This is a genomic window from Streptomyces sp. A01, from assembly GCF_059026195.1.
In genome coordinates this window covers 111,711-227,053 of record NZ_JBWLKN010000013.1, presented here as the reverse complement: position 1 = coordinate 227,053, position 115,343 = coordinate 111,711, and the positions used below count along the sequence as shown (strand labels likewise).

Below are 115,343 nucleotides of genomic sequence, written 5' to 3'. Positions count from 1 at the left end.
GGGCGCGCTGCTCGCGTTCAGCGACGAGTACCGCGAGCGTATGGAGCACAGTGCCGCTGCCGCTGCCGCTGCCGCTGCTGCCTCCGCTTCCGCGGTCGCGGCTGAGCCCCATGAGCCGGGCCGCCCGGACGAGGGGGGCCGACCGGACGCGTCCGGGCCGCCGGCCGGTGGTGATACCGGGCGCGGGCTGCGCGTCGCGGGGCGGCGCGCGCTCGACGCGGGCGCCTCCACCGGTGGCTTCACCGATGTGCTGCTGCGCGCGGGGGCGGCGGAGGTCGTCGCCGTGGACGTGGGCTACGGGCAGTTGGCCTGGTCGTTGCAGAGCGACGACCGGGTGATTGTGAAGGACCGTACGAACGTGCGCGAGCTGACGTTGGAGCAGATCGACGACAAGCCCGTGGACCTTGTCGTCGGAGACCTGTCCTTCATCCCGCTCGGGCTGGTGCTGCCCGCACTGGTGCGGTGCGCCGCGCCCGGGGCCGACCTGGTGTTGATGGTGAAGCCGCAGTTCGAGGTCGGCAAGGAACGCCTCGGCAGCGGCGGCGTCGTACGGAGCACCGAGTTGCGAGCGGAAGCGGTCCGTACGGTCGCCGCTCGCGCCGCGGACCTCGGGTTCGGTGTGCTGGGCGTCACGGCCAGCCCGCTGCCGGGCCCGTCGGGCAATGTCGAGTACTTTCTGTGGCTTCGCGCCGGGGCGCCTGCGCTGGACCCGGCGGATGTCGATCGTGCAGTGGCGGAGGGGCCCCGTTGACCACTTCAGAAGCAGCAGCCGAACCTACCCGCGAGCCGACACGCGAACCCGCGGACGACCCCGTACGCGCACCAGGGAGCGCGCGGTCGGCGCGGGAGAGAGCCGATACGGCGGACACAGCAGTCACCACAGCCGGTGCGGACCAGGCCGCGGCCGACCGGACCGCAGCCGACCAGGCGGGAACTGAGCGGGAAGCGGCCCGCAGGGCGGTGACCGCGGCGGCGGACGCGGTGGTGGCCGCGTCGACGTCCGCTGCGGGGCGCGCGGTCACCCGGCCGCCCGCCCCGGCGCGCACCGTGTTCCTGCTCGCGCACACCGGCCGCCCAGCGGCCATCCGCAGCGCCGAACTCGTCGTCCAGGGCCTGCTGCGCAGCGGAATCGGCGTCCGGGTACTCGCGGCCGAGGCCGCCGACCTGCCATTGCCACCGCAGGTGGAGCGGGTGGACGCCACCTCGCGGGTGCTGGACGGCTGCGAACTTCTGGTCGTTCTCGGCGGCGATGGAACGCTGCTGCGAGGGGCCGAGTTCGCCCGTACGTCGGGGGTTCCGATGCTGGGCGTCAACCTCGGCCGGGTCGGCTTCCTCGCCGAGGCGGAGCGGGACGACCTCGACAAGGTCGTGGCCCGGGTGGTGGCGCGCGACTACGAGGTCGAGGAGCGGATGACGCTCGACGTTCTCGTACGCAACGACGGCCACATCGTGCACACCGACTGGGCGCTGAACGAGGCATCGGTGGAGAAGGCCGCCCGCGAGCGGCTGCTTGAGGTCGTCACGGAGGTCGACGGCCGCCCCGTCACCGGGTTCGGCGGCGACGGAGTCGTCTGCGCCACGCCCACCGGTTCCACGGCGTACGCGTTCTCGGCGGGCGGCCCCGTGGTCTGGCCGGAGGTGGAGGCCCTGCTGATGGTGCCGATCAGCGCCCACGCCCTGTTCGCCAAACCCCTGGTGACCGCGCCCGATTCGGTGCTCGCCGTGGAGGTCCAGCCGCAGACCCCGAACGGCGTGCTGTGGTGTGACGGCCGCCGCACCGTCGAACTGCCCGCGGGCGCGCGCGTAGAGGTGCGGCGCGGCGCGGTACCCGTACGCCTGGCGCGCCTGCACCACGCCTCGTTCACGGACCGCCTGGTCGCGAAGTTCGCCCTCCCGGTAGCGGGCTGGCGCGGCGCCCCGCACTGAGGTCACGGACTGCTGCCTGGTCGCGTTCCACGGGTTGCTCGCAGACCCCGCACTTCAGCGACCAGGCAGCCAGTGCCCGATCATGAGCGGCCCCGCTCCCGGCGCTGCTGGAGGACGGTGGTGATCGCTGCGGTCAGTTTTTCGGCGTCGGTCAGCAGGTGGTCGGGGGTGGGTAGGACCCGCCACCACAGCAGGCGTCGGCGGGTCATGCCGATGGCATCTCCGCTCCTCTGGCGAGCCCATCGATCAGTTCTACGGCCAACCAGTGGCCACGGGAGTCGGCGTAGCTCCTGGCGTTATGCCCGTTGGCGTCTTCGAGGTTCAGGTCCGCGCCGCGGGCCAGAAGGAGGCTGTCGTGTCAACGTGCGGTGGCTCGCCTGTTTGCAAGGCCCCATCGGCTTCCGTGTCGATTGCATGGTGCAGCAGAGGCATTCCGCAACGCACCTCGTTCACATCGCCGCCCGCGTCAAGAAGGGTGCGCAACGGGAACACGTCTTCATGTTCGACAGCGATTCTCACAACGGTCCACTCGTCGTCCACGTCACTCATCAGGGTTTCCCTATGCAGAAGTGATTCACCTCCACGAATGCCGGCGCGAAGCGCGCTCCTCACGGCACATCCGGGTCGAGCCCAGCATCGCCCATCTGTAGACGTGGCGAGCCCCCCCGCCCGCCGTGAGTCCATAAGCGTCCCCGTCCAGGCATCGCCGGGCTTGCCTTTCGCTAGGAGAGCATCCCCTGAATCGACCAGCGAGAGTAAAGACCGACCAGACTCGGGGCCTTGCAGGCGTCACCGCCACCCGTGCGTGAGCTCGTTAGAGCCTCAGACCTGCAGGCGGCCGCCCCCCTCACGGAATGAGCAGCGCCTTTCCCAGCACCGAGCGGGCCTCTATCGCGCGGTGGGCGTCGGCCGCTTCGGAGAGTGGGAACTCGCGGGCGATCACCGGGCGCAGCCGTCCGGCTGCTGCCTCCGTGAGGGCCTTCGCCGCCAGTCGCGTCGCGTCCGCCGCTTCGAACTGCACGTGTTCGATGCCCCGTACGGTGATGCCGCGTGCCCGCGCGCCCTCCTCGTCCAGTTCGGCGAATCCGCCGCTCGACGCGCCATGGGCCGATACGCGGCCACCGTCCCCGACCAAACCGAAGGCGGCCGAGCCGAGTTCGCCGCCGACGCCGTCCAGCAGCACGTCCACGGGCAGGCCGCCGAAGGCGTCCCGTACCCGCTCGGTCCATCCGTCCTGCGCGTAGTCGACGACGGCGTCGGCGCCCAACCGGCGTACGAGCGCCAGCTTCTGCTCGCCCCGCGCGGCCCCGACGACCCGTGCTCCGGCCGAGTGCGCGAGCTGGACCAGCAGCGTGCCCATGCCGCCTGCGGCTCCCAGGATCAGCACCCGGTCGCCCGGCTTGATGCCGACGCCGTCCATGATGCCGGTGCCGGTCACGCCGTCGTGCGCGAGGGCGGCGGCCTGCCGGAGGTCCACGCCGTCGGGGACCGGCACCAGCCGGTCGGTGCCGGTGCGGACGAGTTCCGCGTACGTGCCCTTCGTTCCGGCCCCGGCGAGGACCCGGCGGCCGATCCAGGACGGGTCGACGTCAGGCCCTACGGAGGTGACGGTTCCGGCGGCGGCGCCGCCCGGCACGTAGGGCGGGGAGATGCCGAACATCTCCCCCCAGCCACCGCGTATCTGCGTCTCGACGTAGATCGTGTCGATGGCCTCGGCCCGCACGATGACCTCCCCTTCTCCGGCCACCGGGTCCGGTACCTCCACCGGCACCAGGACCTCAGGACCCCCGTATTCGGCCACTCGGATCGCGCGCATGCCCTCCACACTCCTCGTCATCTCAGTCTCGGCCGCGGCCGGATGAACCGGTCGCTCGGTCAGGGCCCCAGTCTCGAACTTCAACAAAGGTTGAAGTCAAGGCGTTCTGGTGGCGGGTCGCGGGAGTGGTTGCGGACTGGGCGTGCGGACGGGCGGGTGAGCGGCGCGACGCCCTTGGTGTGGGCGTGGGTGATCCGCCGCGCTACGGCTGGGCCTGGCCCGGCAGCGGGATGCCGAGCAGGGCGCGTACGGCCTGCTCCACCATGTCCACCGCCTCCGGCGGGAGTGTCTGCCGCCCGGTCGTGAGGTAGCGGCGCACGGTCGCGTACGGCAGGTCCACGACGGCGATCCACAGCCGGTCGGCGTCCACCGTCGTCAGGCCGTGCGCGGACAGCCGCGCCGCGAGGGCTTCCAGGTGCTTTCCGACCCCCTCGTTGGCGTCCGTCAGGGCCTGGCGCGCCTGCGGTGTCCACTCCGCGATGCCGAAAGCGACGGGACCGTGCAGGAGTACGCGGGTCTGGGCCGGGTGCTCGCGGCTCCATGTGATGACGTGCCGGGCCGAGGCGACCGCCGCGCGGCGGGGTTCCTCGTCGCTGACGGCGCTGAGGAAGCCCTCCTGGAAGCGGTGGACCGTCCGCAGCCAGAGCGCTGCCAGGAGGGCGGGACGGTCGGGGAAGCGGTGGTAGACGGAGCCGCTCGGGGCGCTCGCCTTGCGGGCGAGGGCGGCCATCGTGAGCGCTTGCGGTCCGCCCTCGGCCACCAGTTCCACGGCGAAGTCCAAGAGCCGGTCGGTCGCATGGACTGGTCGCCTACCCATGTCGTTGAGGGTATAGGCTACTTTTTTAGAGAGAGGTCTCTAAAAAGGAGGTCACTGATGGCCGTCTACAACGTGCATGAGCGGCGGATCGACGCCTCGGCAGAGGACGTGGGCAAGCTCATCGACGGGCTCGCGGGGCCCGATGACCGGTTGTGGCCCGGCGGAGCCTGGCCGGCCATGAAACTGGACAAGCCGCTGGAGGTCGGCGCGGCCGGAGGGCATGGGCCCGTTCGGTACACGGTCATCGGCTACGCGCCGGGCCGGTGGGTGCGCTTCCGGTTCTCCGGGCCGCGCGGCTTCGACGGCTTCCACGAGTACACGGTGCGCCCGGACGGCGCGGACGGGGCGGTACTTCAGCACCTGCTGGCGATGCGCGCCCGGGGCCCGGCCCGGCTCACCTGGCCGCTGGCCTTCCGGTGGTTCCACGACGCGGTCCTTGAGGACAGCCTGGACCTGGCCGAGGCCGCGATGACGTCGGGGCCGCGTCCTCGGACGCGTTGGAGCCCGTACGTGAGGCTGCTGCGCCGCTGTACCCCGTAGCGCCACCAGGACGACTGCCGCCCTCGGGGTCAGGCAGGCGGCGGGCCGCAGGGGAGTCCGCCGCCAGGCCTCGGGGGCGTCGTGCTGCCCGGCCAGCCTGATCCCGCGTGGTCGGACCAGGGCCGTCGGACCGGACCGATGAGGCGGGCCGCATCGCGGAACGCCGCCCTCGCGGAACGCCGACGTCACGCCACGCATCCGGTCCGCTCGGCCTCCCGGGGGCCGCCGCCCCCGCCGGGCCGCGCCCCGTCTCCGGGTTCTCTTCTGCTCGCTGGGGCCCCGTCCTTACCGCCGCGCATCGCCGACCAGTGCGTTCGGCCACTACGCTCACCTCATGCCGGAGGCGGGAAAGAAGCGACGCAGAGCGCTCGCTACCCTTCCCGGTGGACAGAACGACGCGCGCGGGAGTGCGGGCCAAGACTCCCCAGAATCTCCCCAGAGGGGCTAGTGAGCACTCGCCGAGAGGAAAAGACGCAGGTCATAGCGGGTGCGCGCCCGCATCTGGAGGAGATGCGGATACAGTCACTCGGAGTGATCGACGATGCCGTCGTCGAGCTGTCACCCGGGTTCACCGCGGTGACCGGCGAGACCGGTGCCGGTAAGACGATGGTGGTCACCAGCCTCGGCCTGCTGCTGGGTGGCCGGGCCGACGCCGCACTCGTACGCATCGGTTCCAAGGCCGCCGTGGTCGAGGGCCGCATCGTGGTCGCCGAGCGGTCGTCCGTGGCCAAGCGGGTCCAGGACGCGGGGGCCGAACTCGATGACGGCACGCTGCTGATCAGCCGCACCATCTCCGCCGAAGGGCGTTCACGCGCCCACGTCGGCGGCCGTTCGGTGCCGGTCGGCGTGCTCGCGGAACTGGCCGACGACCTGGTGGCCGTGCACGGGCAGACCGACCAGCAGGGACTGCTGAAGCCCGCCCGGCAGCGGCAGGCCCTGGACCGGTACGCGGGGCGGGCCGTGGCGGCTCCGCTCGACGCGTACGCGAGCGCGTACCGCAGGCTGCGCGCCGTCTCCGCCGAGTTGACGGAGCTGACGGAGCGGGCCCGCGAACGGGCCCAGGAGGCGGACCACCTGAGATTCGGCCTCGACGAGATCGCCGCCGCTGACCCGCGCCCGGGGGAGGACGTCGAACTCGCCGCGGAATCGGAACGGCTCGGCCACGCGGAAGCACTCGCCTCCGCCGCGAGCGTGGCGCACGCCGCGCTCGCCGGGAACCCGGAGGACCCCGAGGACGTGGACGCGGCCACGCTGGCCGCGGGCGCCCACCGGGCCGTGGAGGCCGTACGCGCCCACGACCCGGCCCTCGCCGTGCTCGCCGAGCGGCTGGGCGAGATCGGCATCCTGCTGTCCGATGTGGCCGGTGAACTCGCCGGGTACGCCGACAACCTGGACGCCGACCCACTGCGGCTCGCCGCTGTCGAGGAGCGCCGGGCGACCCTGACACAGCTCACCAGGAAGTACGGCGAGGACATCGCCGGAGTGCTCCGCTGGGCGGAGGAGAGCGCGGCCCGGCTGACCGAACTCGAAGGCGACGACGACCGGATCGGCGAGCTGACGGCCGACCGGGACGCGTTGCGCGCCGAACTCGGCGCGCTGGCGGGGGAGCTGAGCGAGGCCAGGACCGACGCGGCGAAGCGGTTCGCCGACGCGGTCACCGCCGAGCTGGCGGAACTGGCCATGCCGCACGCCCGGGTGACGTTCGAGATCCGGCAGACGGAGGTGGCGGACCCCGCTGACGGCATCGACGTCGCGGGGCGCGCGGTCGCTTTCGGGCCGCACGGCGCGGATGAGGTGGAGCTGCTGCTGGCCCCGCATCCCGGCGCGCCGCCCAGGCCGATCGCCAAGGGCGCCTCCGGCGGCGAGCTGTCCCGGGTGATGCTCGCCGTCGAGGTGGTCTTCGCGGGCTCCGACCCCGTACCGACGTACCTCTTCGACGAGGTGGACGCCGGTGTCGGTGGCAAGGCCGCCGTCGAGGTCGGGCGCCGACTGGCGCGGCTCGCCGAGTCGGCGCAGGTCGTGGTGGTCACGCACCTGCCGCAGGTCGCGGCGTTCGCCGACCGGCACCTGGTGGTCGAGAAGACCAGCGACGGGTCGGTGACGCGCAGCGGCGTGCAGGTGATGAAGGGTGAGGACCGGGTGCGGGAGCTGTCCCGGATGCTCGCTGGCCAGGAGGACTCGCAACTGGCGCGCGCGCACGCGGAGGAACTGCTCTCGGCGGCGCGGGCGGCGGCGCGCGCGTCAGCGGACGCGATACGCAGGCCCGCGAACGGATAGCGAGCGGGTCCGACATCGAGCCGGTCGGTACTGAGCCGGTCGGTACTGAGCCAGGCGGTACTGAGCCTGTCGGCGCTGAGTCGGCTGGCGCTGAGTCGGTCGGCACTGAGTCGGTCGGCACTGAGCTGGCTGGCGCCGAGTTGGCTGGCAGCGATCGGGTTGTTGGCGCGCTGGTCGGCACGGCACCGGGCTGGCCGGCACCGATCCGGTGGGTTTCTCGCCTTTCTGCGGCGAGCCGGTGGGCACCGCGCCGGTTGGCTTCGAGCTTGGCGGCACAGCACAGCACAGCACAGCACGGCACGGCATGGCCCGGCACGGCGCGGCACCGAGCTGGCTGGTTTCGTGCCTGCCGGGCGGTGAGCGGGTGGGTTCACGCGTGCGTCCGTCGCCCCCAGGGAGCGTGGACGTGTGCGGTATCGCCCGTGTGGGTGAATCCGGAGGAAACCGGGTGGGCGAGTCCACGGGAAGACAGAGACGGTGGTGCGATGGCGTCCGCCGGGGCTGGCATGCTGGACGAGGCGCTTGCCTCTCGCCGCGCCCGCCTCGTCACCCCTGCACAGACTCCGTCGCACTGTCCCCATGCGACGTCCCCCCCCCCCCCCCGCACCGCCCCCGCCGCCGACCGAGGAGCATCGCCCGCGTGAGCCGTACCGTGAGCAGCCCCCCGGCATCCACGCTGGGGCAGGCCCCACTGCACGCGGTGCAGGTACTCGGCGGCGGTGCCTCCGGCAGCGGCGTGCACGTCAGGTCGCTCGCCGCTGGTCTTGTCGCGCGAGGGCTGCGGGTCAGCGTGTGCGCGCCACGGAGCGCCGAGCGGTCCTACGGGTTCACGGCGGCCGGGGCCGAGTTCGTCCCGCTGGCCACGCGCGCGGACCCGGCCCGCGTCGTGGCGCTACGGGCGGCCTGCGCCGACGCCGCACTGGTCCACGCGCACGGTACCCGGGCCGCTCTGCTGGCGTCGCTCGCGCTGCGCGGCCGACAGGTCCCGCTGGTGGTCACCTGGCATACGAAGGCGCACGCCGAGGGCGTCCGGGCGCCCCTGCTGCGGCTGATGGAGCGGCGGGTGGCGCGGGCCGCACGCATCATGCTCGGCGCCTCCTCCGACCTGGTCGCCCAGGCCAGGCGACGGGGCGCGCGCGATGCCAGGCTCGCGGCGGTCGCCGTGCCCGCACCGGCCCCGGCGCCACAGGAGGAGGACCGGCGGCAACACAAGGCGCGAGCGGAACTCGGCTCCGTGGACCGGCCGTTGCTGTTCTCGGTGGGGCGGCTTGAGCGGGCTCAGGGGTACGGGGTGCTGCTGGACGCGACATGGGCCTGGCGGACGCTCGACCCGTCGCCCCTGCTCGCGGTCGCGGGGGAGGGGCCGGGGCGCGCCGGGTTGCAGCGGCGCATCGAGGTAGAAGGGCTGCCCGTGCAACTGCTCGGCCGTCGCGACGATGTGACCGAGCTGCTCGCCGCGGCGGACGTGGCGGTGCTCCCCAGCCGCTGGGAGGCCCGCTCGCTGCTGGCGCAGGAGGCCCTGCACGCCGGGGTGCCGCTGGTGGCGACGGCGGTCGGGGGCATTCCTGAGTTGGTCGGCGACGCGGCCGAACTCGTCCCCTACGGCGACTCGGTGGCTTTGGCGGACGCGGTCCTCGGACTGCTCGCCGACCCCGAACGGCGGGCCCGGCTGGCCGCCGCGGGCCAGGCGCAGGCCGCCGGCTGGCCGACGGAGGACGACACGGTCGCCCATGTCCTCAGCGTGTACGACGAGTTGGCCCAGACCTGAGTGCGTTCAAGGGGTTGACGGGCACGGCGCCCGATGGGCAAGGTGCTTACAGAAAGTGTGAGAGCGCTCTCACGGCCTGTCGGTCAGCGGCACTGTGCGTCGGAACCGTGAACCGGAACCGTGGACGGTGATCCTTCCGCGGACCTTCCGTGAGCCCTCCGTGAGTCTCCCGCGGGCGTTCCGTGGGTCTCTCGTGGACCGTCTCGTCGTCGTTCGCCATGCTTTCCCGCACCTCCTCATCAGGCTCTCTCCCCCCACTCCGCCGAGGAGTAGATGTCATGCCCATGAAAAGAAAGCCCGTCCTGCTGACGGCCGCCGCCGGGCTGGTCGCCGCCTGCGTGCTCACTCCCCCGACCGCGCAGGCAGACCAGCCGCGCGGCGGCACCCTCGCCCCCTCCGCGCTCCCGGGCGGGCCCGCTGCCGCCTCGGCCACCGCGTCCACGGTGTCCACTGGCGCGTCCGCCGCCGACCGCGAGGCACCGCTCGCCGAGGTATGGCGAGAGAACTTCGACGGGGCAGCGGGCTCGCCGCCTTCGGCTGCCGACTGGATCATCGACACCGGCACGCAGTACCCAGGTGGCCCCGCCAACTGGGGCACCGGCGAGGTCCAGACGTACACCGACAGGCCCGAGAACCTCGCGCTGGACGGCGCCGGGAAGCTGCGCATCACGCCACGTAAGGACGGCTCGGGACAGTGGACCTCCGGGCGCGTCGAGACGAGGCGCACCGACTTCGCCGCACCGGCGGGCGGCAGGCTGCGTATCGAGGCCCGCATTCAGATGCCGAACATATCCGGGGAAGCGGCGCTCGGTTACTGGCCCGCGTTCTGGACCCTCGGCGCCGACTACCGGGGCAACTACTGGAACTGGCCGGGCATCGGCGAGTTCGACATCATGGAGAACGTCAACGGCATCAACTCCGTATGGGGCGTGCTCCATTGCGGCGTCAACCCGGGCGGCCCGTGCCGTGAGACGACCGGCATCGGCGCGTCGACACCGTGCCCCGGCAGCAGCTGCCAGTCCGGCTTCCACACCTACGCCCTGGAGCTGGACCGCACCGGTTCCACCGAGCACTTGCACTGGTACGTCGACGGCCAGCGGTACCACTCCGTCAACTCCGGCCAGATGGACGCCGCGACGTGGGCGAACGCCACCCATCACGGCCACTTCGTGCTGCTCAACCTGGCCATGGGCGGCGCCTTCCCGAACGGCGTCGCCGGGCACGCGACGCCGACAGCGGCGACCAGGCCGGATGTGCCGATGATCGTGGACCACGTGTCCGTTCAGCAGAGCGAGGGAACCAAGTGACGATCGCGCGCAGGAAACTGCTCGGCGGGCTCGCCGCGACCGCCGTCGCTGCCGGGTCAGGGCTCGCTCCCGGAGGTGGCAGGGCCGGTGCCGTACAGCCGCGTCCTCGCGATGGCGCCCGGGTCAAAGCGGCGACGATACCGCTCACGGTCGTCAACAGGACAGGGCAGTTCGCCAACACATCGATATGGCTCTACATCGTCGGCAACGCGGGCGGACGGCAGGTCCGGGTCACCCCGGACGGCACCCTGGCGCCCATCGCGCTGTCCGACAACGGCCCGGACGGCTGGACGGACTACGCGATCCCGCTCGCGGCGGGCGGCGACACCACGCTGACGCTGCCGAACATGTCAGGCCGGATCTACGCCGCACTGGGCGACAAGCTCAGGTTCAAGGCGGTCACCGACGGGGCGGGGCAACCCGCGCTCCAGTACCCGGCGGGCTGGGTGCCAGGCGACCCCAACTACCCCGTGCTGCACGACTGCGCCGAGTTCACGTTCAACTCGGGCGGGATGTACTGCAACACCACCATGGTCGACATGTTCAGCGTCCCCATGTCCCTTCACCTCACCGGCGCCAAGAACCAGACGACCGGCACGCTGCGCGGCGGAGCCAGGAACAAGGTCTTCGCCGACCTGGCCGCGACGGAGGCGTTCGCTCCGCTGGTCATCGCCGACAAGCGGGTCATCGCCCCGGGCCACGGCCTGGGCGCGGGGCTGTTCCCCGGCGACTACTTCGCCCGCTACATCGACGAGGTGTGGTCCGCCTACGCGTCGAAGGACCTCAAGGTCACCACGAACGCCGGGACCTTCACCGGCCGCGTCAGCGGCGGCAGGCTGGGCTTCACGGGGCCCGCGAGCGTCTCCTTCGGCAAGCCGTCGACCAAGGACGTGCTGTTCTGCGACGGGGCGCTGGCCGCTCCCAACGACGGTACGACGGGGCCGGTGGCCGCCATCCTCGGCGCTGCGTTCAACCGTACGACGCTGCATGACACGGCCACCCAGCCGACCACGGACCCGGCCGCCTTCTACCGGGCCGGCGTCACGCACCACTACGCGCGCGCGATGCACGAGGCGACGGTGGACGGCAGGGCCTACGGCTTCGCGTTCGACGATGTGGCCGGTTTCGCCTCATACATCGAGGACGGGGCGCCGCAGCGGATCACGTTGACCCTGACTCCGTTCTGACCCTGCCGTCGTTGTTCCGACCTGTCGTCGTTCTGGCCGTCTGGCCGTCTGGCCGTGCGACTGCGTACGCTACGCGCCGCCCTCGCGCACATGGCGGCGGGCCTGGAGGGCGAGGCTGAGCGCGAGGACGGTCTGCGGGTCCTCCAGGTCGCTGCCGAGCAGCCGCGCGAGGCGGGCGAGCCGGTCGTAGAGGGTCTGCCGGTTGACGTGCAGCTCGCGCGCGGTCTCCGCCTTGCGGCCCGCGTGCTCGATGTACGTCTGAAGCGTCGGCAGCAGCGGGGGCCTGGCCGTACGGTCATGGGCGAGCAGTGGCCCGATCGCCCTGTCGACAAAGGCCGCCAGGTCGCCGTGCTCCCGCAGTCGCCACAGCAACAGGTCGACTTCCAGCCGTCGTACGTCATGCCATGGCCGGTCGGGAAGGCCGCGTGCGGCACTCGCCGCTGCCGCCGCGTGCCGCAGTTCGCCGCCCACCGACGCCCAGTCGCCCGCCACCCCGGCGACCACCACGGGCGGCCCCGGCTGCGCGCTCCCGGGCCCGAGCCCCGGCGCCCGCGCCGGCCACGCCCGCTCCACCGCGCCGCGCAACGCACCGGCGACACGCTCCGCGACCGCACCGCGGTCCTCCGGCCCGCGCAGTCCCACCAGCAGCGGGACCCGCCCCTCCGGGAGGCGCATGCCCAGCAGGGCGGGCGCTCCCACCGTGGCCAGCTCCTCCTGGAGCGCGCTGGCCAGCGAGGCCCAGCCGTCCACGCCGTTCAGCGGCGCCAGCTCGGTGGACAGCGCCATCACCAGCGGCAGCAGTGGCCCCGCACCGGGCTTGAAGCCGAGCACCCGGGCCTGGGCCGGGGCGTCCGCGGCGGAGATCCGCTGTTCAGCGAGGTCGGTGAGGAAGTCGCCCCGGCCCCTGGCCGCCAGCTCCTCCTCCTGCCGCGCCTGGAGCAGGACCACCGCCAGCAGGTCAGCGGTGCGCTCGGCGGCGATCCGGTGCACCGGGGCGAGCGGCCCGGCCACCGGCAGCACCGTGAGCCGGGCCCGCACGGCGCCAGGCCCCGGCCCGCCACCAGGCACGTCCACCAGCACGCTGCCGGCGGGCGGTTCTGGCGGGCCCGGCCGCTCGCGCGGGGTCCCGGCGGGGGTGGCGCGCCGGGCCCGCAGCCCGTCCCACACCTGGAGCGGGTCGGCGAGGCCGGGCTGACCGGCGTGCCCGGCGGCGTACAGCAACTGGCCGTCGGCCGTCTCCAGGAACGCCGGGTTGCCCGCGAAGGCGGCGAACAGCCGCAGGATCTCCGGGACTCCGCCGCCGCGCAGCAGCACCTCCGTGCACCGGCGGTGCACGTCTTCGGCGCGCCGCAGCAGGGCGTAGTGCGCGTTGACGATCTCGGTGTGGATCTCCTCGGTGACCGCCACGAACGGCACCTCACGGTGCAGTTGGACCAGCGGCAGCCCGTGCGAGCGCGCGGTGTCCACCACGGCGGCGGGCAGGGCCGCGAACCGGGCGCCCAGCTCCACCACCAGCGCGGCGATGCCCCGCTCGGCGAGCTTGCGGACGAAGGCGCGCTGCTCGGCGGGGCGGGAGCCGAGGCCGATGCCGGTGGTCAGCAGGAGCTCGCCGCCCTTGAGGAGGGAGGCGATGTTCGGTGCCTCGCCCGCGTGGACCCATCGCACGGGGCGGTCCAGGGCGGTGGGGGCGGTGAGGATTTCTGGGAGGCCGCGGCGTAGTGCGGGCAGTTCGAGGGCCTGCGCCACGGTGATGGTCCCGGCGCCCTCTTCGGGCCCGGGCCCGGCACTCGCCCCGGCGCCCGTCTCGGCGCCCGCCCCGGTGTCGTCTTCGGCCGGGGTGGCGGGCAGGTCGCTCGGCGGGTCGCCGGCCCCGCCCCTGGCCGTCTGGTCAGGGGCGTTGTCCGCGCTGCGTTTCATGAGGGCGAACGGTACCTCTGCGTGCGGGTCGCTGGCGGCTGCACGGCCTCCGGCCGTGTTGTCCTCAAGCGCCGGACGGGCTTGTTTTGGTGCCGGGCCGCTGGTGGTTGTGCGGCTTGCGGTTGCCTGTGTCCTCAAGCGCCGGACGGGCTTGTTTTGGTGCCGGGCCGCTGGTGGTTGTGCGGCCTGTGGTTCCTGTGTTGTCAAGCGCCGGACGGGCTTGGATGTGGACGGACGGGCTTGCATGTGGCGCCCGGCCACCCGTGGTTGCATGGCCTCCGGCCGTGTCGTCCTCAAGCGCCGGACGGGCTTGTTTCGTGGTTCAGCCGCCGTATGCCCCCGAGGCTGTCAGGCGGAGGGCCGTGTCGATCAGGGGGACGTGGCTGAACGCCTGGGGGAAGTTGCCTACCTGGCGTTGCAGGCGGGGGTCCCACTCCTCGGCGAGGAGGCCCAGGTCGTTGCGGAGGGCCAGGAGGCGTTCGAAGAGCCTGCGGGCCTCGTCCACCCGGCCGATCATCGCCAGGTCGTCGGCGAGCCAGAACGAGCACGCCAGGAAGGCGCCCTCGTCGCCCGGCAGGCCATCCACGTTCTCGTCGCCGCTTGAGGTCGGGTAGCGCATCACGAACCCGTCCTCGGTGCCCAGCTCGCGCTGGATGGCCTCGATGGTGCCGATGACCCGCTTGTCGTCCGGCGGGAGGAAGCCCATCTGGGGGATGAGCAGCAGCGAGGCGTCCAGTTCCTGGGAACCGTAGGACTGGGTGAAGGTGTTGCGCTCCTTGTCGTACCCCTTGTCGCAGACGTCCCGGTGGATCTCGTCGCGCAGTTCGCGCCACCGTTCCAGCGGCCCGTCCACGTCGCCGGACTCGATGAGCTTGACCGTGCGGTCCACCGCGACCCAGGCCATCACCTTCGAGTGCACGAAGTGGCGGCGCGGGCCGCGGACCTCCCAAATGCCCTCGTCGGGCTCGTTCCAGTGGCCTTCGAGGTAGCCGATCAGCTTCAGCTGGAGCACGCTCGCGTAGTCGTTGCGGGCCAGGCCCGTCATGTGCGCCAGGTGCAGAGCCTCGGTGACCTCGCCGTAGACGTCGAGCTGGAGCTGCCCTGCCGCGCCGTTGCCGACGCGCACCGGCTGTGAGCCCTCGTATCCCGAGAGCCACGGCAACTCGGCCTCGCCCAGCTCGCGTTCGCCCGCGATGCCGTACATGATCTGGAGGTTCTCCGGGTCACCGGCGACCGCGCGCAGCAGCCACTCGCGCCACGCCCGGGCTTCTTCCCGGTAGCCGGTGCGCAGCAGCGACGACAGAGTGATCGCCGCGTCCCGCAGCCACGTGAACCGGTAGTCCCAGTTCCGGACGCCGCCGATCTCCTCGGGAAGCGAGGTCGTCGGGGCGGCGACGATGCCGCCGGTCGGCGCGTAGGTGAGCGCCTTGAGGGTGATCAGCGAGCGGACCACGGCGTCCCGGTAGGGCCCGTGGTACGTGCAGGTCTCCACCCACTCCCGCCAGAAGTCCTCGGTGGCCACCAGCGCGGCCTCCGGCTCCGGGAGCGCGGGCGGTTCCTTGTGCGAGGGCTGCCAGCTGATGGCGAAGGCGATGCGCTCACCGGGCGAGACGGTGAAGTCCGAGTACGTGGTGAGGTCCTTGCCGTACGTGTCGGCGCTGGTGTCGTGCCACACGGAGTCGGGACCGGCGACGGCCACGGTCCGGCTGTCCACCTTGTGCACCCACGGCACCACCCAGCCGTACGAGAAGCGCATCCGCAGTGCCGAGCGCATGCGGACGCGCCCGCTCACGCCCTCCACGATCCGGATCAGCTGCGGCGCGCCGTCACGTGGCGGCATGAAGTCGATGACCCGCACCGTGCCGCGCTCCGTGTCCCACTCGGACTCCAGCACGAGCGAGTCGCCCCGGTAGCGGCGCCGGTCGGCGACCGGCGCCGAGGCGTCCGCAGGATACGCGGGACCCAGCCGCCAGAAGCCGTTCTCGTCGGTGCCCAGCAGTCCCGCGAAGACGGCATGGGAGTCAAAGCGCGGCAGACATAGCCAGTCGGCGGTGCCATCCCTGTTGATCAAGGCGGCAGTCTGCATATCGCCAATGAGTGCGTAATCTTCGATGCGCCCGGCCACGTGCATCCCCATTCGAACGGCCACCTCGCCCCGCGGGGCGCTCTTGCGGTCTTGCGGTTTCGGATCTTGGACGAGCGCGTGGTCCGGAGGCAAGCGGGGTTTTTTTAGGTGCCACACCAGTCGGCTCGCAGCATGCGTCCGAGCAGGATACGACGCGACACGGGGTTCCGCGCGAAGAGTCCCACATGGTGGCTGCGCCGATCGGGTGGCCGAGGGGCTGGTGTGCGGGCGGTGTGTGTACGGGATGCGTGTGATGTGTGACATGTGGTGAGCGAGTCGCCAGCCGGTGGCGCCCGCGTGGAGTCCGGCACGCGTCGCCGGGCGCGACCGCCTCAGGGCGCTGATACCCTGGTAGCCCGTGGACCGGTGGGCGCCCAGCGACATAACGGGCGGCCCCGAAACCGCAGCGACGGCACCTCCCACCTCCGGGACGCTGCCGCTCCGCATCTCACTTCGCGACCACGGGAGCCCCCTCTTGGCACTGCCACCCACATCCATGACGACCAAGCACCTTTTCGTCACCGGGGGTGTCGCTTCTTCCCTCGGGAAGGGACTGACCGCTTCCAGCCTGGGTGCGCTGCTCAAGGCGCGGGGCCTGCGGGTCACGATGCAGAAGCTCGACCCGTACCTCAACGTCGATCCCGGCACGATGAACCCGTTCCAGCACGGTGAGGTGTTCGTCACCAACGACGGCGCCGAGACCGACCTGGACATCGGCCACTACGAGCGGTTCCTCGACGTCGACCTCGACGGCTCCGCCAACGTCACGACCGGCCAGATCTACTCCACAGTGATCGCCAAGGAGCGGCGCGGGGAGTACCTGGGCGACACCGTGCAGGTCATCCCGCACATCACCAACGAGATCAAGCACCGCATCCGCCGGATGGCGACCGACGACGTCGACGTGGTCATCACCGAGGTCGGCGGCACCGTCGGCGACATCGAGTCGCTGCCCTTCCTCGAAGCCGTCCGCCAGGTCCGGCACGAGGTCGGCCGCGACAACGTCTTCGTGGTGCACATCTCCCTCCTGCCGTACATCGGCCCGTCCGGTGAGCTGAAGACCAAGCCCACCCAGCACTCGGTGGCCGCGCTGCGCAACATCGGTATCCAACCGGACGCCATCGTGCTGCGCGCCGACCGCGACGTGCCGACGTCCATCAAGCGCAAGATCTCGCTGATGTGCGACGTCGACGAGGCCGCCGTGGTCGCCGCCATCGACGCGCCCTCGATCTACGACATCCCCAAGGTGCTCCACACCGAGGGCCTGGACGCGTATGTCGTACGCCGCCTGGACCTGCCGTTCCGCGACGTGGACTGGACGCAGTGGGAGGACCTGCTGCGGCGCGTCCACCAGCCCGACCACGAGGTGAACGTCGCGCTCGTCGGCAAGTACATCGACCTGCCCGACGCCTATCTGTCGGTCACCGAGGCGCTGCGCGCGGGTGGTTTCGCCAACAACGCCCGCGTGAAGATCAAGTGGGTCACGTCCGACGACTGCAAGACCGCGGCCGGGGCGAAGAAGCAGCTCAGCGACTGCGACGCGGTCTGCGTGCCCGGCGGCTTCGGTGACCGGGGCGTCGAGGGCAAGGTCTCCGCGATCACCTACGCCCGCGAGAACAAGATCCCGCTGCTGGGCCTGTGCCTGGGCCTCCAGTGCATCGTCATCGAGGCCGCGCGGAACCTGGCGGGCATCCCGGGCGCCAACTCCACCGAGTTCGAACCGGCCGCCACCGACCCGGTCATCTCCACCATGGCCGAACAGCTCGACATCGTCGCCGGTGAGGGCGACATGGGCGGCACGATGCGGCTCGGCATGTACCCGGCCAAGCTCGCCGAGGGCTCCATCGTCCGCGAGGTCTACGGCGATCAGCCGTACGTCGAGGAGCGCCACCGGCATCGCTACGAGGTCAACAACTCCTACCGCGCCGAGCTGGAGAAGCAGGCCGGAATCCTGTTCTCCGGCACCTCCCCGGACAACAAGCTCGTGGAGTACGTCGAGTACCCGCGCGAGGTGCACCCCTACCTGGTCGCCACCCAGGCGCACCCGGAGCTGCGATCGCGCCCGACGCGCCCCCACCCGCTGTTCGCCGGGCTGGTCAAGGCGGCCGTGGCACGGCAGCAGGCCGCCGGGAAGTAACACCAGGCGGGACGGATACGGTTGCCGGGGTACGGGCCTCTCACAGGCTCGTACCCCGTTTTACCGGGGCACGGGGGCTCGCCCCCAGGTACGTCACTGAGTTCAGGAGGACCGCACATGGCCATCACGGACATCGCCGAGGAGTGGCAGGTCAAGGCCACGACGACGCCGTTCGTGGGCAACAAGACCAGCGTCCGCACAGACGAGGTCGTCATGCCCGACGGCTCCACCGCAACCCGCGACTACCAGGTCCACCCCGGCTCGGTCGCCGTCCTCGCCATCGACGACCAGGAACGCGTCCTGGTCCTGCGCCAGTACCGGCACCCCGTGCGGCACAAGCTGTGGGAGATCCCCGCCGGACTGCTCGACGTCCCGGGCGAGAACCCGCTGCACGCCGCCCAGCGCGAGCTGTACGAAGAAGTCCACGTCAAGGCCGAGGACTGGCGGGTGCTGACCGACGTCTACACCACGCCCGGCGGCTGCGACGAGGCCGTACGGATCTTCCTCGCGCGGGACATCTCCGACGCCGAGGGCGACCGCTTCGAGGTCGCCGAGGAAGAGGCGGACATGGAGTTCGCCCGGGTCCCCGTCGCCGAGCTCGCGCGCGGCGCGCTCGCCGGGGAACTGCACAACAACTGCCTCGTCGTCGGCGTCCTCGCGCTGCTTGCCGCACAGGCCGGAGACGGACTGGACGCGCTGCGCCCGGCGGACGCCCCGTGGCCCGCCCGTCCCTTCGAAGGGCGGTAGTCCGGCCGACTTCCACGGCGCGGTGTCCGGCACTCCAGGGCACCGCGCCGCGCCGCGTCCGGCCGCTGTCCCGTGCCCCGCGCGGGGACGTGCCGCCCCGGCCCGCCGCCGGTAGATCCGATCAGGTGATCTTCATGGTGCGATGCCAGCCAGGGCTGCCGCCGCGCAGCCATACGGTGAACTACGCTCGTGTTTCCCGTTCGCGGCCGCGGCGGGCAGGCACCCGCGGATTCAGTCACCCGCGAGGACCGGGGTCTCCCCGCCGAAGGCAGGGGAAAGGAGCGTGGCCCGTGGCGGAGCAGGCGGTGGACACCGGCAGGGAGCGCATCCCGCCGGGTGTGCCGGCATCACCGCGGTCACCCGAGGCCACGGACGCGGTGAGCACGCCCGCGCGCGACCCCGACAGCCATGCGGTCGCCGTCCCGGAGGGCGGTCCCGGCGCGGCTGCGGCGTCCCGTACGAAGGGGGCGGCCGGGCCGTCCGGCGCGACTGACGTGACCGAAGCGGCCGATGCGCCCGAAACAGCCGCCGCGTCCGTCACCACCGGTGCCGCCGTTCCCGCTGCCGCCGCGGATTCCGCCGTCATCGCCCCCGCCGCCGCGCCCTGCCCCGCCCCGGCGCCCGCTCCCCGTTCCGCCCGTGCCCGTCCCGGAGCGGTTCCTCCCGGGGCGTTCCGTCCGGCGGACACCGGCAGGCGCCCGGCCGCCGCTCCCGCCGGGCGGCCCGGCTCCGGCAAGGAGTCAGCGGGGCCCGCCGTGCCCCGGCGGCCGTTTCACGGGCGGCGGCGCGAGATCGGCGAGTTGCGTGCCGACATCGTCCGGGCCGGTCTCGACACGCTCTCCGGGCGGAAGGGCCCACGCAGCCGGGTCCTGCTCATCGCCGGACGGCCCGGCTCCGGGCGCACCGCGCTGGCCGAGGAGTTCGCCGGGCGGCTGGCCCGCGACTACCCCGACGGGCTGCTGCGCGCCCAGCTGAGCACGGCGGACGGCGAGCCGGTGCCGACCGGCCGGACCGCACGCGACCTGCTCGTCGCGCTCGGCGTGTCCGCGCCACCCGGCGCGGACGAGGACGAACTGACCGAAGCGCTGCGCGCCGCCCTCTCCGGGCGGCGCGCGCTGCTGTTTCTGGACGACGCGACCGGTGCCGAGCAGGTCGATCCGCTGATCCCCGACGCGCCCCGGTGCCTGGTCCTCGTGGTGGGACGGGGCCCGCTGACGGGGGTCCCCGGCGTACGGCCGTGCACCCTCGGCGGCCTGGACACCGCCGCCGCCGTCGCGCTGCTCAGCCAGTACGCGGGGCCGACGCGGATCACCTGCGACCCGGTGGCCGCGGCGACCGTGGCGGAGGAGTGCGGCGCGCAGCCCGCCGCGGTAGCCCTGGCCGGTGGCTGGCTGGCGGCGCACCCGCAGGCTTCGGTGGCCGATGTCCTGGCGCGGCTGCGGGAGCTGCCCGCCGAGACGGAAGGGGAGCAGAGCGGACGGCCGCTGGCCCGCGCGCTGCGGCTCGCCTACGCGTCGCTGCCCGTTTCCGCCGCCCGGATGCTGCGGCTGCTCGCGCTCGCCCCGGGCGGCTGGGTGGACGCGCACACCGCCTCCGCGCTCGCGGGCTGCTCGGTTCCCGCCGCCCAGAAGACGCTGACGGACTTCCTCACGTACGGGCTGCTGCGCCCGGCCGCGGCGGAGGGGGCCGCCCCCGAGCCGGTGGGCGACGCCATGCCGCCGCGCTACCAGCTGCCCGGCTGTCTGACCCCGCGGCTGAACGTCCTGCTGTGGGAGCAGGAGCGCGCGGCCGAGATCGAGCTGGCCCGCGCCCGGATGCTGGAGCGGACCGTGCGGCTGCTGCACTCCTGCCGCCTGGCCGCCACGCCTGAGGCCGAGGGATTCGAGGAGCGGCTCGCCGCGCTGCCCGCCGCGCTGCGGTTTTCTTCGCCGGGTGCGGCCGCCGAGTGGCTGCGCGCGCGGCAGACCGCGCTGCTGGCCGCGGCCAGGCTCGCGGTACGCGACGGCGGGCTCGACACGCTGGCCCGGCGGCTGGTGTCCGCGCTGACGCACGCCCTCGCCGCGCACCGGGGCGCCGAGGGCGCGGCGCCGGAGCTGTACGACCTGCATCAGCTCGTCCTCGATGTCGCGCGGCGCAGGGAGCTGCCGCTGGAACGGGCCGCGGCACTGCTGAACCTGGGCGATCTCGACGCGCGTGCCGGGCGGACCGACGCGGCGCTCGGCCGCTACCGGGGGGCTCTTGAGGCCGCGCAGGAGGCCGATGACCCGTACGCCACCGGGCGTTCGCTGGAGTCCATCGGCGGTACGTATCAGGAGCTGGGCGACTGGCATCGGGCCGTCGACTGGTACCGGCGGGCGCTGGAGCTGCGGCTGACGCGGCGCGAACTGGCCGATCAGGCACGGCTGTACGGACGGCTCGGGTCGGTGCACACCTACGCCGCCGAATACTGCGAGGCGCTGCGCGACTGGCGTGCCTCGGCCGCCGCGTACCGCAGGCTCGGCGATCTGGCGGGCCACGCGCGGGCGTTGACCGAGGCGGCCAGGGTGCAGGAGTACACGGGCCGTCCGCAGGACGCCCTGCGTACCTGCGTCGACGCACTGGAGTGCGCGCGGCTCGCCGGGGATGTCCGGCTGCAGGCCGCGGTGCGGATGCGGCTCGCCGACACCCTGGAGCAGCTGGGGGACGGCACCGCCGCCCGCCTGCACCGGCGTGAGGCCGAGCGGCTGCTGGAGCCGCCGATTCCGCCCGCCGCGGCGACCCGCCAGCGGCCCTTCACCGGGACCCCTACGGAGGCCGAAACGGAGTCGGCCTGCGAAATCAGTAGCACTCCGCCAGAAGATTGATGCAATGCAAGGCTAGACAGCAAGACATCCTTCATTAGACTGGGCTTACCGCGGCCACCACGGTCGTTTCCGGTGTGCGCAAGCATGACCGTTTTTGTCCGGAAAACCCCCAGAATCAAGGACCGTGATCGACGTGAAGGTCGGCATCCCCCGCGAGGTCAAGAACAACGAGTTCCGGGTGGCCATCACCCCCGCCGGAGTGCACGAGCTGGTGCGCAACGGCCACCAGGTGTTCATCGAGCAGGGCGCTGGCCTCGGCTCGTCGATCACGGATGAGGAGTTCACCGGCGCGGGCGCCAGCATCCTCGGCACCGCCGACGAGGTGTGGTCCACCGCTGACCTGCTGCTGAAGGTCAAGGAGCCGATCGCGGAGGAGTACCACCGCCTCCGCAAGGACCAGACCCTCTTCACCTACCTGCACCTGGCCGCCTCCCGCGAGTGCACGGACGCCCTGCTGGAGTCGGGCACCACCGCCATCGCGTACGAGACCGTCGAGACCGCGAACCGGCAGCTGCCGCTGCTCGCCCCGATGTCCGAGGTCGCCGGGCGGATCGCCCCGCAGGTCGGCGCGTACCACCTGATGCGCTCGGCCGGTGGCCGCGGCGTGCTGCCGGGCGGTGTCCCGGGCGTGCACGCGGGCAAGGCCGTCGTGATCGGTGGCGGCGTCTCCGGCTGGAACGCCACGCAGATCGCCGTCGGCATGGGCTTCCACGTCACGCTGCTCGACAGGGACATCAACAAGCTGCGCGAGGCCGACAAGGTCTTCGGTACCCGCGTGCAGACGATCACCTCCAACGCGTACGAGCTGGAGCGGGCCGTCCTCGACGCCGACCTGGTCATCGGCGCCGTGCTGATCCCGGGCGCCAAGGCGCCGAAGCTCGTCACCAACGAGCTGGTCTCCCGGATGAAGCCCGGAAGTGTACTTGTCGACATTGCGATCGATCAGGGTGGCTGCTTCGAGGACTCGCGTCCCACCACCCACGCCGAGCCGACCTTCCAGGTCCACAACTCGGTCTTCTACTGCGTCGCCAACATGCCCGGCGCCGTGCCCAACACCTCGACCTACGCGCTCACCAACGCCACGCTGCCGTACATCGTGGAGCTGGCGAACCGTGGCTGGCGTGAGGCGCTGCACCGGGACGCGGCACTCGCGAAGGGTCTGAACACCCATGAGGGTCAGGTCGTTTACGGCCCCGTCGCCGAGGCGCACGCGCTTTCCTCGGTCGAACTGAGCACCCTGCTCGGCTGACCCGCGGGCGCGAGCGTCAACGACACGCCCGTGGCCGGGCCTTGCCGAGCGGTGAGGCCCGGCCACGGGCATGTCCGGCACACCCTCCGGCCTGCGCTGTCCTGCGGCTGGTCAACTCGCCGCGAACATAACTTTTTAGCCGATTCGCGCGCTCGTGAAACCTCGACGCGGCGCCCCTTACACCCTTGACATCCGGGTGTTCGGTTGCCGACACATTGTGCCGTGTCCGGCGGATTGTGTTGCTGTCGACCGCCGACACGCCATAGAGTCGCCAACCGTCGGCATGGTGTCACGCTGACCTATCGAGAAATTTCCTGGTCACCAAGGAGGTAGGACGACTTGTGGATGAGTCGACATTTTCTCCCGGGGGTGGTCAACCAGGAACGGGTGCGCGGGGCCAGAGTCCCTCGGGGCCTCAGGCTGTCGGCTCCGTCGCTGTCCACACCTTCGCTGCCCACCAGAGCATGACGAGAGCCCACCAGAGCATGGACGGCCAACACGTGAACGCCATGGCCGGCGACCCGAGCGGGAAAGAGTCCGCCCGCCTCGCCGACTACGACGCAATGCCCGAGGGGCACTTCTACGACCCCGACGCCGAGTACGAGCCCGATCCGGAGTACGCCGCCACGCTCGCCCCTGACGCCGCCCGCCAGCGCCGTGAGCGCGTTGGCCCCACCGGCCGCCCGCTCCCGTACTTCCCGATTCCCGGGCCGCTGACCGAACACGGCCCCGCGAAGATCATTGCGATGTGCAACCAGAAGGGCGGGGTCGGCAAGACGACCTCGACCATCAACCTCGGCGCCGCGCTCGCCGAATACGGACGCCGGGTACTGCTCGTCGACTTCGACCCGCAGGGCGCCCTGTCGGTCGGCCTCGGGGTCAACCCGATGGAACTCGACCTGACGGTCTACAACCTGCTCATGGAGCGGGGCATGTCGGCCGACGAGGTGCTGCTGAAGACGGCGGTGCCCAACATGGACCTGCTGCCCAGCAATATCGATTTGTCAGCCGCTGAGGTGCAGTTGGTCAGCGAGGTGGCGCGCGAGTCCACCCTCCAGCGGGCGCTCAAGCCGCTGCTGGCCGACTACGACTACATCGTCATCGACTGCCAGCCCTCGCTCGGTCTGCTGACGGTCAACGCGCTCACCGCCGCGCACAAGGTGATCGTGCCGCTTGAATGCGAGTTCTTCGCGCTGCGCGGTGTGGCGTTGCTCACCGAGACGATCGAGAAGGTCCAGGAGCGGCTCAACCCCGAACTGGAGCTGGACGGCATCCTGGCCACGATGTACGACTCCCGCACGGTGCACAGCCGGGAGGTGCTGGCGCGCGTCGTCGAGGCGTTCGACGAGCACGTCTACCACACGGTCATCGGCCGCACGGTCCGCTTCCCCGAGACCACGGTCGCGGGCGAGCCGATCACCACCTACGCGTCCAACTCAGTCGGCGCCGCCGCCTACCGCCAGCTCGCCAGGGAGGTGCTCGCCCGGTGTCCCGCCGAGTGAGTCTGCCCGGCGCCGACGAGCTGTTCCGTACGACCGGAGGGACGGCCCTGCAGGCGTCGTCCCCCCGTCGCCCGGCGGGCGGTGAGGACCGTACGCCGCCCGCCGACGGCCGGGGGCGGGTGCCCGCCCCGGCGGGAGAGCCCGAGGCGGCCCCGTCCGGCACGGACGGACGGCGGCCGGAGCCCCCGGCGACCGACGACGCGGCCGCCGAGCACGACGGGCGCGAGAGCGGCCAGAGCCAGGCGAACGACCGGCGCCCCGCGCCCGGGCAGGAACGGCCCAAGGGCCGCCAGCAGCAGGACGTGGCGACGCCGCCCGCCCAGTCCCGCCGCCGGAGCCGGGCCGCGAACAGGCGGCCCAGCGGCCGCGAGCGCCACGACGAGAAGATCACGGTCTACGTCTCCGCCGAGGAACTGATGGACCTGGAGCACGCGCGGCTGGTGCTGCGCGGCGAGCACGGTCTCGCCGTCGACCGCGGCCGGATCGTCCGCGAGGCCGTGGCCGTCGTCCTCGCCGATCTGGAATCCCGGGGCGAAGCGAGCATCCTCGTCCGCCGGCTGCGCGGCCGCTGAGCGGCGCGGAGATCCCGCACATCGCGGGGCGACGGCGATAGCCTGCCCGCTCGTACGGGCGTTCCGCCCGCTCCCCGCCCCTTGGACTCCGATGCCGACCAACGACGACCCCTCCCCGCCCACGCCCCCGCGCGGCGCGCGCAGGAGCCTCGGCCGGGGCCCGGGCGCGCGGCCCGCCACCACGCCCGCACCGCCTCCGGCGCCCGCTCCGGCTCCCGGTCCTTCGTCGGCTCCCGCGCCCGATCCGCTCCCGGACGACGGCCCGGGCGCAGCCGCCCCGGCTTCACCGCCCGGCCCGGACCCGGTGGCGCGGCAGGACCACGCGCCCGCGCCCGCGCGACGACGGGAAGCGGAACGTACGCAGGAACGGGACCCCGCGCCGGAACTCGGCGCCGAGCCAGAGCCGGTGCCGGCAGCCGGGCCCACGCCCGGACCCACGACCGGGCCCGCGCCCGCCGCCGAGCCCGATGACGGGCGTTTCACCGTCCGGCTCACGAACTTCGAGGGCCCCTTCGACCTGCTCCTCCAGCTGATCGCCAAGCACAAGCTGGACGTCACCGAGATCGCCCTGTCCAAGGTCACCGACGAGTTCATGGCGCACATCCGGGCCATGGGCCCGGACTGGGACCTCGACCAGACCACCGAGTTCCTGGTGGTCGCGGCGACTCTGCTCGACCTGAAGGCGGCCAGGCTGCTGCCGTCCGCCGAGGTCGAGGACGAGGCCGACCTGGCCCTCCTCGAAGCGCGGGACCTGCTGTTCGCCCGGCTGCTCCAGTACCGCGCGTACAAGAGGATCGCGGACATCCTCAGTGACCGGCTCGCCGCCGAGTCCCGCCGCTACCCCCGCACCGTCGGCCTGGAGGCGCACCACGCCGAACTGCTGCCCGAGGTGGTCATCCGCATAGGGGGCGAGGGGCTCGCGAAGCTGGCCGTCAAGGCGATGCAGCCCAGGGCCAAGCCGCAGGTGTACGTCGACCACATCCACGCCCCGCTGGTCAGCGTCCGTGAGCAGGCCGATGTCCTGATCGCCCGGCTGCGCGCGCTGGGCGCGTCCAGCTTCGAGAAGCTCACCGAGGACGCCCCCGACACCCTCACCGTCGTCGCCCGCTTCCTGGCGCTGCTTGAGCTGTACCGGGAGCGCGCCGTCACCCTGGACCAGGAAGAGGCACTGGGCGCGCTGCTCGTCCGCTGGACCGGGGAGGACGGGGCGCGTCCCGTGGTCACCGACGAGTTCGACCAGGAACCGGGGGCGGGGACGCGGGCCGTGGCGGCCCCGGAAGACAACGACGGGGAGCCCGAAGGGGACGACGTGAGGGAGAAGCAGCCATGACGGAGCGGGACCAGGCCCCTGACATCCAGGCTGACGCCCAGGCGCGTGACATCCAGGCCCCTGACGCCCAGGCCCCCGGCGTCCGGGCCGCAGCGGAGCCGTACGCCGCTCCTGACGCCGCTTCCCAGCTCCCCGCGTCCGGGGCGGAGGGCGTCGCCGGTCTTGAGCTGCGTCCCGCGCTTGAGGCGGTCCTCATGGTCATCGACGAGCCCGCCACCGAGGAGCACCTGGCCAAGGTGCTCGCCCGGCCGCGCCGCGCGGTCGCCGACGCGCTGCGCGAGCTGGCCGACGAGTACACCCGGCAGCGGCGCGGTTTCGAGCTGCGGCTGGTCGCGGGCGGCTGGCGTTTCTACTCGCGTCCCGAGTACGCGGCGGCCGTCGAGGGCTTCGTCCTGGACGGCCAGCAGGCCCGCCTTACGCAGGCCGCGTTGGAGACGCTGGCCGTCGTCGCGTACCGTCAACCGGTCAGCCGTTCGCGCGTCTCCGCCGTGCGCGGAGTGAACTGCGACGGTGTGATGCGGACCCTCCTGCAGCGCGGTCTCGTGGACGAGGCGGGGACGGAACCCGAAACAGGTGCGATCCTGTACAGGACGACGAACTACTTTCTGGAGCGGATGGGCCTGCGTGGCCTGGACGAGCTGCCCGAGCTGGCACCGTTCCTGCCGGAGGTGGACGCCGTCGAGGCGGACTCGTTGGAAGGAGTCCCCTCGTTCGACCCGGACGCACCGGATGACGCAGAGACCACTACGGCTTACTCGACTACGGAACCTTGATGCGAAGCAGCGACAGGAACAGCGGCGGCAACCGGAACCCCCGGAGCGGGGGTGGCGGCAAGCGCGGCGACGGGAAGCGCTCAGGCACCCCCCGGCCCGAGGAGCGCCGCTATGACGTCGGCAGCACGGGGCAGTCGGGCGCGAACAGGCCGGGCGGTGTCGGACCCGCCAAGCCCGCGGGCAGGCCGACCGGCCGGCCGGTCGGCAACCGGGGCCGCAAGCCCGTCCCGGCACGCCCGCGCGAACTCGACGCCCAGATCGAGGAGCGCAACCGGGCGCGGCACAGCAAGCCGCAGGTCAAGACGCCCAAGACCTTCGGTGAGCAGGAGGGTGAGCGGCTGCAGAAGGTCCTCGCCCGGGCGGGCATGGGCTCGCGCCGTGCCTGCGAGGAGCTGGTCGACCAGCGTCGCGTCGAGGTGAACGGGCAGATCGTCACCGAGCAGGGCCTGCGCGTCGACCCCGCCAAGGACGAGATCAAGGTCGACGGGCTCACCGTCGCCACGCAGTCGCATCTCTTCTTCGTGCTGAACAAGCCCGCCGGAGTCGTCTCCACCATGGAGGACCCCGACGGCCGCCAGTGCCTGGGGGACTACGTCACCAACCGGGAGACCCGGCTCTTCCACGTGGGACGTCTCGACACCGAGACCGAGGGCATCATCCTGCTCACCAACCACGGCGAGCTTGCGCACCGCCTCACGCATCCCCGGTACGGCGTGAAGAAGACTTACCTCGCCGCGATCCAGGGCCCGATCCCGCGTGACCTCGGCAAGCGGCTGAAGAACGGCATCGAGCTGGAGGACGGCTACGCCCGCGCCGACCACTTCAAGGTCGTGGAGAACGTCGGCAAGAACTACCTGGTCGAGGTGACCCTCCACGAGGGCCGCAAGCACATCGTGCGCCGGATGCTCTCCGAGGCCGGATTCCCGGCGGAGCGGCTGGTGCGCACGCAATTCGGCCCGATCCCGCTCGGCGACCAGAAGTCGGGCTGGCTGCGCCGCCTGACCAACACCGAGGTCGGCATGCTGATGCAGGAAGTGGAGCTCTAAGGGGCACCACAGGGCGCTGAGCGCCCTTCTGCGGCCGCTGGGGCATGGTGGCGCCAAACGGCGCCTGCCGTGCCCCAGCGGGCCGCAGGCGCCCGTATGCGGGCTTCCTGTCTCTTCTGTGCTAGCCGTGCGCGGCTGCCCCTGGTCCCTCGGCGTCCTCGCCTCTCGTCACCGCCTCCTCAGAGCGCGGCCCGGCGCACCCGGATCAGGAAGTCCTCGACGCGGGCCCGGTCGGGCTCGGCGGGCAGCGGGGTGCGGGTCGCGTACGCGTCGGCCTCCGCCCGCAGCCGCTCCAGCCGCCGCTCGACCTCCGGCCAGGACACCTCGCCCCGCTTGACGGCGAGCAGCCATTCCCTGTCCTCGCCCACGTCGATGCCGAGCTCGCCGGTACGCAGCAGGTCGCGGCAGCTGGCGAGCAGCCGGAGCAGGTGCATGGCGTGCTTCCAGCGCGGCGCTCCGTACTGCCGCATGTCGGCGTCCAGCTTCCTGCGCTGGCCGGCGGCGTACCCGACGAAGGTCTGATGGGCCCGCCGGGACAGGAAGGCACCGCGCAACGCGAGCAGTTCCCGTCCGGTCTCGTCGATCCGCTCCACGACGGGGGAGTGCAGGCATTCCAGGATGTTGGGGTTGGCGCGCAGCGCCAGTTCGCAAAACCGCTCCAGTTCCCAGGAGAACTGCTCCTCGGCCGGTCCCTCGACGTGGGTCGGCGGCTTCTCGAAGCGCCAGAACGAGGCCGTCGGCGCGACGTAGACGCCTCGGCGGTCGGTGTCGCTGTCCTCCGTGGCGAGCCCGAAGGCGCGCGAGCCCATGACGCACGCGTAGACGGTGTGCCCGGTGACGAGTGCGTGGCCGTAGGAGGTCGACGGCGCCGAACCGGGCGGCGTGCCCGGGCCTGCTGGGTCCGGCGGAGGGCCGCCCGATGCGGGGCGGACGGCGGGTGGCTGGTGCATGGCGTGATGGTGTCCGCCGACCGGCGCGCGCGTCACCCGAATTTCGGCCCGCGCGCTACGGGGCACGGAGCCTGGGGCACGGAGCGACGGAGCCGCCTCCGGCACCCTGTCAGAAAGGGCAGGCCCCCCAGGGCTACCAGCCCGGCCGGCAGCGGCCAACCGCCGGGCTCGCCCCACCGGACTCAGGACGCCGGGCTCGCCCCGCCGGGCTCAGGACCACGGGCTCGCCCCACAGGGCTCAGGACCACGGGCCCAGGGACACCGCCCTGCCCTCCTCGTCGCGCTTGACCTCCATCATGCCCACCACCGCCGTCCGGTTGATGTGCCCGTACACGTGCGGGAACTGGGCCCCGGCGGAGACACCGGGCGGGGGCTCCGGGTGGGCCGCCTCCCAGCGCACCATGACGTCGAGCTTGGCCTCGTCGATGAGCAGCACCATCAGCGGGCCGACCGTCTCCCGGAACAGCGCGGTGGCGATGGTGAGCGCGCTGGTCTCGTCCGGCGAGCAGTGCACGAAGCCGTCCTCGGCGAACGGGGGCGGGGCGTACGGACGGTCCGGCACGGCCAGCCAGTCGTCCAGCGGGACCACGTGGTAGATCATGCGGAACGTTCTACCGGAAGCCGGGCGCCGCCGGGCCGGTGCGGCACGTACGGATGTGGCCCCACGCGGGCACGCGCGCGGGAGCGGGTCCGGATGCGTCTCGCTGGGCGGTCGGCGCGGCGCGGCCCCCTTGCCGCTGGTTAGGGTGGCCGGGGAAGCGGCATGCGGTAGCGCCCGCCCGAGCGCGCAGAAGGACAGCCCACAGTGAGAACCGCCCTCGTCATCGGCACCGGCCTCATCGGCACCTCGGCGGCGCTCGCCCTCGCGGGCCGCGGGGTCCAGGTGCACCTCGCGGACCACGACCCCGGGCAGGCCCGTACCGCGGCGGCGCTCGGCGCGGGAAGCGACACCGAGCCGGAGGGCCCCGTCGACCTGGCGATCATCGCCGTACCGCCCGCGCATGTCGCCGACACCCTCGCCGACGCGATGCGCCGCGGCCTCGCCCGCGGCTACCTGGATGTCGCCAGCGTCAAGGGCGGCCCGCGCCGCGAGCTGGAGGCCAAGGGCTGTGACCTCACCCACTACCTGGGCACGCATCCGATGGCGGGGCGTGAGCGGTCCGGGCCGCTGGCCGCCACGGCCGACCTCTTCGAGGGCCGCCCCTGGGTGCTCACGCCCGGCAGGGACACCGATACCGAGGTGCTGAACCTGGCGCTCGAACTTGTCGCGCTGTGCCACGCCGTGCCCGTCATCATGGACGCCGACGCCCACGACCGCGCGGTGGCCCTCGTCTCCCACACCCCGCAGCTCGTCTCCAGCATGGTCGCCGCGCGGCTCCAGGACGCCGACGAGACGGCCGTACGGCTGTGCGGGCAGGGCATCAGGGACGTGACCCGGATCGCCGCCTCCGACCCGGCGATGTGGATCGACATCCTCTCCGCGAACCCGGGCCCCGTCGCCGACGTCCTCGCCGCGCTCGGCGCCGACCTGGAGGAGACCGTACGGTCACTGCGCGCCCTGGAGTCCGCCGACGAGGACAAGCGCGACCTCGGTGCCTCCGGGATCGCGGACGTCCTGCGCAGGGGCAACGCGGGCCAGGTCAGGGTCCCGGGCAAGCATGGTGCGGCCCCGATGGCGTACGAGAGTGTGACCGTCTACATCGGGGACCAGCCGGGCGAGCTGGCGCGGATCTTCGCCGACGCCGGGCGGGCCGGGGTCAACATCGAGGACGTGCGCATCGAACACGCGACCGGTCAACAGGCGGGCCTCATCCAGCTCATGGTCGAGCCGCGGGCGGTGTCGGGGCTGACGCTGGCGCTGCGGGAACAAGGCTGGTCCATCCGCCAGTGACCGCGGGGGCACGGGGCGGTCATTTCAACCAGTAACCTTGGCGGAGACTTCTCGTTCCGTGAACGCTCCATCATCCGCCCCGTAGAACGCCCCGTGCTTGAGGAAGGTGTCTGTCACCGTGGAAACCGCCGCCAGGACCGCACCGGCAGCAGTGATTGTCGGCATCGACGGCCCCTCCGGCACGGGCAAGTCCAGCACCTCCAAGGCGGTCGCCGCCAAGCTGGGCCTGCGCTACCTCGACACCGGGGCCCAGTACCGGGCCATCACCTGGTGGATGCTGAGCAACGGAATCGACGTCAACGACCCGGCGGCCGTCGCCGAGGCCGCGGTCAAGCCCACCATCGTTTCCGGCACCGACCCGTCCGACCCGGTCATCTCGGTCGACGGCGCTGACGCCGCAGGGCCGATCCGCACCCCGGAGGTCACGGCCGCGGTCAGCGCGGTCAGCGCCGTCCCGGAGATCCGGGCCCGGCTGACCGAGCTGCAGCGCGCCATCGCCGCGGCGGCGCCGCGCGGCATCGTGGTCGAGGGCCGCGACATCGGCACCACGGTCCTGCCGGACGCCGACCTGAAGATCTTCCTCACCGCGTCGGAGGCCGCCCGGGCCGCCCGCCGCAGCGGTGAGATGGGCGGCAAGAGCGCCTCCGACCTCGCGGCCACCCAGGCGGCGCTCGCCAGGCGCGACGCCGCCGACTCCGGCCGCAAGGCCTCGCCGCTCGCGAAGGCGGACGACGCGGTCGAGGTGGACACCACCGAGCTGACCCTGGAGCAGGTCATCGAGTGCGTCGTCACCCTCATCGAAGACAAGCAGGCCAAGTGAGCGCGACGATGACGCGCACGGCCACCGATCAGGCGCCGGCACCGAGCGCGGGCGGCGCGGCGATCGGCCGCCGGATCGGCATCGGCCTGATGTACGGGCTGTGGAAGCCCCGGGTGCTCGGTGCGTGGCGGGTGCCCGCCACAGGGCCGGTCATCTTCGCTGTGAACCACTCGCACGCGCTGGACGGCCCGATGCTGATGGGCACCGCGCCCAGGCCGGTGCACTTCCTGATCAAGAAGGAAGCCTTCATCGGCCCGCTCGACCCCTTTCTGCGCGGCATCGGCCAGCTGAAGGTGGACCGGGCGAGCGCCGACCGTACGGCGATCACCAACGCGCTCGGCGTGCTGCGGCGCGGCGGCGTGCTCGGGATCTTCCCCGAGGGCACCCGGGGCGAGGGCGACTTCGCCTCGCTGCGCGCCGGGCTCGCGTACTTCGCCGTGCGCGGCGGAGCCCCGATCGTGCCCGTGGCGGTACTGGGCTCCGGCGACCGGCGGGGCCGGGCCATATCGGCGGTGCCACCGCTGCGGAGCCGGGTGGACGTGGTCTTCGGTGACCCGTTCTCCGCGACCGACGAAGCCCCGGGTCCTGCGGGACAGGCCCCGCGCGGCAGAGCAACCCGAGCGGCCCTGGACGCGGCGACAGTCCGCATCCAGGCGCGGCTGAGCGAGCACCTGGCCGACGCCAGACGCCGCACAGGCCGCTAGACGAAACGTGAGAGGCGGGCCGTGAGGGCGCGCCGATGAGGGACGACGAGGAACACACTTCATGAACGACCAGATCCACACCGGCGACGAGCACGGTGCGCTTGGCGACGCCGAGTACACGGAGTTCATGGAGCTCGCCGCGCAGGAGGGCTTCGACCTCGACCAGGTCGAGAGCGACCTCGCGGCGGCCGGTCACGGCCCGCTGCCGGTGCTCGCCGTCGTCGGCCGCCCCAATGTCGGCAAGTCGACCCTCGTGAACCGCATCCTCGGCCGCCGTGAGGCCGTCGTGGAGGACCGGCCCGGGGTCACCCGGGACCGGGTGACCTACGAGGCCGAATGGGCCGGCCGCCGCTTCAAGGTCGTCGACACCGGCGGCTGGGAGCAGGACGTCCTCGGCATCGACGCCTCGGTGGCGGCGCAGGCGGAGTTCGCGATGGAGGCCGCCGACGCGGTCGTCTTCGTCGTGGACGCCACCGTCGGCGCGACCGACACCGACGAGGCCGTCGTCAAGCTGCTGCGGCGGGCCGGGAAGCCCGTCGTGCTGTGTGCCAACAAGGTGGACGGGCCGTCCTCCGAGGCCGACGCCGCCGCTCTCTGGTCGCTCGGCCTCGGCGAGCCGCACCCGGTCTCGGCGCTGCACGGCCGCGGCACCGGCGACATGCTCGACGCGGCCCTCGACGCCCTGCCCGAGGCGCCCGCGCAGACCTTCGGCACCACCATCGGCGGGCCGCGCCGGGTCGCGCTGATCGGCCGCCCCAACGTCGGCAAGTCCTCCCTGCTCAACAAGGTCGCGGGAGAGGAGCGAGTGGTCGTCAACGAGGTGGCGGGCACCACCCGCGACCCGGTGGACGAGCTGATCGAGCTCGGCGGCAAGACCTGGAAGTTCGTGGACACGGCCGGTATCCGCCGCCGCGTGCACCTCCAGGAGGGCGCCGACTACTACGCGTCGCTGCGTACCGCCGCCGCGCTGGAGAAGGCGGAGGTCGCGGTCATCCTGATCGACGCGAGCGAGTCCATCAGCGTGCAGGACCAGCGGATCATCACCATGGCGGTGGAGGCCGGGCGCGCCCTGGTCATCGCGTACAACAAGTGGGACAACCTCGACGAGGAGCGCCGCTACTACCTGGAGCGGGAGATCGAGCGGGACCTGGTGCAGATCCCGTGGGCGATGCGGGTGAACGTCTCGGCGCGCACCGGGCGGCACATGGAAAAGCTCGTCCCCGCGATCGAGACGGCGATCGAGGGCTGGGAGACCCGCGTCCCCACCGGCAGGCTCAACGCCTTCCTCGGTGAGATCGTCGCCTCGCACCCGCACCCGGTTCGCGGCGGCAAGCAGCCCCGCATCCTGTTCGGGACGCAGGCGGGCACCAAGCCGCCACGGTTCGTGCTCTTCGCTTCCGGCTTCCTTGAGGCGGGCTACCGCCGCTTTGTGGAGCGACGGCTGCGTGAGGAGTTCGGCTTCCCGGGCACGCCGATCCACATCTCGGTGCGGGTCCGCGAGAAGCGCGGCCGTAACAAGTAAGCCGCGCGCGTGGGCCTCCGCACTCCGGTGCGCCCGCGCGCACGAGGGAACGCCGCGCACGCGGGTGTGACGGGCACGCGAACACGACGGCACGGGTACCAGCGCGAGCTAGAGCCCGTGCCGTCTGCTGTCGCGGGGCGCCGGAGGCAGCGCGGCGGGCGGGTTCATCCGCTGGTTCAGCCCTGCCGTCGTCCAGGTCCCCCCGTCCCACGATCCGGCGCGCTCCCAGGACCCCGCGCGCTCCCACTGCCCACGGTGATCACGCGGACCGAACGCGGTGAACTCCAGGTCCTCCTCGCCCACGCGGTCCCCCGGAAGCGCCCGGAAGGACCTGCGGTACTCCGCGTACAGCGCGTCGTAGATCGGGGTGGCCGACTGCTGCTGCCTGGTGGGAGCGGTGGACGATTCGTGGGAGGGCCGCATGGCGGGGATCGGGTGTTGGTAGGGGTCTCGGGAGGCGGGGTCGTATGAGTGCACGTACGTGCCAACGACCTGATCGTCCGCCGGATGCGGGGCCGGGGAAGAATGCGCTGTTCGTACGGCATATGGACGCGGCGACGCGGGGGCCGAGACGCGCGTGAACGGCGGGGGCGTCATTCCTCCGTGCCCGTGCCGGGGGCCATGGGCGTCCGTGCCGACGGGGCGCCCGATCCGCGCCGGCCTCGGCGTGGGGGTCGTCACGTGCCCGCGAGCGGCATGGCGGCGGCGACGAGCGCGCCCCGCGCGGCGGCCCGGTCCAGTGCTTCGCGCAGCAGGTCCTCGCGCGGCTGCTGGCCGACGACTCCCGCGGGGGCGGCGTAGACGAGCACCATCTGCGACTTGTTCACGGCGGTCCGCCACCCCTCGGTGACCTGCAGCGGCTGGTGCGCCTGCCACCAGGCCGTCGCCGCGCCGCCGCCCGTGCCGGGCTGGAGGACGGCGTGCAGCTGGCCCATCGCCAGCAGTACGGACCAGCCCGCGTTCACCCCGGGCATCTGCTCCATGTCCGTGACCGTCTTGAAGCCCTGCTCCACCAGGAGGGGCAGGAAGTCGTCGCCGGGGCTGTTGGAGCCGGGGCGCACGATCGGCCCCGTCGGTTCCACGACGAGCGCCGGGTGCACCTCGCCGTCGATCAGGATCAGGCCGCTGGTGACACCGAGCACCGCCTGCCGGGGGTCGCTCTTCTCACTCGGGTCGATCCCGCCGGTGATGGACTGGACGGCGCCCTGCAGCTGCTCCTCGGAGACCGTGACGACCTGCGAGGGGATGCAGGTGGCGTGCGCGAAGGCGAGGACGGCGGTCTCCTCGCCGACGAAGAGCACCGTGCTGGTGGGCTCCTGGGCGGCGTCGCCCGGGGTGCGGCAGGAGGTGCAGTCGTAGTTTCCCGGGGTGTTGTCGCCGACGAGCAGCCGTTCGGCTTCTTCGTCGCCGATCTCGGCGCGAACGTCGTCGCTGACGTCGAGCATGCGCGGCACGGGTAGCTCCTCGATCTCGGTGAGCGCCGGGTGGGCCCCGGCTCGTAATGAACACAACGGGTGATCAGCGGCCGGGGTCACGCGGCGGTGGCAGGCGGAATCACGCCGTGCCGGGGCGGGCTGGGAGCAGCCGTCAAGGAAGCGCTTACCCCGCACGGGTGGCCGTCGCGGGACGGCCCTCGGGGGCGCCCGGGCCATGGCCGGGGAGACCGGCGGCCATGCCGCCGTTGACCAGTGGCAAGGCTCCCGCGCCCCTGCCCGCTGTGGTCACGTCGGGACGCTCGGTGGCGCCTGAACGGCCCTGGAGGCACGCTGGGAGGTGTGACAGTTCACTCAACCTGGTGACACGCCGCACCCCGGGGCGTCGGCCGCACCTTCTCGACCAGCCATGATGATCACGAATACTCGAAAGTTCCCCGAAGGCGCTACCGATTTCACATCGCTTGTGGAACAAGATGGTCATAGGGGCCAACCCAGCAACCGTTATCGCGGTCTAACCCAGAGGTAGGCGGACGAGAGGGACCGTCCGCGGGGAACCGTGGGATACGGGGACGGATGCATATCTCATTCCTGATTCATAATGCGTACGGCATCGGAGGGACGATCCGGACCACGTACAACACCGCGCGCACGCTCGCGGAGCAGCACGACGTGGAGATCGTCTCGGTGTTCCGGCACCGGGATGAGCCGGTCTTTGACCCTGGCCCGAACGTGACGCTGCGTCACCTTGTGGACCTCCGCAAGGGCAGCCCGACGTACGAGGGCGACGATCCGCGGCACGCCAGACCCGCTCGCGTCTTCCCCAAGTCCGAGGGGCGCTACAAGCAGTACAGCCAGCTCACCGATGTCCGCATCGCGGAGTACCTGGAGAACCTGGAAACCGATGTGGTGGTCGGCACGCGCCCGGGGATCAACGTCCACGTCGCCCGGCAGGCACGGCGCGGTGTGGTGCGCGTGGGACAGGAGCATCTGACGCTCAGCACCCACTCCAAGGCGCTGAAGAAGACACTGCGCGGCCTCTACCCGCGCCTTGACGCGGTGACCACCGTGACCGAGGCGGACGCCGAGTCCTACCGGGACCAGCTGCGGCTGCCCGGCGTGCGGATCTTGGCGGTGCCCAACAGCGTGCCCGCCTCCGGCGTCGCACCCGCCGACGGCACCGGCAAGTGGGTCGTGGCCGCCGGGCGGCTGGCGCCGGTGAAGCGTTACGACCTGCTGATCAAAGCTTTCGCCAAGGTCACGGCGCAGCGCCCCGACTGGCGGCTGCGGATCTACGGCGGCGGCGCCGAGCGGGCCAAGCTGCGCGCACTGATCGACAAGCTCGGCCTCTACAACCACGTCTATCTGATGGGCCCGGCCAACCCCCTCGACCCCGAGTGGGCCAAGGGTTCCATCGCGGCCGTCACCTCCAGCCTGGAGTCGTTCGGCATGACCATCGTCGAGGCGATGCGCTGCGGACTGCCGGTGGTCTCCACCGACTGCCCGCACGGTCCTGGCGAGATCATCGACCACGGCGTGGACGGCCTCCTGGTGCCGACCGGCAACGTCGACGCGATCGCCGCCGCCCTGCTCGACCTGATCAACGACGACGAGCTGCGGCGGCGCATGGGCCAGGCCGCGCTGAAGAACTCCGCCCGCTTCGATCCGTCCCGGGTCGCCGGGCACTACGAGACCCTCTTCAGCGACCTGGTGTCGCGCGGGGGACTGCGTGGCTCGTTCCACCGCACGCGGGGCGCCCTGCTCAGCGGCGTCTACGCGACGAAGGACGTCGGCCGGCTGGCGTTCAGAAAGGTACGTGCCGCATGACCACCTCCGCTCAGCTGCCTGCCGACGCCCCCAGCCCCCAGCAGCCCGAGGAGGGCCCCACCGTGGCGACCCCGCCGCGCGCCGACTGCGTCGCGGACTCCGCGGGCGGGCTGACCTTCGACATCAGTGACATGCCCGTGCCCGGCACCGGCCCCGACTGGAGCGCCGCGCTGGTGCTCATACGCCGTGGCGGGGACAGCGATGCCGACGAGGTGCGGCTGCCGCTCTCCCCGGCCGCCGACGACCGGCTGCGAGCGGTGCTGCCCAGCACCGTCGCGCTCCCCGAGGGCCGCTGGGACGTCTACGTGGCGTGCGCCGACGAGGAGCCGCGCAGGCTGGCACCCGGCCTCAACGACCTGCGCTCGCTGGTCGACCGCAGGCCGGGTCCCAGCACGTCGCCGCTGGCCGTCCGCATCCCGTACACGACCAAGCACGGCAACGTCTCGCTGCGCAGCTGGCTGCGCACGCCGCATGTGGAGGCGGGGGAGATACGGATCGAGGACGGCGTGCTGGCCGGGCGCGGACGGCTGTACCGCGTGGAGCGCCCGGCCGCCTGGCTGTCCGGCGCTGTCGTACGGGCGCGGCTGCGCCGTGACCGGGCCGTGGAGTGCGCGGTGCCGGTGACGGCGGACGGTGCCGACTTCGCCTTCACGCTGCCGTACGAGGAGCTCGCGGCGCACTTCACGGGCGGCAAGGACGTATGGGACCTGTGGCTGTGCCGGCCGGAGCCCGCTGCCGCGGGGGATGACGGGCAGGACGCGGTGGCGGCCGGTGAGGCGCGGATCGGGCGCGTCCTGGACGATGTCGCGGACAAGAAGCTGATCTTCACCTACCCGGCGTCGCGGGTCGCGGCCAAGCACAGGACCGTGCGGGCCGTCCCGTACTACACGATGGACAACGACCTCTCCGTGTCCGTCGAGGAGGTGTAGCCACGCGCCGTACGCGCGGGGCGGCGGTGCGGGACTTCCCGGCCGCTCACCGTGCGCGACGGTGCATGGACAGGTCCGGCAGGGGCACCCGGTGGTCCGGAGGTGCCAATCATGGGTCCTGTTCTGGTTGTTCTGCTGCTCGCCCTGTTGTTGTTCGGCCTGGGGTTCGCGGTCAAGGTGCTGTGGTGGATCGCGATCGCGGTGCTGCTCGTCTGGCTGCTTGGTTTCCTCGTCCGTTCGACGACCACGGGAGGCCACCGCTCGCGGTGGTACCGGTGGTGAGAAGAGGACGGCGCCGGCCGGGCGGACCCGTCGGCGCCCGCCAGGCCCAAGGGCCCGCGCTCGGGTAGCGGCCGCGCGCCGCACCCGTCCGCGATGACGAGGCCCCGTCCGGTCGGCCCCGCCGTTCTCCGGTCCTACGGGACTCCGGGGACCACGGGGCCGCCGGGCTACGGGAACGCTGAGCACGGCGCCGGGAGTCCGGGGCCTCCGCTCCGTTCCCGGCCGTTTTCCACCCTTGCGGACCGAGGGTGTCCGCAAGGGCTGGCACACTGCGGGCATGCTGGAAACCTCGGCCCGTCTGCTCCGCCTGCTGTCGCTGCTTCAGGCCCACGGCGGCTTCGCGCCCATGGACGGCCAGGCCGGAGGCGAGGGCCGCCGCAGCTGGTCGGGCGCCGACCTGGCCGAGCGGCTGGGCGTGACGCCGCGCACGGTACGCCGTGACATCGACCGGCTGCGCGAACTCGGCTACCCCGTGCATTCCGTGCCCGGCACCGCGGGCGGCTATCAGCTGGGCGCCGGAGCCGAGCTGCCGCCGCTGCTGCTCGACGATGAGGAAGCGGTCGCCGTGGCCGTCGGCCTGCGCACCGCCGCCGGGGGTGGCGGCGTCGAGGGCATCGAGGAGAGCACGGTGCGGGCCCTCGCCAAGCTGGAGCAGGTGCTGCCGCACCGGCTGCGCCGCCGGGTGTCCGCCTTGAACGCGTACACGGTGCCGGTGGCCCACGGCGGACCCACCATCGACCCGCGCACGCTCACCGAGCTCGCGCACGCGTGCAGGGACCGCGAGGTGGTGCGCTTCGCCTACCGCGACCACAACGGTGGCGTGAGCCGTAGGACCACCGAGCCCTACCGCCTGGTGTGCAGCCGCTCCCGCTGGTATCTGGTCGCCTGGGATGTGGACCGGGCGGACTGGCGTACGTTCCGGGCCGACCGCGTCGAGCCGAAGCCGCCGCACGGACCGCGCTTCGAGCCCCGCCGCCCGCCCGCCGAGGACCTGGCCGCCTACGTGTCGCGGGGCGTGTCCACCGGCGCGTACACGGAGCGTGCCACCGTACTGCTGCGGGTGCCCGTCGAGCGGGCCGCTGAGACGGTGTCGCCGACGGCCGGGGTGCTTGAGGCCGTCGATGAGAACAGCTGCTTGCTGCACACGGGGGCGCACGGGCTCGATGTGATCGTGGTGCACATCGCGCTGATGGGGTTCGACTTCGAGGTACGCGAGCCGCCCGCGCTCCGCGAGCACATCAGGGACTTGCGCGACCGGCTCGATCGGGCTCTGCGCTGATCTGCTCCTCCTCAAGCCGCGCCACCTGCGGGTGGTGCAGATCGAAGGCGGGGGACTCGGAGCGGATGCGGGGCAGCGTCACGAAGTTGTGCCGGGGCGGCGGGCAGGAGGTGGCCCACTCCAGCGAGCGGCCGAACCCCCACGGGTCGTCCACCTCGACCTTGGTCCCGTACATGGCGGTCCGCCAGATGTTGTACAGGAACGGCAGCGTGGAAAGACCCAGCAGGAACGCGCCGATGGAGGAGACCGTGTTGAGCGCGGTGAAGCCGTCGGCCGCCAGGTAGTCCGCGTACCGCCGTGGCATGCCCTCCACACCCAGCCAGTGGTGCACCAGGAACGTCGTGTGGAAGCCCACGAACAGGGTCCAGAAGTGGATCTTGCCCAGCCGTTCGTCGAGCATCTTGCCGGTGAGCTTCGGCCACCAGAAGTAGAAGCCCGCGAACATCGCGAAGACGACCGTGCCGAAGACGACGTAGTGGAAGTGGCCGACCACGAAGTACGTGTCGGTGACGTGGAAGTCCAGCGGCGGCGAGGCGAGGATGACGCCGGTGAGCCCGCCGAACAGGAAGCTCACCAGGAAGCCGACCGACCACAGCATCGGTGTCTCGAACGACAGCGAGCCCTGCCACATGGTGCCGATCCAGTTGAAGAACTTCACGCCGGTCGGCACCGCGATCAGGAAGGACATGAAGGAGAAGAAGGGCAGCAGCACCGCGCCCGTAGCGAACATGTGGTGTGCCCAGACCACCACCGAGAGGCCGGTGATGGCCATCGTCGCGCCGATCAGCATGACGTAGCCGAAGATCGGCTTACGGGAGAAGACCGGCAGGATCTCGGTGATGATGCCGAAGAACGGCAGCGCGATGATGTAGACCTCGGGATGGCCGAAGAACCAGAACAGGTGCTGCCACAGCAGTGCCCCGCCGTACTCGGCTTCGAAGACCACCGACCCGAACCGCCGGTCCGCCTCCAGGCACAGCAGCGCCGCCGCCAGCACCGGGAAGGCCACGAGGACCAGGATCGACGTGAAGAGCACGTTCCAGGTGAAGACGGGCATCCGGAACATCGTCATCCCCGGGGCGCGCATCCCGATGATGGTGGTGAGGAAGTTCACCGCGCCGAGGATGGTGCCGAAGCCGGACATCGCGAGACCCATGATCCACATGTCGGCGCCGATGCCGGGTGACCGGGTCGCGCTGTTCAGCGGCGCGTAAGCGAACCAGCCGAAGTCGGCCGCGCCGTCGGGCACCAGGAAGCCGCCGAGCACGATCAGCCCGCCGAACAGGAACAGCCAGTACGACAGCATGTTCAGGCGCGGGAAGGCGACGTCGGGCGAGCCGATCTGTAACGGCATGATCGCGTTGGCGAATCCCGCGAAGGTCGGCGTCGCGAAGAGCAGGAGCATGATCGTGCCGTGCATGGTGAACGCCTGGTTGAACTGCTCATTGGAGATCACCTGCATCCCCGGGCGCGCCAGCTCGGCGCGCATCAGCAGCGCCAGCAGCCCGGCGACCAGGAAGAAGCCGAAGGACGTGATCAGATACAGGTGCCCGATCTTCTTGTGGTCCGTGGTGGTCAGCCAGTCCACGATGACGCGGCCGCCGGGCCGCCGCACCCGTACCGGCCCGGTAGCCGCCTGAGCGGTCTCCGTTCCCATGCCTGCTCCCTCTAGCGTCAGCTGTGCCGGGGCTTCGGGTACCCGCCATGATGCTCGTCGTGCGGTCGGCGCGCGAGGGTGCGACACGCATGCGCTGTGCCGATCTGCCCCCTTCTGCCCCGGCCGTTGACCGGTGTGAGAGGCCCGGCACCCGGCCCTTGTCGGGCTTGTCTGGTGTGTCTGTCATGTGGGTGTCGGTGGGGAAGTCGGTGCGTGCGGGTATGGCCAAACCTGTGTACGAGCAAGCCGCGCAATGTGGCGGAATTGTGCTCACCTGAGGTATCCCCGAAGCGATTATCAACCGCTACGCAATAGGCGGTCCCGGGGTCGTCCCGCAGTCGATCAGGAGGCTGTTTCCGGGCGGCTGCGAAGGTTATTGCCGAGAACTCGGCCACGTCTTCTGATGGTGAACAGAAGGCCCTTACGAGTGACGTGCGTTACGGCAAACCGGGCCGCGTTTTCTGTGACACAAGTGTGACCACTGACGGGCGACAGGGTGAAGCCCCGGTGCGCTGACCCGCCTTCCGCCGCCCGCCCCGGCCGCTTACGGTGGCTGGCATGGCACCTCTACCCACACCACCGGCAGAACCCGCTGACGACCTCGACTCCTACGTCGGGCTCGACAGCGAGACCGCCGAGCAGCAGGCACGGCAGCGCGGCTGGACGACCGTCAGGTCGCTCCCGCCCGGCGCGATCATCACCATGGAGTATCTGGGCGGCCGACTGAATTTCACTGTCCAGGGCGGCGTCGTCGAGCGCTGCTGGAAGGGCTGAGCGCGCCCGGGGCCCCGGGCGCGACGGATACGGGCGGCGGGCGCCCGCCACCACCACGACGACGGCCCCGGCACTCCTGTGTGGAGTGCCGGGGCCGTCGTCGAAGTCGGTCGCCGTGCGCCGTCCGCGCGGCAGCGGGCAGACGCCGGGGCCTCAGCCGCCGGTGCGCCCGCGCTGGGCGGCGGGCCCGAGCGGCGCGGTCCGCGGCCCGCGGTCCGCGTGCGGCGGACGGCGGCTGCCGGTGGGCGTGACCGGGGTCCGCTCGGAGCGGGCGGTGTGCGGCCGGGACGGGTGATGCGGCCAGGTCTCCGAGCTGCGTGCCGCGCCGCCCGAGCGACCGCCCGCCGTGACCCGCTCGCGGCCGGTGGGCTCCTCCTCCGGCGCGCCGCGCGGTGTGCTCAACGCGGGGCTGGCCAGGGGAGAAGCCGGCTGGGGGAGGAGCGGGGAGCCCGTGCGCAGCCGCTGCCAGGCCATCCGCAGCACCATCTCGGCCCAGGCCATGGGTGCCTCGAACACCGGCAGCGCGAGCAGGATCAGCAGTCCGGCAGCCCAGCCGAGCAGCACATCGCTCACCCAGTGGGTGCCGAGGTAGACGGTCGTCATGCCGACGCCGAGGGTGACCACGGCGGCGATCACGGAGGCGACCCTGCGGGCCTGCGGGGTGGTCGCCAGGTAGGCCAGCACGCCCCAGGTCACGACGGCGTTCGCGGTGTGACCGGAGGGAAATATATCGCCGTCGGCCCACATCTCGTTCGAACCGACCACGGTGGCGTAGTGCGGACCGAGGCGGCCCATCCCGAGCTTCGCCGCACCCACGGTCGCGTTGAGCAGCAGCAGCGAGGTCCCGAGCAGCAGCAGCGGGCGCACGGTGCGCTGTCTCCAGCAGCACCACCCCAGCCAGGCGGTGACAGCGACCGCCGTCGGGCCGCGCTGGCCCAGCACCACGAAGTAGTCCAGGAAGGTGTGGATTTCCGGCCACTGCTTGTACGGCCGGAACAACATGACTTGCCAGTCGAGCTTCACCAGCCACGAGGTGGTGAGCACGCCGACCACGGTCGCCACATAGACCGCGAGAGTCGACCCCAACAGCCAGCCGCGCGTCCGCGTCATGCGCGGTCGCGCTGCTTTGGTCGGGCGCTCCTCGGCCTGAGGAAGCTTGTCATCGGTACGCACTCAATCGACATTACATTGCGTGACAGGTGACTTCGGTCGATCACGTCTCTTTGTGATGACGATGTGATGTGGAGCGGGTCTCGTTCTCAGCATTGCCGTTCACGATTCCACGAAATAGCCGAAGCCGCCGCCTATTCCCCCGGCCTTCTCGTAAGGGACCCGGAGAACCCGTTTATTGTATTAGCGCTCCGCCGTTTATCGGTGATTGGCCGTGAGGTTCCCGGCTGTTTCCCCGCCGGTCGCCGTGGGGCGACCTGCCGGGCCGCCGGACGTGCCCCGGTGCCAGGGTCGGTGCCGGCCTGCCGCGCCGCCGCCGGGGCGCCCACGGTCGGGCGGGCGGCGTCAGCGGGTCGGTCGTTCCCCCGATTATCCGGCACGCGTACGAACGTGCCGACCGTCGCCGCAGTGGGCACACATCCCGGGGCAGGAACGTTCCTGCCCCGGTCGGACGGGGCCGGTACGCAGGTCAGGCGGGGGCTTGGGACGAATGGGACAAGGGTCTCAACGTGAGGTGAGGCACTCGACCCCTGTGACGACTCGCGTACTCTGACGTCTCACTCGCCCAATGCCGCCGGGCCGCCGGGCTGTCCCACGACGCCCCGCCACGCCCCAGCGCCGCGAGCGCACCACAGGGAGGTACGTACATGACCGGGACGACCACAGCCGGCACTCAGCGGGCAGCGGGCGTTCCCTGGTTCTGGCGTGACTGGCGCGACCCGAGCAGCGGAGCCAACCGCTGGGTCGTGCTGTTCGTGCTCTGCGTCAGCCTCCTGCTCGTCGCCGTGGACGCGACCGTGCTGCACGTGGCGGTCCCGGCCGTCAGCGAGGATCTGCGCCCCGGCTCCATGGAGCTGCTGTGGATCGTCGACGTCTACCCGCTGGTCTGTGCCTCGCTGCTGATCCTCTTCGGGACCCTCGGTGACCGGATCGGCCGCCGCAAGGTCCTGCTGCTCGGCTACGGCCTCTTCGGGCTGGCCTCCGCGCTCGCCGCCCTGGCCACCACCCCGCTGATACTCGTCGTGGCCCGCGCCCTGCTCGGCGCGGGCGGCGCCATGATCATGCCGGCCACGCTGTCGATCCTCCGCCAGGTCTTCCCCGACCGGCGTGAGCGCGCCCTCGCCATCGGCGTGTGGAGCGCGGTGGCGGCGGTCGGCGCCGCCGCCGGGCCGCTGCTCGGCGGCTTCCTGCTGGAGCACTTCTGGTGGGGCTCGGTCTTCCTCATCAACATCCCGCTCATGGTGGTCGCCCTGCCCGTAGGGCGCTGGGTGCTGCCCGAATCCACCGGCGACGGCGACGGGCCCTGGGATGTGCTCGGCGCGCTGATGGCGGCCTTCGGTCTCTTCGGCGCGGTTCTCGGCGTCAAGCAGCTGGGCAACGGGGGAGACCTCTTCGAGCCAGGGACGCTCGCTCCCGCCGTCTTCGGCGGCACCCTGCTCTTCCTCTTCGTCCGCCGTCAGCGGCGCCGGAGCCAGCCGCTGGTGGACCTGACGTTGTTCGCGCGGCCCGCGTTCGGCACCTCCGTCGGCTGCATCGTGCTCGCGATGCTCGCCCTCGTCGGCCTGGAGCTCATAGCCGCGCAGTACCTCCAGCTCGTCCTCGGACTCACCCCGCTGGAGACCGGCCTGCGCCTGCTGCCGCTGACCTTCGCCGCCATGGCCGCAGGACTCGCGGGCTCCCGGCTGCTCCACCGCCTCGGCCCCCGCACGATGGTCGCCACCGGCTTCCTGATCACCGCCGCCGCCGTCCTCTCACTGACGGTGATGGGCCAGGAAGACCGCCCCGGGGTGCTCATCGGCAGCTTCGTCCTCCTCGGCTTCGGCCTGGAGACCACCCTGTTCGGCGCGTACGAGTCGATGCTCAGCGAGGCTCCCGCCCACTCGGCGGGCGGCGCGGCCGCCATCGGCGAGACCTCCTACCAACTGGGCGCGGGCATAGGCATAGCCCTGCTCGGCAGCGTGATGAACGCCGCGTACGGGCCGCCCGTCGCCGGCACCCCCGGTGTACCCAGCAAGGACAGCAAGGCCGCGAGCCATTCGCTGGGTGAGGCGTACGAGGTCTCCGACCGGCTCGGCGGACCGGCGGGCAGCGCGCTGCGCGCCGCCGCCCGTGAGTCCTTCGTGAACGGGCTGCACGTCACGCTCGCCGTCAGCGCGGCCCTGCTGCTGCTCGGCGCGGCCGCCGCGCTGCGCCTGCCGCGCGCCATGGACTGCGCGAGCGGGGACGCCGCCGCCTGCGCCCTCGCGGACTCGCCGCAGGCCGCGCGGGACCACGACAGCGCCCCGGACGACCGGCGCTCCGGCGCCTCCGCGGACGAGCACCACGGCCCGGCGCAGGGCCACGGCACCGAAGCCGCCGCAAGCCCCGGGGTCCGTGACCTCGCCCCGTCTTCCTCCCACCGCTGACCGCCCGTCGGCGCGGGCCGCCGCGGGCCCGTGGGCCAGAACTGACCGGGGGAGGGCTGGACGCCATCTCTTACCCAGAAGTAACGTCAGGCGTGACGGGATGATCACTCCGGACGCCGAGGCGGTACGGGCCCCTGGCTGCCGGTCCCCGCACGCAGACCCGCACCCGAGCCGGAGGCTGTCCCATGTCCGCGCGCACTCTGCCGCCGTTCGACCCGACCGACCCGCTGGGCATCGACGACCTCCTCAGCCCCGAGGACCTGGCGGTGCGGGCCACCGTGCGCCAGTGGGCCGCCGACCGCGTCCTGCCGCACATCGCCGACTGGTACGAGCGCGGCGAACTCCCCGTCATCCGCGAGCTGGCCAGGGAACTGGGCTCGATCGGCGCCCTGGGGATGTCCCTCCAGGGCTACGGCTGCGCGGGCGCCAGCGCCGTCCAGTACGGCCTGGCCTGCCTGGAACTGGAGGCCGCCGACTCGGGCATCCGCTCCCTCGTCTCCGTCCAGGGCTCCCTCGCCATGTACGCGATCCACCGGTTCGGCTCCGAGGAGCAGAAGCAGCGGTGGCTGCCGCCGATGGCCGCGGGTGAGGCGATCGGCTGCTTCGGCCTGACCGAACCCGACCACGGTTCCGACCCCGCGGGCATGCGCACCACCGCGAAGCGGGAGGGATCGGACTGGGTGCTCACCGGCCGCAAGATGTGGATCACCAACGGCTCGGTGGCCGCCGTCGCCGTGGTGTGGGCGCAGACCGACGAGGGCATCCGGGGCTTCGTCGTACCGACCGACGTCCCCGGGTTCTCCGCTCCCGAGATCCGCCACAAGTGGTCCCTGCGCGCCTCGGTGACCAGCGAACTCGTCCTCGACCAGGTACGGCTGCCCGCCGATGCCGTCCTTCCCGACGGTATCGGACTGCGCGGACCGCTCAGCTGCCTCAGCCACGCGCGCTACGGAATCGTGTGGGGCGCGATGGGCGCGGCCCGCGCCAGCTTCGACGCGGCCCTCGAATACGCCAAGACCCGCGAGCAGTTCGGCAAGCCCATCGGCGGCTTCCAGCTCACCCAGGCCAAACTCGCCGACATGGCCGTGGAGCTGCACAAGGGCGTACTGCTCGCCCACCACCTCGGGCAGCGCATGGACGCGGGACGGCTGCGGCCCGAGCAGGTCAGCTTCGGCAAGCTCAACAACGTGCGCGAGGCGATCGACATCTGCCGTACGGCCCGTACGATCCTCGGCGCCAACGGCATTTCGCTGGAGTACCCGGTGATGCGGCACGCCACGAACCTGGAATCGGTGCTCACCTACGAGGGCACCGTCGAAATGCACCAGCTGGTGCTCGGCAAGGCGCTCACCGGGCTCGATGCCTTCCGGTGAACCGGCGGGTGGGCACGGGCCGAGCGGAGGCCCGGCGGCGTGAGCTGGGACTTGCTCACGCCCGCCGGGGTCAACTCTGGTTGAAGAAGCCGTTGGACCTGCGTCCGGACTCGCCGCTGACGATCTGGTAGTCAGCGGGCGTGAGCAGGAAGACGCGGGTGGCGACGCGCTCGATGGAGCCGCGCAGCCCGAAGGTGAGCCCGGCCGCGAAGTCCACGACGCGCTTGGCGTCGGCGGGCTCCATGGCGGTGAGGTTCACGATGACCGGGACACCCTCACGGAACAGCTCACCGATGCCGCGGGCGTCACGGAAGCCGTCCGGAGTCACCGTGGCGATACGGCTCCCCTGTTCCTGCGCGGTCTGGTCGGCGACCCGCACCCGCGGGTCGGTCACCCAGGCGTCACCGGGCTCGGGTCCTTCGGAGTAGTCGTCGTCGTAGTAGCGCTCATCATCGCTGTCGTCGACGAGGCCAAGCCAGGCACTCGCCTTGCGCACCGATCCCATGGACGCCTCCTCTCACACGCGGTGGGTACTGTCCGCTCCTCTATGGTCGTCCATGATGCGGATGATGTGCCAAGCGGATTGCCGCCGCACAGGGGATTCGTGACGGTACTGGTGCACAACGCATGGCGGGGAATCAGAGTTCCAGCGGGGCAAGAGGCTTGACGGCATGAAATGTAGACTCGCCCGGCTAATTGGGTGACGCCGGGTGGCGTACGGGGGAAAGAGGCCGCTTTGTTTGGGATTGTCCGACCGTGTCAGCATCGACTGCCCGACGGTCTGCGCACTGAGTGGATGGCTCATTTGTGTGGTCTGTGCCTCGCCCTTCGTGCTGACCACGGCCAGTTCGCACGCGTGGCCACCAACTACGACGGCTTGATCATCTCGGTGCTGGTCGAGGCCCAGTCCCGCGACGCGAGCCGCGAGGACGGCTGGCGCCGCACAGCGGGGCCCTGCCCGCTGCGGGGCATGCGGACCGCCTCCGTGGCGCGCGGCGAGGGCGCCCGGCTCGCGGCCGCGGTGTCGCTGGTGCTCGCCTCGGCGAAGGTCAGAGACCACATCGAGGACAAGGACGGCGCGTTGGCACGCCGCCCGGTCGCCGCTGCCGCCCGCCGCATGGCTGCGAAGTGGGACAAGGCCGGTGCGCACACCGGCGCCGACCTCGGCTTCGACACGGCGGTACTGGTCGATGCGGTGGACCGGCAGGCGGGCGTCGAGGCGCTGGCGGGCCGTGGGACGTCGCTGCTCGACATCACCGAGCCGACCGAGAGCGCGACCGGCGCGGCCTTCGCGCACACCGCCCAGCTCGCCGGACGGCCCGGCAACCGCGCCCCGCTGGAAGAGGCGGGCAGGCTGTTCGGCAGGCTGGCGCATCTGCTGGACGCGGTGGAGGACCTGGACAAGGACGCGCGGACCGGCGCGTGGAACCCGCTGCTCGCCACGGGCGCCACGCTCGCCGAGGCGCGCAGGCTGTGCGACGACGCCGTGCACGGGGTCCGACTGGCGTTGCGGGACGTGGACTTCGCCGACGGCAAGCTCGCCCACGTACTGCTCGCGCACGAGCTGAAGCACTCCGTGGACCGCGTGTTCGGCCCCAGCTGCTCGCACCAGCCGGGTCCGTACCAGCCGGGCCCGTACCAGCCCGCTCCGAGCCAGCCGGGCCCGTACCAGCCCGGCCCCTATCAGCAGCCCGGCCCGTACCAGCCGCAGTACGGGAACCCGTACGCGCCTGACGGCCAGGGGCAGCAGCCGCCCCAGGGATATCAGAACCCGTACGGGAACGGCGCCCCCGCGCAGCCCATCGCCCCGGGCCACAGGGGCGGGGGCGGGCAGAGCGGCTCGGGCGGAGACTGGTTCGGCGGCGGGTCAGGTGGCTCGGGGGACTCGGGCGGTTCACCCGGCGCACCCGGTCGGCCGCCGCGCAGGCGTGGGCTCGTCGCGGGCTGCGCGGTCTGGCTCGGGATGTGCTGCACCTGCCAGTTGTGCTGCCGCGAGGAGTACCACGACCCGTGGAACGGCCAACGTCGCGGCGGTTGGTGCCATAAATGCGAGTGCTGTGAATGTTGCGAGTGCTGTGAGTGCTGCGACTGCGGCTGCTGAATCCTTCCGCTGATGGGCGGAAGGCGGGACAGACGAGGGGAACGCGCGAGGGGAGGGAAGCGCTGAGGTGCGTGTGCGGACGCGTGCCGGAAGCGGGATGCGCGGCGCGGGATCGCGGGACGCGATGACGCGGCGAGGACGGTGAGCGGGAGAGCGCGGCCGGGCCCAGCGAGTCAGGCGGGCGGCTCAGGCGCGGGCGGTCAGCCCGAACAGGAACACGACCACACCCGACCGAAGTCGATGTGGTCGCGGGTGACCAGGCGCTGCCATGCGTCCATGAGGTCAGTGCAGCAGCCATCCGCTCACCCGTCAACTGGCAGTGAGACGCGGTGTTCACACTGTGGACAGCCTTGACAGTGAGCCGTGAGGGCGGCATAGCCTCGGACTCCGGCAGTGCTGAGGGGCGCGGCCGGAGTGTGCGGATCTCACGCGTGCGTAAGTTGAGCACCCACGGAGTCCCTCTATGCCCGTGCCTTCGTACGCGCTCTCCCTCGCTCCCCCGAGTCAGCTTCCGCCGCCCGCCACCGCGATCGTCGGCGCGGGCCCGCGCGGCGTCGGCCTGATCGCTCCCATCGCTCTCATCACGGCGCACGCCGCGTATGCCGCCGAGCGGTTTCCCGGCTGTGGGCTCATCCCGCGTCTCCTCGGCTCCAACCTGCCGCGAAATGACCGCTTTCAGCGTGCCGATCCGCGGCCGCCGCCGTGCGTGAACGCCGTCGCGGGCGCCTTTCCCTGTACGCGACGACGATCGCTGGGGCGCGCCAACTCCCGTGCGGTGAAAGGGCGTTCGCCGCCGTCGGCACCGGCGCCGACCACCGGCCGCCACGATCCCGATCACCACCAGCCCGACCGCCATCCCGCCTGTTCCTCCCGCCGGACCGAAGGATGCCCATGCCTCCCGTGCACCGCCCGCTGCGGCTGGCCGTCGCCATCGACGGCGGCACGCCGGTCGCCGCTTCCGCCTCCGCCTACGTCGACCGGGCGTGCCTCGCCGAGCGCGGCACCTTCGACTTCGTCACCCTCGATGACTCGCCCGGCCGGCCCGCGCCCGGCGTCGGCGGCATCGACGCGCTCGACGTGCTGGCCCGCGTCGCGCCCGCCACCCGGCGGATCGGGTTGCTGCCCACCGTCACCACCACGCGCACCGAGTCGTTCCACGTCTCCGCGGCCGTGGCCACCCTGGACTGGGTCAGCCGGGGCCGCGCGGGCTGGATCGCCGGCATTTCCGCACCCGTGGTCGGCGCCCGGCTCGTCGGCCGCCGCCCGGCGCCGGCGCCCGAGCTGTGGCGGGAGGCCGGAGAGGTCGTGGACGTGGTGACCCGGCTGTTCGACAGCTGGGAGGACGACGCGGAGCTCCGCGACGTGGCGACCGGCCGTTTCGTCGACCAGGAGAAGCCGCATGACATCGACGTCGAGGGCACCACGTTCTCCGTGCGGGGCCCCTCCGTCGTGCACCGTCCGCCACAGGGCCACCCCGTTCTCGCCATCGACGTCACGGCACCGCGCGCGCGGGACGCCGCAGCGGCGTACGCCGATATCGCCTTCGTACGGACCGAGGACCCGGACAAGGCTCGCGCGGCCCGCGACGACCTGCGGCAGCGCGCCCAGCGGCGGGGCCGCGACCCGGACCGGCTGATCGTGCTCGGCTCGCTACCCGTCTCGCTCGACGCCTCGGCCGACGCCGTGGCGCTCGCCGGGCTCGCCGCCGCCTGGCACACGGACGGTGCCGTGGACGGCTTCCACTTCCGGCCCCGGAAGGTGGAACGCGACCTGCGGCTCCTGGTGGACGGGACCATTCCCGTGCTTCAGCATCGCGGCCTGGCGCGCCACTTCTATCCGGGCGCCACACTCCGCGAGCACCTCGGCCTGCCGCGCCCGGCCAACCGCTGCACGCGCGCCAGAAAGATCACCCGATGACCGGCCGCGCGACGACCGACCGCCCGATGACCGGCATCTCTCGCGTGGTCACCCGAATGGCCCCCTGTCGGACATCGAACCGGAGGGGGACGCGCAGCCCCGGCCAGGGGCGGGCGCGGCGAGTCCGCCCGCGGGCCGCCGTTGCCAGCGAGCGGGCGCTCTCCGGGGAGAACGGCTCTCGGACCAGCAGAGCCGTGATCGAGGCGCCGGGGGCAGTCGTTCACCGGTATACCGCAGGTCGTCGCCGCGAACGGGACACGTTCGTCCAGACGGACGCGGCCGACGGCTTCATCCTGGTACCGGACCACACACCAGACGGGCTCGGTGATCTCGATGATGTCGGGGAGCGCGTGGTGCCGCTCCTTCGGGAGCGCGGGACGCACCGCACGGAATGCGCGGGAAGCACGTTCCGAGCCCATCCCGGGCTCCCTCTGCCCGTAGGGAAGGGTTGACCACCATGATACGGACGACGGGTTCGGCGACGGGTTCAGAGGGCACGAACGAGGCGGCCCGCGGACGATGGCTGGCCTGGCGCGCGGAACGCGCCCAGATGGTCTCGGCCCGGCACGGGCCGCTGTCGGTGACGGGCACGTACTGGCTCGCTGACGCGACGGACGGGCGGTTGCCCGGCGTACCGGGGCGGTGGGTGGAGGACGGTGAGGAACTGCTGCTCGCCGCCTCCGCCGCCGACGGTCTGGCCGTCGACGGGCGGCCGCTGGAGGGCGAGGCCCGGCTCGGTCCCGAGTACGGTCCGCTGGACGCCCGTGTCACCAGTGGCGACCGGCGGCTGGTGGTGCTGCGCCGCGAGGGTTTGTGGGCGGTGCGCGTCTTCGATCCGCAGTCCCCGGCGCGGCGGGCGTTCGCCGGGATCGACGCGTTCGACTACGCCGATCGCTGGGTCCTGCCCGCGCGATTCCGTCCGTATGTGAGGAACCGTACCGTCCAGGTGGCGAACGCCGATGGCGCGACGCGTGGGCTCGGCCTCACGGGAGAGGCGGTGTTCACCATGGACGGCGTCCAGCACAAGCTCGCCGCCGGTACGGAGGGTGACGGGTCGCTGTGGATCGTCCTCGCCGACGGCAGCAGCGGTCGCCCGGCGGAAGACGGCGGGAGCTACCGGTTCCGGTTCCTGCGCCCGGCGGCGCCGACCGCTGACGGCGCGCTGACCTTGGACTTCAATCACACGGTGCTGCCGCCCTGCGCGTTCGCCGAGCACTTCCTGTGCCCGTTCCCGCCGCCGGGCAACACCCTGACGTTCGCGCTCACGGCGGGGGAGCGGTACCCGCTCACCCGCTGACGCTTCCCACCGGCATCCCGAGGTCGGGCGCGGCCGGCAGCTGATCGCCGCGGGGGCGAAACGTCGTGTTCACGCGTTGCCGCCGGTCAGCCTCTTGCGCTGGATGGGCGGGGCACCAATACTCCCCTCAGCGCTTGTCAGGGGCACGTCTAACCGGAAGGCGGTGTGCCCATTGGCTGCGCCTCACGGGCCCGCGCCTCCAGCGGACCCCCGATTCCCTCGGAGGAAGAGTTGAGGAACAAGCGCAACAACTCGCTGCCCGGCTTCCGGAGACGTGCCCGGCTCCTTGGTGTGGTGTCCGGTCTGGCCGCCGTGTCGGCACTGGCGATCCCCGCCGCCGGCGCCATCGAGGGCGAAGCGGCCGCCCCTACCGCGGCGCAGGCCACCGCGGCCGGTGACGCGGTGCGCGCCGCGGATGTCGCCGGAACGGCGTGGTATGTCGACAAGGCCACCAAGACCCTTGTCGTCACGGCCGACAGCACCGTGAGCAAGGCCGAGATAGCCCGGCTCAAGCGGGAAGCCGGGGACAGCGCCAAGGCGATCCGCGTCGAGCGCACCCCGGGTACCCTCAGCAAGCTGATCAGGGGCGGTGACGCCATCTACGCGACCAGCTGGCGCTGCTCGGCCGGGTTCAACGTCCGTAACTCCTCGGGCACGTACTCCATCGTCATGGCCGGGCACTGCACGGAGGGGAAGCCGCCGTGGTACACCAACTCCGCCCGTACGACGAGCATCGGCCCCTCGACCGGCACCAGCTTCCCCGGTAACGACTACGGCCTGGTCCGCTACAGCAACACCTCGCTGGCGCACCCCGGCTCGATCAACCTCTACAACGGCTCCACCCGCGACATCACGGGCGCGGCCAACCCCACCGTGGGGCAGAGCGTGCAGCGCAGCGGCAGTACCACCGGCCTGCGCGGCGGCAAGGTCACCGCGCTGAACGCCACCGTCAACTACGGCGGCGGGGACGTCGTCAGCGGTCTGATCAAGACGACGGTGTGCGCCGAGCCCGGCGACAGCGGCGGCCCGCTGTTCGCCGGCAACACCGCGCTGGGCCTGACCTCGGGCGGCAGCGGCAACTGCTCCTCCGGTGGTACGACCTTCTTCCAGCCGGTCAAGGAGGCGCTGAGCGCCTACGGCGTGAACGTCTACTGAGGCCCCCGCGCTGACGCGCCCCGGCGCGGTTCAGCGGTCACCTCAGCGCGTCACCTCAGTGCGTGAGCCCTCCGCCGGGCGCCCGGCGGAGGGCTCACCGCCGCCCGCGCGCCGCCCGCTCCGTCGCGCGTCCCGGCGCGGACTCTGCACAGCGCGTCAGCACGGGACTATCGTGGACATCACTAGCCCGGATGGGGCATCACTCGCGATACGGACGGCAGGTGGCCGTGATGATCGAGGTGCTGGTGACGGCGGGTGTGGTGGTGGTCTGCTGCGGGGGCGCGTACGTCCTGGCCGCCGCCCGGGTGATCAAGCAGTACGAGCGGGGCGTCGTCTTCCGGCTCGGCAGGCTGCGGCCCGCCGTGCGCCCCCCTGGGTTCACGATGGTCGTTCCGCTGGTGGACCGGTTGCGCAAGGTGAACATGCAGATCGTCACGATGCCGGTGCCGGCCCAGGAGGGCATCACCCGGGACAACGTGACGGTGCGCGTCGACGCGGTCGTCTACTTCCGGGTGGTGCAGGCTCCCGAAGCGATCATCGCGGTCGAGGACTACCGGTTCGCGGTGTCCCAGATGGCGCAGACCTCGCTGCGCTCGATCATCGGCAAGAGCGACCTGGACGATCTGCTCTCCAACCGGGAGAAGCTGAACCAGGGCCTGGAACTGATGATCGACAGCCCCGCCGTGGGGTGGGGCGTGCACATCGACCGCGTGGAGATCAAGGACGTCTCGCTGCCGGAGACGATGAAGCGGTCGATGGCCAGGCAGGCGGAGGCCGACCGGGAGCGGCGGGCCCGCGTGATCAACGCGGACGCGGAGCTGCAGGCGTCCAAGAAGCTGGCTCAGGCGGCCGGGGTGATGTCGCAGCAGCCGGCCGCTCTGCAACTGCGACTGCTCCAGACAGTGGTGGCGGTGGCGGCCGAGAAGAACTCCACGCTGGTGCTGCCCTTCCCCGTCGAGCTGCTGCGCTTCCTCGAACGCGCCCAGCAGCCGGCCCCGGCGCAGGGGGAGCGGCCGGACGGCACCCCGGGACCGGCGACCGACGGCACCCGGGAACCGGGGAGCGCGCTGGTGGACCGGCCGGTCTCCGTGCCGGTTTCCGTGGAGGGCGACGAGCCGGAGCCTGCCGGTGACGCGGATGGCCGATAGCCCGTGGTGGGGGCGGGCGGGGACTGGTTGAGGCGACCTCGGCGGTAGGGCGCGTAGGCAAGCGCCGGAGGCGCGCGGGCGGTCGCCGGCGGTCACGGAGACGGCCGATAGCCGGAGTCCGGCTGTCGTTTTCCGTAAACGCGGGAGCCATTACCGGACATGAGGATGCGTGACCGGTCGTTAGTCAATGCTCACGCACTGTGTCCGGGTGCACTTCTGACGTGCGCGGGGTAGGTGTGGTCTGTGACGCAAGCAGCTCGGGTGGCAAACGATGGTGGCGACTTGAACACGACCTTGTGTGCCGCGCGAGTGCCTGGGAATACTCAGCGAAGCGACTTGGCATGGACGCGACTTCCTGTTGGAGGTGCGTCCTTGCCTCCTCCGGGCTCGGACACCCCACTGCCGAGCCCGTCCCCCCACTGGAGGTATTGAGTTGAAGCGCACAAGCGTACCGATGCGCCGGACCGTGATCGCCGGCGCCGGTGTGGCGGCTCTGATCACCGCAACCCTGACCCTGCACAGCGCCAATGCGGCACCCACCACAGCCCCTGACCCCCTGTCGGCCACCGCCGCCGGCAAGCTGGCCACGAACATCAACGCCGACCTCGGCGACAACGCGGCCGGTTCCTACTACGACGCCAAGAACCAGCGGCTTGTCGTCAACGTGGTGGACAAGTCCGCCGCGAGCAAGGTCCGCCGGGCCGGTGCCGAGGCAAGGGTCGTCAAGCACTCGCTGGCCTCGCTCGACGCGGCCCGCGCCACACTGAAGAACAAGGCCACGATCCCGGGAACGTCCTGGGCGATGGACCCGAGGTCCAACAGCGTCGTGGTCACCGCTGACAGGACGGTCAAGAGCGCCGACCTCAAGCGCCTCAACAAGGTCGTCGGCTCGCTCGGTGACCGGGCGTCCGCCGTCAAGCGTTCGAAGGGCACCTTCCGGCCGCTCCTCGCCGGTGGCGACGCGATCTGGGGAAGCGGCTCGCGCTGCTCGCTCGGGTTCAACGTCACCAAGGGCGGCGAGGCGTACTTGCTGACCGCGGGTCACTGCACCAACGCGGTCAAGAGCTGGTCGGACAAGGAGGGCGGCTCCGAGGTCGCCGCGACGGAGTCGAGCAGCTTCCCCGGCGACGACTACGGCATCGCCAAGTACACCGCCGACGTCCCGCACCCCAGCGAGGTGAACACCTACTCCAAGGCCGCGCAGCCCATCACCAAGGCGGGCGAGGCGACCGTCGGCCAGAAGGTCACGCGCAGCGGCAGCACCACGCAGGTGCACGACGGTGACGTCAAAGCGCTGAACGCGACGGTCAACTACCAGGAGGGCACGGTCGAGGGCCTGATCCAGACCGACGTCTGCGCGGAGCCCGGCGACAGCGGCGGCTCGCTCTACGACGGTGACACCGCGCTGGGTCTGACCTCGGGCGGTAGCGGTGACTGCACCGCCGGTGGTGAGACCTTCTTCCAGCCGGTGCCCGAGGCGCTGGAGAAGACAGGTTCGCAGATCGGCTGACGATCGCGGTCCGCCGACCGGTAGCGCTCGCGGATGACCAGCCACGGAAGCGGCCCCTGGACACCCCCACAGTGTCCGGGGGCCGCTGGTGTGCGGCGGCGCGGCGTCAGCCGCGCTTCATGGTGCGCGAGTGGATCAGAACTCGAACAGGTCGCCCTTGGCGGCCGACCGCACGCACGAGTTGGCGAAGGTGTGCGAGAACCGCACGTTGCGGCCCTCCCACACGCCCTGCGCCACGACGGTCACCGGCGCCCACTCCCGGGTGCAGGCACGGCCCTGCTCGGGCTGGGTCATCGCCGTGAAGTCGCCGCTCGCCGCGCGGAGTTCGGCGCAGGCGTTCGACGGAGCCGGGTGATCGCCACCGGCCTTCGGAGTACAGGTGAGCGTTACCGCGCGGACGACGGTGCCCGACGTGTCCTCGCCCTGGGTGATGGACAGGACCAGAGACGACGGTGCGTACAGCGACGTGGTCCCCTGGGGTTCAGCGTGCGAGGTCCCCGTGGTGGCGGCCAGGCAACCGACCGCCAAAGCGGCGGACAGGGCGATTCCCCCAGCGATGTTCCGCATTGCGAACACTCCTTTGCTTGGTTTTCCAGATAACGGTGTGGAGTGTTGCGTACGCATGCCGTGATCGCACATCTCGCGACCGCTTTTGGTCACTAATAGTGCTCGGGTGATGGCTGATTGTCGCTTCGTGCGTTATCGGGGTTCGCGCGGCGCGCCCCGTGGGGGCCTGGGCTGAAGCGGGGGCCGGGAGGGGCGGGGTGCGGGGAGCGCGTCGGGAAGTGGCGGGAAAGGCGGGGGTCGGGAATCGGCTGGAATGTGCTGCTTCAGGGCAAGCGTCGTCTGTGGATGGGTAGGTGATTTCGGGGTGACGCCTTTCCAAACAAGACCAAACTTTATTTGAACCATGGAAGTGAAGGAACGCGTGTGTCGGGCCTGGTGGGAGGCGCCCGGTCGCCGCCGCCGGGCGTCTCCGCCGCGATTGCGGTGTTTCGCCAGTTTTCGTTGGTGGCCTACCGTCCCTTGTGTGTTCGCTTGGTGGTCATCGGGAGGGATGTCGAGCCGCGGTGCTGGTGCGCCGCGATGTGCGCGTCCACCGAGGCGGCGCGGGCGCTGGGTGCCGTACGACGACGCGCCGCCACCCGCCGGGGAGGCGGGTGACGGCGCACGGGAGATTCTGGGCGGTCAGTCGGCGAGCACGGCGAACGCGTCGACCTCGACGAGCAGTTCGGGCCGGACCAGCGCCGAGACCTGGACCGCCGAGCAGGCCGGGGGCCGGGCGGTGTCGATGTACTCGTCGCGGGCGGCCCGCAGGGCGGGCATGAAGGCGACATCGGTGACGTAGAAAGTCATCTTGACCACGTCGGCGAAGGTCGCCCCGGCCTCGGCGAGGCAGCGGCGGAGATTCTCGAAGACCTGGCGCGCCTGCGCCGCCGGGTCGTCCACGCCCACCAACGCGCCGTGCTCGTCGATGGAGACCTGCCCGGATATCGCGACGAACTTCCCCGCGCCCCAGACGACATGGCTGTAACCGTTGCCAGGGGCGACCCCGGCGGGCGCGATGACGTGTGTGTGCTCTGTCATGAAGACTCCTTGCGCGGTGCGTGCGGCGCTGCTGCCGTCGGCCCCGTTCTACAGCAGCGCCAGCTGCGTTCCGGCGGCCGGGGACGGGTCGGGCCCGGCGGGCGGCGGCTCGGGCGTCGCTCGTGCGGCACGTGGCCCGGTGGGTCCTATGCCGTATTCGGTGGCCAGTTCGTGCACTTGGCGGGTGATGCGCCGCTGGTACCACTTCGGGGCGTAGGCGCCCTCCGCGTACAGCGCGTCATAGCGTCGCCGCAGACGCGGATGGTGGTGGTCGAGCCAGGACAGGAACCACTCGCGGGCGCCGGGCCGCAGATGCAGCACCAGCGGGGTCACCGAGGTCGCCCCGGCCTCGGCGATCGCCCGAACGGTCGCGCGCAGTTGACCGGGGGAGTCGCCGAGATACGGGATGACGGGCGCCATCAGCACTCCGCAGGGAATGCCGTGGTCGGTCAGCGTGCGCACCGCTTCGAGTCGCCGCTCGGGTGAGGGTGCCCCGGGCTCGACGGTGCGCCACAGCTGCGGATCGGTGAATCCCACGGACATGGAGACGCCGACGTCGGTGCGCGCCGCGGCCTCCCGCAGCAGTTCCAGATCGCGCAGGATGAGCGTGCCCTTGGTGAGGATGGAGAACGGGTTGGACCGCTCCAGCAGGGCCGTGAGAATGCCGGGCATCAATGTGTAGCGGCCTTCGGCGCGCTGGTAGCAGTCGACGTTGGTGCCCATGGCGATGTGGTCGCCGCCCCAGCGGCGGGCGGCCAGCTCGCGCCTGACCAGCTCGGGCGCGTTGATCTTCACCACGATCTGGGAGTCGAAGCCGATGCCGGTGTCGAGGTCCAGATAGCTGTGGGTCTTGCGTGCGAAGCAGTACACGCAGGCGTGTGAACAGCCCCGATACGGGTTGACCGTCCACTCGAACGGCATCCGGGAGGCGCCGGGAACGCGGTTGACGATGGAGCGGGCCCGCACCTCGTGGAAGGTGATGCCGCGGAACTCGGGGGTGTCAAAAGTCCGGGTCACGCTGTCCGTGCCGAACAGGGCGGGCGTGGTTCCTTCGGGGTTCAGGTTCTCCCAGCGCATGGAACCTCCAGTTTCCGACAGATTCAATAATAGAACATACGTGCTATCCCGTCGTCGTCAACCCGGATTTGGGCGGGTGCGCGGGAGGTGGTTGGCTTGCCGGTCAGGCAAGACAGCACGCGAAACGACCGGGAGGACAAGCGATGGCGCAGGTCGAAGCCACGACGGAGCGGATCATCACGGCGAAGGCCGAGGATGTGTTCGACACGCTTGCCGACTACAGCGGCAAGCGGGCGCGGCTGCTGCCCGAGCACTTCAGCGAGTACGAGGTGCGGGCGGGCGGGGACGGCGAGGGCACGCTGGTGCACTGGAAGCTCCAGGCCACCAGCAAGCGGGTGCGCGACTGCCTGCTCGATGTGACGGAGCCGACCGACGGGCAGCTGGTCGAGAAGGACAGGAACTCCTCGATGGTCACGACCTGGACCGTGACCCCGGCGGGTGAGGGCAAGTCGCGGGCCGTCGTCACCACCACCTGGGAAGGCGCCGGAGGCATCGGAGGCTTCTTCGAGCGGACCTTCGCCCCCAAGGGGCTCGGCCGGATCTACGACGCCGTGCTCGCCCGGCTCGCCGACGAGGTCGAGAAGTAACTCCGCCGTACCGCTGAGGGTTTGCCCGCCCGTCGGGCAGGCCCACTGGCTGTTGCCGTCGGGCCCGCCGGGGTGGTGCCGCCTCACCGGTTCGGGTGGACTTCCCGGCGGCTGTACGCGGCGTTCCGTGTGCCAACGCCGCCGGGAATTCCCGGATGAGCGCAGATCAGGCGCCTGAGGCAACGGAGTTGGTCCCCCTCCGGAGCTCCCTTTCAGGGAAACGTCGCGCTTGCTCGCAGTTGTCGCGTAATGCGAGAAATGGGCGGCGGCGCAGACGTGACGACGGGAGCAGACGTGGGCGGGACCAGCCTGGCGGAGCGGGACGAACCCAGCGCGGTACTCGATCCCGCTGCCGCCGAGACAGTGCCGGAAGCGGCGCCCACGGCGTCGGTGGCCACCGAGGCGCCATCCGCACAGGCGGCCGGACCGGCGGCGGAGCTCGCGGCCGTCCCGCTCAGCCCCGGCCGGGTGCGGCTGGTCTTCTTCGGGCTGATGCTCGCTCTGCTGCTCGCGGCACTCGACCAGACCATCATCGCCACCGCGCTGCCCAAGATCGTGGGCGAACTGCACGGCCTGGACCAGATGTCATGGGCCGTGACCTCCTACCTCCTCGCCTCGACGATCGTGCTGCCGGTCTACGGCAAGCTGGGCGATCTGCTCGGCCGCAAGGGCGTCTTCGTCTTCGCGATCGTCGTGTTCACCGTCGGCTCGGCGCTGGCCGGGTGGTCCCGCACAATGGACGAGATGATCGTCTTCCGCGCGATCCAGGGCGTGGGCGGCGGCGGTTTGATGATCGGCGTCCAGGCGATCATGGCCGATATCGTGCCGCCCCGCGAACGCGGCCGCTACATGGGGCTGATCGGCGCCGCCTTCGGGCTGGCCTCCGTCGCGGGACCGCTGATCGGCGGCTTCTTCACCGACCACGCCTCCTGGCGGTGGTGCTTCTACATCAACGTGCCCTTCGGCCTGGTCACACTCCTCGTCGTCCTGCCCATCCTGAAGCTGCCACGCCCCACCGGGCGGGTACGGCTCGACGTCCTCGGCGCGCTCTTTCTCGCGGCCTCATCCACCTGCCTGGTGCTGCTGACGAGCTGGGGCGGCACGGAACACGCCTGGAGTTCGCGGACCATCCTCGGCCTCGGCCTCGGGGCGCTCGGCACAGCCGCCCTGTTCGTCGTCGTGGAACGCTTCGCGGACGAACCGATCATGCCGCTGCGGCTGTTCCGCGACCCGGTGTTCAACGTGAGCGGGCTCGTCGGCGCGGTCGTCGGCGTCGCCCTGTTCGGCGCCGCCAGCTATCTCCCGTCGTACTTGCAGATGGTGGACGGGGCCAGCGCCACCGAGTCCGGCCTGCTGATGCTGCCGATGATGGGCGGCGTCGTCTTCGCCTCCATCGCCTCAGGGCAGCTCATCAGCCGCACCGGGCGCTACCGGCTCTACCCCATCCTCGGCTGCGCGCTGTCCGCCATCGGCATGTGGCTGCTCTCCCGCCTCACCGAGGACACCACCCGCCTGACCTACAGCCTCTGGATGGGAGTCCTCGGCCTCGGCATCGGGCTGGTGCTGCCCGTCCTCGTGCTCGCCGTCCAGAACTCCGTACGCCCCACCGACCTCGGCTCGGCGACCAGCGCCAACAACTACTTCCGGCAGATCGGCGGCAGCGTCGGAGCGGCGATCTTCGGCACCCTCTTCGCCAACCGGCTCGCCGACGCCGTGGCGCGCGAACTGCCCGGCACCGCCGTGCCCCACGCCGACTCCATCACCCCTGAACTCGTCAGGGAGTTGCCCGCCGGACTCCGCGACGGCTACATCGCCGCGTACGCCGACGCCATGCCCCGGATCTTCCTCTACCTCGTGCCGGTGCTCGTCCTCGGCTTCCTGCTCGCCTTGCTGCTGAAGGAGAAACCCCTGGTGTCCCACACCGACCAGCAAGACCTCACCGTCCCGGCCGCGCGCCTCGACGACTCCGCGCCGTCCCGCACGGACGCGCCCTCCAGTGCGGACGGGGCCGCCGGCGCCCGGCCGGACATGGGTGACGTGCTGGTGGGCGTCCCGGTGTGCGGCACCGTCGTGCACCACGACGGCAGCACCGTCCCGCGCGCCGCCCTGACCGTGATCGACGTCGCCGGGCGGCAGATCGGTCGCGGCGCGACGGGCGCGGACGGGCGGTACGCGCTGAGCACCCCGGGCAGCGGCTCCTACGTCCTGATCGCCGCTGCGGGCGGCCACCAGCCCCAGGCGGTCAGCGTCACCGTCGGCGAGCGGCCGGTGGAGCTGGACGTGGTGCTCGGCGGCGCCGGACGGCTGGCCGGGAGCGTCCGTACGGCGGACGGCACCCCGGTGCGCGACGCGATGGTCACCCTCACCGATGTGCGCGGCGAGGTCGTCGCCTCCACGCGCACCGCCCACGAAGGGGGCTACCTGATCACGGAGTTGGTCGCCGGGGAGTACACCCTGGCCTCCAGCGCCCACGGCTTCAGGCCCGCGGCGCTCCCGGTGACCGTGCAGGCGGCACGCGAGACCCGGCAGGACATCGAGCTCGCGGGCGGCGGGGTGCTGCGCGGAACGGTGCGCGCGGGCGGCGGTCGTCCGGTCGAAGAAGCACGGGTCACGCTGCTCGACGCGGCGGGCGACGTGACCGCCACCGCGACGACGGCGGCGGACGGCGCCTTCCGCTTCACCGACCTGGCGGCGGGCGAGTACACGGTGATCGCCGCCGGATATCCGCCGGTCGCCACGGTGCTCCAGGTCGCGGGCGGCGGGCGGACCGAACGCGACCTGCAACTGGGCTACGAGGATTAGGGCCGTGTCCGACGGTTCATGCCGGGGAGGGCCGAGCCCTCTGTCCGCGCTTGTCCCGTGCCTGTCCGTGTCCGTGCGTCGCGGGCTGCGGGTGCGTTGTGGTTGGTCGCGCGGTTCCCCGCGCCCCCTTGGCGGGGCGTGCCCCTTGCGTTGTGCCAGGGGTGCTCCTCTGGGCCTGGCGGCGTGAGGAGGCTGCACGCGTGGCCCGGTGCCGGGTACGCGTGAGCCGCCGGACACCCGCTAGCGCGGCGACCGCACACGGCGGTGCGGCCGGGGTGGACAGGGTGGCCCGCGGGAGTGGCCGGTCCCGCCGGGCCGTTACGGGCGCACGGGGGGCGCGCGGACTCAGGAGGCCAACGGGGCCACTCCCTCGGGCACTTCGCGCACCTCGCTGATCGGCTATGTCAGTCCCGGTGCGCCCGGCGCACTACCGATTGGCTCAATGCCCCACCCGGCGCCACGCCCTGGCCGTACGGTGGTTGCGGGGGCGCAGACCTCGCGTACGCGTACGAAGGAGACCTCGCCTATGAACGACGGCGCGTCGCCTGGCGACGACATGGCTGCCCCGGTGCCACCGGCCAGGGTGCCAGGGCCGGTCGCGCCCGGGCGGATACCGCTCGCGGTCGTCGTGGTGGACGGCGCCGGGCTGGTCACCCACTGGAGCGTCGGCGCCCGCAAGTTGTTCGGCTGCACCCGCGAGGAAGCCGTCGGAGCGCCCGCCGCCGATCTCATGCCGGTCTCCGGCGCGCTCGCGGAGCGGGGCAGCGGCCCACGGGACGGGGCGGACACCGCGCGGCACGACGGCGGAGCGGGGCGCGCGGACCGGCCCGCCGCTCCCGAGGACGCGGGCCGCGGCGACCGCCCCGACTACGCCGGGCCCGGCCCCGGCCTCGACGCCCCACTGAGCGGCGGGACCGCCTACACCACCGCGGGCCGCGCCCGCATGGCCGACACCGGACAGGGCGCGGGAGACGTGCTGTGGTGGGCCTATCCGCTGGTCGGCCCTGGCTCCGCACGGCTGCTCGTACTGGCCGCCGACGCCCGGCGGCTCACCGGCGACGAAGGCTGGCACGAGCGCGTCGCGCCCGGCTTCGCCCTGCACACCGAGTTCGCCGAGGCGACGGAGCTGGCCCGGCGGCTGCCGGAGATTCTGCCGAGCATGAGCCCGCAGGAGAACAGCCGGATCGCCGCCCAGATCCTCGACTTCGGCTATCCGGTGCTGGAGATCAGCCAGCACGACCGGGTGCCGGTGACCCCCGACTGGGGTGTGCCCAAGCGCGTCGAGCGGCGGGTCAGGCTGCTGCGCGCGGCCTCCGGTGAGACGGCCGACCCGCGGGCCGCGCAGGCCGCCGCCGCCGAACTCGAATCGGACCTGGAGTACGCGGCGGTCCGCGAGCGGCTGGAGTTCCTCAACGAGGTCAGCGGCGCCATCGGCACCTCGCTCGACCTGTCGCGGACCATCCAGGAGGTCAGCGCGGCCGTGGTGCCGCGCTTCACCGACGTCGCGGGCACGTATCTGCGCGAGCAGGTCATCGCGGGCGAGGGCTTTCCCGACGGGCCGCCGGACGCCACCACCATGTGGCACCGGGTGGCGGTCGAGCACAACGACGAGCCGGGCCGCTGGGACGACGTGGTGCCGGTCGGGGAATCCATGCCGTTCCCCGTGCACACGCCCTTCTTCCAGTGCATGACGACCGGCAAGCCGGTGCTCGTGCCGCGCATCTCCGAGGAGATGGGCAACGCCATCGCGGCGCAGTTCGAGAAGCGGGACATCAGCCCGCTGATCAACAACCGGTCGATGCTCGTCGTGCCGTTGAAGGCACGCGATGTGGTGCTGGGCTTCATGATCCTGCTCCGGCACCAGGAGCGCCCGGAGTTCAACGACATGGACCGGGTGACCGGCGCCGAACTGGCCGCCCGCGCCGGGCTCGTGCTCGACAACGCCCGCATGTACACCCACCAGGAGAACGTCGCCGAGACGCTCCAGGACAGCATGCTGCCGCGCATCGCGCCCCGCATGGCCGGCTGTGACACCGCGACCCGCTATCTGCCGGGCACCCGGCTCGGCCGGGTCGGCGGCGACTGGTTCGACAGCGTCAAGCTGCCCGGGTCGCGGACCGCGCTCGTCGTCGGCGACGTCATGGGCCACGGCCTGAACTCGGCGGCGATGATGGGGCAGTTGCGTACGGCCGTACAGACCATGGCCGGACTCGACATGCCGCCCACCCAGCTGCTGCGCAACCTGGACGACCTCGCGCAGCGGCTCGGCGAGCACTACCTCGCGACCTGCCTGTACGTGGTGTACGACCCCATCGGCGGGGAGCTGGCCCTCGCCAACGCCGGGCACATTCCGCCGGTCCTCGTCCGCGCGGTGGACGGCCGCAGCGAGTTGCTGAAGCTGCCGACGGGCGCCCCGATCGGCGTGGGCGGAGTGCCGTTCGAAACGGTGCGCATCCCCGTCGAGCCCGGTGACCGGCTCGTGCTGTGCACGGACGGGCTGGTGGAGGTGCGGGGCGAGGACATCGAGGTCGGGCTCGCCGCGCTGTGCGAGTCCGCCGCGCATCCGGCGGCGTCCATGGACGCCGCCTGCGACACCATCATCCGCTCGCTGGCCGGATCGCTGAACCAGGGCAAGGGCGGACGCAAGGACGACGTGGCGCTCCTGATGGCCCGGCTCAACGGCATCGCGGCGGAGGATGTGGCCGGATGGCGGCTCGCCGCGGAACCGCGCGAGGTGCGCCGGGCCCGGCGCCTGGTGCGCGAGCGGCTGTGCCGGTGGGGCCTCGACGACGCCGTGGCCACCGCCGAGCTGCTGGTGAGCGAGGTCGTGACGAACGCCGTCCGGCACGCCCGCGCGGGCGTGGAGCTGCGGCTGGTGCGCTCCGACACGCTGCTGTGCGAGGTGCGGGACGACGACCACACGCTGCCCACCCTGCTCGACACCACACCCGAGGACGAGTTCGGACGCGGCCTGCGCGTGGTGAGCAGGCTGGCGCGGGAGTGGGGAACGAGCCGCACGACGGACGGAAAGACGGTCTGGTTCGAACAGGCCCTGTCGTAGGCGGTCAGTGACCGGTCGCTCAAAGGGGGGCGCGTTCGCCGGAACTGACGGGGCGTCCGGAGAGCGTCGGCCGGATGGCGAAGTGCGGAAACTTCGCGCCGTCTCCTTGTACGCACCAGCCTGTGGCAGTAGCAATTGGGCCATGACTGAGTCGACCAGCTACATCCGGGCCTGGGAAGAGTACTGGCGAGACGCGCCCACCGTGCCGGGCGGCGTGCTCTGGGACGCGCCCGCCGAGCAGACCGCCGCGCTGCACCTGCCCCTATTCGAGCGACTGTTCGATCCCGCTCTGCCGCTCGTCGACCTCGGGTGCGGCAACGGCACCCAGAGCCGGTATCTGGCGGGCCGGTTCAGCCGGGTGGTCGGCGTGGATCTGTCGCCCACCGCGATCAGCCGGGCGCGCGCCGACGATCCCGCCGGGACGGTCGACTTCCGGCAGCTGGACGCCGCCGACCTGACGGCCGTCCGCGCGCTGCACGACGAACTCGGCGACGCCCATGTCTATCTGCGCGGCGTCCTGCACCAGTGCGACGCCCACGACCTGCCGCGCGTCACCGAGGCCATCAGAGCGCTTCTCGGGGGCCGGGGGCACGCCTTCGTCGTCGAGCTGGCCGAGGCCGCCAGGCCGGTGCTGATGGCGCTGGCCCAGGGACCCGCCGGGCCGCCGCCGAAGCTCGCCGCCGTCCTCGAACACGGCATCGCGCCCGGCGAGCTGGCGGACCAGACCGTGCCCGGCCTGTTCGAAGCGGCCGGGTTGCGGACCCTCGCCCACGGGGAGCTGCCGCTGACGACGACGGAGCACGCCCCCGACGGCTCGCTGATCGTGCTGCCCTCGGTGTGGTGGCTGCTCGGGCCGGGCGACTGAGGCCGCCGGGGCGGTCGGCCCGTAGCGCCCGGTGACCGGCCGCTACGGGCACGTCAGCGGGAAACGCCGGAAGTCGATGCGTTCGGTGGCCGTGACCGTCCCCGTCTCGTAGAGGACGGCCGCGGCCTTCGGCGCCGCCACGGCGAGGTCGGAGTAGCCGGAGGGGCCGCCGGTGATGACCGTGCCGCTCTTCCAGGTGACGCCGTTGTCGGCGCTCTGCCGGATGGTCAGGCGGCGCCGCATGGCGGGGTCCTCGGGGGCTGAGAACAGCAGGGTCTGGCACTCGGCGCCCGCGCCGTGCAGAAGCGAGCCCTGGACCATGGGCGCCACGAGGTCGGGCCGTGGCCGGAAAGGCGCCGAGAAGGTGCGTCCGCCGTCGGTGCTGTAGGTGTCGGCGCGCGTGGCGGGATCGATGCCGCCCTGGTCCCGAGTGTTGAGGTAGAGGCGCCCGTCGGGCAGTTCGGCCACGGTGGTCTCATCGGGCCTGAGCGCGCCGTCGCTGCGCCGGTCCACGGCGCCCAGGCGCCAGGTGGCGCCGCGGTTGTCGCTGTAGAGGAGATGCGCGCCCGACCCCCTGGCGGTGGTGTGGTTCGCGGGTACGACGAGACGGCCGGGGTAGCGGTGGGTCAGGGCGATGCCGTGCCCGGGTCCGGTGGCGTACCACCGCCAGTGGCGGCGTTTGACGTCGGAGGTGATCTCCCGGGGCTTCGACCAGGTCCTGCCCGTGTCCGTGCTGTGTTGCGCGTAGACCCGGCGGCCGGCGGCGGACGGCACGACGCCCGCCTCGATCTCGTGCTGGGTGACGCGGCCCGACTGGCGGGTCGTCAGCAGGACGACGCGCCCGGTGTCCGGTACGGCGACAGGCGCGGGGTTGCCGACGGTGTCCCGCCCGTTGTCGGCCACTCGCCGCAACGGCCCCCAGGTGCACCCCCCGTCGGTGGAGCGCTTGCTGACCACGTCGATGTCACCGTGGTCGGCGGTCCAGGTGCGGCGTCCCTCGGCGAAGGCGACCAGAGCGTCGCCACTGCGTACGAGAGCCGGAACGCGGAAGGTGTGATAGCCGTGCGTATGCGCGGTGAACGGCGTGGAGGCCGTGCACGCGGCGCGGGCGTCAGCCTGCTCGAGCGTGCCGGAGACCAGCGGAACGGTCAGGCTCGCGAGCACCAGGCCGAGGACGGAACAAGGACGGCCACACCACTGCGGAAAATATGACATATGCCGAATATGGCATCGAATGTGCGCGGGCCGGGCATGTGGGCACGCGAACGCGGCGTGTGCCGCGCCGTGTCACTCGAACGACACCCGTCGCAGGGAGCGGCGCACCGCGGGGGACGGCGCGCCAGGGGGCGGTGCCGTGCGCCGCCCCAGCGCGACGCCAGGCCCCGGCGGGGGTTGGGAATCCGGCCGCCGCACGTGAGACTGGTGCGGCCGAAAGGCGTCAGGACCCGTGCGTACCGCACCCCACCTGCGATAGGACTGGTGCATGGTGAAGATCCTCATCTCGGCGGACATGGAAGGCGCCACCGGCGTGACCTGGCCCGCCGACGTGCTGCCGGGCACGCCGCAGTGGGAGCGCTGCCGCGAGCTGTTCACCTCGGACGTGAACGCGGCCGTCACCGGATTCCTCGACGGCGGTGCCGACGAGGTGCTCGTCAACGAGGCGCACTGGACGATGCGCAACCTGCTGCTGGAGCGGCTCGATGAGCGCGCGCAGCTGCTGACAGGCCGCCACAAGAGCCTGAGCATGGTGGAAGGCGTCCAGCACGGTGACGTGCATGGCATCGCGTTCGTCGGGTATCACACGGGTGCGGGAACCGAGGGCGTGCTCGCGCACACCTATCTCGCCAACACCGTCACCGGAGTCTGGGTCGACGGTGTGCGCGCCAGTGAGGGCCTGCTGAACTCGCTGGTGGTCGCCGAGTACGGAGTGCCGGTGGTCCTCGTCACGGGTGACGACCGCACCTGCGAGGACGCCAAGGGCTACGCGCCCCGCGCCCGGTCGGTGGCGGTCAAGGACTACGTCTCGCGGTACGCCGCCGTGTGCCGCACCCCGGCCCGTACGGCTGCCGACATCCGTGCCGCCGCGCGTGAGGCGGTGTCGCTGGCCGTGCGCCACGGTCCCGAGCGCGCCGGACCGCACGAGGTGGAGCTGGAGTTCGACGCCGAACACCTGGTGGGAGCCGCGACCGTGGTGCCGGGTGTGGAGCGCCGTGGTGAGCGCCGGGTGGCGTACACCTCCCCGACGATGTACGAGGGCATTCGCTGCTTCAAGGCGGTCACCACCGTCGTGTCGGCGGCGGTGGAGGAGCAGTATGGCTGAACGGGGGACCAGATGACGGATATGACGGACAGCGGCCCGCTGGACGGACAGGCACTCGACGAGGTGGTGCGCTACACCTCCGAGCTGATCAGGATCGACACCACCAACCGGGGCGGCGGCGAGTGCTGGGAGCGCCCCGCGGCCGAGTATGTCGCCGAGCGACTCAGTGACGCGGGCGTCGAGGCCGCCCTGCTTGAGGGCGCGCCGGGGCGCACCAACGTGGTCGCGAGGGTCGAGGGCACCGATCCCAGCGCGCCCGCGCTGCTCGTCCACGGCCATCTCGACGTCGTACCCGCGGAGGCCGCCGACTGGGCCGTGCACCCCTTCTCCGGGGAGATCCGCGACGGGGTGGTGTGGGGCCGGGGCGCCATCGACATGAAGAACATGGACGCGATGATGGTCGCCGTCGTCAGGGCCTGGGAGCGGACCGGGCTCCGGCCGCGCCGCGACATCGTGTTCGCGTTCACCGCGGACGAGGAGGACAGCGCCGTCGCGGGGTCCGGGTTCCTCGCCGACCGGCACGCCGACTTGTTCGCGGGCTGCACCGAGGGCATCAGCGAATCCGGTGCCTTCACCTACTACGGCACCGGAGCGGGCTCCGAGGGGACCCAGCGGCTGTATCCGATCGGCGCGGGGGAGCGGGGCACGGCCTGGCTCAAGCTGACCGCGCGGGGCCGGGCCGGGCACGGCTCGAAGGTCAACAAGGACAACGCGGTGACCCGGCTGGCAGCGGCCGTCGCCCGCATCGGCGATCACCGGTGGCCGGTGCGGCTGACGCCGACGGTCCGGGCGGCGCTGACCGAGCTGTCCGCGCTCTGCGGTGTCAAGGCCGAGCTGGACGCCGAGGACTTCGACGTGGACGCGCTGCTCGACCAGCTCGGCACGGCGGCCGCGCTGGTCGAGCCGACCGTGCGCAACAGCGCCAATCCGACGATGCTGGACGCCGGTTACAAGGTCAACGTCATCCCGGGCAGCGCGACCGCCTTCGTGGACGGCCGGGTGCTGCCAGGCGGCGAGGAGGAGTTCAGCGCCACCCTCGACGAGCTGACCGGGCCCGGCGTCGACTGGGAATACCACCACGGGGGTGTGCCGTTGCAGGCGCCGGTGGACTCGCCGACGTTCGCGGCGATGCGCGCCGCCGTGGAGCGTTTCGACCCCGCCGGGCACGTCGTGCCGTACTGCATGGCGGGCGGTACGGACGCCAAGCAGTTCTCCCGGCTCGGCGTCGTCGGCTACGGCTTCTCGCCGCTGAAGCTCCCCGAGGGCTTCGACTACGCGGCGCTCTTTCACGGCGTGGACGAACGAGTGCCGGTGGAAGCCCTGCACTTCGGCGTCCGCGTCCTCGACCACTTTCTGCGGGAGGCATAAGAGATGGTGTCCACGGCCCCGTACGGCGCCTGGCGGTCCCCCATCGACGCCGCACTGGTCGCGGCACACGAAGGACGCCCGGAGCACGTGGGCACCGTCGGCGAGGAGGTGTGGTGGACATCGCCGCGCCCCGCTGAGGGCGGCCGCCGCGCGCTGGTCCGCAGGCGCGCCGACGGGACCGAGGAGTCGGTGCTGCCGCCGCCGTGGAACGTCCGCAGCCGGGTGATGGAGTACGGCGGCCTCCCGTGGGCCGGGGCCGCGGGCGCGGGTGGCGGCCCGCTCATCGTCTTCGCGCACTTCGACGACCAGCGGCTGTACGTGTGCGAGCCGGACGCAGCCGATCCGGAGCCGAGGGCGCTCACGCCCGTCTCGCCGGTCGGCGGCGGGCTGCGCTGGGTGGACCCGGTGCTGCTGCCGGAGCGCGGTGAGGTGTGGTGTGTCCTTGAGGAGTTCACCGGGCCGGCGCCCACCGACGTACGGCGGGTGATCGCGGCCGTTCCGCTGGACGGCTCCGCCGCCGACGACCGCGAGGCCGTCAGGGAACTCACCGACGGCCGGAACAGGTTCGTCACCGGGCCCCGGATCTCACCGGACGGGCGGCGGGCGGTGTGGATCGCCTGGGACCATCCCCGGATGCCGTGGGAAGGTACCGAGCTGAAGATCGCCGAGGTGGACGGCGCCGGTGCGCTGCGCGGCGCGCGGACCCTGGCCGGTGGCCCCGAGGAATCCATCAGCCAGGCCGAATGGGCCGCCGACGGGACGCTGATCGTGGCGAGCGACCGCAGCGGCTGGTGGAATCCGCACAGCGTCGACCCGGACACCGGCGCCGCGGTCAATCTCTGCCCGGCCGAGGAGGAGTTCGCCGGGGCGCTGTGGAAGGTCGGCTTCCAGTGGTTCGCCCCGATGCCGAGCGGACTGATCGCCGTCATCCACGGTCAGGGCACCACCGCGCTGGGGATACTCGACCCGCGCGCGGGCGACGCCGGTGAGCGGCGGCCCGTAGCCCCCGTAGACGCTGTCGGACCGTGGACCGAATGGTCGCCGACGCTCGCCGTGGACGGCACGCGCGTCATCGGCGTCGGCGCCGGACCCAGCGGCGGGCACGAGGTCATCGAGCTGGACACCCGCACCGGACACGCGCGGGTCATCGGCGCAGGGCACACCGACGCCGTCGACCCGGCGTACTACCCCGAGCCGGGCAGCCGCACCTTCGCGGGGCCCGGCGGGCGGGAGATCCACGCCCACGTCTATCCACCGCGCAACCTAAGATTCCGCGCCCCGGAAGGCGAGCTTCCGCCCTACGTCATCTGGGCGCACGGCGGGCCCACCGGGCGCTCCGCGCTCGCCCTCAGCCTGGAGATCGCCTACTTCACCTCGCGGGGCATCGGCGTGGCCGACGTCAACTACGGCGGCTCCACGGGGCACGGCCGCGCGTATCGGCAGCGGTTGAGCGGACAGTGGGGAGTGGTCGACGTCGAGGACTGCGCGGCCGTCGCCGAGGCGCTGGCCGACGAGGGCACCGCCGACCGGAGCAGGCTCGCCATCCGCGGCGGCAGCGCGGGCGGCTGGACCACCGCCGCCTCCCTGACGACCAGCACGCTGTACGCCTGCGGCGCGATCAGCTTTCCCGTACTCGACCTGGCGAGCTGGGCGTCGTATGAGACGCATGACTTCGAGTCGCAGTACCTGGAAAGCCTGATCGGGCCGTTCGGCGAGGTCCCCGAGCTGTACCGGGAGCGCTCCCCGCTGCACAACGCCGACCGGCTGAAGGCGCCGTTCGTGCTCTTGCAGGGGCTGGACGACGCGGTCTGTCCGCCCGCGCAGTGCGAGCGGTTCCTGACGGCGGTCGCCGGGCGGGGCGTGCCGCACGCCTACCTCGCCTTCGAGGGCGAGGGCCACGGCTTCCGCCGGGCCGAGACCATCGTCCGGGCGCTGGAGGCGGAGCTTTCGCTGTACGCGCAGACCTTCGGCTTCGCCGCGGAGGGCGTGCCGACGGTGGAGCTGGTGCCGTAGGGAAGTTGGGGGGGGGGCGGCCAGCCCGCCCCCCGGCGCGCCTAGCCCGTCACTCGGCGGTCGCGCCCCCGACAGCGGCCTTGGCGGCGAGGGCGGCCGGGCCGTCACCCTGGGCAGGGAGGTCGGCGGGGGCGTCCGGGCCGGTGGGAGCCGGGGTCTCGGCCAGGGACCGGTCGCGTGCCGCTGGTACGACCACAGGGGAGCCGTCGCCCGGTGCGGACAGGATGTCGGCGTCCACCCCGTACAACTCGCGGACCAGCGCGGCGTCCACGACCTCGCGGGACGGGCCGTGCGCGACGATCTCGCCGTCACGCATCGCGACGATGACGTCGGCGTAGCGGGCGGCGCTGGTCAGGTCGTGCAGCACCATCACGACGGTGCGCCCGGCGGCGGCCACCTCCCGGACGAGCTCAAGTACCTCGACGGCGTGGCCGAGGTCGAGCGCGCTGGTGGGCTCATCGAGGAGGACGATCGGGGTCTCCTGGGCGAGGACCATCGCCAGCCAGCAGCGCTGCCGCTGGCCGCCGGAGAGCTGGTCGAGGCGGCGTTGGGCGAGGCCGTCCACGCCGGTGGCGGTCAGGGCGGCCCGCACCGCGCGCTCGTCGTCGCGTGACCACTGCCGGAACAGGCCCTGGTGCGGGTGGCGTCCGTACCGTACGAGACCGGCGACGGTGACCGCCTCCGGGGCCTGCGGGGACTGCGGGAGCAGGGACACGCGGTGCGCGGCCTGCCGCTGGCGCAGCTTCCAGATGTCGTCGTCACCGACCCGGATGGCGCCCGCGTGCGGCTGGTGCAGTCGGGCCATGGTGCGCAGCAGGGTGGATTTGCCGCAGCCGTTGGGGCCGACGATCGCGACGACCTGACCGGACGCGATCGTGAGGTCCACTCCGCGCACGGCCAGGTGGGCGGGGGCCGACCTGCCGGTGGCTCCCGCCGGGTAGCCCGCCTTCAGCCGCTCGACGACGAGTTCCACGGTTATGCCTTTCTCGACGGGGCGCCGCCACCGAACAGCACCCACAGCAGGAACGGTCCGCCCAGCACGCTGGTGATGACGCCGACGGGGATTTCCACGGGGGCGACGACGCGGCCCAGCGCGTCGCTCGCGGCGACCAGCGCCGCCCCGGTCAGCGCCGAACCGATGACGGGCACCCGGGTCGGCCCGTACAGCTTGGAAGCGATGACCGGGGAGGCCAGCGCGACGAACGTGATGGGGCCGCCGATGCCGACGGCGACCCCGGCGAGGGCCACCGCCAGCGCGAGCGTGATGCCGCGCAGCAGCGGGACGTTGAGGCCGAGGGCGGCGGCCATGTCGTCGTCGAACCGCATCACGTCGAGGCGCCGGCCGGCGACCAGCGCCAGCGGCACGAGGACCAGCAGGCACAGCGCGAGCGGTGTGCCCACGGCGTAGTCCCTGCCGTTGAGGCTGCCGACGCTCCACAGGAAGACGCCGCCCGCCGTGTTGTCGTTCTGGCGGGACATCACCAGGTCGGTGATCGCGCCGATGACGGTGGACACGCCGATGCCGACGACCAGTACCCGGTAGCCGCGGGTCCCGGTGCCGCCCGCGAACAGGACGACGGCCGCCGCCGCCCCGGCCGCCCCGAGCGGTCCCAGCCACCAGTCGCCGACCATCGCGGTGGAACTGCCCACCACGGAGGCGACGACGGCGGCGGTCGCGCCCTCGTTGACGCCGATGACATCGGGGGTGGCGAGCCGGTTGCCCGCCAGGGTCTGGGTGAGGCAGCCGGAGACGCCGAGCGCGGCGCCGACCAGCAGACCGACCACGATGCGCGGCAGCCGGAAGTCCTGAACGAGCATCACGGTCAGCGGATCGCCCGTGCCGAGCAGCCCGTCCAGCGACTCGCGCACACTCATGCCGGTCGAGCTGGCCATCGTGGCCAGCGCGACGATGAGAGCGATCACCGCCGAGAGTCCCACCGAGACGAGCGCGGCGCGGCGGGGGAAGAGCCAGGAGAAGGTGCCCGCGCGCAGCACGACACTGTCGAGCGGGGTCACCCGCGCGGTGGTGGGGGCCGGGGTCACCCGCGGGGTGGTGGGGGCCGTCACGCGCCCGCCCCCGATCCCCCGGGACCCAGCAGGCCCTTGGTCCGCGCGATCCACACCAGCAACGGCCCGCCGAGCAGCGCGAGCAGCACACTCACCGGGGTCTCCCAGGGTCGGATGACGATCCGGGCCAGGATGTCGGCCGAGAGCATGATGTTCGCGGCGATCAGCGCGGAGAGCAGCAACTGGGCGGTCAGCCGCGGCCCGGTGACCAGCCGTGCGGCGTACGGGGCGAGCAGCCCGAGGAAGGCGATCGGCCCGGCCAGCGCGACGGCCGCCCCGGCGAGCAGGGTGACGGCCCCGGCGACCACCAGCCGGATGCGGCCCGGGTGGTGGCCCAGCGCGCGGGCGCTGTCGTCGCCGAGGGCCAGCGCGGACAGCGGGCGGCTGGCACCGAAGGCGATGAGGAGTCCGGCCAGAACCAGCGGGGCGATGGACAGTGCCGTACGGGTCTCCACTCCGGCCAGCGAGCCGATGGTCCAGTAGCGGTACACGTCGAAGGTGGACTGGGTGCCGAGCAGGACGTAGGAGGTCATCCCGTGGAACGTGGCACCCAGCGCGGACCCGGCGAGCACCAGCCGCAGCGGTGAGGCGGCGGCCCGCCCGGACGCGGCGAGCAGCAGCACGATGGCGCTCGCCGCCATGCCACCGGTCAGGGCCCAGACGAGGATGCCGTACGCGGAGTCCACGTCGAAGTAGGTGAGTCCGATGACGACTCCGAGCGCCGCACCGGAGTTGACGCCGAGCAGCCCGGTCTCGGCGAGCGGGTTGCGGGTCACGGCCTGGAGCAGGCACCCGGCGGCGCCGAGGGCGACGCCGACGAGGACGGCCGCGATGGTGCGCGGCAGCCGGACGTCGATGACGGCGAGGTGCAGCGCGGCGTCGGCGCGGGCCGACGGGTCGCCGAGGACGAAGTCGAGCGCGCGGCTCATGGGCGTCTTGCCTGAGCCGGTCAGCAAGGAGAGCAGACACAGGGCGAGCAAGGCCGCCGTCAGGGCGGCAACGGCCCACAGGGTGGGGCGATGCCTGGTCACGGGGGGCCTCGTCGCGTCGATCGGAGGCCTGGCCTCTTGCGCAACGGACATGAGGGTAGCCTAACCTCACGTCCGATCGGAGTATCGGGTGGGTCGCCAGGTCCACCCGCCGTTCGCCATGCGTGGTCGCGGGAAATGCCGTAACCGCCTGAACACTTCGGAGTACCAGATGTCCTCGCACCGTTCCGCCCGCACCCGGCTGACCGCCGTGGTCGCCGTCGCGCTCGCCTCCGCTTTGTCGCTCACCGCCTGTGGCTCGGACGATTCGGATGGTTCGGACAAGGGGGGCGGCAAGGCCAAGGACGTACGGACCATCAAGGACGCCACGGGTAAGTCGGTCAAGGGAATCCCCGAGGCGCCGAAGCGGGTCGTCGTGCTCAGCGAGATGGACCTGGACTCCTCCCTCGCGCTCGGCGTGAAGCCGGTCGGCCTGACCGCGGGCCGCGGCCAGAAGGGCGCCCCCGAGTACCTGGCGGGCAAGGCCAAGGACATCGACGTCGTCGGCGCCGTCACCGGCCCCGACATGGAGAAGGTCATCGCCGCGAAGCCGGAGCTCATCCTCGCCGGGCAGATCGCCGACAGCCAGGTGCTCAAGCAGCTGCGGGCCATCGCGCCGACCGTGGTGACCGTCGGCAAGGACAAGAACTGGAAGTCCGCGCTGACCCTCACCGGTGAGGCGCTGAACAAGCAGTCGGAGGCCAAGACCTTCCTCGCCGGATACGACAAGCGGCTCGGCGAGGTGAAGAAGTCCCTCGGGAAGAACGCCGGTTCGACGGTCAGCGTGGCTCGCTACTCGGGCAAGGGCACCGCTGTCATGCAGCAGGGCGTGTTCATCAGCGACGTGCTGAAGGACCTCGGCTTCAAGCGGCCGGGCCTGCAGAACAAGAAGGGTGCCGGGCACTCCACGCCCATCAGTGACGAGGACATCCAGCAGATCGACGGGGACTGGCTGTTCATCGGCACCCTCGCCTCCAAGGGCAAGGACGCGGACCTCTTCGGCGACCTGAAGAAGAAGCCGGCCTACAAGCAGCTGGACGCGGTCAAGGGCGGTCACGTCACCGAGATCGACGGCTCGAAGTGGACGAGCCTTGGGGGGTCGCTGGCGGCGATGTCGGTGCTGGACGACATTGAGAAGGCGATGGGCGCGTAGCGCTTTTGCCGGGTGGGGGACGCTCTTTGTGGCTGGGCTGCCCCCCGCCTGGCCTTTTTTGAGGTCGCGCTCAATCTGAGGTGACCTCAAACTGGGTCCTGGGTGTCCTCAAGCGCCGGACGGGCTTGGTTTGGCTGGGGTGGACTCGGTGTTGTGACGGTGGTTTTTGGCTGACGTGTCGTCCTCAATCGCCGGACGGGCTGGTTATGGACGGGTCGGATTTGACGGGCTGATTGTTGCGGGGCTGAGGCTGTCCTCAAGCGCCGGACGGGCTTGATGTGGGCGGGGCCTGACCTGGCGCTACCAGGGGCCTTGGGTAGGGCGTGCTAGGTTAGGCTTGCCTAAGTTCCATGAGGTCGAGGGGAAGACAACCGTGCAGCAGCCAGAACTCTCCGGGCGGATCGCGCTGGTCACCGGCGCGGGGCAGGGCATAGGCGAGGCCGTGGTCCGGGCCCTCGTCGACCGGGGTGCGCTGGTCGCCGCTCTCGACCGCAGTCCCGAGGGCATCGAGGTGCTGGAGAAGGAGTACGGCGCCGACCGGGTCGTCGCACACGCCGCCGACGTCACCGACAGCGCCGCCGTCGAGACGGTGATCGACACCGTGGAGGCCACCCTCGGCCCGATCGGCATCCTCGTCAACGTGGCCGGAATGCTGCGCCCTTCGCCGGTTGTCGACCTGACCGACGACAACTGGAGCGACACCTTCGCCGTCAACACCACCGGCGTCTTCCACACCTGCCGGGCCGTCGCCCGGCGCATGAGCGAGCGCCGTTCCGGATGTGTCGTCACCGTCGGCTCCAACGCGGCCGGAGTGCCGCGTACGAGCATGGCCGCCTACGCCGCCTCCAAGGCCGCCGCCACGATGTTCACCAAGTGCCTGGGGCTTGAGCTGGCCCGCAGCGGAGTGCGCTGCAACGTCGTCTCGCCCGGCTCCACCGACACCGCCATGCAACGGCAGTTGTGGACCGACGCGCAGGCGCCGCTGCGCGTCATCGACGGCGACCCCGCCTCCTACCGGGTGGGCATCCCGCTGGGCCGGATCGCCGAACCGTCCGACATCGCCGAGGCGGTCGCCTTCCTCGTCTCCGACCGGGCACGCCACATCACGATGCACGACCTGTACGTGGACGGCGGCGCCACCCTGCGCGCCTGACCGGGCCGCGTCGGCGCGTACGGACCCGTACCGGCCCGTACGCCCGGTCCAAAGGGGCGCCGTCACCAGGCGGCTGCCCCGCCCGAGGCCATGAAGGGCGCGCGAGCAGCCCCAGGCCGGGCCCTCATTCTCACCGTGAACCGGTGCCATCGCACCGGAGGAATGGAGTACCAGGTGACGACGGCACGCGAGGTCGCCGAAAGCCCGATACCCGGAACGTCGGGCCGGCAGGCCACCGCCGCTGACAGCGGCGCGGCGCACGCCGCGCGAGGCCAGAGCGGCGAAACCGGTCCGGGCACGGAGAACCGGGGGCGCGTGAGACCCGCCCGTGTCATCACCCGCGCCGCCTCCCTCGCGCCCCAGGCCCGCGTGGTGGACGCGGAGTCGGTGGGCGCGGCGACCGCACTGCTCGACGCCTACACCCCGGGCGACGCGCGCTTCTTCGCCTCACCCACCCGCACCCTGCTCACCCACGGCGTGCGCGCCGAAGTACCGCACGACGACCGGCCGTTGCCGGTGCGGGTCGCCGAGACGCTGGCCGCCGAGACCGCCGCGGGCAACCGCGCCCCGCTCGTCGTCGGCGCCGTCCCCTTCGACCAGTCGGCCCCCGCCGTCCTCGCCGTGCCCGAAGCCGCCCGCTGGGCGCCGCCGCTCGCCGAGGACCCGCTGATCGCGCTGCCCGTCACGGCGCCCGAGGACACCGGCTGGGACGTCACGCCGGTTCCCGCGCCCGAGGTGTACGGGGCGGCCGTGGCGGCCGCCGTCGAGCGCATGCGGCGCGGGGAGTTCGGCAAGGTCGTCCTCGCCAGGACCCTGGAACTGACGTCGGCCGAGCCCCTGGACCTGCCCGCCATGCTCCAGCGGCTCGCACGCCGCGACCCCGGCGGCTACACCTTCGCCGTACCGGCCGGTCCGGGCGCCGCGGGTGAGGGCGCCGACCGGACCCTGCTCGGCGCGAGTCCCGAACTCCTCATCTCCCGGCGTGGCGGAAGGCTCGTCACCAACCCGCTGGCGGGCTCCACGCCCCGCAGCACCGACCTCGCCGAAGACGTCCGCCGCGCCGCCGCGCTGCTGGAGTCCGAGAAGGACCTGCACGAACACGCCGTCGTCGTGGACGCGATACGCGCCGCCCTCGCCCCCTTCTGCCGTACGCTCACCGCGCCCGAGCGGCCCACCCTCGTCCGCACCGCCAGCATGTGGCACCTGTCCACCACCCTCACCGGCGACCTCATCGCCGACGGCGGCCGGACCGCCTCCGCTCTGGAGCTGGCGAGCGCCCTGCACCCCACCCCGGCCGTGTGCGGTGCGCCGACCGGCCTGGCCCGCGAGGTCATCGGCGAGCTGGAGCCCTTCGACCGCGGGCTGTATACGGGCATGGTGGGCTGGGAGGATGCCAACGGCGACGGCGACTGGGTCGTCACCATCCGCTGCGCCGAGGCGGAGGGGCGCACCCTGCGGCTGTTCGCCGGGGCCGGGGTCGTCGCCGCTTCCACGCCGGAGGCGGAGACCGCCGAGACCGGCGCGAAGTTCCAGACGTTCCTGCACGCGGTGGGGGTTGACCAGTGAGCACGCCGACTTGGCCGAGTGAGTTCGCCGAGCGCTACCGCGCCGCCGGGTGGTGGCGTGGTGAGACGTTCGGGCAGATGCTGCGCGACCGCGCCGCCGAGCACCCCGCCCGGGTCGCCGTCGTGGACCCGGCCCCGGCGCCGGACGGCTCCGCGCCGGACGGGCGCCGCTGGACCTACGCGGAGCTCGACGAGCGCGCCGACCGGCTCGCCGCCGGATTCCTCGCCCGGGGCATCACCAAGGGCGACCGGGTCGTTCTCCAGCTCCCGAACATCGCCGAGTTCTTCGAGGTGATGTTCGCGCTCTTCAGGATCGGCGCGCTGCCCGTCTTCGCGCTGCCCGCGCACCGCGCGACGGAGATCCGGTACTTCTGCGACTTCACCGAGGCCGCCGCGTACGTCATCCCCGACGCCCACGGCGGCTTCGACTACCGCGAACTCGCCAGCGAGGTCAGCGGCCAGGTCCCCACGCTGCGGCATGTCTTCGTCGCCGGGGCGGCGGGGGAGCACACCCCGCTCGCCGACGTACCGGCCGAGCCGGTCGCCATCGCCGACCCGCCCGCCCCCGGCGACCTCGCCTTCCTCCAGCTCTCCGGCGGCAGCACGGGCGTGCCCAAGCTCATCCCGCGCACCCACGACGACTACATCTACTCGCTGTGGGGCTCCAACGAGATCTGCGGCGTCGACCAGGACAGCGTCTACCTGTGCGCGCTGCCCGCCGCCCACAACTTCCCGCTCAGCTCGCCCGGCACCCTCGGCGCGCTGTACGCGGGCGCCCGCGTCGTGCTCAGCCCGCAGCCCAGCCCCGATGTGGCGTTCCCGCTCATCGAGAGCGAGTCGGTCACCCTCACCGGCCTCGTGCCACCGCTGGCCATCGCCTGGACCGAGGCGGCGCAGCGGCGTGAACACGACCTGTCCAGCCTTCAGGTGCTGCTGGTCGGCGGCGCGAAGTTCAGCGAGGAAGCCGCACGCCGGGTCAGGCCCGCCCTCGGCTGCACCCTCCAGCAGGTCTTCGGCATGGCGGAGGGGCTGGTCAACTACACGCGCCTGGACGACGACGAGGAAACCATCGTCACCACACAGGGCCGCCCGATCTCCCCTGACGACGAGATCCGCGTGGTCGACAACGACGGCAAGGACGTGCCGCCCGGTGCGACCGGCCACCTCCTCACCCGCGGCCCGTACACCATCCGCGGCTACTGGCGGGCCCCCGAGCACAACGCCACCGCCTTCACCGCCGACGGCTTCTACCGCACCGGCGACGTGGTGCGCATGACGGACGACGGCTACCTCGTGGTCGAGGGCCGGGCCAAGGACCAGATCAACCGGGGCGGCGAGAAAGTCGCCGCCGAGGAGATCGAGAACCACATCCTGGCCCACCCCGCCGTGCACGACGTCGCGGTCGTCTCCATGCCCGACGCCTACCTCGGCGAGCGGACCTGCGCGTACGTCGTACTGCGCGCGGGCGCCGAGCCGGTGCGGCCCATCGCGGTCAAGAAGTTCGTACGGGAACGGGGACTCGCGGCGTACAAGGTGCCCGACCGGGTGGAGTTCGTCGACGCCTTCCCACAGACCGGCGTCGGCAAGGTCAGCAAGAAGGACCTGCGTGCGGCCATCGCCGCCCAGCTCGCCGAGCGCGGCGAGACGGCGCCGACCACCGTTTCGGCCACGGTGCCGTCCGGAGGCGGCGAGCCCGCCGAAGCGCCGACGTCCTAGCCCGCCACCGCCCTGACCGCGCCGCCTCCGTCCAGCGCGGCCGGCTCCACCCGCACCGCCCCGTAGCCCCGAAAGGCCACTCCGTCATGGCACTGCCCGCCATCGAGCCGTACCCGATGCCCACCGCGGCCGACCTGCCCGCCAACAAGGTCGGCTGGACGGCCGACCCGAGCCGCGCGGTACTGCTCGTACACGACCTGCAGAACTACTTCCTGTCCGCGTTCGACCAGGACGCCTCACCGGTCACCGAGCTCCTGGCCAACGTCGCCCAGCTGAAGAAGGACTGCGACCGGCTCGGCGTCCCGGTGGTGTACTCCGCGCAGCCCGGCGGCCAGAGCGCGCGGGAGCGCGGTCTCCAGCAGGACTTCTGGGGTCCTGGGCTGCCCGACGACGAGCACGCCAAGGCCATCGCCGCGCCTGTCGCGCCCAGCGGCGGTGACACCGTGGTGACCAAGTGGAAGTACAGCGCGTTCGTCCGGACCGACCTCGCCGAGCGGATGGCGGCCCAGGGGCGCGACCAGTTGGTCATCGTGGGCGTGTACGCCCACATCGGCGTGCTGTTGAGCGCCTGCGACGCGTGGATGCGCGACATCCAGTCCTTCGTGGTGGCCGACGCGGTCGCCGACTTCTCCGCGGCCGACCACGCGATGGCACTGCGCTACGCGGCGGCCAAGTGCGCCGTCGTCACCACCACCGGCACGATCTTCGAGGGGAAGTAACCGCGATGGCACTCACCATGGACCAGATCCGCGCCGACGTCGCCGACGTGCTCGGCGAGGACCCGGCGGACATCCCCGACGACGAGAACCTCGTCGACTACGGCCTCGACTCCGTCCGGGTCATGGCCCTCGTCGAACGCTGGCGCCGTGACCACGGCGTCGAGGTCACCTTCGTCGACCTCGCCGAGGAGCCCGCCATCGAGCGATGGGCACCACTGCTGGGGGCCACGGCATGACCGCACTGCTCGACCCGGCCATGCCGGGCGGCGGCACGGCGGAATCCGGTGGGGAGCGCGGCACGACCGGACACGAGGCCGGGCTCCCGCTGACCGCCGCCCAGTCGGGCATGTGGTTCGCGCAGGCCCTCGACCCCGGCAGCCCGGCCCAGAACACCGCCGAGTACATCGAGATCCACGGCGACGTGGACCCCGCGGCATTCGCCGAGGCCCTGCACCGCACGGTCGGCGAGGCGGACGCGCTGCGCGTACGCGTCACCGAGGGCCCCGACGGGCCACGGCAGGAACCCATCCCGATCGAGCCACCCGGCCACGGCTTCCCGCTGCACGCCGCCGACCTGCGGGATCAGGGCGACCCGGACGCGACCGCGCTCGGCTGGATGCGCTCCGACCTCGCCGAGCCCTTCGACCTGGCCAGTGGCCCGCTGTTCACCCACGGGCTGTTCCGCGTCGGCGACGCACGCTGGCTGTGGTACCAGCGCGTCCACCACGCCGTCATGGACGGCTACGGCTACTCCCTGCTGGCCCGCCGCGTCGCCGAGGTCTACACCGCCCTCGACGCGGGCACCGAGCCAGGACCGAGCCCCTTCGGGCGGCTCACCGACCTGGTGGCCGATGACCGCGCCTACCGCGACAGCGAGCTCTCCGCCCGCGACCGGGCCTTTTGGACCGAGCAGTTCGGCGGCAAGCCGCAGGAGACCGACGAACGCGTGAACGGGGGTGTCGCGGACGGCGCGCCGGGCGCGGTGGGCCCGCTCGACCTGCCCGAGGCGCCGAGCCTCGCCGGACGCTCCGCGCTGCCCGCCCGCACCTTCGTGCGCCGCACCAGCCGCCTCGGCCCCGAGGAGACCGAGCGGCTGCGTACGCTCGCCGCCTCGCTCCGCGCCACCTGGCCCGACGTACTCCTCGCCGCCCAGGCGCTGTACGTCTCCCGCGCCACCAACAGCGACGACGTCGTCCTCGGGCTGCCGATGATGGGCCGCATGGGCTCAGCGGCCCTCCGCGTCCCCGGCATGGTCATGAACGTCCTGCCGCTGCGGCTGACCGTCACCCCGGACGCCACCTTCGCCGAACTCGTCCGCCAGGTCGTCCTCGGCATCCGGGCCGTCCGCCGCCACCAGCGCTACCGCTACGAGGACATCCGCCGCGACCTCGGGCTGCTCGGCGAGGGCCGCGCGCTCGTCGGCCCGCTGATCAACGTCATGCCGTTCGACTACGGACTGACCTTCGCCGGTGCCGGCTCCGACGCGCACAACCTGTCCACCGGGCCCGTGGACGACCTCACGGTCAACATCTACGACCGCACCGACGGCACCGGCCTGCGCATCGACTACGACGGCAACCCCCAGCTGTACGGGGAGGCCGAACTCGCCGCGCACCAGGACAGGTTCCTGCACCTCCTCGCCCGTGTCGCCGCCCCGGGCACCGACCCGCACGCGTCGCTCAGCGGCCTGTCCATCGCCACCGACGACGAGCGGGCACTCGTCCTCGGCGAGTTCAACGACACCGCGACGCCCGTCCCGCCGACCACCCTCATCGGCCCGATCGAGTCACGCGCGGCCCGCGTCCCCGACGCCACCGCGCTCGTCTTCGGTGACAGCGCCCTGACCTACGGCCAGCTGAACGCCCGCGCCAACCGCGTCGCCCGGCGGCTGACAGCGCTCGGCGTGCACCCCGGCGCGCTCGTCGCCGTCGCGCTGCCGCGCTCGGTCGACCTGGTCGTCGCGCTGCTCGCCGTGCTGAAGGCGGGCGGCGCCTACCTGCCGCTCGACCCGGACTACCCGGCCGACCGGCTCGCCTACACGCTGGATGACGCGGCCCCGGTGTGCGTGCTGACCGACAGCGCGACCCAGGACGGCCTGCCGCCCACCGCGTTGCCGCTGCTCGTCCTGGACGACCCGGACCTGCGGGCGGAACTGGCGCGCTACCCCGGCACCGACCCGGGTCGCGCGCTCACCCCGCAGCACCCCGCGTACGTCATCTACACCTCCGGTTCCACCGGGCGCCCCAAGGGCGTCGTCGTCCCGCACTCCGCGATCGACAACCGGCTGCGCTGGATGCAGGCCACCTACCCGCTGGCACCGGACGACCGGGTGCTCCAGAAGACCCCGTCCGGTTTCGACGTCTCCGTCTGGGAGTTCTTCTGGGCGCTGCGGGAAGGCGCGACGCTCGTCGTCGCCGATCCCGGTGGCCACCAGGACCCGGCCTACCTGGCCAGGACCATCAGCGAACAGCGCGTCACCACCGTGCACTTCGTGCCGTCCATGCTCCGGGTCTTCCTCACCGAGCCAGGCGCGGCGGACTGCGCCGGACTGCGCCGGGTGTTCTGCAGCGGTGAGGCACTGGCCCGGGAGACCGTGACGGACTTCCACCGGCTGCTGCCGGGCGTTCCCCTGCACAACCTGTACGGGCCGACCGAGGCCGCCGTCGACGTCACGTACCACCCGTGCGAGCCCGGCGAGAGCGGTCCCGTGCCGATCGGCAAGCCCGTCTGGAACACCCGGCTCTACGTTCTCGACGCCGCGCTCCAGCCCTGCCCGCCCGGCATCCCCGGCGAGCTGTACCTGGCCGGGGCGCAGCTCGCGACGGAGTACCTGGGGCGGCCGGAGCTGACCGCGGCCCGCTTCGTCACCGACCCGTTCGCCGCCGAGGACGCTCCCGGCGGGAAGGGCGGCGCCGCCGCCCGCATGTACCGCACCGGCGACCTCGCGCGCTGGCTGCCGGACGGCGCCGTGGAGTACCTGGGCCGCACCGACCACCAGGTGAAGCTGCGCGGCCTGCGCATCGAACTCGGTGAGATCGAGACGGCGCTGGCCGCTCAGGACGGCGTCGCGGCGGCCTGCGTGCTGGTCCGCGAGGACCGCCCCGGTGACCAGCGCCTCGTCGGCTACGTGACGGCCGCGGCGGCCGGCCCCGGTGGGCCCGATGGCGAAGCGGACACGGACCCGCACCCCGACGAGCGGGGCCCGGCGCACGCCGCCGGGACCCCGCCCCAGACTGGGCGGTCGGCCCTGGCGGATGCCGCCGCTGGAGCCGACCGCTCTGATCCGGCCGACGCGGGGGCCGCCGCCCCTGCGGCCCTCGACCCCGCCGCGCTGCGCGCCCGGCTCGCGGCGGCACTGCCGGACTACATGGTGCCGAGCACCATCCTCGTGCTGGACGACTTCCCGCTGAGCCCCAACGGCAAGCTGGAACGCAAGGCGCTGCCCGCGCCCCCGGCCGCCGCCGCGAGCGAGGGCCGTGCGCCGCGCAGCCACCAGGAGGAGACCGTCACCCGGCTGTTCGCCCAGGTGCTCGGTGTGCCGCAAGTGGGCGTCGACGACAGCTTCTTCGACCTCGGCGGCAACTCGCTGCTGGCCATCCGGCTCGTCGCGGCCCTCAGGGACACCCTCGGCGCCGAACTCGCCCTCGGCGCCCTCTTCCAGGCGCCCACCCCCGCGGCGCTCGCCGACCGGCTGCACGCCGGGGACGGCGAACGGGGCGACGGCGCGGGCGACGACGCGCTGGGCGTGCTGCTGCCGCTGCGCGCGGGCGGCAGCCGACGGCCGCTGTTCGTCCTGCACCCGGCGGGCGGCATCAGCTGGTGCTACACGGGGCTGCTGGCCCCGCTCGGCCCCGACCAGCCGGTGTACGGGCTCCAGGCCCGCGGCCTGACGGCGCCGGAACCACTGCCCACGACCATGGAGGAGATGGCCGAGGACTACCTGGCCCAGATCCGCGCCGTACAGCCGCACGGCCCGTACCGGCTGCTCGGCTGGTCGGTCGGCGGCGTCATCGCGCACACCATCGCCGTACTCCTCCAGGAAGCGGGGGAGCAGGTCGAACTCCTCGCCATGATGGACGCCTACCCCTCCGACCAGTGGCGGGGACAGGCCGTCCCCGCCGAGGCGGACGCGCCGCGCGCGCTCCTGCGGATGGCCGGGTTCGACGTCGAGCCCGGGGAGAACCCCACCCACGAGCAGGTGCTCACCACGCTGCGCCGCGAGGGCAGCGCGCTCGCCGGCCTGCCGGACTACACGCTCTCCGCCGTCGTCGGCATCGTCGTCAACAACGCGACGCTGATGCGCCGGCACGACCACCGGCCCTTCGACGGTGACGTGCTGTTCTTCACGGCGACAGCGCCACGACCGGAGGACTGGCTGACACGCGACGCCTGGAAGCCGTACGTCACGGGTAGCGTGATCAACCACGACATCGACTGCCTGCATCCGCAGCTGACCCAGCCGGGACCCATCAGCGTGGTGGCGGCCGCTGTCGCGGAGCACCTGGACCAGCGGAGCACCTGATCCGGCGGGGAACCCGGCCCAGCGGACGAGCCGTAGCGGCAGATCCGCCGGGCCGGGGACCCGGCCGTCTCGGGGGTGAGCGCGCGGGCAGCGCGGCCGAACCGGCAGGAGGAGCGGGGCAGATGAACGTAGACACGCCATGCGGCGCAGACCTGGACGACCCGGCCGCGCCGGGGCGGTCCCTTCCGGCGCCGAGCGGGCCGGGCGAAGCCGCCCGCACGCCGCGCGCGGCCACCGGCCGATGACGGCCGTCGACCCCGGGATCGGGGACGCCGCACGCATCCCGGGCCCGCCGGTGGCGGCCGGGTCGGCCGGTACGGGCGAGCCCAGCGTCTTCGGCCGTGATCCGCTTCCCACGGAGGTCCCCGGCGCGCTGTGGGCCGACGGCGGAGCCCCCCGGCTGTGGCTGCTGAGCGTCGCCGCGTGGACGGAGGCGGCGGGCGACGGGCCGCCCGTCGCGGTCCTGGACGACACGGAGCGGGAGCGCGCCGCGCGCTTCCTGCGGCCCGCCGACCGCGACCGCTACACGGCGGCGCACGTGGCACTGCGGCAGCTGCTCGGCGGCTACCTCGGCCAGGACCCGGCGGCCGTGCCGTTCACCCGTGAGGCGTGCCCCGGCTGCGGCGGCCCGCACGGCCGCCCCGCCGTCCCCGGCGCACCGCTGCACTTCTCCCTCTCCCACGCGGGTGACCTGGTGCTGTTCGCCTTCGCCGGTACCCCGGTGGGCGCGGACGTGGAGCGGGTGCAGTCGGCCAGGACGGTCGCCGATATCGCCCCCGGCCTGCACCCGCGCGAGTACGCCGAGCTGTCGGCGCTGCCCTGGGCCGACCGCCCCACCGCGTTCGCCCGCTGCTGGACGCGCAAGGAGGCGTATCTGAAGGGGATCGGCACCGGGCTGTCGCAGGACCTGTCGGTGACCTACGTCGGCTCGGGGCCGCGCCCGTCCCCGGTCGGCCGCTGGACGCTGGCGGACATTCCCGTACGGCCTGGCTACGCCGCCGCCTGGGCGGCCGCCGGTCTCCACACCGCCGACGTCACCCGGACAGTCCAGACCTAGGCCCGAAAGGATGCGCGCGCCGCCCAGCCGACCATGCTGGACCCAGGGGGGCGGCCGAGTTCCGACGGAAGGGTCCAGCCAATGAGCCCCAAGAACCAGAAAACCGGTGGAGGCCAGGGCGGGCTGCTCACCCCCGGCAAGATCACCCTGATGGTGGTCGCGGTCCTCGCGGTGGTCTTCATCGTGGAGAACACCCGCCAGGTCAAGATCCGGCTGCTGATCCCCGAGGTCACGATGCCCCTGTGGCTGGCGCTGGGGGCGATGGCCGTCATCGGCGGCCTGTGCGGGGCGTACCTCTTCAGACGGCGGTGAGGACGGCGGTGACGACGGCTGGGAGAGCGGTGGTGGAGGCAGCCGTGGAGACAGCCGTGGAGACAGCCGTCAGGGCTCCGGTGAGAGCGCGGGTGGTGCGGCGGTACGGGGGCGCTGCCTCCCCCGGCTCGCAGCGCGGCGAGCCGCTTCGTACGATGAGCCGATGCCTGCCGCACGGTCTGCCGCACCGCCTGACGAACCGGGTCCCGGGCCCCGGATGACCGGCACCGCCGATTCCGGTGCGCGGCCCCCCGCCGCCGCCGGGTACCTCGCGCACGGTGAGCGCACCGCCATCCGCCACCTCGGCAGGGGCGATGAGCAGGAGTTCACCCTGGCCGCGCGGCGGAGCGTCGCGCTGCACCGGCCGTGGCTGTTCCCGCCGACGACCGGTGCGGAGTTCGCGCGCTACGCCGGACGGCTGGAGGAACCCGGCCGGGAGGGCTTCGTGGTCTGCGACCGGGAGACGGACCGGATCGCCGCGTTCATCACGGTCAACAACATCGTCGGCGCCGCCTTCCAGTGCGGGGCGCTCGGCTACGGGGCGTTCGCGCACGCGGCGGGCCGTGGCCTGATGACGGAGGGACTCGGCCTCGTCATCGCGTACGCCTTCGGCCCGCTGGCGCTGCACCGGCTTGAGGCCAACATCCAGCCCGGCAACGACCGGTCGCTGGCGCTGGTGAAGCGGCTCGGCTTCCGCCTTGAGGGCTTCTCGCCGGACTTCCTGTACATCGACGGCGCGTGGCGCGATCACGAACGCTGGGCCATCACCGTCGAAATGACCCGCGCGGGCCGCGCAGGGGGCACAGTGAAGGCATGACTGTTGCCTTCCGTCGCACCGTGCCCGTGATGCGGATCTTCGACCGGGCCAAGGCCCACGCGTTCTACGTCGGGTACCTGGGCTGCGCCGTGGACTGGGAGCACCGCTTGGGCGACGGAACGCCCCTGTACTCCCAGGTGTCCCGGGGGTCTCTCGTGCTGCACCTGTCGGAGCACCATGGGGACGGCACCCCGGGCACGGTCGTCTACATCGAACTCGACGGCGTGCGGGAGCTGCACACCGAGCTGCTCGCCAAGGACTACCCGCAGCTGAACCCGGGCCTGGAGGAGGACGAGGTCGGTCTTTCGGTCACCGTGCTCGACCCGTTCGGCAACCAGTTGCGTTTCAGCCAGCCGGCGGACTGACCAGAGCCGGGGGCCGGCCCGGGTCAGCCGGGGTCAGCCGGGGCCAGGGAGGAGGTCAGTTCTCCCCGCCGGAGCGTGCCGGCCCGTCGCCGAACAGGGCGACCAGGCCGTCCGCCAGCTCGGTGCGCCAGCACAGATAGTCGTGGCCGCCGTTGAACTCCCGGTAGCTGACGGTGTGGCCCTTCGCCCGCAGCGCCTGGGGCAGCCGCCGGTTGGCGGGCAGCAGCACCCACTCCTGCTCGCCCGCCGACAGCCAGAAGCGCACGGGACGCACAGGGTGCGCGGGGCGCTCCGGGGCCGCCGCGACCAGCGAGGCGAAGCACTGTTCGTCCGGCCCGTCCGGCCACCAGAAGGAGCCGGACTGGGCGAGCGCGTTGCCGAACCGGTGCGGTGCCCGCAGGGCGGCGTGCGCGGCCATCAGGCCGCCCAGGCTCTGCCCCGCGAGGACGGTGCGCGCGGGCTCGGAGGTGACGGGCCAGCGCCCTGCCGCCCAGGGCAGCAGCTCATCGGTGAGGAAGTCCACGAACCGGTCGTCGCAGGCCAGTTCGTCCCACCGGGTCTCGTTGCCGAGCGACTCGGGCAGCAGCGCGACCAGCGGCGGAATCCGGCCGTCCGCGATCAGGTTGTCGAGCAGCGTGGCCACGCCCAGCTGCGGCTGCCACATCTCCCCGTCGAAGAGGACGAGAACGGGAAGCCCCTCCTGCCCGGCGGGTTCGGCGGTCGTGCCGTTCTCACCGGGACCGGCGGTCTCGTCAGCTTCCGCAGGCCCGGCGGAGGGCACGTACCCGGCCGGTGTGTAGGCCCACACCCGCCGCTCGTTGCCGAGGACGCCGCTGCGGACCAGGTGGACCGAGACCGCGCCCGCCGGGGCCTCGGCACGCGGCTCCCAGTCGGCTGCTCCCGGCGTGCCGGTCAGCTCCACGACGGACTGCGGCTCGCCACCCCAACGGCGCGGCAGCGTCCTGCGGTTGAGCGGGTCGGGGCGGCCCTGGCCGCGCAGCCACCGCGCGTAGGCGGGGCCCGTCAGCTCGGCAGGACCCGGCGCCGTGCCCTGCTCCGTGGGCTGCCCCTCGTCCACGCACAGCGCGTACGTCGCACGCCAGTCGCGGCGCATCCGCAGCGACCAATGCCAGATGTCGGTGCCCGGCAGCCTCGTCATCAGGTTGCGGTCCATGTCGCGGGGGTCCACGACCTTGTTGGGCAGCACCATGACGGCGCGGGTCGCCTGCGTGCCGCGCCAGAGGAAGGTGACGACGGCGTGGTCCGCGCTGCCCAGCGGGTCCGGCTCGACGAGCGGCGTGCCCTCGGCGGCGGTCTCCCGCCAGAACCCGGCTACCGCCTCCGCGTCCGGCCGCCGCCCCAGCGCCGCGATCCTGGGGCTGTCGGCCCGGGGGACTGGTGCGGGGCGCGGAATGCGCGGTGGACGCCTGGGCGCGCCGGTCGGTGGGGCGGGCGCGGGCATCGGCAAGACCTCCGGAATGTGGACAGGTGCTGGCGGGGCAGGCAAAGAACTCCTAAAAGATTAGGGTCACCTTACCTCGCTCTCTCCCGGTGTCCGCCGCCGGTGTCCGCCTCCAGTGATCGTTTTGGCGTAACTCTGACCGAGGGAGCCCCTGTTCAGCGGGGCTTTCACCCTGTTCCATGGTCATCGGACGGTCGCCACAGCCGAGGTGGCCCCAGGCGAAGGACTGAGTGAGGCAGCTGTGGCAACGAGCGTGCGACGTATCACCCTGACCCTTCCCGCCGCGCCGCTGGGACCGGAGAACCCGCTGCCCGCCCTGCGCCCGCTGGACGAGGTCCACCACATCGACGACGAGGTGCGCGCGCGGCTGCCCGACCAGATGGCCAGGCAGGTCGCGTACGAACCGCTGCGCTCGGTCCTGCCCACCCGGCTCCGCGACGCCTACACGCGCGAGCGCGCCCCCGCCGGCATCGACGCGATCGTGATCGAGAACGACCGGCTGCGCGCCACCGTGCTGCCCGGCCTCGGCGGCCGGGTGTACTCCCTGGTCCACAAGGCGACCGGGCGGGAACTCCTCTACCGGAACCCGGTCTTCCAGCCCGCGGACTTCGCGCTCAACGGCGCCTGGTTCTCCGGCGGCATCGAGTGGAACATCGGCGCCACCGGCCACACCACCCTGTCCTGCGCCCCCCTGCACGCCGCCCGGGTGCCCGCGCCCGACGGCGGGGAGATGCTGCGGCTGTGGGAGTGGGAGCGGCTGCGCGACCTGCCCTTCCAGGTCGACCTCTGGCTCCCCGACGGCTCCGACTTCCTGTACGTGGGCGTGCGGGTACGCAACCCGCATCCGCATCCCGCCCCCGTCTACTGGTGGTCCAACATCGCCGTCCCCGAGGACGAGCACACGCGCGTCCTCGCCCCCGCCGACACCGCCTGGCAGTTCGGCTACGAGCGTGCCCTGCGGCGCGTGACCGTGCCCGAGTGGGAGGGCGCGGACCGCACCTACCCGCTGCGCGGCGAGTACGTCGCCGACTACTTCTACGACGTGCCCGACGGCACCCGGCGCTGGATCACCTCGCTGGACGCCGAAGGCCGCGGCCTGGTGCAGACCTCGACCGACCTGCTGCGCGGCCGGAAGCTGTTCCTGTGGGGCGCGGGCGACGGCGGCCGCCGCTGGCAGCGCTGGCTCACCGAGCCCGGCACCGGCGGGTACGCCGAGATCCAGGCGGGACTGGCCCGCACACAGCTGGAGCACGTACGCCTCGGCGCGGAAGAGGAGTTCAGCTGGCTGGAGGCCTACGGGCCGCTGGCGGCCGACCCCGCCGCCGTGCACGGGGCGGACTGGGCGGGCGCCCGCGACGAGGTCGCCCAGCGGCTCGAAGCCGCCTTGCCGCGAGCCGACGTGGACGCCGCGTACGCCGCCTGGCTGCCGTTCGCCGACGCCGAGCCGAAGGAGTCCCTGGCCACCGGCTCGGGCTGGGGCGCGCTGGAGGTGGAGCGCGGCGGATACGTCCTGCCGGGCACGCCCTTCGTCCCGGCGACGCTCGGCGCGGACCAGCACCCGTGGCGCGAACTGCTGCGCTCCGGCGCCCTCCCCGCCCCCGAGCGCGCCCAGCCGCCCGGCCCCTCGCTGGTCTCCCGGAACTGGCGTGAACTGCTGGAGACCGCCGACGCCGACGTCCTCGTCGACCCGCACCTGAAGTACCACCTCGGTGTCGCACAGTGGCATGCCGGAGACCGCTCGCAGGCCGTCCGCAGCTGGGAACGCGCCATCGAGATCAGCGACTGGTGGCCGGTGCTGCGCTGCCTGGCCATCGCCGACCAGGAGGACGCCCACGCCGACCGCGCCGCCGACCGCGCGCTGGCCGCCTTCCGTGGCGCGCTGGAGGGGTGGCGCGTATGCGGGGCCGGTGCCGCCGGAGCGCCCGGAGCCGACGGGGCGCGAGCGCCGGGCGAGGAGACCACGGAGCGGTGGACGGCGGCGCTCGCCGGGCTCGGACGCGAGACGGTGCGCGCGCTGCTCACCGTGGACCGCGCGGACGAGGCGCGCGAGGTGCTGGAAGCGCTGCCCGCCGCGCTGCGCGAGCGCGGCAGGTTCACGCTGCTGGGGGCGCAGGTCATGCTGGCGCGCGGCGAAGTGGCGGCGGCTCGCGCGGTCTTCGACGAGGGCTTCGAGGTGGACGACCTGCGCGAGGGCGACGAGACGCTGAGCGACACCTGGTACGCGGTGGCCGAACGGCTCATCGTGGAACAGGACCCGGGCGGGCGGCTCACCGCGGAGGACGTGCGGGCGAGGGCGCGCGCCGAGCACCCGCTGCCGGACCGCTACGAGTACCGGATGCGGCCCTCCTGACTCGGCCTTCTGACGCGTAGAGGCCTTCTGACGCGTGGAGCCTTGTCCCGGCACGCTCGCATGGGCCGGTGTTCACGTCGGCCGGTGTCGCGCGGTCGCGGCCGGGCGTGCGCCGCACGGCACGCGGCCGCCCCGCGGGGACGGCCGGCCGCCGTGGGCGGGGGCGGCCGTCCCTGCGGGGGCGGCCATGCTCAGGCCCCGTCCGGCGCCTTCCGGTCGACGTACTCGAAGACCGAACCGTCCGGGTGGCGGGCCACCAGATTGCGGCCGATGGGGGTGGGCAGCGGGCCCGCGATGATCTGCGCGCCGACCGCTGTGAGGTCGGCCACCGCCTCGTCCACGTCCTTCACCGCGATCGTCGCGGTGATCTTCCGCAGGATCGACAGCTCCGCCTCGGGCCCGCACATCAGGAAGAAGCAGCCCACGGCCGCGACCGAGACGCCGCCACGCTGGAAGCGCAGCGCCTCGGCCCCGGTCAACCGCTCGTAGACGCCGACAGCGGCGTCCAGATCCGTCACGCACACCCGCAATGAGGTCCCCAGAATATCCATGCGGACGAGCCTAATTGGAAGGGATCACACGCGGCAGAGGATCTCGCCATGCAGCACGGCGAACCAGCCGTCACCCCGGCTGCCCCACTCCCGCCAGGCGTCGGCCGCCGCCCGCAGCCGGTCCCGGTCGGCGTGCCCGCCGTCCACCGCCCGCCGCGCGTACTCCGAGTCCACCGTGCGGTCCGCCCACAGGCCGCTCCACCAGTCCCGCTCCTCCTGGGTGGCGTAACACCAGGTGGACGCCGTCGCGGTGACGTCGGTGAAGCCCGCCTCGCGCGCCCACGACAGCAGCCGCCGCCCGGCGTCCGGCTCGCCGCCGTGCCCGCGTGCCACCGTGCGGTAGAGCGCCAGCCAGTCGTCCAGCCCCGGCACCCGCGGATACCAGGTCATGGCGGCGTAGTCGGCGTCCCGGACGGCGACCACCCCACCGGGACGGCAGACCCGGCGCATCTCGCTGAGCGCGCGGACGGGGTCGCTCACGTGCTGGAGCACCTGATGAGCGTGGACGATGTCGAAGGAGTCGGCCGGGAAGTCCAGCCGCTGGACGTCGGCGACCGCGAACCGGACGTTGGTCAGCCCGCGTTCGGCGGCGGTGGCGGCGGCCTGCGCCAGGACGCCCTCGGCCGCGTCCACGCCGGTCACCTGTCCCGGCGCCACCAGTTCCGCCAGGTCGGCCGTGATGGTGCCGGGCCCGCAGCCGACGTCCAGCACGGTGAGTCCGGGGGACAGCTCGGGGAGGAGGTACGCCGCCGAGTTGGCGGCGGTGCGCCAGGTGTGGGAGCGGAGCACCGACTCGTGGTGGCCGTGGGTGTAGACGGCCGTATCGGCCGGCGTGCCAGTGGACATGGTGGGTCTCCCCTTCGCGTGCGGCGGAGCGCGTCGTTCTCCGACCGTACGCGGCCATCTCGGATAGCGAGAGTAGCGTCTTGCTATATGGACTGGCCGGCCTCGGTGGACCGGCTGGTCTCAGCGGACTCAGTGGACTCGTTGGACTCGATGGTCCGGGCTGGGCGGACCGCCCCGCACGCACTGCGCGGGGTCGCCCCGAGAGAAGGCCGCGACGGCGGTCGGGGACCCGGTGTCAGCCTTCGAGCGGCCGGTAGACACGCAGGGCCTCGTTCACCTTGTCGACCGTCAACCCGGTGGGAGCCGGGCGGATTTCGCCGTCGTAGGCGAGCGGGGTCCCCTTGGGGACGCCGTCGATGCGCAGCCGTCGCAGCCGTGCCTCGGCGTGTACGGGAGAGCGCCGCAGCACGCCCACCACGGCGGCCGAAAGCAGCCGGGCCCGGGGGAGCCGGCCCCCGTGGACGACGCGCACGTCGAGCAGGCCGTCCGCCAGGTCGTACCTGCTGGCCGGGGCCGAACCCCAGCCGCGGTAGGAGCAGTTCCCCGCGAAGAGCATCCACACCGAGCGGCGCCTGCCGTTGACGGTGAGATCGAGGGGTTCGGCGGTGCGCAGCACCCGGGCGGCCGCGAGCACGCCCGCGCCCCAGCTTCCGATCCGGCCCGACCAGCGTTCCCTGACGCGCACCATCTCCGGATAGCAGCCGATGCTGAAGGTGTTCACGAAGGGCGCGGGCGCCGCACCGCCGTCACCGGTGAACCGGGCGAGGTCCACGGCGACCGCCTCACCCGCGGTCACCGCGCGGCAGGTGTCATCGACGGTCTCCAGGCCCAGGTCGTAGGCGAAGTGGTTGCGGGTGCCGCCGGGCAGCACGGCCAGCGGCAGGCCGTGGCGGGCCGCCACGGTGGCCGCGGTGCTGACGGTCCCGTCGCCGCCGTACGCGCCCAGCGCGCCGCCGAGTTCCGCGGCCCGGACCGCGGCCTCCTCCAGCAGCTCGGCCAGGGAGGCCGGTTGAGCGGTGCCGCCGACTTCGCCGGTGCCCGCGTCGTCGGCGCCCGGCCCGGCTGTGCGCGTGCGGGGGTCGGCGGTGGTGTGCCCGGACCGGGTGGCGGTCTTGAGCCTCGCGGTCGCGGGGCCCGCGGCCGGGACGGGCTCGTGCGCCGTCATGGGGGCGGCGTCCGGCGGCGGTTCGGGGGTGGTGCCGGGTTCGGGCTTGAACGTCCAGAACTCGGCCTCGGGCAGGGCCTCCCGTACGGGCTCCAGCGGGTCGGTTCGCGGCGGCCAGACGCTCGTCGCGCCCGATCCGGAGTTGCTGACGACGATCAGCCCACGGCCCTTGCGCAGCGCGGGGGCGTCGGTGCGCGGCCGGGCGGCGGGCGGCAGTTGGGAGCGGGTGGGCACCAGGCCGCGTACGGCGAAGGCGGCCCCCGCGCCGATCGCGGCGCCCACGAGCACATCGCTCGGGTAGTGCACCCCGGTGTAGACGCGGGAGAACGCGACCGAGGCCGCCAGCGGTGCCACCGCCGTGCCCCACTGCCGCGATTCGAGCGCGACGCCCACGGCGAAGGCGGCCGCCGAAGCGGAGTGGCCCGAGGGGAAGGACGTGGTGAGCGGCTGGCGGCGCAGCCGCCGTATCACCGGCACGGCGTCGATGAGGGGCCGCGCCCTGCGCACCGACCGCTTGCCCACGGTGTTGACGGTGGCCGAGGCCACGGCGAGGGAGGCCGCTCCGCGCAGCGCCGCCCTGCGGGCCGGCCGGTAACCGGAGGCGGCCATGCCCGCGGCGAGTCCGAACCACAGCAGGCCGTGGTTGGCACTGCGGCTCAGGCGCGGCAGCACCCGCTCGGCGCCGGGCCAGTGCAGGGAGGCCACCACGTGGAAGGCCCGCTTGTCCCAGCCGATGAGCCGGCGCCGTCGGCTCGTCACCGGTACGGGCATGGCGGCGGTCGGCCCGGCGGACACCGCCCACGCCTCCCGTGCGGCCTTCAGGCCCGGCCACACGGCGGCGGGGCCGACGTGCCTGGCCGACGTTCGTCGCGGCACGGCCGAAGGGCCGCCCCGCCGCCGTCGCGGTCCGCCGTGCCCCGCGCTCTTCCCCGCCATGTGTCCCTCCCTGTACGTCAGGTCCCCGCTCAGCCCCACCGTGCCCGGTAGGCGGCCGGTAGGCGGTCCGGCGGTGTCGTGCGTCAGCCGGACGGGCGGCGTGCGCGGCCGTGTGCCGTGGCCGTCGCGCGCGGAGGCCGGGTCAGAACGCCACTCCACGCGTCCCCTGCGTGCTGCCGCCCGGTTGTGCCCGGCTGATGTCGGCGAGCACGGAGCCGGGGTCCTGCGCCTGGGCGAGGTCCCCGATGCTGACCATGCCGAGCGGCTGGCCGTTCTCCACCACGGGCAGCCGCCGTACCGCGTGCTGCCGCATGAGGCGGACCGCGTCGCTCACGGCGGCGTCGGGGGCGATGGTGACCGGTTCCGGCGTGCACACCGAGAGGCAGCTCACGGTCAGCGGATCGGCGCCGTCGGCGACCGCGCGCAGGGTGATGTCGCGGTCCGTCAGCACACCGAGCAACCGGCCGTCCTCGGCGACGAGCACATCGCCGATGTCCTGGGCGCGCATCAGCTGGGCGGCCTCCACCAGCGAGGCGTCCGGCGGCACCGCCGTCACCTCGGGGGTCATTACGTGCCGTACGTACTCTGCCATGTCATTCGCCTTCTCTCGGGCCTTCGGGGCTTGCGCGTACTCGGCCCTTTGCGGCTCAAGGGCTGTCGACAGTCTGGAGGATTTCGGGGACTGGGAGCGCCTGCGGGGCTTCGCTTCCGTAGCGTCTGAAGTCGCGCGTGTCCGACGTTGTGCGTGTCTGGAATTGTGGAGCGGGCGTTTCGTGTGTCCGTGGTGCGCGCGGGTGCGTACGAGCCACAGGCTTTGTGGGGCGCTACCCCCACCGCGAGGCGCCTATGCGGGCCGTTCTGGCTGTTGTGCGGACACGGGTACCCGAGCCCTGGCTGATCACACAGCGAGCCGGTCAGGCATATGGGCGAAGGAAGGGCAGGTGACGGGGCTGCCGGGGGAGTGCCCAGTTCCGGAAGGCGGGCGTTTGCGGCCGGTGGCGCGGGGGACCCGACCCGGCGACAGTGATGCCGGAATTTACGGATTCACGGGCTTTCGGGGCTTCGTGGCCGGATTTCCTCCGACTCCCCGACGTTCCTGGCGCCTTTTCGGAGTCTTCCCCGGGCCTTCCCGGAGGCGGGGTGTTCAGGGTGTTCAGGGTGCGGGGTGTCCGGGATGTTCAGGGCTGGTCGGGGCGTCGGCTTGTGGCCCGTCAGCGTGCCGCGCCGTACGCCGGACGCACCAGTCGCTACCCCGGCGGGCGCTGCCCACGGGCGGTCGTCCCTGGAGGCGAGGAGGATGAGTGTCATGGCTGACACCACCGAGCACCGCACACTCCGCAGGAACCGAGAGGCGCTTGAGCTGTTCTCCGACCGGGTCCACGCGGTCCGCCCCGACCAGTGGGACGCGCCGACCCCGTGCACCGACTGGTCCGTGCGCGACCTGGTGCACCACCTGACGGTCGAACAGCTCTGGGTCCCGCCGCTGGTACGGGACGGCTCCACCATCGAGGAGCAGGGCGACGCCTTCGACGGCGATCAGCTGGGGTCCGATCCCGTCGTGGTGTGGGACGGCGCCATGGCGGCCGCGCGGGAGGCGTTCCGCGAGCCAGGCGCCCTGGATCGGACGGTGCACCTGTCCTCCGGTGAGAGCCGCGCCGACGCGTACTGCGCGCAGATGACGATGGACGCGGTGGTGCATGCCTGGGACCTGTCCCGGGCCGTCGGGGCGGACGAACAGCTGCCCGGGCCGCTCGTGGACTTCGCCGTACGCGAAATCACCCCGTACGCGGCGGATTTGGAGAAGTCCGGTTTGTTCGCGGCTCCGGTCACTCCGCCGCCGGGAGCCGATGTGCAGACCAAGTTGCTCTCTCTCCTCGGGCGCCGCCCCTGATCCTTCCTCTGTTCCGTGCGCCCTCCCCTCGCGGACCGGGCGGCGTGTGCCGCGTCACGGACCACCTCGGCCCGTACGTGCCCGCACGTGGCCGCCAAGGACCGGCCACAACCGCTCTGGCCTCAGCGAACGCCCGCGCCGCCGCCTCGGGCGACGCGCTTCGCGCGGCGCCGGATCATCGCGCCCGCGAACCAGGGGGGTTTACGCCCAGAGGCGCCGGGCATCCGCACTGATGTGCTTCGGACCGGAGGCACGCCCGTGGGAGCCGCTGGCTGCCGACGCGTGCCTGTTCCGGTCGCGTAGGCCCCGCTCCCGCGATGACATCACCGATCGCCGAGCTGCGCGGTACAGCGATGTACCGGCCCGGCGGTGTACCGATGCACCGACTCAGGGGAGAGCGGAACATGACGTCCGTACGAGCACGCACCAGGCACCCTCACAACGACGCCCCCGACACCTCTGCGGAGTTCCGGCGCATTAGCGAGCTGCCGGACGGTGCCGAGAAGGATGAGCTGCGACAGCGGGTGGTCTGCGCCTGGATGCCGATGGCGCAACGGATCGCCGCGAACTTCCGTAACCGCGGCGAGAGCGGGGAGGACCTGGAGCAGGTGGCGCTGCTCGGCCTGGTCAAGGCGGTCAACCGCTATGACCCGGACCGGGGTTCGGCCTTCGAGAGCTTCGCGGTGCCGACCATCGTCGGCGAGGTCAAGCGGCACTTCCGCGACCACTTGTGGAGCCTGCACGTGCCGCGCCGCGTTCAGGAGCTGCGCCAGAAGGTGCGCGTCGCCGTGCAGGAGCTGACGCGCACCCCGGACGGCCGCCGGCCGGCCGTGGCCGACATCGCCCGGCACACCGGGCTGAGCCCCGCCGAGGTCCGGGCGGGCATGGAGGCCCTGGACAGCTACTCGGCGCTGTCGCTGGACGCGGAGATGACCGGTTCGGCCGACGGGTACGCCCTGGTCGACACCCTCGGCAGCACGGAACCCAGCTACGACCGGATCGTCGACAGGGAAGCCCTCAAGCCGAAGATCGGCGCACTGCCCGAGCGTGAACAGCGCATTCTGTACATGCGGTTCTTCTGCGACATGACGCAGAGCCGGATCGCCGACCAGCTCGGCATGTCCCAGATGCACGTCTCCCGGCTGATCAGCCGCACCTGTGCGCGCCTGTGCGACCAGGTCGTGGGTGCCGAAGCGGCGTGACGCGTCCGCCGACGGCGTGACGCGCCCGCCGTCTCCCGGCTACCGTGCGGTGGCCTTCCCGTCAGCGACCCGGCCCAGGGCGAGCGCGAGATGCCGCGCCATCCGATCCGCAGCCCCGGCCTCCGCCATCTCGAACGCCCGCCGCGCTCCCGTACGGAACAAGGTGAGCGCGCCCACCACGGGGAAGTCGTTCCGCCCCCGCAGGGGCACGCACAGCAGCGAGGTGGCCTCGGCGCCCACCAGGATGGGCGCGCCGGAGGTGTCCCGGCCGAACGCGTCAGCGTCCTCCGGCCGGACGCGCAGCGCCGACGAGCCGGTCCGTACCGCTTCCGTCACCAGCGGACAGCTCGTCGGGTCCTGCTCGGCGACCTCGGCCACCAGGCCCGCCGCGGCATCGGGGCCGAGGGCCACCAGTCGGCGTGGCCGCTCGTGCGCGGCGGAGGCGGAGCGGGCGGCCACGCCGGCCGGGGCGTCAGTGGTGTGGTCCGCCCAGTCGATGACGACCCAGTCGGCGAACCGGCCGTGCAGGACGCGGGCCGCGCGTCTCGCCATCTCCGCTTGCTCCGCCTCGGGGCCGGTCAGCGACACCAGGCCGGAGCCCGGCTCCGCGCCCGTGGCCTCGGCTATGCCGGTGACGGTGCCTGTGTCCGGGTCCCTGTCGTCCAGTACGGCCGCGCTGACCGCCGCGCTGGGGGACAGGGCCGGGCCCTCCTCGCCGCACAGGTCGGCTGAGGCCGAGGTGAGGACGCCGTGGTGGCCCGCGCGGACCACCTCGACGCCGGGCGCGCACAGCAGTGCCGTGGCCATGTCATCAACAAGGTCGAGCACCTCGGCCTGGCGGGAGACCTCGGCGAGGTCGGTCTGGGTCGTGGAGCGCGCGGCGCCAGGCGAGAAGCCCATGGCGCGTCCGCCCGGTCCGGACTCGCCCTCGGTGGGCTGGAACACCGCGAGAACGGCCAACTGCCGCTCGTCCGGCGGGCGCAGCGCTCCCAGCGTCACCCAGAGCGCCCCGGGCTCCGGCTCCTCGTCACCGGGCCGTCGCGGCACGTGCACGAGCAGGCTCCGCCCGCCTTCGCCACGTGCCACCGCCGCGATCTGCGACCGCAGAGCGGCCCGCGAGTCGTGCCGGAACCAGCCGGTCAGCGTCCGGCCCGTCGCATACCCGGGCCGGGTGTCGAACAGCTGGGTGGCGGCGAAGTTCATCCGCCGGACGATCGACTCCCGGTCCACCATGGCCACCGCCACCGGCAGCCGCTGGAACAGCGCGCGCAGCAGCCGCTGCTCCTGCGAGTTCGCACGGCTGCCGTTCCTCCTGGCAGCGGCGGACAGCTCCTCATAGCGCGGCCACAGGACCTCCGCGACGTGCTGGAGCTCAAGCAACGCCGCTTCGAGAGCGCCAAGGCGCTCCTCGGACGGCAGCGCGCGTACCGTGCGCAGCTCCTCGACACGCCGACGGAAATCCGCGAGCTCCTCGCCGAACTCATCACCCTCAGCCCCGGTCATGCCCACACGCTAGCCGGTTCCCGCTCGCCCGGAACCCGCCGTACCGCAGCACCGGGCTATTGCCCCGCCAGCCTGTTCCGGTGTTCACCAGTCCGTTTCCCCCGCTTCAGCGGGGGCATCCGCACAGTGGTGACAGGGACGGGGAAACCGCACTCGCTGAGAGGATGATCACTTTCATGCTGGACCGCAGTCATATACCTCCCCTCCAGTCCGCCACACCGGAGGGCGCCGCCCTGAGCAGGGAACTGACCCGGCTCGCCGAGCAGGCCGCCTCGCATGCCCCGGCGAGCTGCGGGGCCACCGCCACGGCGGTCGCCGCCTGCGACGCCACCGGCCGCGACATCGCCGTATCCGGCAGCCATGGCCGGGTGCTGGACGGCCCCGCGCCCGGGGCCGTGGACCACGAGAGCCGGACCCGCAGGGATGCGGGGGCGGGCCCCCGCCCGGCCGAGCTACAGGATTTCGGCCTCCTTGAGGAGCAGGGCTTCAAGGCGGCGGAGGCAGAGGCGGACCTGGAGGAGCAACTGACCGCCGCCACCCACCCCGACCTTTCCGCGCTGGTCTCCGTGCAACTGGCGTCCGGGGACGGACCCATCCCCGCCGCGCTGCACACGGGGCGGCCCAGCTCCGCCGACGACCTGCTGCGCGACCAGCGCTGGCCGCGCTTCCGGGCCAAGGCCCTGGAGGCCGGTGTCCGCTCCAGCGCCACCCTGCCCTTCCAGTACGACGGCCTCGCCATCACCCTCAGCCTGTACGGGCTGCGCCCCGGCGCTCTGGGGGAGGCGGACTGGGACACCGCCGGGCTGCTGGGCGACCTGACCGTCGCCAACCTCGTCTGCGCCCGCCGCTACCAGGAGGCGCTCGCCGAGGTCGACCAGCTCGACGCCGCGCTGCGCACCCGCCCCGTCGTCGACCAGGCCTGCGGCATCGTCATGTACATCCTGGGCTGTGACGCGCAGGCGGCGTTCGACCTGCTGCGCCGCAGGTCCCAGCAGACCAACAGGAAGCTGGTCGAGCTCGCCGAGACGGTGGTGCGCACCCGTGGGCGCGGTCTGGAGCCCGGTCTCATCCAGTTCGGCCGGACAGCCAGTCCCGGACCCGATCGACCAGGGCCATCCCGGGGTTGAGCGCCTTGTTGAACGGCGGCTTGTGCGGTGTCTCCGGATGCGGGTGCGTCGGCGCCGTCCGCTTGGCCGCCACCAGTTGCAGGCCGAGCGCCATCCGCTCCTCCGCCGTCAGCCGGTCCCGCAGGTCGGGGAAGATCACGTCTTCCTCGCCCCGGATGTGCGCGGTCACCTCGTCGGACAGCTGCCGCACCAGCGCGTCGAACCGTTCGTTCGACGGGTTCATGTCGTCCAGCTCGTTCAGTGTGGCCTCGATCGCCGTGTGCTGCGCGATCTCCTCGTCGGCGAGCTGGTCGCCGTTCGGCAGTGCCCTGCGGACGGTCGGGTAGAGGTATTCCTCCTCGGCGACCGAGTGCTGGATGAGCGCGATGGTCGTCCGGTCCACCAGCCGCCGCCGCTGACGGGGGTCGGCGCTCACCCGGAAGTCCGCGAAGAGGCTCTCCACCTCGCGGTGGTCACTCGTCAGCAGCTCCAGCGCGTCGCGCTGACCCTCAGGCATGCTGGTCATGTCCTTCCCTTTCCTTGTCCCCGCGCTCGCGTGCGCGGGGACGTGCGAGTGCGAGTCCCGCCCCGCCCCCTCCGTCTCCGTGGTGCTGTGCCGCCGCCGAGCGCCGTTTCGCCGCCTTGCCGCCGCCTTGTCGCTGCCTTTCGGCCCCTCCAGGCCGGGCGTCGGCCGGGTGCCCGCCGTCCGGTGGGGGCAAACGCGGCGCACGTCACCCATGTCCCGCATGTCCCGCGCGGTGTACGGGGCCCACGCGGGGTACGCGTTCCCGTGGGGTGTACGCGCCTCGCCCTCCCGGACCCGGCTGGCCGGATCGCCCCGGCCGCGCCGCCCGTCCACGTGTCGGCCCGCCGCCGCGGGCAAGGGATCTGCGAAGGTGGCCCCCTCATCCCCACGGCGCCGTCGGAGGTACGGATGCAGCGGCCCGGCCCGGCTCCCAGCGGCCTGACGCCCCTCCTGGCAGCGGAAGGCGCGCTGCCACCACTGCCCGAACTCGCCGCGCATCTCACCGCGGCCACCGGCCGCGCCGACCCGGACCCCGTCGGCGGCTCGCTGCCGCTGCGCGACGCGGCGGGCGGCTACTGGTCCCGCCGCGGCCTGCACACCGAGCCCGCCCAGGTCCTCGCCGGTCCCGGAGCCCAGCCGCTGCTGCTGTCGCTGCTCGCCACCATCGGCGGCGACGTCCTGCTGACCCGGCCCTGCGCCGCCTGGTACGCGCCGCTCGCCCGGCTCGCCGGCCGCCCCAGCTACCACGTACCGGCGCCCGCCGAATGCGGCGGTCTCCCCGACCCGTTCGCCCTGCTGGAGACCGTACGGCGGATCAGGGCCGAGGGCGGGGTGCCCCGGACGCTGCTGCTCTCCGTGGCCGACGACCCCACCGGGACCGTGGCGCCGCCCGAGCTGCTGCACGAGGTCTGTGAGGCGGCGGAGGCGGAGGACCTGCTGGTCATCAGCGACGAGACCTGGCGGGACACGGTGCACCCCGCCCCGTGCGCCGGATCGCCGCAACGGGGCGACAGCGTCCTGCTCAGCCCGGCGGAGATGCTGCCCGAACGGGTGCTGGTCCTCGCCGATCTCGCGGGCGCCTTCACCCCGCCCAGCTGGCCCGCCGGCATCGCCCGCTTTCCCGCCACCCAGCACGGCGCTGAGCTGCGGCACCGGCTGCTGGCCACCCTCACCGCCGCACGCGCCGAGATCCCGGTGCCGGTGGCGGCCGCCGCCACGGAGGCCCTGAGCGAGCCGGACCCGGTGTGTGCCAGGACGGCGGCCGCCGCTCGCGCGTACGGGGCTGTCGGCGCGGCGGCGCATCAGGCGCTCAAGGTCCGCGGGGTGCTCAGCCGCCCGCCCCAGGCGGGCCATCACCTCTACGTCGACCTGGAAGAACTCCGCGAGGCGCTGGCGGCCAGGGGCATCGCCGACTCCGTCGATCTCGAACGCCACCTCACCCGGCGGCTGGGCAGGCTCGTGCCCGGCGGTCACCGGTTCGGGGACGCGCCGGACGCCCTGCGGGTACGGCTGTCCACCCTGGCGCTGCTCGGCGCCGACGACGAACAGCGGCTCGGCGCGCTCGACGCGGCTGACCCGCTGGGATTGCCTCAGGTGGCCGCCGCGTTGACCATCTTTGAGTCGGCCTTCAGCGAACTGTCCAACGGCTGAGCCGACCGCGGCGGCCCCTGCCGCCGTGCGCCGCCGCCGTGACCGTCCGCCGCCGACCCCGTCAGCCCATCGCGACCGCCCCGTACCCGCCCTCGTACCGCCCCCGTGCGCCAGGCAACTGGCCGGAGCGCGCTCCGCGCGCCCGCGCGACGTCGATGGACGGACACGGCTGGGTAGCTGTTCTCGCGTACCCACGCGCGACAGCACCCCGGTTCCCCCACCGAATGGAGCCTTGCCGATGACCGATCAGACTGAGCGGTCCCTCGCCGCGTCCGGCACCAAGGGCGGGGTCCGCCCCCACCCGGGGCGGCGGCCGCTCGGCCGACCACGTCCCTACCCCCTGTCCGCGCCCCGCCCCCTCGGCGAGATCCGCACCTGGCCCAGCACGTTCGCGCAACGCCTCACCACACCGCTGCCCGGCGTCCGCGCCCTGGCCAGGCTGGCCCGTGAGGGACGGCTGCGCCCCCCGGTGGACGCCCTCCGCACCATTCCCGACCTGCCGTTCGCGCCGGGCCCGCCGCCACCGGCCGCGCCGGGCACGATCGCCCTCACCTGGGCCGGGCACGCGAGTTGGGTCATCCGCATCGGTGGGCTCACCGTCCTCACCGACCCGGTCTGGTCCCGGAAGATCCTCGGCACCCCGGCCCGGATCACGCCCGTCGGGGTCCGCTGGGAGGAGCTGCCGGTCATCGACGCGGTGGTCATCAGCCACAACCACTACGACCACCTCGACGCGCCGACCCTCAAGCGGCTGCCCCGCCACACCCACCTGTTCGTGCCCGCCGGGCTCGCCACCTGGTGCCGTCGGCGCGGCTTCACCAGGGTCTCCGAGCTGGACTGGTGGGAAGCGGTGGAGCTGCCCGCGCCCGAGGGCGGCGCCGTGCGCTTCGACTTCGTGCCCGCCCACCACTGGAGCAAGCGCGGCCTGACCGACACCTGCCGCTCGCTGTGGGGCGGCTGGGTCCTGACAGCGGCCGGCGAGCGGCCCTCCCCAGCGCGGCGCCCGGGCGAGCACCAGGCGGCCTTCCCCGCCGACGCCCGCGCCGACGCTCCGGCCGGAGCGAGGCACGGCGCCGAGAACCCCGCCACAGGCACCGCCGGGGGCCCGCGAAGGGTCTACTTCGCGGGTGACACGGGCTACGGCCACTGGTTCGCCGAGATCGGCCGCCGCTACCCGGGCATCGACCTGGCGCTGCTGCCGATCGGCGCGTACGACCCGCGGTGGATGCTCCGCCCCGTCCACACCGACCCCGAGGAGGCGGTCCGCGCCCACACCGACCTGGGCGCGCGGCGGATGGTCCCCATGCACTGGTCGACGTTCCTGCTCTCCGCCGAGGACCCGCTGGAGCCGCTGCACCGGGTGCGCGCCGCGTGGGCCGCCGCGGGGCACCCCAGGGAGGACCTGTGGGACCTGCCCGTAGGCGGTTCCCGCGTGCTGGACATCACGTGACGACGCGGCAGTTCCTGACCCGTCCCCCATAACGGCGGGCCGGGCAGGTTGCAGGATGGGAGTAGCCCCGCCCGGCCGGGCGCGCGGGCGGCACGGTGCCGCCGCGCCCCGCCGGGGACGCCGGGGCTGCCGAGCCAGGCCGGAGCCGCGTGACGGGGGACATCCGGCGGAGGGGGAAGGGGAACCAGTGAGGAGACCCAGAGTGAGGGCGGGGAACCGGGGCGTTTGGTCGTCCAAGCGGGTACGTCTGGGCGTGAGCTTCGCCGCTGTGACGGCGATAGCGGTGGGGGCGGTGGCCAGCGCCACCGGGTCGGCACCGGCCGGGTCCCGGCTCGACCGGCGAGAGCTGCGACGCGACGTGAACGCCGTACAGACGGCGGGCGCCACCGGAGTGCTGGCCGAGGTGCGCACGGCGGACGGCCGCGCCTCCGCCCGCGCCGGTGCGGCGGACCTGGGGACCCGCCGCCCCCTCGCGTGGAACGCGTACTACAGGGTCGGCGGCGTCTCGAAGACCTATACGGCCGCGGTCGCGCTGCAACTCGTCGGTGAGGGCGAGCTGAAGCTGACCGACACGGTGGAGCGCTGGCTGCCCGGCGTGGTCAGTCGGCACGGCAACGACGGCCGCAGGGTCACGGTGGCGAACCTGCTGCGCCAGACCAGCGGCCTCAGTGACTACGCCGAACGGCTGCCGTGGGCCGACGACTTCACACCCGAGACGTTCCGGGCGGAGCGGTTCCGTGCCCACACCCCGCGTGAGCTGGTGCGGAAGGCGATGGAGCAGCGTCCCCTGTGGGTGCCGGACGCGTCCGACCCGGAGGGGGAGCGGCGCTGGGCGGACTCCGGCACCAACGCGCTGCTGATGGGCCTGATCATCGAGAAGGTGACCGGTCATCCGCTGGCGCAGGAGATCCACGAACGGGTCATCGCCAAGCTCGGGCTGCGCCGCACGTTCACCGCGGGCGGCTCGGCGTACGTCCCGCAGCCACGGGGCACCGGCTACACCCGGTTCCCGGGCAGCGACGAGCTCACCGACACGTCCGTGTTCGTCTCGCTGCCCGACGCCACGGTCATCAGCACCACGACCGACGTCGCCGAGTTCTTCCGGGCGTTGTTCGACGGGCGACTGTTGGGCCCCGCCGAGCTGGCCGCGCTGAAGAAGACGGTCCCGGCCAAGGCCAGGGGGGAGACGGCGCCGGGCGCCCGGTACGGCCTCGGGGTGTACTGGCGTCCTGTCACCGGCTGCGAGGACGGGATCTGGTACCAGGACGGGATCACGCCCGGGTACCTCTCGTCGGGTGGCGCCACCGACGACGGGCAGCGCGCCGTCGCGACGTCGGTCACCACCTGGCGTCCCGGCGACGGGCAGCAGGACCACCAGGATGAGGCGACCGCCCGCCTGGTCGACCACGCGCTCTGCGACGCCTCGTAGAGCCGGTGGCGGCGGGCCCCGGAGGCGCGAGCCGACGGGGCCGCGGTGGCTGACGGGGCGTTCGCCCCTGGACCGGAGTTCGCTCCTGCCAGGGTCGGGCGGGGCTCGCGTCGGCTTCCGGTCCGCTCCGTTTGCGGGCCGGGGGCTGGAGGCTGGGGGTCGGGGGCCGCTCAGCTCGCGGGCGCGTGGAGGGCGCGTCGGGCCTTGCGCCACAGTGCCGGGGCCACGCTCACCACGAGCGCCAGGCCCACCGCTGCCGCCACGCCCTCCCACGGCTCAGCGAACAGGGAGCCGCCGAGGATGCCGATCAGCTGGTACGTCGCGGCCCAGGCCAGCGCGGCGGGGGCCGCGCCGCGCGCGAACCGCCGGATCGGCATGCCCGACAGCAGACACGCGAGCATCACCGGAATCCGCCCCGCGGGCAGCAGCCGGGACACCACCAGCACCGTCACCCCGTGCTCGCCGAGCCTGGCGCGCGCCTGGTCCAGGCGCTCCGGCGCCGCCCTCTCGCGCAGCCGCCCCAGCCACAGCGAACCGTTCTTGGAACGCACGCCGCGCCCGCCGAGCCAGTACAGCGCGATGTCCCCGAGGAACGCGGCGAGCGAAGCCACCGCGAAGACGACCAGCAGCGGCAGCGGCGAGGACTGATGGATGGCCACCACAGCGGCGGAACTGACCACCGCCCCCGTCGGCACCACAGGGACCAGCGAACCCAGCACCACCAGCACGAACAGCGAGGGGTATCCCACGGCCTGCTGCGTGGACTCCGGGGGGACGGAGCGGGCCAGTTCAGCGATCACCGAGCGGCCTCCAGCCGCACGCTCTCCCCGTGCCCCAGCCGGTGCACCGCCGCTTCCGGCGCGAGTCTGGCCGCGTGCCGTACGAACTCGTCACCGGGCGCGGAGAACTCGTGCGGCCGCACCGCGTCCATGCCGATGGGCCAGAACGTGCCGTAGTGGACCGGCACCGCGCCGCGCGCTCCCAGCCGCTCCAGGGCGCGCGCCGCGCGCCCCGCGTCGAGATGACCGGACCCCAGATACGGGCCCCAGCCGCCGACGGGCAGCAGCGCGGCGTCACACGGCCCGACCACGTCCGCCATCTCGTCGAACAGCCCGGTGTCGCCCGCGAAGTACGTGGTGGCGGCGCCCTGGATGACATAGCCCAGCGCGGGCGCCCGCTGCCGCCCGTACGGCAGCCGCCGGCCGTCGTGCATGGCGGGCACGGCCCGTATCCGCACGTCCCCGGCCCGCACCTCGTCGCCGGGCCGTACCTCGGTCACCCGCAGCCTGCGGGCCTCGGCCACCCGGCGCAGCCCGGGGACGGCGGCAGCGGCACCGCGCGGCACCACCAGCCGCGTGCCGGGCGCGAGCCGGGTGAGGGAGCCGGGATGCAGATGGTCGGCATGCAGATGGGAGACGAGCGCGATGTCGGCCACGGCGGCCTCGGGCGGCGGCACGGGACCGCGACGGCGCCGCAGGTGCGCCAGCCGCTGGACGAGGAGGGGGTCGGTCAGCACGCGGACCCCGGAGTCCACGACTGTCGCTGTGGCATGGCCCCACCAGGTGATCTCCACCGACACCCGGACCTCCCCTCGCGCGCGCCGACCTCACGCCGGCTCACCCGAGCGTAGTTCAGGCGAGCGTCAGCACGTATTCCTCCGTCTCCGCGCCCCGCGCGTTCGCGAAGCCCCGGTCCTCTCCGGTGATCTGGAAGCCGCACCGGCGCAGCACACGCAGCGATCCCGCGTTGTCCTTGGCGGCCCGCGCGGTCAGCGGTCGCTCCGGCACCAGCCGCAGCAGCTCGTCGAGCGCCCGGGTCGCTATGCCCCGGCCCCAGTGCTCCCGGCCTATCCAGTACGTGAGGGCGGACTCGCCGGAGTCGTCGAACCGCGCGATGTGTCCCGCGACCTGGCCCTCGTGGAGCACGGTCCGGATCAGGACCGCCGCGTCACCGCGGATGCGCGCCCAGTGCGCGTCGAACGCCGCCCGGTCGGACGGGTCCTTGGCCGTGAAGGCCGCCATGCGGTTCGCCTCGGGGTCCTGCTGGTGTGTGAAGAACACCTCAAGGTCGCCCTCGCGCACCTCGCGCAACCGGACCTCTCCAGCGAAGGGCCCCGGCGTCTTTGCCGACTCTGTCGTCTCGATGTCCATGAAAGGAGTCTGCACCGTGGCACTGACATCGCCCCGCGACCGGCTGCGGCGGGGGAGCGGAGGGGTAAGTTAGGGTTACCTTACTTCGCTGGTCGGGAAGGGGCAGGGATGGGCATGCCGTCGCGCGCGGCGTTACGGGCCGGGGCGAGGACCGCGAGGTTCAAAGTCCCGTCGTTCAGGGCCCCGTCGTTCAGAGCCCCGTCGTTCAGGGCTCCGTCCGGAAGACCCGCCCGCGCCGCCGCCCCACCGTGGCTGCTGATGCTGCTCGCGTGCGGCGCGCAGTTCGTCGTCATCCTCGACGCCACCATCGTCTCCGTCGCACTGCCGCCGATCGCCGACAGCCTGGGCTTCTCCCACGCCTCCGTCGGCTGGGTGGTCAACGCCTACACCCTCGCCTTCGCCGGATTCCTGCTCCTCGGCGGGCGGCTCGCCGACCTGCTGGGCACACGCGCCGTCTTCCTGACCGGACTCGGCGTCTTCACCGCCGCCAGCCTCTGGTGCGGCCTGGCCACCGACGCGGCCGGCCTGGTGACCGCCCGGGCGGTGCAGGGGACCGGCGGCGCCCTGCTGATGCCCACGACCCTGACCATCGTGCACCAGGCCTACGCGGAACCCGCCCGGCGGGCCCGGGCGCTCGGCCTGTGGAGCATGATCGGAGCGGTCGGCGCGGCGGCGGGAACGGTCCTCGGCGGGCTGCTCACCGACTCGCTGGGCTGGCGCTGGGTGTTTCTCATCGCGGTGCCGATCGGCGTGGCCGCCCTCGTCGTCGGCTGGCGCGCCCTGGCCCGCCGCGACCGTACGGAACGCCCGCGCGAACCGCTCGACGTGGTGGGCGCGCTGCTGGTGACGACGGGGCTCGTCGCGCTCGTCTACGGCGTCGTCGCCTTCGGCGAGCCGGACGGCACGGGCCGCGCTGTGGCCTGTGTGGCGATGGCCGTGCTCCTGCTGGCGCTGTTCACCGTCCGTCAGCACCGCTGGGCCCGCAGCCCGCTCGTCCCCTTGCGGATCTTCGGGTACCGCTCGGTCAGCAGCGCCAACGCGGTGATGTTCTGCCTGGGCGTCGGCTACCTCAGCAGCCCCGTGCTGCTCTCGCTCTACCTCCAGGACGTACTGCGCTACGCGCCGTCGCGCGCCGGTCTCGGCTTTCTGCCCACCGCCCTCGCCGTGACGGCCGGGGCGCGGTTCACCGGCTGGATGACCACGCACTGGGGCACGCGGCGCACGGCGTGCCTCGGCCTGTCGCTGGTCGCCGCGGGCTTCCTGCTGCTGACCCGGCTCGGCCCGGCCACCTCCTACGCCCCCGCCATCCTCGTGCCGCTGCTGCTGGTCGGCCTGGGCGCGGGCATCGCCTTCACCCCGATCACCGTCGCCGCCACCGGAGGCGTCGAACCCGCCATGACGGGCCTGGCCTCCGGACTGCTCAACACCACCCGCCAGATCAGCACCGCGCTCGGCATCGCGGTGCTCACGGCCGTGGCCAACGCCCTGGGCGGGGCCGACGGATACGGCGTGGCCTTCCTCCTGGCCGGAGCGCTGGCCGGCATTGCCGCCGTGGGCGCGGCGACGCTGATGCCCAAGGGGCGCGCGTAGCGTCCCGGCTGCCGGGATGTGTGCCGACCTGCCGGCGCTCGGGACGCCTGCCGACCTTCGCGGTACGGAAGACACGACACACGAGGCCATAGGGCGATAAAGCGTCATAAACTCGTTTTCCGGGTCCGTGTCAGGCCGACTTCCGGTGACGATTCAACGAGGTGCCGCGGATGACGCAGGAACAGACAGGCATCCCCGACGACAGCGACCTCGTGACCGCCGGAGAGCTGGGCCCCGGCGACGTGGTCGCCGTCGAACCAGGTGACTGGCTGGTCGTGACCCGTACCGTTCCGGAGAGGCAGGCCGAGATCCGGCTGACGCTGCGGTCGGTCACCGGCGGCCCCGACCGGGTGGTCGTGGTGCCGCGCGGCCGGAAGCTGCTCATCAGGAACGGGCCGCTCGACCCCGCTCACCTGCCGATGGCCAGGGCTTCCGCGCCCGCCGCCGTCCCCGGGCGCCGTGTCGTCGTCACCGGCGTCGGGGCGATCACCCCGCTGGGCGGCAGCGCTCCCGAGCTGTGGCAGGCACTGCTTGACCGCCGTACCGGCTGCCGGCTGCTGGACGGCGAGGAGTTCACCGGGCTGCCCGTACGGCTGGCGGCGCCAGCCGCCGTCGAACCGTCCGACCTGTTCCCGAAGGTGGTCGCGCGCCGTATGAACCGGTCGGCGCAGTTCGCCGTGCTCGCCGCCCGCGAGGCGTGGCGCGACGCCGGATTCGCCCCGGGGGGCACCGAGGCCAGCGGTCTCGACGCGGACCGCGCCGGCTCGTCAGTGGGCACCATCATCGGCGGTGCCCCCGTCCTCGTCGAAGCCGACCGCGCACTCCGCGAGCGCGGCCCCCGCGCCGTATCCCCGATGACCACGCCCATGACCGTGCCGTCGCAGGCCGCCGCGCAGATCGCGATGGATCTGCGGCTGCTCGGCGAGGCGCGCACGGTCGTGTCCGCCTGCGCGTCCGGCACCGAGGCGATCGGCCAGGCCATCGACCGCGTCAGGTCGGGGCACCTCGACGTGGCCGTCGCCGGGGGCGCCGAGGCCGTCATCACCCCGGCCATCCTCGCCTCGTTCGCCGCGATGCGCGCGCTGTCCACCCGCCAGGACGACCCGGCGGGCGCCAGCAGGCCCTTCGACAGGACACGCGACGGGTTCGTGCTCGGCGAGGGCTCGGGGATGCTCATCATCGAATCCGAGGAACACGCACGCGCGCGGGGCGCGCGCGTCTACTGCGAGGCCGCCGGGTGGGGGTTGTCCACCGACGCGTGGCACATCGCCGCCCCGGACCCCACCGGGCACGGCATTCAGTCGGCCATCCGCCGTGCTCTCGCCGACGCCCATGCCACCATCGACGACCTCGTGCACATCAACGCGCACGCCACCGCCACCATCGAGGGCGACAAAGCGGAGGCCGAGGCGCTGCACGCGCTGTTCGGGCACGCGCCGGGCCGCGTGCCCGTCACCGCCCTGAAGGGTGCCCTGGGCCACCTCCAGGGCGCCGGTGGAGCCGTCGAAGCGGTCGTCACCGCCCTGACCCTCCACCACGGCGTCATCCCGCCCACCACCGGCTGCGCCGACCCCGATCCCGTCCTGACGCTCGACCTTGTCACGGGGTCCCCCCGGCCACTGCCCGACCACGGCTCCCTGGCGATCAGCAACTCCTTCGGCTTCGGCGGCCACAACGCCGTGCTGGCGCTCCGCGGGGCCTGACCGCCGCGGCCGGGCCCGCGCCCGCGTGCGGGCCGTACCGGCACCGCCGGGCATGACAGGCTGGGGAACGAGCCCGCGCGCGACGCGGGCGTGGACATGAGGTGGAGGCACGTGCACTTGCCCCGATGGAAGACCGTGGGCGGCGCCCTGCTGCGGGTGACCGCCGTGTGGGCGGTGAGCACGCTCACGATGCTCGCTCTCGCGGGCATCCTCCCCGACTTCCGGCTCCAGTCCGCCGACGGCGACAGCGCCACCAGGATCGGCGTCACCGCCGCCATCGGCGCGGGCGCCTTCGGCCTGCTCAGCGCGCTCGTCTGGCCCGCGCTCGTACGCGCGCTGCTCCTGGTGCCCGCGTTCGTCCTCGGTCTGCTGGTCTTCTTCCTCAACGGCTCGCTGCTGCTGATCGCGCTCAGCCTCATCCCGGACGGGCGCGGCGAGGTGGAACCGGAGACCGCCGTCGTCGTCGCCGCCGTGATGTCGGCCGCGTCCTCGGCGACCAGTACCGCGCTCGCCGTACGGGACGACGGCGCCTACCGGCGGCGGCTGGCCCGGCTCGCCGACCGCAGACGGCGGCGGCTCGGCGCGGACGCGGGCCGCGCCCTGGCGCCAGGCACCGTCTTCCTCCAGCTCGACGGCGTCGGCCACGAGACCCTGCGCGAGGCCCTGCGCGAGCGGCCCTGCCCCAGGGGGCGGCGCCCCGGGCCGCCGCTGATGGAGACGGTGGCGTCCTGGGAGCGCATGAGTCACCAGCTCACGCCGTGGCGTACGGACTGGTCCAGCCAGACCGGCGCCAGCCAGCTCGGCATCCTGCACGGCTCCAACGAGGACGTGCCCGCCTTCCGCTGGTACGAGAAGGAGACCGGGGAGGTGATGATCAGCAACCGTCCCACCAGCGCGGCCGAGCTCCAGCGCCGCGCCGCCGAACGCAGCGGGCACCCGGGCCTGCTGGCCGCTGACGGCGCCAGCCGGGGCAACCTCTTCACCGGGGGCGCCGACCAGCTCGCGCTCGTCCTGTCGGTGGCCGCGAGACGCGGCAGGCACAACCGCTCCCGCGTCGGCTACTTCGCCTACTTCTCCGATCCCGCCAACGCCACCCGCACCGCGGGCTCGTTCGTCGCCGAGGTCTTCCGCGAGATCGCCCAGTCCACCCGCGCCAAGCTGCGCCGTGAGCGCCCCCGCGTCGGGCGCGGCAGGCTCTACCCCTTCATCCGGGCGTTCGCGACCGTCGTCGAACGCGACGTCGTCGTCGCCGCCGTGATCGGCGACATGCTGGCAGGCCGCACCGCCGTCTACGCCGACCTCGTCGCCTACGACGAGGTCGCCCACCACTCCGGCCCCCGCAGCCGGGACACGCACCAGGTGCTGCGCCGCCTCGACCGCAGCATCAAGCTGATCGCCAAGGCCGCCGCGCACGCGCCGCGCGCGTACCGGTTCGTGCTGCTCTCCGACCACGGGCAGTCCCCGGGCGAGACCTTCGCCACCGCGTACGGGTTGAGCCTGGAGGACCTGGTGCGGGCCGGATGCGGGCTGCCCGTGCCTCGGCGCGCCGGGCACACGCCCAGTGGCGCCGAGGCGCGCTCAGCGGCGCGCGCCGCCCTGCACCGCCCGGAGGAGACGGACGAGCAGGAGCAGACCGCCGAGGACAAGCCGCCCGCCGGGGGCGAGCCGACCGCCGAGGACGGGGCGGCCGCGGAGGACGGGGCGGCCGAGGCCGGGCAGACCGCCGAGGACCGCCCGGCCGCGGGCGGCCGGGTCTCAGCGGGCGGCCGCGGAGCCGCTTCCGGTGCGCAGCGCCGCCGCCGTTCCAAGCCGATCGTCCTCGGCTCCGGCAACCTCGGACTGATCTCCTTCCCCGACGTACCCCGGCGCATGAGCCGGGAAGAGATCGACCGCCGCCACCCGGCCCTGCTGCGCACCCTCGCCGAGCACCCGGGCATCGGCTTCGTGCTCGTACGGTCCGAGGAGCACGGCGCTGTGGTGCTGGGCGCGGGCGGCGCCGAACACCACCTCGACACGGGCCACGTCGAAGGCACCAGCCCGCTCGTGGCCTTCGGCCCCGGCGCGGTGGACGCCGTGCGGCGCACCGACAGGTTCCCGCACGCCGCCGACATCATGGTCAACTCCGCGTACGACCCGCGCACCGGCGAGGTGCACGCCTTCGAGGAGCAGATCGGCTCGCACGGCGGGCTCGGCGGCGAACAGAGCCGCCCCTTCCTGCTCTGGCCACACACGCTGACCCCACCGCTCCCGCCCGGACGGGAACTGGTCGGCGCCGAGCAGGTGCACGACGTGCTGCGCCGCTGGCTGCGCGAGGCGCAGGTCCTGCGGACACCACTGGACGAATCACCGGTGGACACCGAGCTGACCGGGCCTTTTTCCGCCCCCGAGCCCGCCGTACAGGACAAAACCCGATGATTTTGCGCAGCGCCTCCGGTCGATGACCATGGTGCGCGGTCCGCCCCGCCCGGCACCATCGGGCGACGTGCGCGAGACCCGCACCACGAGAGGCACCCCCCATGCACGACCGGCACTCGCGCCGCTTCGGCCTGCCCACGGCGACCGCCCTGGTCATGGGCAACATCATCGGCGGCGGGATCTTCCTGCTGCCCGCCCTGGTCGCGCCGTTCGGCACGGTCAGTCTGCTGGCCTTCGCCGTCCTCACCGGCGGGGCGCTCGCGCTGGCGCTGGTCTTCGGCCGCCTGGCCGAGCGCGATCCCCGCACCGGCGGCCCGTACGTCTACGCGCGCGCGGCGTTCGGCGACTTCGCCGGGTTCCTGGCCGCCTGGAGTTACTGGATCACCACCTGGGTCAGCAACGCCGCACTCGCCGTGGCCGCCGTCGGCTACCTCGACGTGCTGGTGCCCGTGCGGCACGACCGGTGGCAGACGATCCTCGCCGCGCTCGTCATCCTGTGGCTGCCCGCCCTCGCCAACCTCGCGGGCACCCGCTACGTCGGCGCCGTGCAGCTGGTCTCGACCGTGCTGAAGTTCGCGCCGCTGCTGCTCGTCGCCTTCGGCGGTCTTTTCTTCTTCGACCCGTCGAATCTCGGCCCTTTCCAGGCCGGCGACCAGGGCCTGTTCGGCAGCGTCTCGGCAGCGGCGGCGATCTTGCTGTTCAGCTATCTCGGGGTCGAGTCGGCGGCGATGAGCGCGGGTGAGGTGCGCGATCCGCGCCGTAACGTGGGCCGGGCCAGCGTGCTGGGCACGATCGGCGCCGCCCTGGTCTATCTGCTGGGCACCGTCGCGGTCTTCGGCACCGTCGCCCACGACGACCTCACGCACTCCACGGCCCCGTTCTCCGACGCGGTCAACGCCATGTTCGGCGGCTCCTGGGGTGGCGTCGCCATCGCCTGCGCCGCACTGATCTCCATGACGGGCGCGCTCAACGGCTGGACGCTGATGAGCGCCCAGGCGCCGTACGCGGCGGCCGAGGACGGGCTGTTCCCGGCGGTGTTCCTGCGCAAGCGGCGGGGCGTGCCGACCACAGGGGTGCTCGTCGGCGCGCTGCTGGCCTCGGTGCTGACGGTCGTCAACTTCACGGCGGGCCCCAGCGGCGCGTTCCAGACGCTCGTCCTCGTGACCACCTTCACGGCGACCGTCCCGTATCTGCTGGCGACGGCCGCGCAGCTGTACTTCCTGCTGGCGGGGCGACGCGAG

92 protein-coding genes (2 of these 92 cut by a window edge) are annotated in these 115,343 nt (G+C 72.7%); 62 read left to right on the top strand and 30 right to left on the bottom strand.

Features of this window, described 5'->3' with window-relative positions:
- Positions 1 to 751 carry the 3' portion of a TlyA family RNA methyltransferase gene (locus AC5P1B_RS19795; RefSeq protein ID WP_493888646.1) on the top strand. It extends 221 nt beyond the left edge of the window, so 751 of the gene's 972 nt are visible here — the last part of the coding sequence; its start codon lies beyond the left edge, outside the window; its stop codon occupies positions 749 to 751.
- Between the two features lie 296 nt (positions 752 to 1,047).
- Positions 1,048 to 1,926: an NAD kinase gene (locus AC5P1B_RS19790; protein ID WP_493888645.1), complete on the top strand. Its 879-nt coding sequence runs from the start codon at positions 1,048 to 1,050 to the stop codon at positions 1,924 to 1,926.
- Positions 1,927 to 2,006: 80 nt separating this feature from the next.
- Here AC5P1B_RS19790 and AC5P1B_RS19785 read toward each other — a convergent pair whose 3' ends face one another.
- The 4 genes from AC5P1B_RS19785 to AC5P1B_RS19770 all read right to left on the bottom strand — a co-directional run bounded on the left by AC5P1B_RS19785 (position 2,007) and on the right by AC5P1B_RS19770 (position 4,559).
- Positions 2,007 to 2,135 (bottom strand): hypothetical protein, encoded by a 129-nt coding sequence (locus AC5P1B_RS19785; protein WP_493888620.1) that lies wholly within the window; start codon positions 2,133 to 2,135, stop codon positions 2,007 to 2,009.
- Positions 2,136 to 2,247: 112 nt separating this feature from the next.
- On the bottom strand, positions 2,248 to 2,475 hold the full coding sequence (locus AC5P1B_RS19780) for an ankyrin repeat domain-containing protein (RefSeq protein ID WP_493888619.1): 228 nt from the start codon (positions 2,473 to 2,475) through the stop codon (positions 2,248 to 2,250).
- A 298-nt stretch (positions 2,476 to 2,773) separates the two neighbouring features.
- Positions 2,774 to 3,742 (bottom strand): zinc-binding dehydrogenase, encoded by a 969-nt coding sequence (locus AC5P1B_RS19775; protein ID WP_493888618.1) that lies wholly within the window; start codon positions 3,740 to 3,742, stop codon positions 2,774 to 2,776.
- 202 nt (positions 3,743 to 3,944) lie between these two features.
- Positions 3,945 to 4,559: a TetR/AcrR family transcriptional regulator gene (locus AC5P1B_RS19770; RefSeq protein ID WP_493888617.1), complete on the bottom strand. Its 615-nt coding sequence runs from the start codon at positions 4,557 to 4,559 to the stop codon at positions 3,945 to 3,947.
- Positions 4,560 to 4,616: 57 nt separating this feature from the next.
- Between AC5P1B_RS19770 and AC5P1B_RS19765 the strand changes: the two genes are divergently transcribed.
- The 5 genes from AC5P1B_RS19765 to AC5P1B_RS19745 all read left to right on the top strand — a co-directional run bounded on the left by AC5P1B_RS19765 (position 4,617) and on the right by AC5P1B_RS19745 (position 11,638).
- Entirely contained in the window at positions 4,617 to 5,099 is a 483-nt protein-coding gene (locus tag AC5P1B_RS19765; RefSeq protein ID WP_493888616.1) for an SRPBCC family protein, read from the top strand.
- Between the two features lie 510 nt (positions 5,100 to 5,609).
- Positions 5,610 to 7,376 (top strand): DNA repair protein RecN, encoded by a 1,767-nt coding sequence (gene recN, locus AC5P1B_RS19760; protein WP_493888615.1) that lies wholly within the window; start codon positions 5,610 to 5,612, stop codon positions 7,374 to 7,376.
- 640 nt (positions 7,377 to 8,016) lie between these two features.
- Positions 8,017 to 9,144, top strand: a complete 1,128-nt coding sequence (locus tag AC5P1B_RS19755; RefSeq protein WP_493888614.1) for a glycosyltransferase family 4 protein — start codon at positions 8,017 to 8,019, stop codon at positions 9,142 to 9,144.
- A 278-nt stretch (positions 9,145 to 9,422) separates the two neighbouring features.
- Positions 9,423 to 10,451, top strand: a complete 1,029-nt coding sequence (locus tag AC5P1B_RS19750; RefSeq protein WP_493888613.1) for a glycoside hydrolase family 16 protein — start codon at positions 9,423 to 9,425, stop codon at positions 10,449 to 10,451.
- On the top strand, positions 10,448 to 11,638 hold the full coding sequence (locus AC5P1B_RS19745; protein ID WP_493888612.1) for a glycoside hydrolase family 64 protein: 1,191 nt from the start codon (positions 10,448 to 10,450) through the stop codon (positions 11,636 to 11,638). Before AC5P1B_RS19750 ends, AC5P1B_RS19745 begins: the two co-directional genes overlap by 4 nt.
- A 69-nt stretch (positions 11,639 to 11,707) precedes the next feature.
- Here the strand turns inward: AC5P1B_RS19745 and AC5P1B_RS19740 are convergent, their stop codons facing one another.
- On the bottom strand, positions 11,708 to 13,555 hold the full coding sequence (locus AC5P1B_RS19740) for a PucR family transcriptional regulator (RefSeq protein ID WP_493888611.1): 1,848 nt from the start codon (positions 13,553 to 13,555) through the stop codon (positions 11,708 to 11,710).
- A gap of 322 nt (positions 13,556 to 13,877) precedes the next feature.
- On the bottom strand, positions 13,878 to 15,680 hold the full coding sequence (locus AC5P1B_RS19735; protein ID WP_493888644.1) for a glycoside hydrolase family 15 protein: 1,803 nt from the start codon (positions 15,678 to 15,680) through the stop codon (positions 13,878 to 13,880).
- A 496-nt stretch (positions 15,681 to 16,176) separates the two neighbouring features.
- Between AC5P1B_RS19735 and pyrG the strand changes: the two genes are divergently transcribed.
- The 9 genes from pyrG to AC5P1B_RS19690 all read left to right on the top strand — a co-directional run bounded on the left by pyrG (position 16,177) and on the right by AC5P1B_RS19690 (position 27,879).
- Positions 16,177 to 17,817, top strand: a complete 1,641-nt coding sequence (pyrG, locus tag AC5P1B_RS19730; protein ID WP_493888610.1) for a CTP synthase — start codon at positions 16,177 to 16,179, stop codon at positions 17,815 to 17,817.
- Between the two features lie 117 nt (positions 17,818 to 17,934).
- Positions 17,935 to 18,564 carry an NUDIX domain-containing protein gene (locus AC5P1B_RS19725; protein WP_493888609.1) on the top strand — a complete coding sequence of 210 codons (630 nt, stop codon included), beginning with the start codon at positions 17,935 to 17,937 and terminating at the stop codon, positions 18,562 to 18,564.
- Between the two features lie 755 nt (positions 18,565 to 19,319).
- Positions 19,320 to 21,407 carry a tetratricopeptide repeat protein gene (locus AC5P1B_RS19720; protein ID WP_493888643.1) on the top strand — a complete coding sequence of 696 codons (2,088 nt, stop codon included), beginning with the start codon at positions 19,320 to 19,322 and terminating at the stop codon, positions 21,405 to 21,407.
- Between the two features lie 133 nt (positions 21,408 to 21,540).
- Positions 21,541 to 22,656, top strand: a complete 1,116-nt coding sequence (gene ald, locus AC5P1B_RS19715; protein WP_493888642.1) for an alanine dehydrogenase — start codon at positions 21,541 to 21,543, stop codon at positions 22,654 to 22,656.
- A gap of 341 nt (positions 22,657 to 22,997) precedes the next feature.
- The gene (locus AC5P1B_RS19710; protein ID WP_493888608.1) at positions 22,998 to 24,158 is read left to right on the top strand and encodes a ParA family protein; all 1,161 of its coding nucleotides are present in this window, start codon (positions 22,998 to 23,000) and stop codon (positions 24,156 to 24,158) included.
- Complete coding sequence (locus AC5P1B_RS19705) at positions 24,143 to 24,730, top strand: hypothetical protein (protein ID WP_493888607.1); 588 nt, start codon at positions 24,143 to 24,145, stop codon at positions 24,728 to 24,730. The genes AC5P1B_RS19710 and AC5P1B_RS19705 overlap by 16 nt, the downstream gene beginning before the upstream one ends.
- Positions 24,731 to 24,821: 91 nt before the next feature.
- Complete coding sequence (locus tag AC5P1B_RS19700; protein ID WP_493888606.1) at positions 24,822 to 26,060, top strand: segregation and condensation protein A; 1,239 nt, start codon at positions 24,822 to 24,824, stop codon at positions 26,058 to 26,060.
- Positions 26,061 to 26,254: 194 nt separating this feature from the next.
- Positions 26,255 to 26,833: an SMC-Scp complex subunit ScpB gene (gene scpB, locus AC5P1B_RS19695; protein WP_493888641.1), complete on the top strand. Its 579-nt coding sequence runs from the start codon at positions 26,255 to 26,257 to the stop codon at positions 26,831 to 26,833.
- Positions 26,833 to 27,879 (top strand): pseudouridine synthase, encoded by a 1,047-nt coding sequence (locus tag AC5P1B_RS19690; protein ID WP_493888605.1) that lies wholly within the window; start codon positions 26,833 to 26,835, stop codon positions 27,877 to 27,879. The genes scpB and AC5P1B_RS19690 overlap by 1 nt, the downstream gene beginning before the upstream one ends.
- A 179-nt stretch (positions 27,880 to 28,058) precedes the next feature.
- Here AC5P1B_RS19690 and AC5P1B_RS19685 read toward each other — a convergent pair whose 3' ends face one another.
- Together AC5P1B_RS19685 and AC5P1B_RS19680 are read right to left on the bottom strand one after the other, a co-directional pair.
- A complete protein-coding gene (locus AC5P1B_RS19685; protein WP_493888604.1) occupies positions 28,059 to 28,829 on the bottom strand; it encodes a nucleotidyltransferase domain-containing protein in 771 nt (256 codons plus the stop codon).
- 238 nt (positions 28,830 to 29,067) lie between these two features.
- Positions 29,068 to 29,430 carry a DUF952 domain-containing protein gene (locus tag AC5P1B_RS19680; protein ID WP_493888603.1) on the bottom strand — a complete coding sequence of 121 codons (363 nt, stop codon included), beginning with the start codon at positions 29,428 to 29,430 and terminating at the stop codon, positions 29,068 to 29,070.
- A 204-nt stretch (positions 29,431 to 29,634) separates the two neighbouring features.
- Between AC5P1B_RS19680 and AC5P1B_RS19675 the strand changes: the two genes are divergently transcribed.
- From AC5P1B_RS19675 to der, 4 genes are all read left to right on the top strand, one after another.
- Entirely contained in the window at positions 29,635 to 30,720 is a 1,086-nt protein-coding gene (locus AC5P1B_RS19675) for a prephenate dehydrogenase (protein ID WP_493888602.1), read from the top strand.
- A gap of 118 nt (positions 30,721 to 30,838) precedes the next feature.
- Entirely contained in the window at positions 30,839 to 31,540 is a 702-nt protein-coding gene (gene cmk, locus AC5P1B_RS19670) for a (d)CMP kinase (RefSeq protein WP_493888601.1), read from the top strand.
- Positions 31,541 to 31,548: 8 nt separating this feature from the next.
- Positions 31,549 to 32,244: a lysophospholipid acyltransferase family protein gene (locus AC5P1B_RS19665; protein WP_493888640.1), complete on the top strand. Its 696-nt coding sequence runs from the start codon at positions 31,549 to 31,551 to the stop codon at positions 32,242 to 32,244.
- A gap of 61 nt (positions 32,245 to 32,305) precedes the next feature.
- On the top strand, positions 32,306 to 33,766 hold the full coding sequence (gene der, locus AC5P1B_RS19660) for a ribosome biogenesis GTPase Der (RefSeq protein WP_493888600.1): 1,461 nt from the start codon (positions 32,306 to 32,308) through the stop codon (positions 33,764 to 33,766).
- 108 nt (positions 33,767 to 33,874) lie between these two features.
- Here der and AC5P1B_RS19655 read toward each other — a convergent pair whose 3' ends face one another.
- Both AC5P1B_RS19655 and AC5P1B_RS19650 read right to left on the bottom strand, forming a co-directional pair.
- Positions 33,875 to 34,189, bottom strand: coding sequence for a hypothetical protein (locus AC5P1B_RS19655; RefSeq protein ID WP_493888599.1), 315 nt, complete (start codon positions 34,187 to 34,189; stop codon positions 33,875 to 33,877).
- A 254-nt stretch (positions 34,190 to 34,443) separates the two neighbouring features.
- Entirely contained in the window at positions 34,444 to 35,220 is a 777-nt protein-coding gene (locus tag AC5P1B_RS19650; protein ID WP_493888598.1) for a DUF8842 C-terminal domain-containing protein, read from the bottom strand.
- A gap of 555 nt (positions 35,221 to 35,775) precedes the next feature.
- Here AC5P1B_RS19650 and AC5P1B_RS19645 point away from each other — a divergent pair.
- From AC5P1B_RS19645 to AC5P1B_RS19630, 4 genes are all read left to right on the top strand, one after another.
- Positions 35,776 to 37,026: a glycosyltransferase family 4 protein gene (locus AC5P1B_RS19645; protein ID WP_493888597.1), complete on the top strand. Its 1,251-nt coding sequence runs from the start codon at positions 35,776 to 35,778 to the stop codon at positions 37,024 to 37,026.
- Complete coding sequence (locus AC5P1B_RS19640) at positions 37,023 to 37,955, top strand: hypothetical protein (RefSeq protein WP_493888596.1); 933 nt, start codon at positions 37,023 to 37,025, stop codon at positions 37,953 to 37,955. The genes AC5P1B_RS19645 and AC5P1B_RS19640 overlap by 4 nt, the downstream gene beginning before the upstream one ends.
- A gap of 111 nt (positions 37,956 to 38,066) precedes the next feature.
- Positions 38,067 to 38,237, top strand: a complete 171-nt coding sequence (locus tag AC5P1B_RS19635; RefSeq protein WP_493888595.1) for a hydrophobic protein — start codon at positions 38,067 to 38,069, stop codon at positions 38,235 to 38,237.
- A 277-nt stretch (positions 38,238 to 38,514) separates the two neighbouring features.
- On the top strand, positions 38,515 to 39,516 hold the full coding sequence (locus AC5P1B_RS19630) for a helix-turn-helix transcriptional regulator (RefSeq protein WP_493888594.1): 1,002 nt from the start codon (positions 38,515 to 38,517) through the stop codon (positions 39,514 to 39,516).
- Here the strand turns inward: AC5P1B_RS19630 and ctaD are convergent.
- Positions 39,476 to 41,173 carry an aa3-type cytochrome oxidase subunit I gene (gene ctaD / locus AC5P1B_RS19625; RefSeq protein WP_493888593.1) on the bottom strand — a complete coding sequence of 566 codons (1,698 nt, stop codon included), beginning with the start codon at positions 41,171 to 41,173 and terminating at the stop codon, positions 39,476 to 39,478. The two genes, AC5P1B_RS19630 and ctaD, sit on opposite strands and share 41 nt — an antisense overlap.
- 558 nt (positions 41,174 to 41,731) lie before the next feature.
- On the opposite strand from ctaD, the gene AC5P1B_RS19620 reads away from it, so the two are divergent.
- Positions 41,732 to 41,947: an I78 family peptidase inhibitor gene (locus AC5P1B_RS19620; RefSeq protein ID WP_493888592.1), complete on the top strand. Its 216-nt coding sequence runs from the start codon at positions 41,732 to 41,734 to the stop codon at positions 41,945 to 41,947.
- A 153-nt stretch (positions 41,948 to 42,100) separates the two neighbouring features.
- Here the strand turns inward: AC5P1B_RS19620 and AC5P1B_RS19615 are convergent, their stop codons facing one another.
- Positions 42,101 to 43,057, bottom strand: coding sequence for a phosphatase PAP2 family protein (locus AC5P1B_RS19615; RefSeq protein ID WP_493888591.1), 957 nt, complete (start codon positions 43,055 to 43,057; stop codon positions 42,101 to 42,103).
- Positions 43,058 to 43,764: 707 nt separating this feature from the next.
- Between AC5P1B_RS19615 and AC5P1B_RS19610 the strand changes: the two genes are divergently transcribed.
- Both AC5P1B_RS19610 and AC5P1B_RS19605 read left to right on the top strand, forming a co-directional pair.
- Positions 43,765 to 45,522, top strand: coding sequence for an MFS transporter (locus tag AC5P1B_RS19610; protein WP_493888590.1), 1,758 nt, complete (start codon positions 43,765 to 43,767; stop codon positions 45,520 to 45,522).
- Positions 45,523 to 45,707: 185 nt separating this feature from the next.
- Positions 45,708 to 46,895 (top strand): acyl-CoA dehydrogenase family protein, encoded by a 1,188-nt coding sequence (locus AC5P1B_RS19605; RefSeq protein ID WP_493888589.1) that lies wholly within the window; start codon positions 45,708 to 45,710, stop codon positions 46,893 to 46,895.
- Positions 46,896 to 46,965: 70 nt separating this feature from the next.
- Here the strand turns inward: AC5P1B_RS19605 and AC5P1B_RS19600 are convergent, their stop codons facing one another.
- Positions 46,966 to 47,400: a cell division protein SepF gene (locus AC5P1B_RS19600; protein ID WP_493888588.1), complete on the bottom strand. Its 435-nt coding sequence runs from the start codon at positions 47,398 to 47,400 to the stop codon at positions 46,966 to 46,968.
- A 231-nt stretch (positions 47,401 to 47,631) separates the two neighbouring features.
- Here AC5P1B_RS19600 and AC5P1B_RS19595 point away from each other — a divergent pair, with 231 nt between their 5' ends.
- The 6 genes from AC5P1B_RS19595 to AC5P1B_RS19570 all read left to right on the top strand — a co-directional run bounded on the left by AC5P1B_RS19595 (position 47,632) and on the right by AC5P1B_RS19570 (position 56,023).
- Complete coding sequence (locus AC5P1B_RS19595) at positions 47,632 to 48,996, top strand: DUF5685 family protein (RefSeq protein WP_493888587.1); 1,365 nt, start codon at positions 47,632 to 47,634, stop codon at positions 48,994 to 48,996.
- Between the two features lie 891 nt (positions 48,997 to 49,887).
- Positions 49,888 to 50,913: an LLM class flavin-dependent oxidoreductase gene (locus AC5P1B_RS19590; protein WP_493888586.1), complete on the top strand. Its 1,026-nt coding sequence runs from the start codon at positions 49,888 to 49,890 to the stop codon at positions 50,911 to 50,913.
- A gap of 457 nt (positions 50,914 to 51,370) precedes the next feature.
- Positions 51,371 to 52,210 (top strand): DUF1684 domain-containing protein, encoded by an 840-nt coding sequence (locus tag AC5P1B_RS19585; protein ID WP_493888585.1) that lies wholly within the window; start codon positions 51,371 to 51,373, stop codon positions 52,208 to 52,210.
- A gap of 231 nt (positions 52,211 to 52,441) precedes the next feature.
- Positions 52,442 to 53,365: a S1 family peptidase gene (locus tag AC5P1B_RS19580; protein ID WP_493888584.1), complete on the top strand. Its 924-nt coding sequence runs from the start codon at positions 52,442 to 52,444 to the stop codon at positions 53,363 to 53,365.
- Positions 53,366 to 53,595: 230 nt separating this feature from the next.
- Positions 53,596 to 54,513, top strand: coding sequence for a slipin family protein (locus AC5P1B_RS19575; protein ID WP_493888639.1), 918 nt, complete (start codon positions 53,596 to 53,598; stop codon positions 54,511 to 54,513).
- 433 nt (positions 54,514 to 54,946) lie between these two features.
- Positions 54,947 to 56,023, top strand: a complete 1,077-nt coding sequence (locus AC5P1B_RS19570; protein WP_493888583.1) for a S1 family peptidase — start codon at positions 54,947 to 54,949, stop codon at positions 56,021 to 56,023.
- A 135-nt stretch (positions 56,024 to 56,158) separates the two neighbouring features.
- On the opposite strand, the gene AC5P1B_RS19565 is transcribed toward AC5P1B_RS19570, so the two are convergent.
- The 3 genes from AC5P1B_RS19565 to AC5P1B_RS19555 all read right to left on the bottom strand — a co-directional run bounded on the left by AC5P1B_RS19565 (position 56,159) and on the right by AC5P1B_RS19555 (position 58,687).
- Complete coding sequence (locus AC5P1B_RS19565) at positions 56,159 to 56,590, bottom strand: subtilase-type protease inhibitor (protein WP_493888582.1); 432 nt, start codon at positions 56,588 to 56,590, stop codon at positions 56,159 to 56,161.
- Between the two features lie 621 nt (positions 56,591 to 57,211).
- Positions 57,212 to 57,610 carry a RidA family protein gene (locus AC5P1B_RS19560; RefSeq protein ID WP_493888581.1) on the bottom strand — a complete coding sequence of 133 codons (399 nt, stop codon included), beginning with the start codon at positions 57,608 to 57,610 and terminating at the stop codon, positions 57,212 to 57,214.
- Positions 57,611 to 57,658: 48 nt separating this feature from the next.
- Positions 57,659 to 58,687 (bottom strand): Rv2578c family radical SAM protein, encoded by a 1,029-nt coding sequence (locus tag AC5P1B_RS19555; protein WP_493888580.1) that lies wholly within the window; start codon positions 58,685 to 58,687, stop codon positions 57,659 to 57,661.
- A 143-nt stretch (positions 58,688 to 58,830) separates the two neighbouring features.
- Here AC5P1B_RS19555 and AC5P1B_RS19550 point away from each other — a divergent pair, with 143 nt between their 5' ends.
- The 4 genes from AC5P1B_RS19550 (at position 58,831) to AC5P1B_RS19535 (ending at position 66,002) form a co-directional block, all read left to right on the top strand.
- Positions 58,831 to 59,274: an SRPBCC family protein gene (locus AC5P1B_RS19550; protein ID WP_493888579.1), complete on the top strand. Its 444-nt coding sequence runs from the start codon at positions 58,831 to 58,833 to the stop codon at positions 59,272 to 59,274.
- A gap of 294 nt (positions 59,275 to 59,568) precedes the next feature.
- On the top strand, positions 59,569 to 62,076 hold the full coding sequence (locus AC5P1B_RS19545) for an MFS transporter (protein WP_493888578.1): 2,508 nt from the start codon (positions 59,569 to 59,571) through the stop codon (positions 62,074 to 62,076).
- A 526-nt stretch (positions 62,077 to 62,602) separates the two neighbouring features.
- Positions 62,603 to 65,137: a SpoIIE family protein phosphatase gene (locus AC5P1B_RS19540; protein ID WP_493888577.1), complete on the top strand. Its 2,535-nt coding sequence runs from the start codon at positions 62,603 to 62,605 to the stop codon at positions 65,135 to 65,137.
- Positions 65,138 to 65,279: 142 nt separating this feature from the next.
- Positions 65,280 to 66,002, top strand: a complete 723-nt coding sequence (locus AC5P1B_RS19535) for a class I SAM-dependent methyltransferase (protein ID WP_493888576.1) — start codon at positions 65,280 to 65,282, stop codon at positions 66,000 to 66,002.
- Positions 66,003 to 66,044: 42 nt separating this feature from the next.
- Here the strand turns inward: AC5P1B_RS19535 and AC5P1B_RS19530 are convergent, their stop codons facing one another.
- Positions 66,045 to 67,217, bottom strand: coding sequence for a sialidase family protein (locus AC5P1B_RS19530; protein WP_493888575.1), 1,173 nt, complete (start codon positions 67,215 to 67,217; stop codon positions 66,045 to 66,047).
- 271 nt (positions 67,218 to 67,488) lie between these two features.
- Between AC5P1B_RS19530 and AC5P1B_RS19525 the strand changes: the two genes are divergently transcribed.
- From AC5P1B_RS19525 to AC5P1B_RS19515, 3 genes are read left to right on the top strand one after another with little or no spacing between them, the layout of a single operon-like run.
- Positions 67,489 to 68,322 carry a M55 family metallopeptidase gene (locus tag AC5P1B_RS19525; RefSeq protein WP_493888638.1) on the top strand — a complete coding sequence of 278 codons (834 nt, stop codon included), beginning with the start codon at positions 67,489 to 67,491 and terminating at the stop codon, positions 68,320 to 68,322.
- A gap of 12 nt (positions 68,323 to 68,334) precedes the next feature.
- Positions 68,335 to 69,690 (top strand): M20/M25/M40 family metallo-hydrolase, encoded by a 1,356-nt coding sequence (locus AC5P1B_RS19520; protein WP_493888574.1) that lies wholly within the window; start codon positions 68,335 to 68,337, stop codon positions 69,688 to 69,690.
- A gap of 3 nt (positions 69,691 to 69,693) precedes the next feature.
- The gene (locus AC5P1B_RS19515; RefSeq protein WP_493888573.1) at positions 69,694 to 71,703 is read left to right on the top strand and encodes a prolyl oligopeptidase family serine peptidase; all 2,010 of its coding nucleotides are present in this window, start codon (positions 69,694 to 69,696) and stop codon (positions 71,701 to 71,703) included.
- Between the two features lie 49 nt (positions 71,704 to 71,752).
- Here AC5P1B_RS19515 and AC5P1B_RS19510 read toward each other — a convergent pair whose 3' ends face one another.
- Genes AC5P1B_RS19510 through AC5P1B_RS19500 form a run of 3 tightly spaced genes read right to left on the bottom strand, consistent with a single transcriptional unit; the run spans position 71,753 to position 74,852 of the window.
- Positions 71,753 to 72,676: an ABC transporter ATP-binding protein gene (locus AC5P1B_RS19510; RefSeq protein WP_493888572.1), complete on the bottom strand. Its 924-nt coding sequence runs from the start codon at positions 72,674 to 72,676 to the stop codon at positions 71,753 to 71,755.
- Between the two features lie 2 nt (positions 72,677 to 72,678).
- On the bottom strand, positions 72,679 to 73,770 hold the full coding sequence (locus AC5P1B_RS19505) for a FecCD family ABC transporter permease (RefSeq protein WP_493888571.1): 1,092 nt from the start codon (positions 73,768 to 73,770) through the stop codon (positions 72,679 to 72,681).
- Complete coding sequence (locus tag AC5P1B_RS19500) at positions 73,767 to 74,852, bottom strand: FecCD family ABC transporter permease (RefSeq protein ID WP_493888570.1); 1,086 nt, start codon at positions 74,850 to 74,852, stop codon at positions 73,767 to 73,769. The genes AC5P1B_RS19505 and AC5P1B_RS19500 overlap by 4 nt, the downstream gene beginning before the upstream one ends.
- Positions 74,853 to 74,970: 118 nt before the next feature.
- Between AC5P1B_RS19500 and AC5P1B_RS19495 the strand changes: the two genes are divergently transcribed.
- The 11 genes from AC5P1B_RS19495 (at position 74,971) to AC5P1B_RS19445 (ending at position 88,177) form a co-directional block, all read left to right on the top strand.
- Complete coding sequence (locus AC5P1B_RS19495) at positions 74,971 to 75,951, top strand: ABC transporter substrate-binding protein (protein ID WP_493888569.1); 981 nt, start codon at positions 74,971 to 74,973, stop codon at positions 75,949 to 75,951.
- A 373-nt stretch (positions 75,952 to 76,324) separates the two neighbouring features.
- Positions 76,325 to 77,104 (top strand): 2,3-dihydro-2,3-dihydroxybenzoate dehydrogenase, encoded by a 780-nt coding sequence (locus tag AC5P1B_RS19490; RefSeq protein WP_493888568.1) that lies wholly within the window; start codon positions 76,325 to 76,327, stop codon positions 77,102 to 77,104.
- A 333-nt stretch (positions 77,105 to 77,437) separates the two neighbouring features.
- A complete protein-coding gene (dhbC, locus tag AC5P1B_RS19485; protein WP_493888637.1) occupies positions 77,438 to 78,670 on the top strand; it encodes an isochorismate synthase DhbC in 1,233 nt (410 codons plus the stop codon).
- Positions 78,667 to 80,385, top strand: a complete 1,719-nt coding sequence (locus AC5P1B_RS19480; protein WP_493888567.1) for a (2,3-dihydroxybenzoyl)adenylate synthase — start codon at positions 78,667 to 78,669, stop codon at positions 80,383 to 80,385. The genes dhbC and AC5P1B_RS19480 overlap by 4 nt, the downstream gene beginning before the upstream one ends.
- An 86-nt stretch (positions 80,386 to 80,471) precedes the next feature.
- Positions 80,472 to 81,104: an isochorismatase family protein gene (locus AC5P1B_RS19475; RefSeq protein WP_493888566.1), complete on the top strand. Its 633-nt coding sequence runs from the start codon at positions 80,472 to 80,474 to the stop codon at positions 81,102 to 81,104.
- A 5-nt stretch (positions 81,105 to 81,109) separates the two neighbouring features.
- A complete protein-coding gene (locus AC5P1B_RS19470; RefSeq protein ID WP_493888565.1) occupies positions 81,110 to 81,340 on the top strand; it encodes a phosphopantetheine-binding protein in 231 nt (76 codons plus the stop codon).
- Positions 81,337 to 85,626 carry an amino acid adenylation domain-containing protein gene (locus tag AC5P1B_RS19465; protein WP_493888636.1) on the top strand — a complete coding sequence of 1,430 codons (4,290 nt, stop codon included), beginning with the start codon at positions 81,337 to 81,339 and terminating at the stop codon, positions 85,624 to 85,626. The genes AC5P1B_RS19470 and AC5P1B_RS19465 overlap by 4 nt, the downstream gene beginning before the upstream one ends.
- Before the next feature lie 241 nt (positions 85,627 to 85,867).
- The gene (locus tag AC5P1B_RS19460) at positions 85,868 to 86,683 is read left to right on the top strand and encodes a 4'-phosphopantetheinyl transferase family protein (protein WP_493888564.1); all 816 of its coding nucleotides are present in this window, start codon (positions 85,868 to 85,870) and stop codon (positions 86,681 to 86,683) included.
- Positions 86,684 to 86,764: 81 nt separating this feature from the next.
- Complete coding sequence (locus AC5P1B_RS19455) at positions 86,765 to 86,995, top strand: DUF1049 domain-containing protein (RefSeq protein ID WP_493888563.1); 231 nt, start codon at positions 86,765 to 86,767, stop codon at positions 86,993 to 86,995.
- Positions 86,996 to 87,212: 217 nt separating this feature from the next.
- Positions 87,213 to 87,812: a GNAT family N-acetyltransferase gene (locus AC5P1B_RS19450; protein ID WP_493888635.1), complete on the top strand. Its 600-nt coding sequence runs from the start codon at positions 87,213 to 87,215 to the stop codon at positions 87,810 to 87,812.
- Positions 87,809 to 88,177, top strand: coding sequence for a glyoxalase superfamily protein (locus AC5P1B_RS19445; RefSeq protein ID WP_493888562.1), 369 nt, complete (start codon positions 87,809 to 87,811; stop codon positions 88,175 to 88,177). Before AC5P1B_RS19450 ends, AC5P1B_RS19445 begins: the two co-directional genes overlap by 4 nt.
- A 55-nt stretch (positions 88,178 to 88,232) precedes the next feature.
- Here the strand turns inward: AC5P1B_RS19445 and AC5P1B_RS19440 are convergent, their stop codons facing one another.
- The gene (locus AC5P1B_RS19440) at positions 88,233 to 89,639 is read right to left on the bottom strand and encodes an enterochelin esterase domain-containing protein (protein ID WP_493888561.1); all 1,407 of its coding nucleotides are present in this window, start codon (positions 89,637 to 89,639) and stop codon (positions 88,233 to 88,235) included.
- Between the two features lie 241 nt (positions 89,640 to 89,880).
- Between AC5P1B_RS19440 and AC5P1B_RS19435 the strand changes: the two genes are divergently transcribed.
- Entirely contained in the window at positions 89,881 to 91,989 is a 2,109-nt protein-coding gene (locus AC5P1B_RS19435; RefSeq protein ID WP_493888560.1) for a DUF5107 domain-containing protein, read from the top strand.
- 191 nt (positions 91,990 to 92,180) lie between these two features.
- Here the strand turns inward: AC5P1B_RS19435 and AC5P1B_RS19430 are convergent, their stop codons facing one another.
- From AC5P1B_RS19430 to AC5P1B_RS19415, 4 genes are all read right to left on the bottom strand, one after another.
- Complete coding sequence (locus AC5P1B_RS19430) at positions 92,181 to 92,540, bottom strand: VOC family protein (RefSeq protein WP_493888559.1); 360 nt, start codon at positions 92,538 to 92,540, stop codon at positions 92,181 to 92,183.
- A 24-nt stretch (positions 92,541 to 92,564) separates the two neighbouring features.
- Positions 92,565 to 93,386, bottom strand: coding sequence for a methyltransferase domain-containing protein (locus tag AC5P1B_RS19425; RefSeq protein WP_493888558.1), 822 nt, complete (start codon positions 93,384 to 93,386; stop codon positions 92,565 to 92,567).
- Between the two features lie 235 nt (positions 93,387 to 93,621).
- Positions 93,622 to 95,322 carry a bifunctional phosphatase PAP2/diacylglycerol kinase family protein gene (locus AC5P1B_RS19420; protein WP_493888634.1) on the bottom strand — a complete coding sequence of 567 codons (1,701 nt, stop codon included), beginning with the start codon at positions 95,320 to 95,322 and terminating at the stop codon, positions 93,622 to 93,624.
- 307 nt (positions 95,323 to 95,629) lie between these two features.
- Positions 95,630 to 96,079, bottom strand: a complete 450-nt coding sequence (locus tag AC5P1B_RS19415) for a CBS domain-containing protein (protein WP_493888557.1) — start codon at positions 96,077 to 96,079, stop codon at positions 95,630 to 95,632.
- Positions 96,080 to 96,784: 705 nt separating this feature from the next.
- Between AC5P1B_RS19415 and AC5P1B_RS19410 the strand changes: the two genes are divergently transcribed.
- Together AC5P1B_RS19410 and AC5P1B_RS19405 are read left to right on the top strand one after the other, a co-directional pair.
- Positions 96,785 to 97,378, top strand: a complete 594-nt coding sequence (locus AC5P1B_RS19410; RefSeq protein WP_493888556.1) for a TIGR03086 family metal-binding protein — start codon at positions 96,785 to 96,787, stop codon at positions 97,376 to 97,378.
- 404 nt (positions 97,379 to 97,782) lie between these two features.
- Positions 97,783 to 98,580 (top strand): SigB/SigF/SigG family RNA polymerase sigma factor, encoded by a 798-nt coding sequence (locus AC5P1B_RS19405; RefSeq protein WP_493888633.1) that lies wholly within the window; start codon positions 97,783 to 97,785, stop codon positions 98,578 to 98,580.
- Positions 98,581 to 98,619: 39 nt separating this feature from the next.
- Here AC5P1B_RS19405 and AC5P1B_RS19400 read toward each other — a convergent pair whose 3' ends face one another.
- Complete coding sequence (locus AC5P1B_RS19400; protein ID WP_493888555.1) at positions 98,620 to 100,083, bottom strand: PAS domain-containing protein; 1,464 nt, start codon at positions 100,081 to 100,083, stop codon at positions 98,620 to 98,622.
- Between the two features lie 176 nt (positions 100,084 to 100,259).
- On the opposite strand from AC5P1B_RS19400, the gene AC5P1B_RS19395 reads away from it, so the two are divergent.
- A complete protein-coding gene (locus tag AC5P1B_RS19395) occupies positions 100,260 to 101,210 on the top strand; it encodes an ANTAR domain-containing response regulator (protein WP_493888554.1) in 951 nt (316 codons plus the stop codon).
- Here AC5P1B_RS19395 and AC5P1B_RS19390 read toward each other — a convergent pair.
- Positions 101,149 to 101,715, bottom strand: a complete 567-nt coding sequence (locus AC5P1B_RS19390; protein ID WP_493888553.1) for a hemerythrin domain-containing protein — start codon at positions 101,713 to 101,715, stop codon at positions 101,149 to 101,151. The two genes, AC5P1B_RS19395 and AC5P1B_RS19390, sit on opposite strands and share 62 nt — an antisense overlap.
- Positions 101,716 to 102,123: 408 nt before the next feature.
- Between AC5P1B_RS19390 and AC5P1B_RS19385 the strand changes: the two genes are divergently transcribed.
- The 3 genes from AC5P1B_RS19385 (at position 102,124) to AC5P1B_RS19375 (ending at position 106,244) form a co-directional block, all read left to right on the top strand.
- Positions 102,124 to 103,365, top strand: coding sequence for a pyridoxal phosphate-dependent aminotransferase (locus tag AC5P1B_RS19385; RefSeq protein ID WP_493888552.1), 1,242 nt, complete (start codon positions 102,124 to 102,126; stop codon positions 103,363 to 103,365).
- 238 nt (positions 103,366 to 103,603) lie between these two features.
- Positions 103,604 to 104,815 (top strand): MBL fold metallo-hydrolase, encoded by a 1,212-nt coding sequence (locus tag AC5P1B_RS19380; RefSeq protein ID WP_493888551.1) that lies wholly within the window; start codon positions 103,604 to 103,606, stop codon positions 104,813 to 104,815.
- A gap of 253 nt (positions 104,816 to 105,068) precedes the next feature.
- Positions 105,069 to 106,244 carry a serine hydrolase domain-containing protein gene (locus AC5P1B_RS19375; RefSeq protein WP_493888550.1) on the top strand — a complete coding sequence of 392 codons (1,176 nt, stop codon included), beginning with the start codon at positions 105,069 to 105,071 and terminating at the stop codon, positions 106,242 to 106,244.
- Positions 106,245 to 106,414: 170 nt separating this feature from the next.
- Here AC5P1B_RS19375 and AC5P1B_RS19370 read toward each other — a convergent pair whose 3' ends face one another.
- Genes AC5P1B_RS19370 through AC5P1B_RS19360 form a run of 3 tightly spaced genes read right to left on the bottom strand, consistent with a single transcriptional unit; the run spans position 106,415 to position 108,394 of the window.
- Complete coding sequence (locus AC5P1B_RS19370) at positions 106,415 to 107,044, bottom strand: DedA family protein (RefSeq protein WP_493888549.1); 630 nt, start codon at positions 107,042 to 107,044, stop codon at positions 106,415 to 106,417.
- Entirely contained in the window at positions 107,041 to 107,823 is a 783-nt protein-coding gene (locus AC5P1B_RS19365) for an MBL fold metallo-hydrolase (protein WP_493888548.1), read from the bottom strand. Before AC5P1B_RS19365 ends, AC5P1B_RS19370 begins: the two co-directional genes overlap by 4 nt.
- 52 nt (positions 107,824 to 107,875) lie before the next feature.
- Positions 107,876 to 108,394 carry a GNAT family N-acetyltransferase gene (locus AC5P1B_RS19360; protein ID WP_493888547.1) on the bottom strand — a complete coding sequence of 173 codons (519 nt, stop codon included), beginning with the start codon at positions 108,392 to 108,394 and terminating at the stop codon, positions 107,876 to 107,878.
- Between the two features lie 258 nt (positions 108,395 to 108,652).
- Here AC5P1B_RS19360 and AC5P1B_RS19355 point away from each other — a divergent pair, with 258 nt between their 5' ends.
- From AC5P1B_RS19355 to AC5P1B_RS19340, 4 genes are all read left to right on the top strand, one after another.
- On the top strand, positions 108,653 to 109,984 hold the full coding sequence (locus tag AC5P1B_RS19355; RefSeq protein ID WP_493888546.1) for a DHA2 family efflux MFS transporter permease subunit: 1,332 nt from the start codon (positions 108,653 to 108,655) through the stop codon (positions 109,982 to 109,984).
- Positions 109,985 to 110,154: 170 nt separating this feature from the next.
- Entirely contained in the window at positions 110,155 to 111,687 is a 1,533-nt protein-coding gene (locus tag AC5P1B_RS19350) for a beta-ketoacyl-[acyl-carrier-protein] synthase family protein (protein WP_493888545.1), read from the top strand.
- 96 nt (positions 111,688 to 111,783) lie between these two features.
- Positions 111,784 to 114,102 carry a phage holin family protein gene (locus AC5P1B_RS19345; RefSeq protein ID WP_493888544.1) on the top strand — a complete coding sequence of 773 codons (2,319 nt, stop codon included), beginning with the start codon at positions 111,784 to 111,786 and terminating at the stop codon, positions 114,100 to 114,102.
- A gap of 101 nt (positions 114,103 to 114,203) precedes the next feature.
- On the top strand, positions 114,204 to 115,343 hold the 5' portion of the coding sequence (locus AC5P1B_RS19340; RefSeq protein WP_493888543.1) for an amino acid permease. 294 nt of this gene lie beyond the right edge of the window; the window shows 1,140 of its 1,434 coding nt (coding positions 1-1,140); its start codon is at positions 114,204 to 114,206; its stop codon lies beyond the right edge, outside the window.

Coding starts and splice junctions, on each gene's coding strand:
- AC5P1B_RS19785 (WP_493888620.1), bottom strand. CDS start 2,135: ATGACCCGCCGACGCCTGCTGTGGTGGCGGGTCCTACCCACCCCCGAC.
- AC5P1B_RS19780 (WP_493888619.1), bottom strand. CDS start 2,475: ATGAGTGACGTGGACGACGAGTGGACCGTTGTGAGAATCGCTGTCGAA.
- AC5P1B_RS19775 (WP_493888618.1), bottom strand. CDS start 3,742: ATGCGCGCGATCCGAGTGGCCGAATACGGGGGTCCTGAGGTCCTGGTG.
- AC5P1B_RS19770 (WP_493888617.1), bottom strand. CDS start 4,559: ATGGGTAGGCGACCAGTCCATGCGACCGACCGGCTCTTGGACTTCGCC.
- AC5P1B_RS19765 (WP_493888616.1), top strand. CDS start 4,617: ATGGCCGTCTACAACGTGCATGAGCGGCGGATCGACGCCTCGGCAGAG.
- recN (WP_493888615.1), top strand. CDS start 5,610: ATGCGGATACAGTCACTCGGAGTGATCGACGATGCCGTCGTCGAGCTG.
- AC5P1B_RS19750 (WP_493888613.1), top strand. CDS start 9,423: ATGCCCATGAAAAGAAAGCCCGTCCTGCTGACGGCCGCCGCCGGGCTG.
- AC5P1B_RS19740 (WP_493888611.1), bottom strand. CDS start 13,555: ATGAAACGCAGCGCGGACAACGCCCCTGACCAGACGGCCAGGGGCGGG.
- pyrG (WP_493888610.1), top strand. CDS start 16,177: ATGACGACCAAGCACCTTTTCGTCACCGGGGGTGTCGCTTCTTCCCTC.
- AC5P1B_RS19725 (WP_493888609.1), top strand. CDS start 17,935: ATGGCCATCACGGACATCGCCGAGGAGTGGCAGGTCAAGGCCACGACG.
- AC5P1B_RS19700 (WP_493888606.1), top strand. CDS start 24,822: ATGCCGACCAACGACGACCCCTCCCCGCCCACGCCCCCGCGCGGCGCG.
- scpB (WP_493888641.1), top strand. CDS start 26,255: ATGGTCATCGACGAGCCCGCCACCGAGGAGCACCTGGCCAAGGTGCTC.
- AC5P1B_RS19690 (WP_493888605.1), top strand. CDS start 26,833: ATGCGAAGCAGCGACAGGAACAGCGGCGGCAACCGGAACCCCCGGAGC.
- AC5P1B_RS19685 (WP_493888604.1), bottom strand. CDS start 28,829: ATGCACCAGCCACCCGCCGTCCGCCCCGCATCGGGCGGCCCTCCGCCG.
- AC5P1B_RS19680 (WP_493888603.1), bottom strand. CDS start 29,430: ATGATCTACCACGTGGTCCCGCTGGACGACTGGCTGGCCGTGCCGGAC.
- AC5P1B_RS19665 (WP_493888640.1), top strand. CDS start 31,549: ATGACGCGCACGGCCACCGATCAGGCGCCGGCACCGAGCGCGGGCGGC.
- der (WP_493888600.1), top strand. CDS start 32,306: ATGAACGACCAGATCCACACCGGCGACGAGCACGGTGCGCTTGGCGAC.
- AC5P1B_RS19655 (WP_493888599.1), bottom strand. CDS start 34,189: ATGCGGCCCTCCCACGAATCGTCCACCGCTCCCACCAGGCAGCAGCAG.
- AC5P1B_RS19645 (WP_493888597.1), top strand. CDS start 35,776: ATGCATATCTCATTCCTGATTCATAATGCGTACGGCATCGGAGGGACG.
- AC5P1B_RS19640 (WP_493888596.1), top strand. CDS start 37,023: ATGACCACCTCCGCTCAGCTGCCTGCCGACGCCCCCAGCCCCCAGCAG.
- AC5P1B_RS19635 (WP_493888595.1), top strand. CDS start 38,067: ATGGGTCCTGTTCTGGTTGTTCTGCTGCTCGCCCTGTTGTTGTTCGGC.
- AC5P1B_RS19630 (WP_493888594.1), top strand. CDS start 38,515: ATGCTGGAAACCTCGGCCCGTCTGCTCCGCCTGCTGTCGCTGCTTCAG.
- ctaD (WP_493888593.1), bottom strand. CDS start 41,173: ATGGGAACGGAGACCGCTCAGGCGGCTACCGGGCCGGTACGGGTGCGG.
- AC5P1B_RS19620 (WP_493888592.1), top strand. CDS start 41,732: ATGGCACCTCTACCCACACCACCGGCAGAACCCGCTGACGACCTCGAC.
- AC5P1B_RS19615 (WP_493888591.1), bottom strand. CDS start 43,057: ATGACGCGGACGCGCGGCTGGCTGTTGGGGTCGACTCTCGCGGTCTAT.
- AC5P1B_RS19610 (WP_493888590.1), top strand. CDS start 43,765: ATGACCGGGACGACCACAGCCGGCACTCAGCGGGCAGCGGGCGTTCCC.
- AC5P1B_RS19605 (WP_493888589.1), top strand. CDS start 45,708: ATGTCCGCGCGCACTCTGCCGCCGTTCGACCCGACCGACCCGCTGGGC.
- AC5P1B_RS19600 (WP_493888588.1), bottom strand. CDS start 47,400: ATGGGATCGGTGCGCAAGGCGAGTGCCTGGCTTGGCCTCGTCGACGAC.
- AC5P1B_RS19590 (WP_493888586.1), top strand. CDS start 49,888: ATGCCTCCCGTGCACCGCCCGCTGCGGCTGGCCGTCGCCATCGACGGC.
- AC5P1B_RS19585 (WP_493888585.1), top strand. CDS start 51,371: ATGATACGGACGACGGGTTCGGCGACGGGTTCAGAGGGCACGAACGAG.
- AC5P1B_RS19575 (WP_493888639.1), top strand. CDS start 53,596: ATGATCGAGGTGCTGGTGACGGCGGGTGTGGTGGTGGTCTGCTGCGGG.
- AC5P1B_RS19565 (WP_493888582.1), bottom strand. CDS start 56,590: ATGCGGAACATCGCTGGGGGAATCGCCCTGTCCGCCGCTTTGGCGGTC.
- AC5P1B_RS19560 (WP_493888581.1), bottom strand. CDS start 57,610: ATGACAGAGCACACACACGTCATCGCGCCCGCCGGGGTCGCCCCTGGC.
- AC5P1B_RS19555 (WP_493888580.1), bottom strand. CDS start 58,687: ATGCGCTGGGAGAACCTGAACCCCGAAGGAACCACGCCCGCCCTGTTC.
- AC5P1B_RS19550 (WP_493888579.1), top strand. CDS start 58,831: ATGGCGCAGGTCGAAGCCACGACGGAGCGGATCATCACGGCGAAGGCC.
- AC5P1B_RS19540 (WP_493888577.1), top strand. CDS start 62,603: ATGAACGACGGCGCGTCGCCTGGCGACGACATGGCTGCCCCGGTGCCA.
- AC5P1B_RS19535 (WP_493888576.1), top strand. CDS start 65,280: ATGACTGAGTCGACCAGCTACATCCGGGCCTGGGAAGAGTACTGGCGA.
- AC5P1B_RS19530 (WP_493888575.1), bottom strand. CDS start 67,217: ATGTCATATTTTCCGCAGTGGTGTGGCCGTCCTTGTTCCGTCCTCGGC.
- AC5P1B_RS19520 (WP_493888574.1), top strand. CDS start 68,335: ATGACGGATATGACGGACAGCGGCCCGCTGGACGGACAGGCACTCGAC.
- AC5P1B_RS19515 (WP_493888573.1), top strand. CDS start 69,694: ATGGTGTCCACGGCCCCGTACGGCGCCTGGCGGTCCCCCATCGACGCC.
- AC5P1B_RS19500 (WP_493888570.1), bottom strand. CDS start 74,852: ATGTCCGTTGCGCAAGAGGCCAGGCCTCCGATCGACGCGACGAGGCCC.
- AC5P1B_RS19495 (WP_493888569.1), top strand. CDS start 74,971: ATGTCCTCGCACCGTTCCGCCCGCACCCGGCTGACCGCCGTGGTCGCC.
- AC5P1B_RS19475 (WP_493888566.1), top strand. CDS start 80,472: ATGGCACTGCCCGCCATCGAGCCGTACCCGATGCCCACCGCGGCCGAC.
- AC5P1B_RS19470 (WP_493888565.1), top strand. CDS start 81,110: ATGGCACTCACCATGGACCAGATCCGCGCCGACGTCGCCGACGTGCTC.
- AC5P1B_RS19465 (WP_493888636.1), top strand. CDS start 81,337: ATGACCGCACTGCTCGACCCGGCCATGCCGGGCGGCGGCACGGCGGAA.
- AC5P1B_RS19460 (WP_493888564.1), top strand. CDS start 85,868: ATGACGGCCGTCGACCCCGGGATCGGGGACGCCGCACGCATCCCGGGC.
- AC5P1B_RS19455 (WP_493888563.1), top strand. CDS start 86,765: ATGAGCCCCAAGAACCAGAAAACCGGTGGAGGCCAGGGCGGGCTGCTC.
- AC5P1B_RS19450 (WP_493888635.1), top strand. CDS start 87,213: ATGACCGGCACCGCCGATTCCGGTGCGCGGCCCCCCGCCGCCGCCGGG.
- AC5P1B_RS19445 (WP_493888562.1), top strand. CDS start 87,809: ATGACTGTTGCCTTCCGTCGCACCGTGCCCGTGATGCGGATCTTCGAC.
- AC5P1B_RS19440 (WP_493888561.1), bottom strand. CDS start 89,639: ATGCCCGCGCCCGCCCCACCGACCGGCGCGCCCAGGCGTCCACCGCGC.
- AC5P1B_RS19430 (WP_493888559.1), bottom strand. CDS start 92,540: ATGGATATTCTGGGGACCTCATTGCGGGTGTGCGTGACGGATCTGGAC.
- AC5P1B_RS19425 (WP_493888558.1), bottom strand. CDS start 93,386: ATGTCCACTGGCACGCCGGCCGATACGGCCGTCTACACCCACGGCCAC.
- AC5P1B_RS19420 (WP_493888634.1), bottom strand. CDS start 95,322: ATGCCCGTACCGGTGACGAGCCGACGGCGCCGGCTCATCGGCTGGGAC.
- AC5P1B_RS19415 (WP_493888557.1), bottom strand. CDS start 96,079: ATGGCAGAGTACGTACGGCACGTAATGACCCCCGAGGTGACGGCGGTG.
- AC5P1B_RS19410 (WP_493888556.1), top strand. CDS start 96,785: ATGAGTGTCATGGCTGACACCACCGAGCACCGCACACTCCGCAGGAAC.
- AC5P1B_RS19405 (WP_493888633.1), top strand. CDS start 97,783: ATGACGTCCGTACGAGCACGCACCAGGCACCCTCACAACGACGCCCCC.
- AC5P1B_RS19400 (WP_493888555.1), bottom strand. CDS start 100,083: ATGACCGGGGCTGAGGGTGATGAGTTCGGCGAGGAGCTCGCGGATTTC.
- AC5P1B_RS19395 (WP_493888554.1), top strand. CDS start 100,260: ATGCTGGACCGCAGTCATATACCTCCCCTCCAGTCCGCCACACCGGAG.
- AC5P1B_RS19390 (WP_493888553.1), bottom strand. CDS start 101,715: ATGACCAGCATGCCTGAGGGTCAGCGCGACGCGCTGGAGCTGCTGACG.
- AC5P1B_RS19385 (WP_493888552.1), top strand. CDS start 102,124: ATGCAGCGGCCCGGCCCGGCTCCCAGCGGCCTGACGCCCCTCCTGGCA.
- AC5P1B_RS19380 (WP_493888551.1), top strand. CDS start 103,604: ATGACCGATCAGACTGAGCGGTCCCTCGCCGCGTCCGGCACCAAGGGC.
- AC5P1B_RS19360 (WP_493888547.1), bottom strand. CDS start 108,394: ATGGACATCGAGACGACAGAGTCGGCAAAGACGCCGGGGCCCTTCGCT.
- AC5P1B_RS19355 (WP_493888546.1), top strand. CDS start 108,653: ATGCTGCTCGCGTGCGGCGCGCAGTTCGTCGTCATCCTCGACGCCACC.
- AC5P1B_RS19350 (WP_493888545.1), top strand. CDS start 110,155: ATGACGCAGGAACAGACAGGCATCCCCGACGACAGCGACCTCGTGACC.
- AC5P1B_RS19345 (WP_493888544.1), top strand. CDS start 111,784: ATGAGGTGGAGGCACGTGCACTTGCCCCGATGGAAGACCGTGGGCGGC.